The organism is Bacillus sp. ABR (assembly GCF_056172715.1).
This window is the reverse complement of the sequence record NZ_JAOYSL010000003.1, coordinates 229,841-345,183: the sequence shown is the minus strand read 5'-3', so window position 1 is coordinate 345,183 and position 115,343 is coordinate 229,841. Positions and strand designations below refer to the sequence as shown.

General features: G+C 41.5%; 117 protein-coding genes (2 of these 117 running past the window's edge). 113 read left to right on the top strand and 4 right to left on the bottom strand.

Annotated elements, in window-relative coordinates; translation table 11 throughout:
• Window positions 1-164 carry the end of a thiamine diphosphokinase gene (locus OIT90_RS11825; RefSeq protein ID WP_474892586.1) on the top strand. The gene continues 481 nt to the left of window position 1, outside the view, so 164 of the gene's 645 nt are visible here — the last part of the coding sequence; its start codon lies off the left edge, out of view; it ends in the stop codon at window positions 162-164.
• 71 nt (window positions 165-235) lie between these two features.
• Window positions 236-316 carry a stage V sporulation protein SpoVM gene (spoVM, locus tag OIT90_RS11820; RefSeq protein WP_008354550.1) on the top strand — a complete coding sequence of 27 codons (81 nt, stop codon included), beginning with the start codon at window positions 236-238 and terminating at the stop codon, window positions 314-316.
• 69 nt (window positions 317-385) lie between these two features.
• Here the strand turns inward: spoVM and rpmB are convergent, their stop codons facing one another.
• Complete coding sequence (rpmB, locus tag OIT90_RS11815) at window positions 386-574, bottom strand: 50S ribosomal protein L28 (protein ID WP_474892585.1); 189 nt, start codon at window positions 572-574, stop codon at window positions 386-388.
• Between the two features lie 271 nt (window positions 575-845).
• Here rpmB and OIT90_RS11810 point away from each other — a divergent pair, with 271 nt between their 5' ends.
• The 93 genes from OIT90_RS11810 to OIT90_RS11350 all read left to right on the top strand — a co-directional run bounded on the left by OIT90_RS11810 (window position 846) and on the right by OIT90_RS11350 (window position 94,717).
• Entirely contained in the window at window positions 846-1,208 is a 363-nt protein-coding gene (locus tag OIT90_RS11810; RefSeq protein ID WP_008344871.1) for an Asp23/Gls24 family envelope stress response protein, read from the top strand.
• Window positions 1,209-1,223: 15 nt separating this feature from the next.
• On the top strand, window positions 1,224-2,897 hold the full coding sequence (locus OIT90_RS11805; protein ID WP_268474388.1) for a DAK2 domain-containing protein: 1,674 nt from the start codon (window positions 1,224-1,226) through the stop codon (window positions 2,895-2,897).
• 148 nt (window positions 2,898-3,045) lie between these two features.
• Window positions 3,046-3,708 (top strand): L-serine ammonia-lyase, iron-sulfur-dependent subunit beta, encoded by a 663-nt coding sequence (sdaAB, locus tag OIT90_RS11800; protein ID WP_024424201.1) that lies wholly within the window; start codon window positions 3,046-3,048, stop codon window positions 3,706-3,708.
• A gap of 20 nt (window positions 3,709-3,728) precedes the next feature.
• Window positions 3,729-4,631, top strand: a complete 903-nt coding sequence (gene sdaAA / locus OIT90_RS11795; RefSeq protein WP_024424200.1) for an L-serine ammonia-lyase, iron-sulfur-dependent, subunit alpha — start codon at window positions 3,729-3,731, stop codon at window positions 4,629-4,631.
• Window positions 4,609-6,657 (top strand): ATP-dependent DNA helicase RecG, encoded by a 2,049-nt coding sequence (recG, locus tag OIT90_RS11790; RefSeq protein WP_474892584.1) that lies wholly within the window; start codon window positions 4,609-4,611, stop codon window positions 6,655-6,657. The genes sdaAA and recG overlap by 23 nt, the downstream gene beginning before the upstream one ends.
• Window positions 6,658-6,769: 112 nt before the next feature.
• Window positions 6,770-7,336 carry a transcription factor FapR gene (gene fapR / locus OIT90_RS11785; protein ID WP_024424199.1) on the top strand — a complete coding sequence of 189 codons (567 nt, stop codon included), beginning with the start codon at window positions 6,770-6,772 and terminating at the stop codon, window positions 7,334-7,336.
• A 15-nt stretch (window positions 7,337-7,351) separates the two neighbouring features.
• Window positions 7,352-8,350 carry a phosphate acyltransferase PlsX gene (plsX, locus tag OIT90_RS11780; RefSeq protein WP_034281756.1) on the top strand — a complete coding sequence of 333 codons (999 nt, stop codon included), beginning with the start codon at window positions 7,352-7,354 and terminating at the stop codon, window positions 8,348-8,350.
• 15 nt (window positions 8,351-8,365) lie between these two features.
• Entirely contained in the window at window positions 8,366-9,310 is a 945-nt protein-coding gene (gene fabD / locus OIT90_RS11775; protein ID WP_474892583.1) for an ACP S-malonyltransferase, read from the top strand.
• Window positions 9,310-10,053 (top strand): 3-oxoacyl-[acyl-carrier-protein] reductase, encoded by a 744-nt coding sequence (fabG, locus tag OIT90_RS11770; RefSeq protein WP_024424196.1) that lies wholly within the window; start codon window positions 9,310-9,312, stop codon window positions 10,051-10,053. Before fabD ends, fabG begins: the two co-directional genes overlap by 1 nt.
• 81 nt (window positions 10,054-10,134) lie before the next feature.
• Window positions 10,135-10,368, top strand: coding sequence for an acyl carrier protein (gene acpP, locus OIT90_RS11765; RefSeq protein WP_008344853.1), 234 nt, complete (start codon window positions 10,135-10,137; stop codon window positions 10,366-10,368).
• A 181-nt stretch (window positions 10,369-10,549) separates the two neighbouring features.
• On the top strand, window positions 10,550-11,293 hold the full coding sequence (gene rnc, locus OIT90_RS11760; RefSeq protein WP_008344850.1) for a ribonuclease III: 744 nt from the start codon (window positions 10,550-10,552) through the stop codon (window positions 11,291-11,293).
• Between the two features lie 105 nt (window positions 11,294-11,398).
• Window positions 11,399-14,959 carry a chromosome segregation protein SMC gene (gene smc, locus OIT90_RS11755; RefSeq protein WP_474892582.1) on the top strand — a complete coding sequence of 1,187 codons (3,561 nt, stop codon included), beginning with the start codon at window positions 11,399-11,401 and terminating at the stop codon, window positions 14,957-14,959.
• Window positions 14,960-14,980: 21 nt separating this feature from the next.
• On the top strand, window positions 14,981-15,967 hold the full coding sequence (ftsY, locus tag OIT90_RS11750) for a signal recognition particle-docking protein FtsY (protein ID WP_024424194.1): 987 nt from the start codon (window positions 14,981-14,983) through the stop codon (window positions 15,965-15,967).
• Between the two features lie 143 nt (window positions 15,968-16,110).
• Window positions 16,111-16,443: a putative DNA-binding protein gene (locus OIT90_RS11745; RefSeq protein ID WP_012009935.1), complete on the top strand. Its 333-nt coding sequence runs from the start codon at window positions 16,111-16,113 to the stop codon at window positions 16,441-16,443.
• A gap of 13 nt (window positions 16,444-16,456) precedes the next feature.
• Complete coding sequence (gene ffh, locus OIT90_RS11740) at window positions 16,457-17,797, top strand: signal recognition particle protein (protein ID WP_024426967.1); 1,341 nt, start codon at window positions 16,457-16,459, stop codon at window positions 17,795-17,797.
• Between the two features lie 105 nt (window positions 17,798-17,902).
• Window positions 17,903-18,175: a 30S ribosomal protein S16 gene (rpsP, locus tag OIT90_RS11735; protein ID WP_008344841.1), complete on the top strand. Its 273-nt coding sequence runs from the start codon at window positions 17,903-17,905 to the stop codon at window positions 18,173-18,175.
• Window positions 18,175-18,420 (top strand): KH domain-containing protein, encoded by a 246-nt coding sequence (locus OIT90_RS11730; protein WP_024424192.1) that lies wholly within the window; start codon window positions 18,175-18,177, stop codon window positions 18,418-18,420. The genes rpsP and OIT90_RS11730 overlap by 1 nt, the downstream gene beginning before the upstream one ends.
• A gap of 103 nt (window positions 18,421-18,523) precedes the next feature.
• On the top strand, window positions 18,524-18,910 hold the full coding sequence (locus OIT90_RS11725) for a YlqD family protein (RefSeq protein ID WP_024424191.1): 387 nt from the start codon (window positions 18,524-18,526) through the stop codon (window positions 18,908-18,910).
• A gap of 8 nt (window positions 18,911-18,918) precedes the next feature.
• Window positions 18,919-19,443, top strand: coding sequence for a ribosome maturation factor RimM (gene rimM / locus OIT90_RS11720; RefSeq protein WP_474892581.1), 525 nt, complete (start codon window positions 18,919-18,921; stop codon window positions 19,441-19,443).
• A complete protein-coding gene (gene trmD, locus OIT90_RS11715) occupies window positions 19,440-20,174 on the top strand; it encodes a tRNA (guanosine(37)-N1)-methyltransferase TrmD (RefSeq protein ID WP_474892580.1) in 735 nt (244 codons plus the stop codon). Before rimM ends, trmD begins: the two co-directional genes overlap by 4 nt.
• A gap of 137 nt (window positions 20,175-20,311) precedes the next feature.
• A complete protein-coding gene (gene rplS / locus OIT90_RS11710) occupies window positions 20,312-20,659 on the top strand; it encodes a 50S ribosomal protein L19 (protein WP_008354510.1) in 348 nt (115 codons plus the stop codon).
• A gap of 90 nt (window positions 20,660-20,749) precedes the next feature.
• The gene (gene ylqF, locus OIT90_RS11705) at window positions 20,750-21,598 is read left to right on the top strand and encodes a ribosome biogenesis GTPase YlqF (RefSeq protein ID WP_024424188.1); all 849 of its coding nucleotides are present in this window, start codon (window positions 20,750-20,752) and stop codon (window positions 21,596-21,598) included.
• 76 nt (window positions 21,599-21,674) lie between these two features.
• Complete coding sequence (locus OIT90_RS11700; protein WP_126681801.1) at window positions 21,675-22,439, top strand: ribonuclease HII; 765 nt, start codon at window positions 21,675-21,677, stop codon at window positions 22,437-22,439.
• Between the two features lie 26 nt (window positions 22,440-22,465).
• Complete coding sequence (locus OIT90_RS11695) at window positions 22,466-24,205, top strand: glycosyltransferase (RefSeq protein ID WP_126681802.1); 1,740 nt, start codon at window positions 22,466-22,468, stop codon at window positions 24,203-24,205.
• Window positions 24,202-24,477, top strand: coding sequence for a FlhB-like flagellar biosynthesis protein (locus OIT90_RS11690; RefSeq protein WP_003211418.1), 276 nt, complete (start codon window positions 24,202-24,204; stop codon window positions 24,475-24,477). Before OIT90_RS11695 ends, OIT90_RS11690 begins: the two co-directional genes overlap by 4 nt.
• 176 nt (window positions 24,478-24,653) lie before the next feature.
• Window positions 24,654-25,814 carry an ADP-forming succinate--CoA ligase subunit beta gene (gene sucC, locus OIT90_RS11685; protein ID WP_059375084.1) on the top strand — a complete coding sequence of 387 codons (1,161 nt, stop codon included), beginning with the start codon at window positions 24,654-24,656 and terminating at the stop codon, window positions 25,812-25,814.
• A 22-nt stretch (window positions 25,815-25,836) separates the two neighbouring features.
• On the top strand, window positions 25,837-26,739 hold the full coding sequence (sucD, locus tag OIT90_RS11680) for a succinate--CoA ligase subunit alpha (protein ID WP_007499624.1): 903 nt from the start codon (window positions 25,837-25,839) through the stop codon (window positions 26,737-26,739).
• A gap of 63 nt (window positions 26,740-26,802) precedes the next feature.
• The gene (gene dprA, locus OIT90_RS11675; protein ID WP_039178503.1) at window positions 26,803-27,705 is read left to right on the top strand and encodes a DNA-processing protein DprA; all 903 of its coding nucleotides are present in this window, start codon (window positions 26,803-26,805) and stop codon (window positions 27,703-27,705) included.
• A 193-nt stretch (window positions 27,706-27,898) separates the two neighbouring features.
• The gene (gene topA / locus OIT90_RS11670; protein WP_058837708.1) at window positions 27,899-29,974 is read left to right on the top strand and encodes a type I DNA topoisomerase; all 2,076 of its coding nucleotides are present in this window, start codon (window positions 27,899-27,901) and stop codon (window positions 29,972-29,974) included.
• Between the two features lie 70 nt (window positions 29,975-30,044).
• Window positions 30,045-31,349, top strand: coding sequence for an FADH(2)-oxidizing methylenetetrahydrofolate--tRNA-(uracil(54)-C(5))-methyltransferase TrmFO (gene trmFO, locus OIT90_RS11665; protein WP_034317774.1), 1,305 nt, complete (start codon window positions 30,045-30,047; stop codon window positions 31,347-31,349).
• A gap of 62 nt (window positions 31,350-31,411) precedes the next feature.
• A complete protein-coding gene (gene xerC, locus OIT90_RS11660) occupies window positions 31,412-32,329 on the top strand; it encodes a tyrosine recombinase XerC (RefSeq protein ID WP_058837707.1) in 918 nt (305 codons plus the stop codon).
• A gap of 14 nt (window positions 32,330-32,343) precedes the next feature.
• Window positions 32,344-32,889, top strand: coding sequence for an ATP-dependent protease subunit HslV (gene hslV, locus OIT90_RS11655; RefSeq protein ID WP_024424181.1), 546 nt, complete (start codon window positions 32,344-32,346; stop codon window positions 32,887-32,889).
• 16 nt (window positions 32,890-32,905) lie between these two features.
• The gene (gene hslU, locus OIT90_RS11650) at window positions 32,906-34,306 is read left to right on the top strand and encodes an HslU--HslV peptidase ATPase subunit (protein WP_047202158.1); all 1,401 of its coding nucleotides are present in this window, start codon (window positions 32,906-32,908) and stop codon (window positions 34,304-34,306) included.
• A 34-nt stretch (window positions 34,307-34,340) separates the two neighbouring features.
• Window positions 34,341-35,120, top strand: a complete 780-nt coding sequence (gene codY / locus OIT90_RS11645) for a GTP-sensing pleiotropic transcriptional regulator CodY (protein ID WP_330545080.1) — start codon at window positions 34,341-34,343, stop codon at window positions 35,118-35,120.
• A gap of 288 nt (window positions 35,121-35,408) precedes the next feature.
• The gene (gene flgB, locus OIT90_RS11640; protein ID WP_039178512.1) at window positions 35,409-35,798 is read left to right on the top strand and encodes a flagellar basal body rod protein FlgB; all 390 of its coding nucleotides are present in this window, start codon (window positions 35,409-35,411) and stop codon (window positions 35,796-35,798) included.
• Complete coding sequence (gene flgC / locus OIT90_RS11635) at window positions 35,798-36,250, top strand: flagellar basal body rod protein FlgC (protein ID WP_024424179.1); 453 nt, start codon at window positions 35,798-35,800, stop codon at window positions 36,248-36,250. Before flgB ends, flgC begins: the two co-directional genes overlap by 1 nt.
• 11 nt (window positions 36,251-36,261) lie before the next feature.
• Complete coding sequence (gene fliE / locus OIT90_RS11630; protein WP_039178515.1) at window positions 36,262-36,579, top strand: flagellar hook-basal body complex protein FliE; 318 nt, start codon at window positions 36,262-36,264, stop codon at window positions 36,577-36,579.
• Between the two features lie 49 nt (window positions 36,580-36,628).
• The gene (gene fliF, locus OIT90_RS11625) at window positions 36,629-38,221 is read left to right on the top strand and encodes a flagellar basal-body MS-ring/collar protein FliF (RefSeq protein WP_039178517.1); all 1,593 of its coding nucleotides are present in this window, start codon (window positions 36,629-36,631) and stop codon (window positions 38,219-38,221) included.
• 11 nt (window positions 38,222-38,232) lie between these two features.
• Window positions 38,233-39,249: a flagellar motor switch protein FliG gene (gene fliG, locus OIT90_RS11620; RefSeq protein ID WP_039178520.1), complete on the top strand. Its 1,017-nt coding sequence runs from the start codon at window positions 38,233-38,235 to the stop codon at window positions 39,247-39,249.
• Entirely contained in the window at window positions 39,242-40,006 is a 765-nt protein-coding gene (gene fliH, locus OIT90_RS11615; RefSeq protein ID WP_126681803.1) for a flagellar assembly protein FliH, read from the top strand. The genes fliG and fliH overlap by 8 nt, the downstream gene beginning before the upstream one ends.
• Complete coding sequence (gene fliI / locus OIT90_RS11610; RefSeq protein ID WP_474892579.1) at window positions 40,003-41,319, top strand: flagellar protein export ATPase FliI; 1,317 nt, start codon at window positions 40,003-40,005, stop codon at window positions 41,317-41,319. Before fliH ends, fliI begins: the two co-directional genes overlap by 4 nt.
• Before the next feature lie 8 nt (window positions 41,320-41,327).
• Window positions 41,328-41,771 carry a flagellar export protein FliJ gene (fliJ, locus tag OIT90_RS11605; protein WP_024424173.1) on the top strand — a complete coding sequence of 148 codons (444 nt, stop codon included), beginning with the start codon at window positions 41,328-41,330 and terminating at the stop codon, window positions 41,769-41,771.
• Window positions 41,772-41,783: 12 nt separating this feature from the next.
• The gene (locus tag OIT90_RS11600) at window positions 41,784-42,485 is read left to right on the top strand and encodes a MotE family protein (RefSeq protein WP_099663252.1); all 702 of its coding nucleotides are present in this window, start codon (window positions 41,784-41,786) and stop codon (window positions 42,483-42,485) included.
• Window positions 42,486-43,811, top strand: coding sequence for a flagellar hook-length control protein FliK (locus OIT90_RS11595; RefSeq protein ID WP_474892578.1), 1,326 nt, complete (start codon window positions 42,486-42,488; stop codon window positions 43,809-43,811).
• Window positions 43,811-44,257, top strand: a complete 447-nt coding sequence (flgD, locus tag OIT90_RS11590) for a flagellar hook assembly protein FlgD (RefSeq protein ID WP_039178531.1) — start codon at window positions 43,811-43,813, stop codon at window positions 44,255-44,257. Before OIT90_RS11595 ends, flgD begins: the two co-directional genes overlap by 1 nt.
• A 17-nt stretch (window positions 44,258-44,274) precedes the next feature.
• Window positions 44,275-45,066 (top strand): flagellar basal body rod protein FlgG, encoded by a 792-nt coding sequence (gene flgG / locus OIT90_RS11585; RefSeq protein WP_047202163.1) that lies wholly within the window; start codon window positions 44,275-44,277, stop codon window positions 45,064-45,066.
• 37 nt (window positions 45,067-45,103) lie between these two features.
• The gene (swrD, locus tag OIT90_RS11580; protein ID WP_008344794.1) at window positions 45,104-45,319 is read left to right on the top strand and encodes a swarming motility protein SwrD; all 216 of its coding nucleotides are present in this window, start codon (window positions 45,104-45,106) and stop codon (window positions 45,317-45,319) included.
• Window positions 45,316-45,744 (top strand): flagellar basal body-associated protein FliL, encoded by a 429-nt coding sequence (gene fliL / locus OIT90_RS11575; RefSeq protein ID WP_024424168.1) that lies wholly within the window; start codon window positions 45,316-45,318, stop codon window positions 45,742-45,744. The genes swrD and fliL overlap by 4 nt, the downstream gene beginning before the upstream one ends.
• A gap of 32 nt (window positions 45,745-45,776) precedes the next feature.
• A complete protein-coding gene (fliM, locus tag OIT90_RS11570) occupies window positions 45,777-46,775 on the top strand; it encodes a flagellar motor switch protein FliM (RefSeq protein ID WP_024424167.1) in 999 nt (332 codons plus the stop codon).
• Window positions 46,765-47,883, top strand: a complete 1,119-nt coding sequence (fliY, locus tag OIT90_RS11565; protein ID WP_039178540.1) for a flagellar motor switch phosphatase FliY — start codon at window positions 46,765-46,767, stop codon at window positions 47,881-47,883. The genes fliM and fliY overlap by 11 nt, the downstream gene beginning before the upstream one ends.
• Before the next feature lie 27 nt (window positions 47,884-47,910).
• A complete protein-coding gene (locus OIT90_RS11560) occupies window positions 47,911-48,273 on the top strand; it encodes a response regulator (RefSeq protein WP_007499584.1) in 363 nt (120 codons plus the stop codon).
• An 18-nt stretch (window positions 48,274-48,291) separates the two neighbouring features.
• On the top strand, window positions 48,292-48,951 hold the full coding sequence (gene fliZ / locus OIT90_RS11555; protein WP_039178546.1) for a flagella biosynthesis regulatory protein FliZ: 660 nt from the start codon (window positions 48,292-48,294) through the stop codon (window positions 48,949-48,951).
• Window positions 48,944-49,609 (top strand): flagellar type III secretion system pore protein FliP, encoded by a 666-nt coding sequence (gene fliP / locus OIT90_RS11550; RefSeq protein WP_008354479.1) that lies wholly within the window; start codon window positions 48,944-48,946, stop codon window positions 49,607-49,609. The genes fliZ and fliP overlap by 8 nt, the downstream gene beginning before the upstream one ends.
• A gap of 16 nt (window positions 49,610-49,625) precedes the next feature.
• Window positions 49,626-49,895 carry a flagellar biosynthesis protein FliQ gene (gene fliQ / locus OIT90_RS11545; RefSeq protein WP_003211206.1) on the top strand — a complete coding sequence of 90 codons (270 nt, stop codon included), beginning with the start codon at window positions 49,626-49,628 and terminating at the stop codon, window positions 49,893-49,895.
• 6 nt (window positions 49,896-49,901) lie between these two features.
• Window positions 49,902-50,681, top strand: a complete 780-nt coding sequence (gene fliR, locus OIT90_RS11540) for a flagellar biosynthetic protein FliR (protein ID WP_024426982.1) — start codon at window positions 49,902-49,904, stop codon at window positions 50,679-50,681.
• Window positions 50,678-51,766 (top strand): flagellar biosynthesis protein FlhB, encoded by a 1,089-nt coding sequence (gene flhB, locus OIT90_RS11535; protein ID WP_039178554.1) that lies wholly within the window; start codon window positions 50,678-50,680, stop codon window positions 51,764-51,766. Before fliR ends, flhB begins: the two co-directional genes overlap by 4 nt.
• A 29-nt stretch (window positions 51,767-51,795) precedes the next feature.
• Window positions 51,796-53,829, top strand: coding sequence for a flagellar biosynthesis protein FlhA (gene flhA / locus OIT90_RS11530; RefSeq protein WP_039178556.1), 2,034 nt, complete (start codon window positions 51,796-51,798; stop codon window positions 53,827-53,829).
• Window positions 53,829-54,947 carry a flagellar biosynthesis protein FlhF gene (flhF, locus tag OIT90_RS11525; protein WP_144490548.1) on the top strand — a complete coding sequence of 373 codons (1,119 nt, stop codon included), beginning with the start codon at window positions 53,829-53,831 and terminating at the stop codon, window positions 54,945-54,947. Before flhA ends, flhF begins: the two co-directional genes overlap by 1 nt.
• Entirely contained in the window at window positions 54,941-55,846 is a 906-nt protein-coding gene (locus OIT90_RS11520) for a MinD/ParA family protein (RefSeq protein WP_059375106.1), read from the top strand. The genes flhF and OIT90_RS11520 overlap by 7 nt, the downstream gene beginning before the upstream one ends.
• The gene (locus tag OIT90_RS11515) at window positions 55,843-56,916 is read left to right on the top strand and encodes a protein-glutamate methylesterase/protein-glutamine glutaminase (protein WP_039178562.1); all 1,074 of its coding nucleotides are present in this window, start codon (window positions 55,843-55,845) and stop codon (window positions 56,914-56,916) included. Before OIT90_RS11520 ends, OIT90_RS11515 begins: the two co-directional genes overlap by 4 nt.
• 5 nt (window positions 56,917-56,921) lie before the next feature.
• Entirely contained in the window at window positions 56,922-58,949 is a 2,028-nt protein-coding gene (locus OIT90_RS11510; RefSeq protein ID WP_474892577.1) for a chemotaxis protein CheW, read from the top strand.
• Window positions 58,950-58,973: 24 nt separating this feature from the next.
• Window positions 58,974-59,435 (top strand): chemotaxis protein CheW, encoded by a 462-nt coding sequence (locus tag OIT90_RS11505; RefSeq protein WP_024424157.1) that lies wholly within the window; start codon window positions 58,974-58,976, stop codon window positions 59,433-59,435.
• Window positions 59,436-59,447: 12 nt separating this feature from the next.
• Window positions 59,448-60,074 carry a chemotaxis protein CheC gene (locus OIT90_RS11500; RefSeq protein WP_212039819.1) on the top strand — a complete coding sequence of 209 codons (627 nt, stop codon included), beginning with the start codon at window positions 59,448-59,450 and terminating at the stop codon, window positions 60,072-60,074.
• A complete protein-coding gene (locus OIT90_RS11495) occupies window positions 60,074-60,574 on the top strand; it encodes a chemotaxis protein CheD (RefSeq protein ID WP_039178568.1) in 501 nt (166 codons plus the stop codon). The genes OIT90_RS11500 and OIT90_RS11495 overlap by 1 nt, the downstream gene beginning before the upstream one ends.
• Window positions 60,575-60,598: 24 nt before the next feature.
• A complete protein-coding gene (locus OIT90_RS11490; protein ID WP_024424154.1) occupies window positions 60,599-61,366 on the top strand; it encodes a FliA/WhiG family RNA polymerase sigma factor in 768 nt (255 codons plus the stop codon).
• 21 nt (window positions 61,367-61,387) lie between these two features.
• Window positions 61,388-61,927, top strand: coding sequence for a hypothetical protein (locus tag OIT90_RS11485; protein ID WP_058837697.1), 540 nt, complete (start codon window positions 61,388-61,390; stop codon window positions 61,925-61,927).
• Between the two features lie 155 nt (window positions 61,928-62,082).
• Entirely contained in the window at window positions 62,083-62,817 is a 735-nt protein-coding gene (rpsB, locus tag OIT90_RS11480) for a 30S ribosomal protein S2 (RefSeq protein ID WP_024426991.1), read from the top strand.
• Window positions 62,818-62,908: 91 nt separating this feature from the next.
• On the top strand, window positions 62,909-63,790 hold the full coding sequence (gene tsf / locus OIT90_RS11475; protein ID WP_034281801.1) for a translation elongation factor Ts: 882 nt from the start codon (window positions 62,909-62,911) through the stop codon (window positions 63,788-63,790).
• A gap of 134 nt (window positions 63,791-63,924) precedes the next feature.
• Window positions 63,925-64,647, top strand: coding sequence for a UMP kinase (gene pyrH, locus OIT90_RS11470; RefSeq protein ID WP_008344767.1), 723 nt, complete (start codon window positions 63,925-63,927; stop codon window positions 64,645-64,647).
• Between the two features lies 1 nt (window position 64,648).
• Window positions 64,649-65,206: a ribosome recycling factor gene (gene frr, locus OIT90_RS11465; RefSeq protein ID WP_024424150.1), complete on the top strand. Its 558-nt coding sequence runs from the start codon at window positions 64,649-64,651 to the stop codon at window positions 65,204-65,206.
• 129 nt (window positions 65,207-65,335) lie between these two features.
• Complete coding sequence (locus OIT90_RS11460) at window positions 65,336-66,118, top strand: isoprenyl transferase (RefSeq protein ID WP_039178577.1); 783 nt, start codon at window positions 65,336-65,338, stop codon at window positions 66,116-66,118.
• Window positions 66,119-66,130: 12 nt separating this feature from the next.
• The gene (locus OIT90_RS11455) at window positions 66,131-66,925 is read left to right on the top strand and encodes a phosphatidate cytidylyltransferase (protein WP_024424148.1); all 795 of its coding nucleotides are present in this window, start codon (window positions 66,131-66,133) and stop codon (window positions 66,923-66,925) included.
• 39 nt (window positions 66,926-66,964) lie between these two features.
• Window positions 66,965-68,116 (top strand): 1-deoxy-D-xylulose-5-phosphate reductoisomerase, encoded by a 1,152-nt coding sequence (dxr, locus tag OIT90_RS11450; RefSeq protein WP_059375119.1) that lies wholly within the window; start codon window positions 66,965-66,967, stop codon window positions 68,114-68,116.
• 6 nt (window positions 68,117-68,122) lie between these two features.
• Window positions 68,123-69,388, top strand: coding sequence for an RIP metalloprotease RseP (rseP, locus tag OIT90_RS11445; protein WP_087975441.1), 1,266 nt, complete (start codon window positions 68,123-68,125; stop codon window positions 69,386-69,388).
• Between the two features lie 80 nt (window positions 69,389-69,468).
• Complete coding sequence (locus OIT90_RS11440; RefSeq protein ID WP_474892576.1) at window positions 69,469-71,166, top strand: proline--tRNA ligase; 1,698 nt, start codon at window positions 69,469-69,471, stop codon at window positions 71,164-71,166.
• A 73-nt stretch (window positions 71,167-71,239) separates the two neighbouring features.
• A complete protein-coding gene (locus tag OIT90_RS11435) occupies window positions 71,240-75,553 on the top strand; it encodes a PolC-type DNA polymerase III (RefSeq protein ID WP_039178587.1) in 4,314 nt (1,437 codons plus the stop codon).
• Window positions 75,554-75,977: 424 nt separating this feature from the next.
• Window positions 75,978-77,828 carry a glycoside hydrolase family 9 protein gene (locus OIT90_RS11430; protein WP_474892619.1) on the top strand — a complete coding sequence of 617 codons (1,851 nt, stop codon included), beginning with the start codon at window positions 75,978-75,980 and terminating at the stop codon, window positions 77,826-77,828.
• Window positions 77,829-77,860: 32 nt separating this feature from the next.
• Window positions 77,861-79,966, top strand: coding sequence for a glycoside hydrolase family 48 protein (locus tag OIT90_RS11425; protein ID WP_041084839.1), 2,106 nt, complete (start codon window positions 77,861-77,863; stop codon window positions 79,964-79,966).
• Between the two features lie 91 nt (window positions 79,967-80,057).
• Window positions 80,058-81,287 (top strand): endo-1,4-beta-xylanase, encoded by a 1,230-nt coding sequence (locus tag OIT90_RS11420; RefSeq protein ID WP_058837692.1) that lies wholly within the window; start codon window positions 80,058-80,060, stop codon window positions 81,285-81,287.
• Window positions 81,288-81,311: 24 nt separating this feature from the next.
• Window positions 81,312-82,445, top strand: a complete 1,134-nt coding sequence (locus tag OIT90_RS11415; protein WP_058837691.1) for a glycoside hydrolase 5 family protein — start codon at window positions 81,312-81,314, stop codon at window positions 82,443-82,445.
• 238 nt (window positions 82,446-82,683) lie between these two features.
• Entirely contained in the window at window positions 82,684-83,157 is a 474-nt protein-coding gene (rimP, locus tag OIT90_RS11410) for a ribosome maturation factor RimP (protein ID WP_003211398.1), read from the top strand.
• Between the two features lie 32 nt (window positions 83,158-83,189).
• Window positions 83,190-84,305 carry a transcription termination factor NusA gene (gene nusA / locus OIT90_RS11405; RefSeq protein WP_024424140.1) on the top strand — a complete coding sequence of 372 codons (1,116 nt, stop codon included), beginning with the start codon at window positions 83,190-83,192 and terminating at the stop codon, window positions 84,303-84,305.
• Between the two features lie 15 nt (window positions 84,306-84,320).
• Window positions 84,321-84,605, top strand: a complete 285-nt coding sequence (gene rnpM, locus OIT90_RS11400) for an RNase P modulator RnpM (protein WP_024424139.1) — start codon at window positions 84,321-84,323, stop codon at window positions 84,603-84,605.
• Window positions 84,598-84,900, top strand: coding sequence for a YlxQ family RNA-binding protein (locus OIT90_RS11395; protein WP_039178647.1), 303 nt, complete (start codon window positions 84,598-84,600; stop codon window positions 84,898-84,900). The genes rnpM and OIT90_RS11395 overlap by 8 nt, the downstream gene beginning before the upstream one ends.
• Window positions 84,901-84,919: 19 nt before the next feature.
• Window positions 84,920-87,040, top strand: coding sequence for a translation initiation factor IF-2 (gene infB, locus OIT90_RS11390; protein WP_041084836.1), 2,121 nt, complete (start codon window positions 84,920-84,922; stop codon window positions 87,038-87,040).
• Window positions 87,037-87,315, top strand: a complete 279-nt coding sequence (locus OIT90_RS11385; RefSeq protein WP_024424137.1) for a DUF503 domain-containing protein — start codon at window positions 87,037-87,039, stop codon at window positions 87,313-87,315. Before infB ends, OIT90_RS11385 begins: the two co-directional genes overlap by 4 nt.
• A 17-nt stretch (window positions 87,316-87,332) precedes the next feature.
• The gene (rbfA, locus tag OIT90_RS11380; RefSeq protein ID WP_007499525.1) at window positions 87,333-87,683 is read left to right on the top strand and encodes a 30S ribosome-binding factor RbfA; all 351 of its coding nucleotides are present in this window, start codon (window positions 87,333-87,335) and stop codon (window positions 87,681-87,683) included.
• 68 nt (window positions 87,684-87,751) lie between these two features.
• The gene (gene truB / locus OIT90_RS11375) at window positions 87,752-88,681 is read left to right on the top strand and encodes a tRNA pseudouridine(55) synthase TruB (protein ID WP_474892575.1); all 930 of its coding nucleotides are present in this window, start codon (window positions 87,752-87,754) and stop codon (window positions 88,679-88,681) included.
• 17 nt (window positions 88,682-88,698) lie between these two features.
• Entirely contained in the window at window positions 88,699-89,664 is a 966-nt protein-coding gene (gene ribF / locus OIT90_RS11370; RefSeq protein WP_474892574.1) for a bifunctional riboflavin kinase/FAD synthetase, read from the top strand.
• A 140-nt stretch (window positions 89,665-89,804) separates the two neighbouring features.
• On the top strand, window positions 89,805-90,074 hold the full coding sequence (gene rpsO / locus OIT90_RS11365) for a 30S ribosomal protein S15 (protein ID WP_008354438.1): 270 nt from the start codon (window positions 89,805-89,807) through the stop codon (window positions 90,072-90,074).
• A gap of 181 nt (window positions 90,075-90,255) precedes the next feature.
• Window positions 90,256-92,373, top strand: a complete 2,118-nt coding sequence (pnp, locus tag OIT90_RS11360) for a polyribonucleotide nucleotidyltransferase (protein WP_024424134.1) — start codon at window positions 90,256-90,258, stop codon at window positions 92,371-92,373.
• A 145-nt stretch (window positions 92,374-92,518) separates the two neighbouring features.
• Window positions 92,519-93,451 (top strand): polysaccharide deacetylase family protein, encoded by a 933-nt coding sequence (locus OIT90_RS11355; protein ID WP_474892618.1) that lies wholly within the window; start codon window positions 92,519-92,521, stop codon window positions 93,449-93,451.
• Window positions 93,452-93,484: 33 nt separating this feature from the next.
• Window positions 93,485-94,717 (top strand): M16 family metallopeptidase, encoded by a 1,233-nt coding sequence (locus tag OIT90_RS11350; RefSeq protein ID WP_041084832.1) that lies wholly within the window; start codon window positions 93,485-93,487, stop codon window positions 94,715-94,717.
• A 51-nt stretch (window positions 94,718-94,768) separates the two neighbouring features.
• Here the strand turns inward: OIT90_RS11350 and OIT90_RS11345 are convergent, their stop codons facing one another.
• A complete protein-coding gene (locus OIT90_RS11345; RefSeq protein ID WP_064498454.1) occupies window positions 94,769-95,032 on the bottom strand; it encodes an acyl carrier protein in 264 nt (87 codons plus the stop codon).
• Window positions 95,033-95,201: 169 nt separating this feature from the next.
• Between OIT90_RS11345 and OIT90_RS11340 the strand changes: the two genes are divergently transcribed.
• The 3 genes from OIT90_RS11340 (at window position 95,202) to OIT90_RS11330 (ending at window position 99,780) form a co-directional block, all read left to right on the top strand.
• Window positions 95,202-96,122, top strand: a complete 921-nt coding sequence (locus OIT90_RS11340; RefSeq protein WP_474892573.1) for an aminoglycoside phosphotransferase family protein — start codon at window positions 95,202-95,204, stop codon at window positions 96,120-96,122.
• A 173-nt stretch (window positions 96,123-96,295) separates the two neighbouring features.
• The gene (locus OIT90_RS11335) at window positions 96,296-98,065 is read left to right on the top strand and encodes an ABC transporter ATP-binding protein (protein WP_474892572.1); all 1,770 of its coding nucleotides are present in this window, start codon (window positions 96,296-96,298) and stop codon (window positions 98,063-98,065) included.
• Window positions 98,062-99,780 carry an ABC transporter ATP-binding protein gene (locus tag OIT90_RS11330; RefSeq protein ID WP_474892571.1) on the top strand — a complete coding sequence of 573 codons (1,719 nt, stop codon included), beginning with the start codon at window positions 98,062-98,064 and terminating at the stop codon, window positions 99,778-99,780. The genes OIT90_RS11335 and OIT90_RS11330 overlap by 4 nt, the downstream gene beginning before the upstream one ends.
• On the opposite strand, the gene OIT90_RS11325 is transcribed toward OIT90_RS11330, so the two are convergent.
• Window positions 99,767-100,027, bottom strand: a complete 261-nt coding sequence (locus tag OIT90_RS11325; protein WP_186315129.1) for an acyl carrier protein — start codon at window positions 100,025-100,027, stop codon at window positions 99,767-99,769. The two genes, OIT90_RS11330 and OIT90_RS11325, sit on opposite strands and share 14 nt — an antisense overlap.
• A 101-nt stretch (window positions 100,028-100,128) precedes the next feature.
• On the opposite strand from OIT90_RS11325, the gene OIT90_RS11320 reads away from it, so the two are divergent.
• From OIT90_RS11320 to OIT90_RS11305, 4 genes are read left to right on the top strand one after another with little or no spacing between them, the layout of a single operon-like run.
• A complete protein-coding gene (locus OIT90_RS11320) occupies window positions 100,129-101,142 on the top strand; it encodes a hypothetical protein (RefSeq protein ID WP_126681824.1) in 1,014 nt (337 codons plus the stop codon).
• Between the two features lie 19 nt (window positions 101,143-101,161).
• A complete protein-coding gene (locus tag OIT90_RS11315) occupies window positions 101,162-101,740 on the top strand; it encodes a CYTH domain-containing protein (RefSeq protein ID WP_126681825.1) in 579 nt (192 codons plus the stop codon).
• Window positions 101,741-101,746: 6 nt separating this feature from the next.
• Entirely contained in the window at window positions 101,747-102,892 is a 1,146-nt protein-coding gene (locus OIT90_RS11310; protein WP_144490535.1) for a nucleotidyltransferase family protein, read from the top strand.
• Between the two features lie 23 nt (window positions 102,893-102,915).
• Window positions 102,916-104,085, top strand: a complete 1,170-nt coding sequence (locus OIT90_RS11305) for a phosphoenolpyruvate carboxykinase (ATP) (RefSeq protein ID WP_041084826.1) — start codon at window positions 102,916-102,918, stop codon at window positions 104,083-104,085.
• On the opposite strand, the gene OIT90_RS11300 is transcribed toward OIT90_RS11305, so the two are convergent.
• On the bottom strand, window positions 104,082-105,164 hold the full coding sequence (locus OIT90_RS11300; RefSeq protein ID WP_186315128.1) for a serine hydrolase domain-containing protein: 1,083 nt from the start codon (window positions 105,162-105,164) through the stop codon (window positions 104,082-104,084). The two genes, OIT90_RS11305 and OIT90_RS11300, sit on opposite strands and share 4 nt — an antisense overlap.
• Window positions 105,165-105,273: 109 nt before the next feature.
• Here OIT90_RS11300 and OIT90_RS11295 point away from each other — a divergent pair, with 109 nt between their 5' ends.
• The 11 genes in view from OIT90_RS11295 to OIT90_RS11245 are tightly spaced (at most 24 nt apart) and all read left to right on the top strand, a layout consistent with a single transcriptional unit that may run on beyond the window.
• Window positions 105,274-106,503 carry a methionine adenosyltransferase gene (locus OIT90_RS11295; RefSeq protein WP_126681828.1) on the top strand — a complete coding sequence of 410 codons (1,230 nt, stop codon included), beginning with the start codon at window positions 105,274-105,276 and terminating at the stop codon, window positions 106,501-106,503.
• A 5-nt stretch (window positions 106,504-106,508) separates the two neighbouring features.
• Window positions 106,509-107,543 (top strand): hypothetical protein, encoded by a 1,035-nt coding sequence (locus OIT90_RS11290; RefSeq protein WP_126681829.1) that lies wholly within the window; start codon window positions 106,509-106,511, stop codon window positions 107,541-107,543.
• A 13-nt stretch (window positions 107,544-107,556) separates the two neighbouring features.
• Window positions 107,557-108,108, top strand: a complete 552-nt coding sequence (locus OIT90_RS11285) for an AAA family ATPase (protein ID WP_064498462.1) — start codon at window positions 107,557-107,559, stop codon at window positions 108,106-108,108.
• A 4-nt stretch (window positions 108,109-108,112) separates the two neighbouring features.
• On the top strand, window positions 108,113-109,102 hold the full coding sequence (locus OIT90_RS11280; RefSeq protein ID WP_144490532.1) for a phosphotransferase enzyme family protein: 990 nt from the start codon (window positions 108,113-108,115) through the stop codon (window positions 109,100-109,102).
• Window positions 109,099-109,827, top strand: a complete 729-nt coding sequence (locus tag OIT90_RS11275; protein ID WP_041084822.1) for an SDR family NAD(P)-dependent oxidoreductase — start codon at window positions 109,099-109,101, stop codon at window positions 109,825-109,827. Before OIT90_RS11280 ends, OIT90_RS11275 begins: the two co-directional genes overlap by 4 nt.
• 14 nt (window positions 109,828-109,841) lie before the next feature.
• The gene (locus OIT90_RS11270) at window positions 109,842-110,615 is read left to right on the top strand and encodes an SDR family NAD(P)-dependent oxidoreductase (protein ID WP_126681832.1); all 774 of its coding nucleotides are present in this window, start codon (window positions 109,842-109,844) and stop codon (window positions 110,613-110,615) included.
• A gap of 15 nt (window positions 110,616-110,630) precedes the next feature.
• Window positions 110,631-111,437 carry a histidinol-phosphatase gene (locus tag OIT90_RS11265; RefSeq protein ID WP_058837675.1) on the top strand — a complete coding sequence of 269 codons (807 nt, stop codon included), beginning with the start codon at window positions 110,631-110,633 and terminating at the stop codon, window positions 111,435-111,437.
• 24 nt (window positions 111,438-111,461) lie between these two features.
• The gene (locus OIT90_RS11260) at window positions 111,462-112,544 is read left to right on the top strand and encodes an inositol-3-phosphate synthase (protein WP_041084818.1); all 1,083 of its coding nucleotides are present in this window, start codon (window positions 111,462-111,464) and stop codon (window positions 112,542-112,544) included.
• A gap of 3 nt (window positions 112,545-112,547) precedes the next feature.
• Window positions 112,548-113,399 carry an HAD hydrolase family protein gene (locus OIT90_RS11255; protein WP_126681833.1) on the top strand — a complete coding sequence of 284 codons (852 nt, stop codon included), beginning with the start codon at window positions 112,548-112,550 and terminating at the stop codon, window positions 113,397-113,399.
• A complete protein-coding gene (locus OIT90_RS11250) occupies window positions 113,400-114,536 on the top strand; it encodes an aminoacyl--tRNA ligase-related protein (protein ID WP_474892570.1) in 1,137 nt (378 codons plus the stop codon).
• A protein-coding gene (locus OIT90_RS11245; protein WP_126681835.1) for a nucleotidyltransferase family protein crosses the window boundary here: on the top strand, window positions 114,523-115,343 show its 5' portion. It continues 310 nt past the right edge of the window; the window shows 821 of its 1,131 coding nt (coding positions 1-821); it begins with the start codon at window positions 114,523-114,525; its stop codon lies beyond the right edge, outside the window. The genes OIT90_RS11250 and OIT90_RS11245 overlap by 14 nt, the downstream gene beginning before the upstream one ends.

Below are 115,343 nucleotides of genomic sequence, written 5' to 3'. Positions count from 1 at the left end.
GTACATCGGTTGAAAAGCTGACATTAAAAGGTTTCAAATATCCTCTGAAAAATTGTCATATTGAGCCTGGTTCCACACTATGTATTAGTAACGAACTCATCCACTCAAATGGTACTTTTTCTTTTCATGAAGGCATATTAATAATGGTAAGAAGCAAAGATTGACCAACCTATCAATGTGGATGGCTGATTAAGCTCAATTGTGCTGCAAGCGGTACTTTTAGGAGGGGGACAAAATGAAATTTTATACAATCAAACTGCCTAGATTTCTTGGCGGCATTGTCCGTGCGATGCTTGGTTCATTTAAAAAAGATTAATGAGTAATCTCCTTTATTTCCACATAAAAACGCCTGCTACAGTTTATTGTAGCAGGCGTTTACTCTTGCTTATACACGCTCAACTTTACCAGATTTCAAAGCTCGAGCTGATACATATACTCTTTTAGGCTTACCGTCCACTAGAATACGAACTTTTTGAAGGTTCGCGCCCCATGTACGTTTTGTAGAGTTCATTGCGTGAGAACGGTTGTTCCCAGCTTTTGTTTTTCTGCCTGTAATAACGCATTTACGTGTCATTTGTTTCCCTCCTAACTGCGAAAACATCATCATATTCTTCATATACGTACTTAGAGATGCCTCAAGATACTTTAATAATTTACCACAGCTTCAAGGGGTTTGCAAGGATTGTTTACTCCTCTTTCAAGAAAAATACCTTGACATCTTGATAAAAAATCAAGGCTATAGTATAAGTAGGATTGGGTCGGATTGAATGATTTCTTTTAAAAAGAAGGGTCTTATAGTAAAATAGTGATAACTCAGGGCAATTTCTCAAAAAGGGGGAACCAATGTGTCCATTGAACTTAGAACGAAATACGGACAAATTGATATATCAAATGAAGTCATTGCAATGGTGGCAGGAGGCGCTGCGATCGATTGCTATGGTATTGTTGGCATGGCGTCCAAAAATCAAATCAAGGACGGTTTGACGGATATTCTCCGCAAAGAGAACTTCAGCCGGGGTGTTCTTGTGCGTCAAAAAGAAGACCGCATTCATATTGATATGTACATCATCGTCAGCTACGGTACAAAAATATCAGAAGTCGCACATAATGTTCAAACGAAAGTCAAATACACGATTCATCACACAATTGGACTTTCTGTTGACTCGGTCAACATTTATGTACAAGGAGTAAAAGTTACGAACCCGTAGTAAGGAGGAAATATATTGTCTATTAGAAATCTTGATGGCCGCTCATTTGCAAAAATGATTCTTGCAGGTGCTCACCATCTTTCTCAAAACGCACAAATTGTGGATGCGTTAAATGTTTTTCCAGTGCCAGACGGAGACACGGGGACAAATATGAATTTGTCGATGACTTCAGGGGCAAAAGCAGTTGAAGAAACAAATACCGATCATATTGGGAAGGTCGGCGTGGCTCTCTCGAAAGGGTTATTGATGGGCGCAAGAGGAAACTCAGGCGTGATCCTGTCACAGCTCTTTAGAGGTTTCAGTAAACATATTGAACAAAAAGAAACGATTGATGCAAAAGAATTTGCTCTTGCCTTACAGGCGGGTGTTGATACAGCATATAAAGCCGTGATGAAACCGATTGAAGGAACCATCTTAACGGTTGCAAAGGATGCAGCAAAGAAAGCGGTTGCTGTTTCAGCAGCAGAGGATCAAATTGACCGCGTTCTAGAGTTAACGATTGAGGAAGCAAGAGCATCACTTGATCGAACGCCAGATCTGCTTCCTGTCTTAAAAGAAGTGGGTGTTGTCGATAGTGGAGGTAAAGGACTTCTATGCGTATATGAAGGTTTCCTTGCTTCATTAAGAGGAGAAGAGCTTCCTCCTAGAGCTGCTTCTTTACCGACGCTAAAAGAACTTGTCAGTGCAGAGCATCATAAAAGTGCGCAAAGCCATATGAACACAGAAGATATCGAATTTGGCTACTGTACTGAATTTATGGTGAAATTTGAAGAAGACAAACAGTCCTTTGATGAGAATGCCTTCAGAGAAGATTTAAGTGAATTCGGAGATTCACTTCTTGTGGTGTCTGACGATACACTTGCGAAAGTTCATATTCATGCAGAGCAGCCGGGAGATGTTTTATCATATGCACAGCGCTACGGCAGCTTGATTAATATGAAAATTGAAAACATGAGAGAGCAGCATAGCTCAATCGTAAACGAAGAAAGAGAACATGCACCTGCTGCACCAAAAGCACCTGCTGCTGAAAAACAGCGCTTTGGTGTCGTCAGTGTCGCAATGGGAGAAGGAATTGCTGACTTGTTCAAAAGCATCGGAGCTTCCGTCGTCATTGAAGGCGGGCAGACGATGAATCCGAGCACAGAAGACATTGTCACAGCAATAGAAAGCGTACATGCCGAAACCGTCTTTATCTTACCTAATAATTCTAATATTGTCATGGCAGCTAAACAGGCGGCAACTGTCTCAAACCGTGAGGTCGTTGTCATTCCGACGAAGACCGTTCCTCAAGGAATGTCGGCACTTCTTTCTCTCAATGAAGCAGCTTCAAATGAAGATAACGAAAGAGCGATGCTAGAAGCGATTGACCATGTGAAAAGCGGGCAAATTACCTTTGCAGTGAGAGATACCCAAATTGATGGAATCGACATTGCGAAAGGTGACTATATGGGTCTGTTCAACGGGAAAATCACCTTAACAGCGAAAAATCAATTAGATGCAGCAAAAGAACTTCTCGCCAAAATGGTGACAGAAGATGATGAGATTGTCACCATCATTAAAGGGGAAGATGCATCATCTGATGAAATGGATGCGTTACAAGCCTTTATTGAAGAAACATTTGAAGATGTAGAAGTTGAAGTCCACGATGGAAAACAGCCGCTTTATTCATATATTTTGGCGGTTGAATAACGAAAGAAGGGCAAATAAAGCCCTTCTTCTTCTTTTGCAATTTTTTACTAGCCATTCCACGGTGAAATGAGTTGCGGGAAACGAATGAATCCATTAGTCTAAAGAAAGAACCAAACCATACGTGAGTGGTGATGAGAGGGGAAGACCTATGAAATTTAGAAGTGTGTTTGATATTATTGGACCTGTCATGATTGGGCCATCAAGTTCGCACACAGCGGGTGCGGCTCGTATCGGGAGAGTAGCTCGCAGCTTATTTGGAAGAGAGCCGAAACGAATTGTCGTTTCATTTTATGGTTCCTTTAAAGATACGTATAAAGGGCATGGTACAGATGTCGCCATTATCGGCGGTGTTCTTGACTTTGATACATTTGATGAACGAATCAAAACAGCGATCGATATTGCTAAAAGCAAAGAGATCGATATTGAATTTAAAGAAGAAGAGGCAGTGCCGGCGCATCCAAATACAGCAAAAGTAGAGATTTCAGATGCGAACGGAAGCCTTGAATTAATCGGCATTTCCATCGGCGGAGGTAAAATTGAAATCACAGAATTAAATGGCTTTGAGCTCAGGCTTTCAGGGAATCATCCTGCCATTCTTGTGGTTCATAACGATCGCTACGGGACGATTGCGGCAGTTGCCAATGTATTAGCGAAATTCGCCATTAACATCGGTCATATGGAAGTGGCGCGTAAAGATGTCGGGCAAGAGGCACTGATGACAATTGAAGTGGATCAAAATATTGACCCAGCTGTCCTATCAGAGCTTGAAACGCTGCCAAACATTATTCAAGTCACACAAATTGCAGAGTAACAACAAGGAGGTTATGAATGATGTTTAAAAACGTCAAAGAACTCGTGCAGCTAACAGAAGAACGGAATACCTCCATTTCAGAAATTATGATTGTGCAAGAAATGGAAGTGACAGGGAAGTCACGTGAAGAAATTTTCTCCCAGATGTACCGCAACCTAGAAGTGATGGAGCAGGCTGTTGAAAACGGGCTGAAGGGTGTGAAATCATTATCAGGGTTAACAGGCGGAGATGCAGTCAAACTTCAAGCCTATATCGCATCAGGCAAAACGCTGTCTGGTCATACAATATTAGATGCTGTTAGTAAGGCTGTTGCAACAAATGAAGTCAATGCCGCAATGGGAACCATTTGTGCAACGCCTACAGCAGGCTCAGCAGGTGTTGTACCAGGTACGTTATTTGCAGTAAAAGAAACATTAAAGCCAACAAAGGAACAAATGGTCAGATTCCTGTTTACTTCTGGTGCATTTGGTTTTGTTGTGGCGAATAACGCCAGCATTTCTGGTGCAGCAGGCGGCTGTCAGGCAGAGGTAGGTTCTGCATCAGGTATGGCAGCAGCAGCAATTGTCGAAATGGCAGGCGGTACACCGCAGCAATCTGCAGAAGCGATGGCGATTACACTCAAAAATATGCTTGGACTTGTTTGCGATCCAGTAGCAGGACTTGTCGAAGTGCCGTGCGTGAAACGAAATGCAATGGGTGCATCTAACGCTATGATCGCAGCAGACATGGCACTTGCCGGCATCACTAGCCGCATTCCTTGTGATGAAGTCATTGATGCGATGTACAAGATCGGTCAAACGATGCCAACAGCTCTTCGTGAAACAGCACAAGGCGGACTCGCTGCGACACCGACAGCAAGAGAGCTTGAAAAGAAGATTTTCGGAGGTGTGACCTCATCTCGTGATACAGAAACTGCAAGATAATGTCTCTGTCCTGAAGGGGATTGGAGAGGAAACCGAAAAAACACTCAATGAACTTGGAATCTACACAGTAGCCGATTTACTCGGCTACTTTCCTTATCGATATGACGACTATGAGCTTCGTAACTTAGAAGAAGTAAGGCATGACGAACGAGTCACAGTTGAAGGGAAAGTACATAGTGAGCCCGTTCTCACCTATTATGGAAAAAAACGAAGCAGGCTGACATTCAGGCTGCTTGTCGGGCGTTTTCTCATTACAGCGATTTGTTTCAATCGTCCATATTTAAAACGAAACCTTGTGTTAGGTGATACAGTTTCTGTCACAGGAAAATGGGATAAAAACCGCCAATCTATCATGGTCCAGGAATTTAAAAAAGGAACGCACGAGCAAGATGGCAGTATAGAGCCCGTTTATTCAGTAAAAGAAAATGTGACCGTGAAAATGATGAGACGCTTTGTGAAACAAGCCTTGTCACTTTATGTAGACAAAGCTGAAGATCCATTGCCAAAGCAGCTTGTCTCTGCTTATAAGCTCATGTCCTATCAGGAAGCGTTAAAAACCATTCATCTCCCAGAGACAAGAGACTCGCTCAAACAAGCAAGACGACGTTTTGTGTACGAAGAATTTCTCATCTTTCAGCTGAAGATGCAGGCGATTAGAAAGAAAGAACGAGAGAGAACATCAGGCATCCAGCATCCGTTTTCCAAAGAGGCTGTTTTTGAGTTTGTTCACAGCCTGCCATTTCCACTGACGAAGGCACAATCAAGAGTGCTTGATGAAATCATGTCAGACATGGCGTCTCCATATCGAATGAACCGTCTGCTTCAAGGAGATGTAGGTTCAGGGAAAACAGCTGTTGCAGCCATTGCGCTTTATGCCGCTCATTTATCAGGTTTTCAAGGTGCATTAATGGTCCCAACAGAAATTTTAGCAGAACAGCATGCGGATTCGCTTTACCAGCTGTTTGAAAAATGGGGACTGAATATCGCCCTTTTGACAAGCTCTGTGAAAGGAAAGCGCCGCAGAGAATTGCTTGAACGTCTAAAAGAAGGCGAGATTGACATTTTAGTCGGTACCCACGCACTCATCCAAGACGAAGTCGAATTTCAGCAGCTCGGTCTAGTCATCACAGATGAGCAGCACCGGTTTGGCGTAGAGCAGCGGAAAAAACTGCGAAGTAAAGGGCAGGATCCGGATGTCTTGTTTATGACTGCCACACCTATTCCGCGAACACTTGCCATCACTGTTTTTGGAGAAATGGACGTCTCCGTCATTGATGAATTGCCAGCTGGCAGAAAACAAATCGAAACGTATTGGGTGAAGCATGACATGCTTGAGAGAATTCTTGCTTTTGTGGATAAAGAGCTGAGAAAAGGCAGACAGGCATATATTATTTGTCCGCTCATTGAAGAATCAGACAAGCTGGATGTCCAAAATGCGCTTGATGTTCATAGCATGCTGACTGAAGCATACCGCGGAAAGTGGTCAATCGGCTTAATGCATGGGAAACTGGCAAGTGATGAAAAAGATCAGGTCATGAGAGCCTTTACCGCAAATGAAGTACAAATTCTCGTTTCAACCACAGTCGTTGAAGTCGGGGTCAACGTGCCGAATGCAACCATCATGGTTATTTATGATGCAGACCGCTTCGGGTTGTCTCAGCTTCATCAGCTAAGAGGCCGGGTCGGCCGAGGAGAGCATCAATCATTTTGTATTTTAATGGCTGATCCAAAGTCAGAAACGGGGAAAGAGCGGATGCGGATCATGTCCGAAACAACCGATGGCTTTGAGCTGTCTGAAAAGGACTTAGAACTAAGAGGACCCGGCGACTTCTTCGGTAAAAAACAAAGCGGGATGCCCGAATTTAAGGTAGCAGATATGGTTCACGATTATAGAGCGCTGGAAACGGCTAGAAAAGATGCGGCAGACCTTGTCCAATCGGACGTCTTTTGGACTGATCCCGAATACAAAGAACTCCGGCAAACGCTGATAGACAGCGGTGTGCTGGGAGGAGATAAATTAAGCTGATTAAACGCTGGAGGAATTTTCTTGTCTTTTTGAAACAAGGATTGATTTATCATCTATGAGATTATATACTACTATTAGTACCTAGTCATAAATGTACGGATGGTGTCTGCATATGAAACTAAATAAAAAAGAACGTCAAAAGCTCCTCCAGCAAACGATCAGCTCGACTCCATTCATTACTGATGAAGAATTGGCAAGTAAATTCGGTGTCAGCATACAAACGGTTCGTCTTGATCGTTTAGAGCTGTCGATCCCTGAATTACGCGAAAGAATTAAGCATGTGGCCGAAAAGACATTAGAGGATGAAGTAAAATCACTTCCACTGGATGAAGTGATTGGAGAAATGATTGATGTAGAACTTGATGACCAAGCCATTTCCATTTTAGAAGTGAGAAAAGAGCATGTATTCAGCCGAAACCAAATTGCCAGGGGACATCATCTCTTCGCCCAGGCAAATTCGCTGGCAGTTGCCGTCATCGACGATGAACTGGCTTTGACAGCAAAAGCGAATATCAGGTTTACAAGGCAGGTGAAACAAGGCGAAAGAGTCGTCTCTAAAGCCAAAGTAGCCTCACATGATAAAGAAAAAGGAAGAACCGTAGTTGAAGTAAACAGCTATGTTGGTGAGGAAGTTGTCTTCTCAGGTGACTTCGTCATGTATCGCTCAAAACAAAAGTAAAAGGTGGCACGTAATATGAGAATTGCAGTCGATGCAATGGGGGGAGATCATGCCCCTAAAGCCATTATTGACGGTGTGCAAAAAAGCTTAACAGCATTTTCAGATATCGAGATTACACTTGTCGGCGATGAAAACAAAATCAAACCATACATAACAAACAACGATCGCATCACGATTTTAGATGCAAAAGAAGTCATTGAACCGACGGATGAACCAGTGCGTGCAGTCAGACGTAAAAAGGATTCATCTATGGTAAAAATGGCGCAGGAAGTTTCCGAGGGACGAGCAGATGCCTGCATCTCAGCAGGAAATACCGGTGCCCTCATGACAGCTGGGCTGTTTATCGTAGGCAGAATTGACGGTATTGACAGACCAGCCCTTGCCCCAACTTTGCCAACACTGGATGGCAGCGGCTTCTTATTACTAGATGTTGGTGCCAACGTTGATGCAAAACCAGAACATCTCGTGCAATATGCCATGATGGGATCCATCTACGCAGAGCGTGTCTTCCCAAAGAGCAATCCGCGTGTTGGACTGTTAAATGTAGGAACAGAAGATAAAAAAGGCAACGATTTAACGAAAAAAACCTTTGAATTATTAAAAGCATCAGACTTGAATTTCGTAGGAAATGTAGAGTCCCGTGACTTATTAGAAGGTGTTGCTGACGTTGTTGTCACAGATGGTTTCACAGGAAATATTGCGCTTAAAACAATTGAAGGCACAGCCCTTTCTGTTTTTAAAATGCTGAAAGAAACATTAACATCCAGTTTCACAGCAAAAATAGCAGCAGGCATGATGAAGCCGAAATTGATGCAGATGAAATCTAAAATGGATTACTCTGAATATGGCGGTGCCGCTTTATTTGGTTTAAAGGCACCTGTTATTAAAGCGCACGGCTCCTCTGATGAAAATGCCATTTTCCATGCAATTCGTCAGGCACGTGATATCGTAGAAAAAGACGTTTCAGCTATCATTCATCAAGAAGTCCAAAAAGAAACGACGAATGAGTCTTAATGGAGGTAAAGCAGCATGACTAAAATTGCATTTTTATTCCCTGGCCAAGGCTCTCAAAAAATTGGCATGGGAAAAGATTTATTTGACCAAGAAGCATTATCTAAAGCTGTATTTGAAGAAGCGGACAATACCCTCGGGTTTGATTTATCTTCTATGATTTTTGAAGGGGATGCAGAAGAACTGACGCTCACTTATAACGCGCAGCCAGCTCTTTTAACGACAAGTATCGCCATCTTAAAGAAATTTGAAGAGAGCGGAATCAAAGCCGATTATGCAGCAGGACACAGTCTTGGCGAATACACTGCCCTCGTTGCAGCAGGCGCACTTTCGTTTAAAGATGCTGTTTATGCAGTTAGAAAGCGCGGAGAATTAATGAATGAAGCTGTTCCAGCAGGAGAAGGCGCCATGGCAGCGATTCTCGGCTTAGACAAAGCGGCACTTGTCGAAGTGACAAAAGAAGTGACAGAAAGCGGTCACCTTGTAGAGCTCGCTAACTTAAACTGTCCTGGTCAAATCGTCATCTCTGGTACAGCAAAAGGGGTAGAACTTGCTTCAGAGAGAGCGAAAGAAAAAGGCGCAAAACGTGCAATTGCTCTTGAAGTGAGCGGACCTTTCCATTCTGCATTAATGAAACCAGCTGCTGAAAAATTTACAGATGTTTTGTCAAAGCTGGATATTGCGGATGCCAAAACTCCGGTCATCTCAAATGTAACAGCAGACATCGTGACATCTCGTGATGACATTGAGACAAAGCTCATTGAACAACTGTATTCTCCAGTTCGTTTTGAAGAAAGTGTGGAACGCCTCATTGATCTAGGCGTCACAACATTTATTGAAATTGGTCCTGGCAAAGTGCTTTCAGGTCTTGTGAAAAAAGTGAATCGCCGCCTGACGACGATTTCCGTTTCAGATCAAGAAACAATTGAAGCAGCCATTCAAACACTCAAGGGGGATTCTTGATGCTTACAAATAAAACAGCCGTTGTAACAGGAGCATCACGCGGTATTGGCCGTTCGATCGCGATCGATCTAGCGAAAAGTGGTGCAAATGTTGTCGTGAACTATTCTGGAAACGAAGCAAAAGCAAATGAAGTCGTAGATGAAATCAAAGCACTCGGCCAGCAGGCATTTGCAGTTAAAGCTGATGTCTCAAATGCTGAAGAAGTACAAGCTATGATGAAACAAGCGATTGATACCTTTGGTTCAATTGACATTCTTGTGAATAATGCAGGCATCACAAAGGACAACCTGCTCATGAGAATGAAAGAGAATGAATGGGATGATGTTATTAACATAAACTTAAAAGGTGTCTTTAACTGTACAAAAGCCGTGACACGTCAAATGATGAAGCAAAGAAGTGGAAGAATCATCAATTTGGCTTCAGTTGTTGGTGTGTGTGGTAACCCTGGACAAGCAAACTATGTTGCAGCAAAAGCTGGCGTCATTGGATTAACGAAAACAACAGCAAAAGAGCTGGCAACCCGTCATATTACAGTTAATGCAGTAGCGCCAGGCTTTATTTCAACAGATATGACAGACAAGCTTGATGAAAATGTACAGACGGAAATGCTCAAGCAAATTCCGCTCGCACGCTTTGGTGCACCTGAAGATATTAGCAACGTCGTTGTCTTTTTAGCTTCAGAAGGAGCAGGTTATATTACAGGCCAAACCATCCAAGTAGATGGCGGAATGGTCATGTCCTAAGAAATATCAAAATTTCATTAGGTTTTCTCTAGTTTTTTAAAAACAATTCAACTATAATACTTTGAGGGGAGGTGAAAGGCAATGGCAGACGTATTAGAGCGTGTATCAAAAATTATTGTAGACCGCCTTGGCGTTGATGAGGCTGACGTGAAAATGGAAGCTTCATTTAAAGAAGATTTAGGCGCTGATTCCCTTGATGTAGTTGAGCTAGTTATGGAACTTGAAGATGAGTTCGATATGGAAATTTCTGACGAAGATGCTGAAAAAATTGCAACAGTCGGTGACGCTGTGAACTACATAAATAACCAGCAATAAGCGTAACAAAGTCCCGTCTACTTTCGACGGGACTTTGAAAATTTATGTTAGTTTCAACACATTCAGCTGATCAATTGTCAGCCTTTTTCAGATGCTGGGAGCAATGTTTCCCTGCATGTAGAAAGAGAGACTCCATATAATCAGTATCCTTAAAGGCGATTACGCCTACCTGGAGGTTGCTATGCCAAAACAATATAAAGACAAACAGAAACAGAGCAAAAAACTAGAGCAATTTAGAGAATTCCAGCAGCGCATTTCTGTACACTTTAAAAATGAAAAGCTTCTATATCAAGCTTTTACCCATTCCTCTTATGTGAATGAACACCGGAAAAAGCCATACGAGGACAATGAAAGACTTGAATTTTTAGGAGATGCTGTTTTAGAATTGACCATCTCTCAATTCTTATTTGCAAAATATCCAGCGATGAGCGAGGGAGATTTAACGAAACTAAGGGCGGCGATCGTATGTGAACCGTCACTTGTATCACTAGCGCATGAGCTGTCCTTCGGTGACCTTGTTCTCTTAGGAAAAGGCGAAGAAATGACAGGCGGCAGAAAACGCCCAGCACTCTTAGCGGACGTATTCGAGGCGTTTATCGGTGCACTTTATTTAGATCAGGGGCTGGAACCAGTTGAACGGTTCCTAGAAGCGTACGTTTATCCGAAAATTAATGATGGAGCGTTCTCGCACGTCATGGACTTTAAAAGCCAACTGCAAGAATTTGTGCAGCGCGATGGAAAAGGTGTGCTTGAATACCGCATCCTGCATGAAAAAGGGCCTGCACATAACCGGGAATTTGAAGCAAATGTATCCCTTCGAGGTGAAGTGCTCGGAATCGGAAATGGACGCTCTAAAAAAGAAGCAGAACAGCACGCTGCACAGGAAGCACTTGCTAAATTGCAGAAACATCATATGAACCAATAAAATCCCCCTCGTTATTCAGGGGGATTTCACTCTGTTTTCCATCATCTTTTTACACTTCATATGGTAAGATGATAGTACTTTAAATACATAAGGAGGATCACTCTCATGTTCCTCAAACGTTTAGACGTGATAGGATTCAAATCATTTGCACAGCGAGTGACCGTGGACTTTGTCAAAGGGGTCACAGCTGTTGTTGGACCAAACGGAAGCGGCAAAAGCAATATTACCGATGCCATCCGCTGGGTACTTGGAGAACAATCAGCGAAAAGCCTCCGCGGAGGAAAAATGGAAGATATCATTTTTGCAGGAAGTGACTCAAGGAAAAGAGTCAATCTAGCAGAGGTGACTTTAACATTAGATAACGAAGACCACTTTTTACCGATCGATTTTCACGAAGTCAGTGTGACCAGAAGGGTTTATCGTTCAGGAGAAAGTGAATTTCTCATAAACAATCAATCTGTCCGCTTAAAGGATATTATTGATCTTTTCATGGATTCAGGTCTTGGAAAAGAAGCTTTTTCAATCATCAGCCAAGGAAAAGTAGAAGAAATTCTATCAAGTAAGGCAGAAGAGAGAAGAAGCATCTTTGAAGAAGCGGCTGGTGTTTTGAAATATAAAACAAGAAAGAAAAAAGCCGAGAATAAACTGTTTGAAACGCAGGACAACTTAAACCGAGTAGAAGATATTCTGCATGAACTAGAAGATCAAGTAGAACCATTAAGAATGCAAGCCTCTATTGCAAAAGACTATTTGCAAAAAAAAGAAGAGCTTGAAAATGTCGAAATCGCCCTCACTGTCCATGACATCGAAGCACTTCATGAAAAATGGACAACACTTGGTGAAGCAGTCGAGCGCTTCAAACAAGATGAAATGAAGCAGTCTACAGATATCCAAGCAAAAGAAGCCAAAATTGAAGAATCGAGAGACCGCATTCAAGCGCTTGATGAATCAATTAATGACCTGCAAGAAGTTCTTCTTTTCACAAGTGAAGAATTAGAAAAGCTTGAAGGAAAAAAAGAAGTGCTAAAAGAACGGAAAAAAAATGCTGCCGCAAACCAGGGGCAGCTAGAAGAAACGCTCGTTCGCTTAACTGAAAAGCAGGCACTGTTAACCGAAAAGATTGAACAGCAGAAAATTACGCGGGACAGCTTGCAAAAAGAAGTGCAGCAGCTAAAAGATGAAGTGAACACAAAGCAGCATCAACTATCGCTTCATAGCGAAGATGTGGAAGGTCAAATTGAACAGCTGAAAAGCGATTATTTTGATCTGCTCAATGAACAGGCTTCCATCCGTAATGAACGTAAATTACTAGAAGAACAGCAGCGCCAAGCGGCGATGCAGCTAGAGCGACTGACGCAAAATAACCAAAAACATATCGAAGAACGAGTGTCTGTCAAAGAAAAGAAAACAGAGGCTGAGCAGCAGCTTTCAGCACTGGAAGATGACATTCTGGCTCAAGTCAAACGTTTTAGAGAAGCAGAACAAAAGCTTGAGCAAATGAAACGTCAATACGAGAAAAAAGAAACGGCTCTTTACCAAGCCTATCAATACGTACAGCAGGCAAAATCCAAAAAAGAGATGCTTGAATCCATGCAGGAAGACTTCTCAGGCTTTTTCCAAGGAGTGAAAGAGGTCTTAAAGGCAAAAGAACGGTTAGTCGGTATTCACGGTGCTATTGCAGAGCTGATTCAAACGGATCAGCAGTATGAAACAGCGATTGAAATTGCGCTAGGTGCAGCAACGCAGCACGTAGTCACGGAAAACGAAGCAGCTGCGAGACAAGCAATTGGCTACTTAAAGCAGCATTCCTTTGGACGCGCGACTTTCCTGCCAATGAATGTGATCAAAGAAAGATCCATTCAGCTTAGAGATGTCCAAACAGCAGAGCAGCATGCTGCTTTTATCGGTGTAGCGAGTCACCTCGTTTCCTTTGACGAAAAGTATCAAAAGGTGATTCAGAATTTACTTGGAACTGTGCTGATCGTTAGAGACTTAAAAGGCGCCAATGAATTGGCAAAAATGCTTGGACATCGTTACCGTATCGTGACCCTTGATGGAGATGTCGTGAACCCCGGCGGTTCAATGACCGGTGGCGGCGTAAAGAAAAAGAACAACTCTCTTCTTTCAAGAAACCGGGAGATCGAAACGTTAACAAAGCAGCTCTTTGAAATGGAAGAGAAAACAACGATCCTTGAAAAAGAAACAAAAGAAACGAAGCAATTGATCGGAGCAAACGAAAGCCAATTAAACGAACTGCGCCAGCGCGGCGAAACGCTTCGCGAAAAGCAGCAAGAACTCAAAGGGAAATTATACGAACTGCAAGTCGCAGAAAAAAATATCAATGCTCATCTTGAACTCTATGATCAAGAAAAAGAAGAATTGCAGCAGCGTTCTACTGAACTTGCGGATAAGGACAAAAAGCAGGTTACTCTTGAAGCCTCTATAGGTGAAAAATTGACGGCTCTTGATCAAGAGATCAATACATTAACAAAGCGTAAGCAGACGCAAAGCTCAACGAAAGAAACCATTTCTGCCGAATTAACAGAGCTGAAAATTTCGCTTGCCAAAAAAGATCAGTCCTTAGCCAATGAACAAGAAAAGCTTTCGAGTTTAATGGCTGAATTAGAAGAGGCTGAACAGACGCTGATGGAAACAAAAGAAGATCTGTCACTCTTAACAAGTGAAATGTCATCTAGTTCAAGCGGAGCCGAACAACTGGAAGAAGCGGCGAAAGAGAAGCTGGAAAACAAAAACAAAACAACCGCACTCATTTCAGAGCGGCGTAAGCAGCGTCTTGCTCTTTCTGAAACATTAGAATTCGCTGAACGTGAACTTAAAGAACAAAAGCGTTTATACAAGCAGCTCACTACAAGCTTAAAAGATGAAGAGATTAAGCTAGGCCGTATGGAAGTCGAGCTCGATAACCTGATTGCTTATTTGAACGATGAATATGCTCTTTCGTTTGAAGGAGCAAAAGAGATGTATCAGTTGACGTTATCGCCAGATGAAGCAAGAAAACGAGTGAAGCTGATCAAACTAGCGATTGAAGAGCTTGGAACAGTAAATCTAGGCAGCATTGACGAGTATGAACGTGTCAATGAACGCTATCTCTTCTTAACAGAGCAGCGAAATGATCTGACAGAAGCGAAAAATACATTATTCCAAGTCATCGAAGAAATGGATCAAGAGATGACAAAGCGCTTCTCTGAGACATTCTCTCAAATTCGCGGGCACTTTGAATCTGTATTCCAAGCATTATTTGGCGGCGGAAGAGCTGATCTTAAGCTGACAGATCCAAATGATTTGCTCAACTCTGGCGTTGATATTGTCGCGCAGCCGCCAGGGAAAAAACTGCAAAACTTAAGCCTGCTTTCAGGCGGAGAGAGAGCCTTAACAGCGATCGCTTTACTATTCTCTATTTTAAAAGTGAGACCTGTTCCATTCTGCGTATTAGATGAGGTAGAAGCGGCGCTTGATGAAGCAAATGTTTTCCGTTTTGCGCAATATTTAAAGAAATACAGCGAGGAAACACAGTTCATTGTCATTACGCACCGCAAGGGAACAATGGAAGAAGCAGATGTGCTCTACGGCGTAACCATGCAGGAATCAGGTGTTTCTAAGCTTGTATCTGTCAAACTAGAAGAAACAAAAGAGCTTGTCCAGTAATTAAAGGAGGTTTTTGAACCAATGAGCTTTTTTAAGAAATTAAAAGAAAAATTTACGCAGCAAACCGATTCAGTATCTGAAAAGTTTAAAGATGGACTCGAAAAAACGAGAAACTCCTTCCAAGGAAAAGTAAATGAACTGATTTCTCGCTACCGCAAAGTCGATGAAGACTTTTTTGAAGAGCTGGAAGAGGTTCTAATCGGTGCTGATGTCGGTTTCACAACTGTGATGGAACTGATTGATGAGCTGAAAAAAGAAGTGAAATTAAGAAACATTCAAGACCCAAGTGAAGTACAAGCGGTGATTTCTGAAAAACTGGTTGACATCTACAATAGCGGAGAGGAACAAATTTCTGCGCTGAACATTGAAGACGGGCGTTTGAATATCATTTTGTTTGTAGGCGTCAACGGTGTTGGGAAAACAACGACTATCGGTAAGCTTGCAAACAAGCTGAAAAATGAAGGGAAATCCGTTATTTTAGCAGCAGGTGATACGTTCCGTGCCGGTGCGATCGAGCAGCTTGAAGTTTGGGGAGAGCGTTCAGGTGTTCCTGTCGTCAAACAAACAGCAGGCTCTGATCCAGCAGCGGTGATCTATGATGCCGTCCAATCAGCAAAAGCGAAAAATGCAGATGTCCTCATCTGCGATACAGCAGGAAGACTTCAAAACAAAGTCAACTTGATGAAAGAGCTGGAGAAAGTCAAGAGAGTCATTGAACGCGAGGTTCCAGATGCACCTCATGAAGTATTGCTCGCTCTTGATGCGACAACAGGTCAAAACGCCATGGCACAAGCCAAGGAATTTTCTAAAGCGACAAATGTGACAGGGATTGCTTTAACAAAGCTTGACGGTACTGCAAAAGGCGGAATTGTTCTTGCGATTCGAAATGAGCTGAACATTCCAGTAAAGCTTGTCGGTTTAGGTGAAAAGGTGGACGATTTGCAAGAGTTTGATGCAGAATCGTATGTGTATGGATTATTCTCAGACGTAATTGATCAACAAGACTAACAAAAAAATGCCGGCAAAACTGCTGGCATTTTTATTTATACGTAGCTTCATGAAGTGACAAGATAAAAACTTGACACACAGCAGAGAACCGTGTAAACTTAGTTGATGTAAAGGGAATGAACTTAACAAAGGGGAGAGAGCCCATGACGCTTGAAAAAACAACGAGAATGAATTACTTGTTTGACTTCTATCAATCGTTGTTGACCGCAAAGCAAAAGAGCTACATGTCGCTTTACTACCTAGACGATTTTTCCCTCGGTGAAATTGCGGATGAATATGAAGTATCAAGACAGGCTGTTTATGATAATATTAAACGGACTGAAGCGATGCTTGAACAATATGAAGAAAAGCTGCTCTTGTTTAAGAAATTTAAAGAGCGTAAAGAACTTCTCAAAAAAATGAGAGAGCTTGTAGCTGATTCTGCGCAAACGGAAGAAGCAGAAGCTTTAATTGAATCGCTTGAGAAATTAGATTAGGAGGCGGCACAGTATGGCATTTGAAGGATTAGCCGACCGACTGCAGCAGACGATTTCAAAAATCCGCGGCAAAGGAAAAGTGTCAGAGCAAGATGTAAAAGAAATGATGCGCGAGGTACGCCTTGCCCTTCTTGAAGCTGACGTCAATTTTAAAGTAGTCAAAGACTTTGTGAAAAAAGTAAGTGAGCGGGCAGTTGGACAAGAGGTCATGAAAAGCCTTACCCCTGGACAACAGGTCATTAAAGTTGTAAAAGAAGAACTCACTGAATTAATGGGCGGAGAAGAGAGTAAGATCGCTGTAGCGAAAAAATCTCCAACAGTCATTATGATGGTTGGTCTTCAAGGGGCAGGTAAAACAACCACAACTGGGAAGCTTGCCAATTTACTTCGCAAAAAACATAATCGCAAGCCGATGATGGTGGCTGCTGATATTTATAGACCAGCAGCGATCCAGCAGCTTCAAACGCTTGGGAAACAGCTTGATATGCCGGTGTTTTCATTAGGTGATCAAGTCAGCCCTGTCGAAATTGCCAAACAGGCAATTGAAAAAGCGAAAGAAGAACACCATGATTATGTCATTTTAGATACAGCAGGACGTCTTCATATCGATGAAGAATTAATGGATGAACTTCAAAAAGTAAAAGAAGTAGCGAATCCAGAAGAAATTTTCCTAGTTGTTGACTCTATGACTGGTCAAGATGCTGTCAATGTCGCAAAAAGCTTTAATGAACAGCTTGGTTTAACAGGTGTTGTTCTCACAAAACTAGACGGTGATACAAGAGGCGGTGCAGCCCTTTCTATTCGAGCTGTCACCAATACGCCGATTAAATTCGCTGCACTAGGAGAAAAGCTTGATGCAATTGAACCATTCCATCCGGAGCGGATGGCATCAAGAATTCTTGGCATGGGAGATGTGCTGACCCTTATCGAAAAAGCACAGGCAAACGTCGACCAAGATAAAGCGAAAGAGCTTGAGCAAAAAATGCGGACAATGAGCTTCACGCTCGATGATTTCCTCGAGCAGCTTGGCCAAGTTCGAAATATGGGTCCTCTTGATGAACTGATCCAAATGATGCCGGGAGCCGGTAAAATGAAAGGGCTCAAAAACGTCCAAGTGGACGAAAAGCAGCTCAATCACATCGAAGCGATCATTAAATCAATGACGACTCAGGAAAAAGAACAGCCAGAGGTCATCAATGCAAGCCGAAGAAAACGGATTGCAAAAGGAAGCGGAACATCTGTACAGGAAGTCAATCGCCTTTTAAAGCAATTTGATGAAATGAAAAAGATGATGAAGCAAATGACCAACATGTCCAAAGGAAAGAAAAAGGGCTTTAAATTACCATTTATGTAATTGGTTATACATGATAAAACCGTTGTTAAGAAAAAACACTTTACAAACCCTTTTATCATTGTTAATATACTATCTTGTTGAAATATTTTCGGAGGTGCTAGTAAAATGGCAGTAAAAATTCGTTTAAAACGTATGGGAGCAAAAAAATCTCCTTTCTATCGTATTGTTGTAGCAGATTCTCGTTCACCACGTGACGGTCGTTTCATCGAAACAGTTGGAACTTACAACCCAGTGGTATCACCAGCTGAGGTGAAAATCAACGAAGAATTAGCGCTTAAATGGCTTCAAAATGGTGCGAAACCATCTGATACAGTTCGCAACCTTTTCTCAAGCCAAGGAATTCTTGAAAAATTTCATAATGCGAAAAACAGCAAATAATGAATGAGCTGTCCTTGGAAGAATTGATTGTGTCCATCGTCGAGCCACTTGTTGATTTCCCTGAAGATATTCACGTATCTTCATTAGAAAAAGATGAGCAGGTGATTTACACACTGTCTGTCAATGCTGAAGATACCGGAAAAGTGATCGGAAAGCAGGGACGTACAGCAAAAGCGATACGAACAGTCATTTTTGCAGCAAGTGCAGAGTCTTCTAAGAAAGTTCAACTTGAGATTGCTGACTAAAAAGGGAGAGGGCTTAGGACCTCCCCTTTTTTTACACGTTTAAATCTATTTTTCGTTATACTGTAGAGGACAAATGCCTTCGGATAGGGGGACAAAAAGGAAGATGCAGATCATTCAACATGTCACCGTGATGCAAGTATTAACTGAAAGCAGTAAGGACAAACTGTTAACGACTTTTTTGGAGAAAAAAGAAAGACTAGAACGTGAATGCAATCAATTATATTTTCAACTAAAAAAACATGAAAAAGAACCACATCAGCAAGAAGCCATCCCTCAATTTCAAAAAGCGATCGATAAAAGGCAAGAGAAGATCAGGCAGATTGATTTTCAAGTAGAGCAGCTTCATATTTTGCCGCTTGGAAGTGAAATGAAAGAAACAGAAGTGGATGCACTGGTTGAAGTAAAAATAGGTGATAAATGGGATGACAAAATGCAAGATAATGTCATCGTCGTGAAAGACGGCACCATTGTGGAAATACGTCAGGGGTGATTGAGAACATGGAGCTAGAATGGTTGAATGTTGGAAAGATCGTCAATACACACGGAGTGCGCGGAGAAGTACGCGTCGTGTCAAAGACGGATTTCCCAGAAGAGCGTTACAAAAAGGGAAGCGTGCTCTATATTTTTAAACAGGGTCAAAAAGAGCCGCTGAAAGTGACTGTCGCATCACACCGCCAGCACAAACAGTTTGATTTGCTCACATTTGAAGAAATCAACTCATTAAATGAAGCAGAGCTTCTGAAAGAGTCAATCTTAAAGGTAGAAAAAGAACATCTTGGGTCATTAGACGAAGGAGAATTTTATTTTCACCAAATCATTGGCTGTGAAGTATACGATGAAGAGGACAAGCTGATCGGCCAAATCAAAGAAATCCTTACGCCAGGGGCAAATGATGTGTGGGTGGTTGGAAGAAAAGGCAAAAAAGATGCCCTCATTCCATATATTCCATCTGTCGTCAAAAACATCGATATCTCATCCAAAACCGTACACATAGAAGTGATGGAAGGACTCATTGACGAATGAAAATTGATTTCTTAACTCTTTTTCCTGAAATGTTCGAAGGTGTGCTTCACTCATCCATCTTAAAAAAAGCACAGGAGAAAGATGCCGTCTCATTTCAAGTCGTCAATTTTAGAGAGTATTCAGATCATAAGCATAAAACAGTGGATGACTATCCGTATGGCGGCGGTGCTGGTATGGTACTGAAAGCACAGCCCGTATTTGATGCGGTAGAAGATTTAACGAAGAAAGCAAGCACGAAGCCCCGAGTTATTCTTGTCTGTCCTCAAGGGGAAAGATATACACAAAAAAAGGCAGAAGAACTTGCAAAAGAAGAGCATCTTATGTTCATTTGCGGCCACTATGAAGGCTACGATGAGCGCATCAGGGAGCATCTTGTCACAGATGAGATCTCAATCGGAGATTTCGTCCTCACAGGCGGAGAGCTGCCAGCGATGATGATTGCAGACAGTGTGGTCAGGCTTTTGCCTCATGTGCTTGGAAAAGAAGCATCTCACATCGAAGATTCATTCAGTACAGGTCTGCTTGAGCACCCGCACTATACAAGGCCAGCGGATTATAAAGGACTAAAAGTGCCGGATGTGCTCCTCTCTGGAAATCATGCCAAAATAGAAGAGTGGCGGCGCAAAGAATCCTTGAAGCGAACCTATACAAGACGGCCAGATTTGATCGATTCTTGCAAAACATTAACGGATGATGAAAAAAGATGGCTTTGGCAGCTTCATAATGACTAGATTGTATTGCACACGGCATAGAGGTATGGTATGATACTACTTGTGACTTGGACGGCTTGCTGATCCAAGTTTGAAAACGATGTTCCGCTGCAATGAAGAAAGAGGACATGAGCATCTGTTGGAAGGAGTTGAAAACGATGCAACATTTGATTGAAGAAATCACAAAAGAACAATTACGCACTGATCTTCCTGCGTTCCGTCCTGGTGACACTTTACGTGTACACGTTAAAGTTGTCGAGGGTACTCGTGAGCGTATCCAGATCTTTGAAGGTGTTGTAATTAAGCGTCGTGGTGGTGGAATCAGCGAAACTTTCACAGTTCGTAAGATCTCTTACGGTGTAGGCGTTGAGCGTACATTCCCTGTACACACACCAAAAATCGCTAAGATCGAAGTTGTACGTCACGGTAAGGTACGTCGTGCGAAACTTTACTACCTACGTGAACTTCGCGGTAAAGCGGCTCGTATCAAAGAAATCAGACGATAATGATATCAAAGGAAAGAGCTTGTTACCTGTAACAGGCTCTTTTTTTGTACAATGTATAAAGATAACAGGTAGAAGAGAGAAGGTGCACATATGACGATTCAATGGTTTCCAGGCCATATGGCAAAAGCAAGACGTGAAGTCACAGAAAAATTAAAGCTCATCGACATCGTATTTGAATTAACCGATGCAAGAATTCCGATGTCCTCTAGAAACCCAATGATCGAAGAAATCCTTCAAAATAAACCCAAAATCATGCTATTAAACAAAGCTGATAAAGCAGATCCTCGTATGACAAAGGAGTGGCAGGCGCATTTTGAGCAGCAAGGCGTTCGGTCACTAGCTATTAACTCTGTCGATGGACAAGGGTTAAATCAGATCATCACAACTTCAAAAGAAATTTTAAAAGAAAAGTTCGACCGCATGAAAGCGAAAGGCGTCAAACCACGTGCCATTCGAGCACTGATTATCGGGATTCCCAACGTCGGAAAATCGACCTTAATCAATCGTTTAGCGAAAAAGAACATTGCCAAAACAGGAGACCGTCCTGGTATTACGACATCACAGCAATGGGTAAAGGTAGGGAAAGAACTAGAGCTGCTCGATACCCCTGGAATCCTCTGGCCGAAGTTTGAAGATGAGCAAGTAGGACTCAGACTTGCGGTGACTGGAGCGATCAAAGATTCGATCATCAACTTACAGGATGTCGCTGTGTATGCACTTCGTTTTCTAGAAGAGAACTACCCAGAGCGATTAAAAAAACGCTATGACCTAGCGGAGATACCTGAAGATACGGTTGAGCTGTTTGATGCAATTGGGACTAAGCGCGGCTGTCTAATGAGCGGGGGATTCATAAACTATGACAAAACCACCGAAATCATTATTCGGGATATTCGAACAGAAAAATTTGGTCCCCTCACTTTTGAGAAGCCTGAAAGCTAAAAGACACGCAGCTCATGCGGGTCTTTATTTTTTGTGAAAAACTGCCGATATAAAGAAGGAGGCTGCGAAAAAGCCTATGTACACGGTGAAACAAATAAAAGAACTAATAGAAAAGCATGCAGGCGATGAGTCATACATTCGTGAGCTTGTAAAAGGTGATACGAGAAAAAGTGTCCAAAAACTCATAGAAAAGTGGCACAAAGAGAGAGAAAAGCAGCAAGCACTTCGCGTGGCATGGGATGACATGCTGCAATTTGAAAACAAAGCAAAGGCGCAGGGATACACATGTATTGCGGGAATAGATGAAGCAGGAAGAGGACCGCTCGCCGGCCCAGTTGTGGCAGCAGCCGTCATATTAAAGGAAGATACAGTCCTGCTCGGTTTAAACGACTCAAAGCAATTATCTGAGAAAAAAAGATTGGCTTATTATGATTTAATTCAAAAAGAAGCACTTGATATCGGAATCGGCATTGTTGATGCGGCTACGATTGACGAAATCAATATTTACGAAGCATCAAGACTGGCGATGGTGAGAGCTGTGGAACAGTTAACTCATACACCAGATTATCTACTCATAGATGCCATGACACTCCCGCTTTCAACTCACCAAGAGAATATCATCAAAGGAGATGCAAAAAGTGCATCCATTGCAGCAGGTGCATGTATTGCGAAGGTGACAAGGGATCAGATGATGGAAGAGTATGGGCGTAAGTATCCTGAGTATCAATTTGAAAAACATAAAGGGTACGGAACGAAAGAGCACTTGGCTGCGATTCAAACATATGGTGCGGCCCCAATCCACCGATTATCGTTTGCGCCAGTAAAATCTGTTATATCATAAATTTTAATCTAAGGAGGCTGCCTGTGATGACAAGAGTTGAGGACATACATACAGCACTGAATAGCCGGCTGAATACGGCTGAATCTGTTCCATTGAACACCGAAGGGAAGGAAAATGTTCATCGGCTGATTCTCGGTAAAGTACTAAAAATGCTTGGAGATGATACCGCCCTTGTTCAAATAGGCTCAACGAAAATAAAAGCGCAGCTGGCGGCCCAGCTTAAAGCAGACGCATTTTATTGGTTCCAATTTGAACAAGAGGGCGGAGGCAGCCTCAATAAACTAAGACCCGTTCAGCAATTTGATCAAGATCCTAAGACGTTAAAGGATGCAGCAGCCAAACTATTAGAAGGACTTTCACTGAAAAATGGGCTTGAAAACATGCTGACAGCTACAGCTTTTTTAAAGGAAAAGTCCGTCATTAACGAAGGGGAGTTAAAAACGGCAGTGAAATGGATCGAACAGCTTCAAGGAGCTGATGTGAAGAAAGGGCTCCAAGCACTCCTCTTTGCTTTAAAGAAAGATTTACCGATCCAGCAAGGGGTACTTCAATCTATTTTAGCCGTGAAATCATCCTCTGCTCTTCATCAGGATATAACAGCGCTGCTAAATCAATTAACACAGCTTCCGAAGCACACAGATGCTACACAGACCCTTACACAGGCCGTTCGGTCAGTTGTAGATGCAGAGACAGCCGTCCATGCAGAAAAGCTCTTATCAGTCCTTGTAGCAGCGAGAGAAGGCGAGGCGAAGCAAGGCGGTAGTTTACCAGTAACGACTCAGCTCAATCCGTCTCAGCAAAAAGAAAATAGCCATGCCCCAATCGTTCAAGAGCGTCAGCCGTCCCAAGTTCTTCAGCCAAACGTGCAGCAGCAGTCAATAAGTCCAAAAGAGCTGCAAATCCCGCTTCAGCAAATTGAGCGGATACTGGCCAGCTTGATGAAACAAGGTGCAGATGGGCAGCAAGAACCCAACTTAAAACAGCTCACAGCATTGCTGCACGGACTCCAGCAGGCAGGCTCCCAGCCTGACGCAAAAGCAGCTGTACTGCAAAAAGAGTTCCCATTCCTTTCGAAACCGGAGGCGAAAGCATTGGCTCAGGCGGTGCAGCAGACTGAACCAACATTAAGCAATAAAACTGATGTGCTCGATTTACTAATGACGATGAAAAAGGCAATCGGTGTGCGTGATGAAATTGGTATGCTGAAACTGCTTGAAAAAGGCAGCCAGGATGTCAAAAGTCAGGAGCTGCACCAATTAAAGCTTACCTTAAATGATGTGAGACAGGCTGATTTACCAGAGCACGTTAAAAAAGAAGTGGATCAATTATTTCATAGATTGAATGGACAGTTATTTGTGCAGCAGGAGAACCAAACCGTCAGTCAAATGATGGTTTCCTATCCTCTTTTCTCAAAACATAGTGTTCAAGATTTAACCTTTATACTGAAGGGACATAAGAAAAAAGATGGCTCTATTGATATTTCTCAGTGCCGCCTGATGTTTTATTTAAACATGGAAAACCTTGAAGAAACCTTAATAGACTGTACGATTCAGCAAAAGGTCATGTCCATTACTGTCGAGACAGCTCATGAACTGCAAGGAACCATTAATCCGATGATTCCGGCTGTACGGGAGAATTTAAATGCTCTAGGATACAGTTTAACGGGAATTACAGCAAAAAAGAGACAAGAGCCAGTAGATCCGTCTCAATTTCTAGATGAACACTTTCATAAAATCAGCGAGAAAGGGCTGGACTTACGAGTATGAAGGATTCAAAACCGCTTAGAAGAGCGGTAGCTCTGCATTACGATGAAGAAAAACAAAAGGCGCCAAAAGTCGTTGCAACAGGCAGCGGCTATGTGGCAGATCATATTATTGAAGAAGCAAAAAAGTCGGGAGTCCCTATCCAGGAAGACCGTAATTTAGTCGAACTCATGCGCCACTTAACGTTAGATGAGGAGATCCCTGAAGCGTTATACGATACTGTAGCAGAAATTTTTTCGTTTATCTACAGGTTAGATCAAAAAATGAAAAAATAAGGTAAAATAAGTGATTTGACTGAAAAATTTATATTTTTAATAAAATAAAAGTTTGAATGTTTAGAAGGATTTTACGATTTTACATAGAACCCTAGACATTCTCTTTTTTATTCTTTAAAATGAAAGCGCAGTCTATTTTATAATTTTTGTTTCTACATATGTTGGGAGGATGGGAAATGAATATCCATGAGTACCAAGGAAAAGAAATCCTAAGAAAATATGGGGTTTCAGTTCCAAATGGTAAAGTAGCATTTACACCTGATGAAGCAGTGAAAGCATCAGAAGAGCTAGGGAGCTCTGTATATGTCGTAAAAGCACAGATTCATGCAGGCGGCCGTGGTAAAGCAGGCGGGGTAAAAATTGCAAAAACGAAAGATGAAGTGAAAGGGTTTGCAGAGGAATTGCTCGGCAAGACACTTGTCACACATCAAACAGGGCCTGAAGGGCGGGAAATAAAACGCTTACTTATTGAAGAAGGCTGCGATATTCAAAAGGAATACTATGTTGGACTAGTTTTGGACAGAGCGACATCAAGAATTGTATTGATGGCATCTGAAGAAGGCGGTACTGAAATTGAAGAAGTAGCAGAAAAAACGCCAGAAAAAATCGTGAAAGTTGTTATCGATCCAGCGATTGGCCTGCAAGGCTATCAGGCGAGAGAAGTAGCATTTAAAATTAATATTCCAACAAAATTAGTTGGCCAAGCTGTTAAGTTTATGACAAGCCTTTACAATGCGTTTGTTGAAAAAGATTGTTCAATTGCTGAGATTAATCCACTGGTTGTAACAGGCGATGGAAAAGTCATGGCACTTGATGCAAAATTAAACTTTGATAGCAATGCCTTATATAGACAAAAAGATATATTAGAATACCGTGACCTTGATGAAGAGGATCCAAAAGAAATTGAAGCATCTAAGTATGACTTAAGCTACATTTCTCTAGATGGAAACATTGGCTGTATGGTCAATGGAGCAGGTCTTGCGATGTCTACAATGGATATCATCAAGCATTACGGCGGGGACCCTGCAAACTTCCTAGATGTTGGCGGCGGTGCAACAGCTGAAAAAGTAACGGAAGCATTTAAAATCATCTTATCTGATCAAAATGTAAAAGGGATTTTCGTGAACATTTTTGGCGGCATCATGAAATGTGATGTCATTGCAGAAGGTGTTGTTGAAGCGACGAAACAAGTCGGCTTAACATTACCACTTGTTGTACGTCTGGAAGGAACAAACGTTGAATTAGGGAAGAAAATCCTGAGTGATTCAGGCTTAAATATCACTTCTGCTGAGTCTATGGCTGACGGGGCAGAAAAGATTGTATCTTTAGTCAAGTAGAGCAGAAAGGCAGGGAACCTAAATGAGTGTATTTATTAATAAAAATACGAGAGTAATTGTTCAGGGGATTACCGGTTCAACCGCATTGTTCCATACAAAACAAATGATTGAGTACGGAACAAATATTGTTGGCGGTGTCACACCTGGAAAAGGTGGAACTGAAGTAGAAGGAGTTCCTGTATTTAATACTGTATCTGAAGCAGTTCAGACAACTGGAGCGAACGCTTCTGTTATCTATGTACCAGCACCATTTGCGGCAGATGCCATTTTAGAGGCTGTTGACGCAGAAGTCGATCTCGTCATTTGTATCACAGAACATATTCCAGTTCTGGACATGGTCAAAGTGAAGCGTTACATGGAAGGTAAGAAAACAAGACTTGTTGGACCAAACTGCCCAGGTGTCATCACACCTGAAGAATGTAAAATTGGTATCATGCCTGGCTACATTCATAAAAAAGGTCATGTGGGTGTTGTTTCTCGTTCTGGAACGCTTACATATGAAGCGGTACATCAGCTTTCAGAAGCTGGCGTTGGTCAATCGACAGCTGTAGGCATCGGGGGGGACCCGGTAAATGGGACAAACTTTATTGATGTGTTAAAAGCATTCAATGAAGATCCTGAAACGCATGCTGTGATTATGATCGGTGAAATCGGTGGTACGGCTGAAGAAGAAGCAGCTGAATGGGTAAAAGCAAATATGACTAAACCAGTCGTAGGCTTTATTGGCGGTAAAACGGCGCCTCCAGGAAAACGTATGGGACATGCTGGTGCCATTATTTCTGGTGGTAAAGGAACAGCTGATGAAAAGGTAAAAACAATGCGTGAATGTGGTATTGAAGTGGCAGAAACACCATCTGTCATGGGAGAAACGTTGATTAAAGTATTAAAAGAGAAGAATCTCTTCGAAGCTTGTAAAACGCATTAATGACACAAGAAGACTTGTTCTTTGACAAGTCTTCTTCTTTCTATCTTAAACTGGAGGAATGGTATGTACAACGTGTCCGAAAGAATGATTTTTCACCGCTTAAAAGGCCTCATCTCACCCTCATTACTTACAAAATGGTGGAAAGTCGATCCTGAGCTATATATAAATGAAGAAACACATCATTTTAAACAGGATCGAGCATTACAAACGATCGACTTTACCCGCTTAAAACAAGCTGAAGAAAATGAATTCCCCATTTTTCAACACATCGTTCAAGCCTATTTAAAGCAAAACATTCACATGATTCCCATCACATCACCCTTATATCCAAGCACACTAAAAAATATTTATGATCCTCCCCCTGTGTTATTCCTAAAAGGAAACGTATCATATTTAAATGAAGAGAAAAGTTTAGGTGTAGTCGGCACGCGACTTCCATCATCTTATGGAGAAGCATGTGTGAAAAAAATTGTTGGTGAGCTTGTCAAAGAAGAGTGGATGATTGTTAGTGGGCTAGCTAAAGGAATAGATGGACTGGCACATAAAGAGTGCATCAGGAAAAAAGGGAAAACGATTGGCATTATAGCCGGCGGCTTTCAGCATTTATACCCAAAAGAGCATGCGCAAATGGCTCAATACATGGGCGAGCATCATTTGCTTTTGTCAGAGCATCCACCTTATGTCAAACCAGAAAAGTGGCATTTTCCAATGAGAAATCGTTTAATTAGTGCGTTGACGAGAGGAACCATTGTGATTCAGTGCAAAGAAAAGAGCGGTTCTCTTATTACAGCCTATCAAGCACTTGAGCAAGGAAAAGAAGTATTTGCGGTTGCCGGGTCCATCTTTGATCCTAATTCCACAGGGCCGGCAAGACTCATTCAGCAGGGGGCAAAGCTTGTTCATTCCACAAAGGATATTTTAGAGGAATTCTCCTTCCGCAGCGTTCAATATACTGAACTCTCATAAAAATATCGTTTGACAAAAGACATCGGAATATTTAATAATAGTGAGGATTTAAGTTTACACTTTGTTTTTCGTGTTTATAATGATGTTCATCATAAAGAATTTTTAACGATTGCCTGTTAGATAGGTGCAATTAACATAAATATGAATTGTGAAATGTATAAAGAGAGAACACCTCTTAAGGGGGATTTTGAGTATGGCTGATTATTTAGTCATCGTTGAGTCGCCAGCAAAGGCGAAAACGATTGAGCGTTATTTAGGAAAAAAGTATAAAGTAAAGGCTTCAATGGGGCACGTAAGGGATTTACCGAAAAGTCAGCTCGGTGTTGACACTGAGCATGACTTCGAACCGAGATATATTACGATTCGCGGGAAAGGCCCAGTTTTAAAGGAATTAAAAACAGCGGCGAAAAAAGCAAAGAAAGTCTTTCTCGCGGCTGACCCCGATAGAGAGGGAGAAGCGATTGCTTGGCATTTAGCACATAGCCTTGACCTTGACCTCTCTTCTGACTGCCGTGTTGTTTTTAACGAGATTACAAAAGATGCGATTAAAGATTCCTTTAAGCATCCTCGTATGATCGATATGGATTTAGTTGATGCACAGCAGGCAAGACGAATTTTAGATCGTCTCGTTGGATACAAAATCAGTCCGATTTTATGGAAGAAAGTGAAAAAGGGCTTAAGTGCTGGCCGTGTTCAATCAGTTGCACTCCGACTCATTATTGATCGCGAGAATGAAATTAATGAATTTAAACCAGAAGAATACTGGACAATTGACGGTACATTCCTCAAAGGAAAAGAAAGCTTCGAAGCAAGTTTCTTTGGCCTCAATGGCAAAAAACATCCATTGAAAACAAAAGAAGATGTAAAAGAAATCCTTTCGAAATTAAAAGGAAACAAATTCTCTGTAGAGAAAGTAACGAAAAAAGAACGTAAACGTAATCCAGCTGTTCCGTTTACGACTTCTACTTTACAGCAAGAGGCTGCAAGAAAATTAAACTTCCGTGCAAAAAAGACGATGATGATTGCACAGCAATTATATGAAGGAATTGATCTTGGTAAAGAAGGTACAGTCGGTCTCATCACTTATATGAGAACGGACTCAACACGTATTTCAAATACGGCGATTGAAGAAGTATCTGCTTTCATTGATCAGACGTACGGCAAGAATTTCTTAAATACAACAAAACGAACGGCTAAAAAGAATGAAAACGCACAAGATGCTCACGAAGCCATCCGTCCGACTTCTACGTTAAGAAAACCGGCTGATGTCAAGCATGTGCTAAGCCGTGATCAGCTTCGCCTGTACAAATTGATTTGGGAACGATTCGTGGCAAGCCAAATGGCGCCGGCTGTTCTTGATACAATGAGTGTGGATCTTGATCATAATGGTCTTACTTTCCGTGCGAATGGAAGTAAAGTGAAATTCCCTGGGTTTATGAAGGTTTATGTAGAAGGAAAGGACGACCAGCTCGAGGAAAAGGACAAAATGCTTCCTGATTTGAAAGAAGGGGATACAGTTCTTTCAAAAGATATCGAACCTGAACAGCACTTCACACAGCCGCCTCCGCGCTACACTGAGGCAAGACTGGTCAAAACACTTGAAGAGCTCGGTATAGGCCGTCCATCTACGTATGCACCAACATTAGATACGATTCAAAAGCGCGGTTATGTCGCGCTTGATAATAAACGATTTACTCCGACAGAGCTTGGAGAGATTGTACTCAACTTAATCATCGAATTCTTTCCTGAAATCATTAACGTTGAATTTACAGCGAAAATGGAAAAGGAACTTGATAGTGTTGAAGAAGGTACGATCGAATGGGTTCGTATTATCGACAGCTTCTATCAAGACTTTGCAAAACGGGTAGAAAAAGCTGAAGCAGAGATGCAAGAAGTTGAGATTGAGCCGGAATACGCAGGTGTTGATTGTGAAGAGTGCGGACATCCGATGGTGTACAAAATGGGTAGATACGGCAAGTTCATGGCGTGCTCTAACTTTCCTGACTGCCGTAACACAAAACCAATTGTCAAAGATATCGGTGTCAAATGCCCGTCATGTCATGAAGGAAACATCGTTGAACGAAAATCGAAGAAACGCCGCATTTTTTACGGCTGTGATCGTTTTCCAGAGTGTGAATTCGTTTCTTGGGACAAACCAATTGAAAGAAAGTGTCCAAAATGCGAAAATATGCTTGTAGAGAAAAAGCTGAAAAAAGGCGTTCAAGTTCAATGTGTGAACTGTGATTATAAAGAGGAACAACAAAAATAGCGGTGAGCAACCTTGTTCACCTGCTTTTTTATGTCATCAAACAGAACTTACGAAATAGGAGAGTTGTCCAATGAGTCAATTTGTAAATGTGATCGGAGCCGGTTTAGCTGGAAGTGAAGCTGCATGGCAAATCGCTAAACGAGGAATTAAAGTCAATTTATACGAAATGAGACCTGTGAAACAAACGCCGGCTCACCACACAGATAAATTTGCGGAGCTTGTATGCAGCAACTCACTGCGTGCGAACGCTTTGACGAATGCAGTAGGTGTATTAAAGGAAGAAATGCGTCATTTAGATTCAGCCATTATCGCAGCAGCAGATGAAAGCTCAGTTCCTGCAGGCGGCGCGCTTGCAGTAGACCGTCATGAATTTGCAGCAAACGTGACAGATCGCGTGAAAAATCATCCGAATGTTACGGTCTTTCAAGAAGAAGTGCAAAGCATTCCAGAAGGTCCGACAATTATCGCGACTGGCCCGCTGACATCAGAAGCACTTTCAAAAGAATTAAAATCGTTAACAGGAGAAGAATATCTCTATTTCTACGATGCAGCGGCACCTATTCTAGAGAAAGATAGCATTGATATGGATAAGGTGTATTTGAAATCACGCTATGACAAAGGGGAAGCCGCATATTTAAACTGTCCAATGACAGAAGAAGAATTCGATCGTTTTTATGAGGCGCTCATTTCTGCTGAAACTGTGCCATTAAAAGAATTTGAAAAAGAAATCTTCTTTGAAGGCTGTATGCCAATTGAAGTCATGGCGAAAAGAGGAAAGAAAACGATGCTGTTTGGCCCGATGAAGCCAGTAGGACTGGAAGATCCGAAAACAGGAAAAAGACCTTACGCTGTTGTTCAATTAAGACAGGATGATGCAGCAGGTACTTTATATAACATCGTTGGCTTCCAGACACATCTAAAGTGGGGCGATCAAAAGGAAGTATTCCGTTTGATTCCAGGCCTTGAAGAAGCAGAGATTGTTCGTTACGGGGTAATGCACCGTAATACATTTATTAACTCGCCAAGCCTTTTAAGACCGACTTATCAGTTTAAAAATAGAGATGATCTATTCTTTGCCGGACAAATGACAGGCGTTGAAGGGTATGTCGAGTCTGCAGCTTCCGGACTTGTGGCTGGCATTAACGCCGCTCGTTTTGTTAAAGGGGAAGAGCTTGTGACACTTCCTGAGGAAACGGCGATTGGCAGTATGGCTTATTACATCACGTCGACAAACAAGAAAAGCTTCCAGCCGATGAATGCGAATTTTGGTTTGCTGAAAGATCTAGGTGTTCGAATTAAAAACAAACAAGAACGTTATGCAGAGTACGCTAAGCGCGCAATCGAAACTATTCAAACTATTTCGAAATCTCTGTAGTAAAACATTGCACGGAAAGCAAGATATGTGATACCATTTAAAAGCCTTAAAGAGGTGTAAAAATGACGAATAAACAGCGTCTTGTCCACTTATTCATTGAATATCTGCAAATTGAAAAAAACTATTCAGCTTTAACGATCTCAGGATATACAGAAGCCATTGAAGAGTTTGTCAGATTTATGAACATTCAAGGAATAGACGGTTTTGAAGAGGTATCCTATCAAGATACGAGAATTTATTTAACAGAAGCTTATGAAAAAGGCCTGACAAGAAGAACGATTAGTAAGAAAGTCTCTGCGCTTCGCAGCTTTTATAAATTTTTATTAAGAGAACAGCTTGTGAAAGAAAATCCTTTTTTACTCGTTAGCTTACCAAAACAGGATAAGCGGATTCCTTCATTTTTGTATGAGGAGGAACTAAAAGAGCTTTTTACAGTTTCTGATGTCAGCACACCGCTTGGGCAAAGAAATCAAGCCATTTTAGAACTTCTTTATGCAACAGGTATGAGGGTCAGTGAGTTATGTTCATTAAAAGAATCTGATCTTGATTTATCGATGGATACAGTGCTTGTTCATGGGAAAGGCAGCAAGCAGCGGTATGTTCCTTTCGGGTCATATGCTCATGAAGCGCTCATTACTTATTTAGAGGATGGAAGGCAGAAGCTGAAATCTAAGGGGAAAGACCGCGCTGATGCACATGTGTTTTTGAATCAGCGCGGGGCGCCTCTTACAGACCGAGGTGTTCGATTCATTCTCACTGAATTAATGAAAAAGGCGTCAGGTACATTACATATCCATCCTCACATGTTAAGGCACACCTTTGCCACGCATCTCTTAAACGAGGGGGCGGATTTGAGAAGTGTTCAAGAGCTTCTCGGTCATTCAAATTTATCATCTACACAGGTGTACACGCATGTATCAAAAGATTCTTTAAGAAACACGTACATGTCTCATCACCCAAGGGCTTTTAAACGATCCTAAAAGGAGGTTTTTTCATGTCATCATTTCATGCAACAACCATCTTTGCCGTTCAACATAAAGGAAAAAGTGCAATGGCTGGCGACGGTCAAGTTACTTTCGGGCAGGCTGTCGTGATGAAACACACAGCAAAAAAAGTGCGTCGTCTTTTCGGAGGCAAGGTGCTTGCAGGTTTTGCAGGTTCAGTAGCAGATGCGTTTACACTCTTTGAAAAGTTTGAAACAAAGCTTGAAGAATATGGTGGCAACTTAAAGCGGGCAGCCGTAGAACTAGCGAAGGAATGGCGAAGTGACAAGATGCTAAGGCAGCTTGAGGCCATGCTCATCGTCATGAACAAAGAAAGCATCCTGCTCGTCTCTGGAACTGGAGAGGTCATTGAACCAGATGATGGGATTTTGGCCATTGGCTCAGGCGGCAACTATGCCCTTAGCGCAGGGAGAGCACTCAAAACCCATGCAGGTGATCATCTCTCAGCGAGAGAAATTGCAAAGGCCGCTCTTGAAACGGCCGGAGAAATCTGTGTCTACACGAACGATCAAATCACTTTAGAAGAGCTTGAATAGAAAGGACATGAGACGTATGGAGAAAAAGCCGTTCACCCCAAGAGAGATAGTTGAAAAGCTTGATCAATACATCATTGGTCAGCTTGATGCGAAAAAAGCAGTGGCGGTGGCTTTAAGAAACCGTTACAGAAGAAGTCTTTTACATGATAAGCTAAAGGATGAAGTCGTTCCTAAAAATATTTTAATGATCGGCCCTACAGGTGTGGGGAAAACAGAAATTGCCCGAAGAATTGCTCGAATTTCTGGTGCGCCTTTTATTAAAGTGGAAGCGACGAAATTTACTGAAGTGGGTTATGTTGGCCGTGACGTAGAGTCAATGGTGAGAGATTTAGTTGAAACAGCGATTAGACTCGTCAAAGAAGAAAAAATGAAAGATGTTCAAGAAGAAGCAGAAAAACAAGCAAATAAACGTCTTGTTCATTTACTTGTTCCTGGTAAGAAAAAAAGCCAGTCTGTAAAAAATCCTTTTGAGATGCTGTTTGGCGGTTCAGATGAAGATGACCGTGATCGAGATCATTCAAATGAAGAAGTGGAACTCGAATCGACAAGAAAGCGAATTGCTCATCAGCTGGCGATGGGAGAACTTGAAGATCATTACGTCACGATCGAAGTAGAAGAACAGCAGCCTTCCATGTTTGATATGCTTCAAGGCTCGGGTATGGAGCAAATGGGTATGAACATGCAGGATGCACTCGGCAATCTCATGCCTAAAAAGAAAAAACGCAGAAAGCTGACTGTCAGAGAAGCAAGAAAGGCGTTAACGGCTGAGGAAGCTTCAAAACTGATTGATATGGATGAAGTCAGTCAGGAAGCAGTCTACAAAGCAGAGCAGCAAGGAATTATTTTTATCGATGAAATCGACAAAATCGCCAAAAGCGGCGGTGCATCATCTGCAGATGTTTCTCGTGAAGGGGTTCAGCGTGATATTTTACCGATTGTAGAAGGTTCAACTGTGATGACGAAATATGGTGCCGTTAAAACTGATCATGTGCTTTTTGTTGCAGCAGGTGCATTTCATATGGCAAAGCCATCAGATTTGATTCCCGAGCTTCAGGGGCGCTTCCCAATTCGTGTAGAATTAGATAAATTAAGTATAGAAGACTTTGTGAAAATCTTAACGGAACCAGATAATGCATTATTAAAGCAATATAAAGCTTTACTTGAAACAGAAGGTATATCTCTTGAATTTTCTGACGATGCTATTCATAAGATTGCCGAAGTGGCTTATCATGTCAATCAGGAGACAGATAACATCGGTGCAAGAAGGCTTCATACCATACTTGAGAAGCTGCTTGAAGAGCTTTCATTTGAGGCGCCTGATATTACGATGGAGAAAGTGACCATTACCCCTCAGTATGTCGAAGAGAAGCTAGGAAAGATTGCAAATAACAAAGATTTAAGTCAATTTATACTTTAACAAATGAATAAAGTAATCTAGGAGGATCATTATTATGGCGTTACTACAAAAAACAAGGATTATTAACTCAATGCTGCAAGATGCAGCGGGGAAACCAGTTAATTTCAAAGAAATGGCAGAAACACTGAGAGATGTCATTGATTCAAACATTTTCGTATTAAGCAGAAGGGGAAAGCTTCTTGGTTACTCCATTAATCAACAGATCGAAAATGCACGTATGAAAAAAATGCTTGAAGATCGCCAGTTCCCTGAAGAATATACAAAGAGTCTATTCAATGTCCCAGAAACGTCTTCAAACCTTGATATTAACAGTGAATATACAGCTTTCCCGATTGAGAACCGTGACTTATTCCAATCAGGTTTAACAACAATTGTTCCAATTATCGGCGGAGGAGATCGTTTAGGTACGTTAATCCTGTCCCGCTTACAAGATACATTCACAGATGATGATTTAATTCTTGCTGAATACGGGGCAACAGTTGTTGGAATGGAGATTCTTCGCGAGAAAGCAGAGGAAATCGAAGAAGAAGCAAGAAGTAAAGCGGTTGTCCAAATGGCGATTAGCTCTCTTTCATACAGTGAGCTTGAAGCGATTGAACACATTTTTGATGAGCTTGATGGAAACGAAGGTCTTCTTGTCGCAAGTAAAATTGCAGACCGTGTAGGGATCACTCGTTCAGTGATCGTAAACGCCTTACGTAAGTTAGAAAGTGCAGGTGTAATCGAATCTCGTTCTCTTGGAATGAAGGGAACGTACATCAAAGTGTTAAATAACAAATTTTTAATTGAACTCGAAAATTTAAAATCTCATTAATCAAAAACCCTTTTTAGCCGAAATAAATGCTGAAAAGGGTTTTTTTATGTGAAAAAATGAGGATTTGTCCGAAAAATGTCACTCTTTTTTCCAAGAAACCCCTTACAAATCTGTAGTGCTTTGAATCTAGGCCTTTATACCTATTCGTAAAATAGATATATATTACGAGTTTTTTTTACATATACATCATAGACTTTAATCCTATTATTTCTTACAATGAACATATGGTTTTACAAATCTCGACATGATTAAATGGAATGAAATACATATGATTGGAGGTATATGGTTTTGGATATATTTTCTGGAACGATAAGCAACCTTGAGAATGCCTTGGGTAGAGCGAATGTTAAGCAAAAAGTCATAAGCAATAATATCGCGAATATAGACACACCGAACTACAAGTCGAAAAACGTCGCATTCCATGACATGCTAAATGACGCATCGAACAAATTAGATGCTAAAAAAACATACCAAGGTCACATTGATTTTTCGAAAACAGGGTCTAATTATTCAGTTGTTTCTAGCAACCGTACTTCATATCAAGAAAACGGAAATAATGTCGATATTGATCAAGAGATGAGTGAACTCGCTAAAAACCAAATTCAGTATAATGCTTTGGTGGAAAGAATGAGCGGGAAATTTAATTCTCTTAAAACAGTTTTGACAGGAGGTAAGTGATGTCGATTTTTTCAGGAGTGAACGCTTCGGCCTCAGCATTAACGGCACAGAGGCTCAGAATGGACGTTGTATCCTCAAACCTTGCAAATATGGATACAACAAGAGCTAAACAGGTTGATGGCAACTGGGAGCCTTATAGACGTAAACTTGTCACATTACAGCCGTCAGGTGAATCATTTTCATCTATATTGAACTCAAGTATGAATTCGAGCGGCAAATTAGGAAACGGCGTCAAAGTAACAAAGATTACAGAAGACGAAACTCCATTCAACCTTCAATATGATCCTACAAATCCCGATGCCAATGAAAATGGATATGTTCAAACACCAAATGTCGATCCATTAAAAGAAATGGTCGACCTCATCAGCAGCTCAAGATCATATGAAGCGAACGTGACTGCTCTAAATGCGAACAAAAGCATGCTGATGAAAGCTTTAGAAATAGGAAAGTAAGGTGAAAAGAATTGGTTAATGCAATATCTCCTTTCCAGCTTCAAACCGCTCAGCAAGCAAGTGAATTGACGAATGCATCGTCCTTGCAGGCGGCTGCACCTAAAAGTCAAACGAATTTCTCTGATGTGCTGAAGAATTCCATTGAGGCATTAAATCAATCACAGCTGAAATCAGACCAGTATACAAATGCGCTTGCACAAGGAAAAGATGTCAATCTCGATGAAGTCATGATTGCCTCGCAGAAAGCGAGTGTCACACTCACAGCTGCGACAGAGTTTCGAAATAAAGCAGTCGAAGCGTACCAAGAGATTATGAGAATGCAGATGTAGGAGGTGCTGGTGGACAAAAAAAGACTGAATGGAATGACCGGGGGTTAAGATGAATCGTACTTTAATGCAATTAAGAACAAAAACAGTTGAGTTTTGGCGAAATCGATCAAAATTACAAAAAATACTCATGATTGGCGGCGTTGCTGCCCTAGCAATTATTATTACGGTTGTTAGCATCTTTGCTTCTTCTGAAAAAATGGTTCCGCTCTTTAGAGACTTGTCTGAGGCAGAAGCTGGACAAATCAAACAGGAACTAGATGGCAAAAACGTTAAATCGGAACTTGCAAACAATGGAACAACGATTCTCGTTCCAGAAAAGCAAGCAGACTCTTTAAAAGTAACACTCGCATCTGAAGGGCTTCCTAAGACAGGCAACATTGATTATTCCTTCTTTGCAAACAATTCAGGCTTCGGTTTAACAGATAATGAATTTGATGTTCTGAAAGTAGACGCAACTCAGACAGAACTATCCAATCTGATCAACACAATTGATGGGATTAAAGATTCAAAAGTGATGATTAACCTGCCAAAAGATTCCGTTTTTGTTGGAGAAGAGCAAAGTAATGCATCAGCATCCATTGTGCTGCAAGTTGAGCCTGGCTACACGCTTACGCCGCAGCAAGTAAAAGGCCTTTATCATCTTATTTCAAAAAGTGTGCCGAATTTAAAAACAGAAAACATTGTCATTATGGACCAAGATTCCAACTACTACGACTTAAACACCAGTTCCGATTCTTATGCAAGTGGAATGGATGCACAGCAGCAGAAAAAAGAGGAAATCGAAAAGAATCTTCAAAGAAAAATTCAGCAGCTGCTCGGAACAATGATGGGTCAAGATAAAGTGGCTGTATCGGTCACAACAGACATTGATTTTACTGAAGAAAAAAGAAAAGAAGACCTTGTAGAACCTGTTGATAAAGAAAACATGCAGGGGATTGCTGTCAGCGCTGAAAAGATTGCTGAAACATATTCAGGCAATGGAGCAGCAGCTGGAGGCACCGCTGGAACAGGTGACGATGATGTTACAAATTATCAAGGTGCCGATGGAGCGAATGGAAGCGGAGATTACGAGAAGAGTGAAGATCGTATCAATTATGAAGTCAACCGCATTCATAAAGATATCAAAGAAAGCCCTTATAAAATTAGAGATGTTGGCATTCAAGCGTTGGTCGAACCACCAACTGCAAACGATGCAAACTCTTTAACAGCTGAAAGACAAGATGATATCAAAAAGATTCTTTCAACGATCATTAGCACATCGATTGATAAAGAATACACAAATGGTCAAGCGCTCACTCAAGCAGACTTAGATAACAAAATCGTTTTATCAGTATCAAAATTAGACGGTAAACAGCAAACTGCGGCAGATAACCCTTCAAATAATATTCCAATCTGGGTTTATATTGTAGGCGGTGTGCTCCTACTTGCAATTATCGCTCTTATCATTCTTCTTGTACGTAAGCGTAGAAGAGATGAGGAAGAAGAGTTTGAGTTTGATGAACGTACACCAATCGATGTTCCTGATATCGACACTGAACCAGAAACAGAAGAAATGGTGAGAAAAAATCAGCTTGAAAAAATGGCAAAAGAAAAACCAGAAGACTTTGCTAAATTGCTACGCAGCTGGCTGTCCGAGGATTAGGAGGAATACACATGTCGAGAAAAGATCCAAATCGACTAACAGGCAGACAAAAAGCAGCAATCCTAATGATTTCCTTAGGGCTAGACGTGTCAGCATCTGTATACAAACATCTGTCTGAAGACGAAATAGAAAAATTAACATTAGAAATTTCCAATGTACGAAGTGTAGATACTGCTAAAAAAGATGAAATCATCGAAGAGTTTCACAGCATTGCCATCGCGCAGGACTACATATCGCAGGGCGGTCTTATGTACGCAAGACAAGTGCTTGAAAAAGCGCTTGGTGAGGACAAAGCGGACAGCATCTTAAACCGGTTAACATCCTCTCTTCAAGTAAAACCATTTGATTTTGCTCGAAAGGCTGAACCAGAACAAATTTTAAACTTTATCCAGCATGAGCATCCACAAACGATTGCGCTCATCCTTTCCTACCTGGATCCAGTGCAGGCTGGGCAAATTTTATCTGAATTAGGCGAGGAAGTACAAACTGAGGTTGCAAGACGTATTGCCTTAATGGACCGCACATCTCCAGAGATCATCAATGAGGTGGAACGCATTCTTGAACAAAAGCTGTCTTCAACCTTTACGCAGGACTACACGCAAACAGGCGGAGTCGAAGCGGTTGTGGAAGTGCTAAATGGTGTAGACCGTGCTACGGAGAAGACCATTTTAGACACACTTGAAATTCAAGATCCTGAACTTGCTGATGAAATTAAGAAACGTATGTTTGTCTTTGAAGATATTGTCACTCTTGACAGCAGAGCGATTCAGCGTGTCATCAGAGATGTTGAAAATGATGACTTATTGCTCGCACTCAAAGTGGCAAGCGAAGAGGTCAAAGAAATTGTCTTCCGCAACATGTCACAGCGGATGGTCGAAACATTCAAGGAAGAAATGGAGTTTATGGGGCCTGTCCGGCTTAGAGATGTCGAGGAAGCACAAACCCGTATTGTCAGCATCGTAAGACGACTTGAGGAAGCTGGAGAAATCGTCATAGCTCGAGGCGGAGGAGACGATATCATTGTCTAGGATTATCAAACATGAAACATCTGTTATTCCTGAACAAGGACGGCAAACGATTCCTTTACAGCAAGTGGAGTTTAAAAGAGAACATCACGAAGAAGAGCTTGTCAATGAAACCGAGGCATCACAGCTTGTACTTAGTGATGCAGAAGATCAGGCGAGCCGCATATTAGAACAAGCAAACAGTGAGCTGGAAAAAACAATGGCTGAAATCAATCAGCGCAGAACTGATTTTGAAGAAGAAAGAATACAGCTCATTGAAGAAGCGAAACAAGCAGGTTATCAAGACGGCTTTCAAAAGGGCGAAGCAGATGCGAATTTGCAGTACCAAGCTATTCTTGATCAAGCAAATGACATCGCCGGTCTTGCAAGGCAGGACTACGAAGAAAAAATTGAAAGCTCTGCTGAGCAAATTGTGGAACTTGCTTTTGAACTCGCCAAACGCGTTTGGAATGCAGCAGAGGAGACGAAAGATCAATTTTTGGCTCTTGTGAAGCAGGTCATTTCAGAAGTGAAAGAATATGACGATATTTCCATCTATGTTGACCCTGAACATTACGAGCATGTGATGGAATATAAAGACGAATTGATTAGAATCCTTCAAAAGGATACACATCTTGCCATTTACTCGGATGAAAAAGCGCCAAAAGGAACTTGTTACGTAGAAACAAGTTTTGGAAAAGTGGAAGCGAGTGTTGATACCCAATTGAATCAGCTGAAAGAAAAATTATTAGAAGTCATTGATTCAGGTGATCACAAATGAAAATGGATGTGTTAAAAGAAACGATTGAAACCGCTGATCCTTATAAACGATTTGGAAAAGTCAACCGAGTGGTTGGGCTGATGATTGAATCTAAGGGGCCGGAGAGTTCGATCGGTGACGTGTGCATCATTCATAAAAAAGGGAGCAAGCACCATCCGATAAAAGCAGAGGTCGTAGGGTTTAGAGATGAAAACATTCTGCTCATGCCTTATGTAGAAGCATCCAATATTTCACCAGGAAGTCTTGTGGAAGCGACGGGTGAGTCGCTGAAGGTCAAAGTAGGGACTGGATTAATTGGTGAAGTCGTTGATGCCTTCGGTGATCCGCTTGATGGCAGTATGCTTCCAAAGGGACTTGCACCTGTTTCGACAGATCAGTCACCCCCAAATCCGATGGACAGACCGCCTATTCGAGAAAAGATGGGTGTCGGCGTTAGAGTCATTGATAGTTTGCTCACAGTTGGCACTGGTCAAAGGATCGGGATTTTTGCCGGAAGTGGTGTTGGAAAAAGTACCTTAATGGGGATGATTGCAAAGCAGACAGAAGCAGACCTCAATGTGATTGCCCTTGTTGGAGAGCGTGGCCGTGAAGTTCGTGAATTTATTGAAAAGGATTTAGGTGCTGAAGGACTGAAGCGATCAATTGTTGTTGTCGCAACTTCTGACCAGCCTGCACTGACGAGATTGAAAGCTGCCTATACTGCAACAGCCATTGCGGAATATTTCAGAGACAGAGGCAAAAATGTCATGTTCATGATGGATTCTGTTACGAGGGTTGCCATGGCGCAAAGGGAAATAGGCCTTGCAACTGGCGAGCCGCCAACAACAAAAGGATATACACCATCAGTGTTCGCTATACTGCCAAAATTGCTCGAACGAACTGGGACAAATCAGCTTGGTTCGATCACAGCGTTTTACACAGTTCTTGTTGATGGGGACGATATGAATGAACCGATCGCTGATACAGTGAGGGGGATCCTGGATGGCCACATTGTCCTTGATCGTGCTTTAGCCAACAAAGGACAATTTCCCGCTGTTAATATTTTGAAAAGTATCAGCCGTGTCATGAGCAATATCGCAAGTCATGATCACAAGGAAGCGGCTAACCGGTTCCGCCAGCTTTTATCCACTTATCAAAACGCTGAAGACCTCATTAATATTGGAGCGTATAAAAAAGGCTCCTCCAAAGATATTGATGAGGCCATGCAGGCTTACCCTCATCTGATTTCATTTTTGAAGCAGGATGTAGAAGAGGCTGTATCTATTGAAGACAGTGTGAGTTTATTGCTCAGTTTGATGAATAGAGAGGATTGACAAAAACAGTGAGATATCAATACAAATTTCAAAAGCTCTTAGAACTGAAAGAAAGTGAAAAAGACAAGTCACTTGCAGCGTACCAACAATCCGTTTCGGCATTTGAGCAAGTCGCTGAAAAACTCTATGAAAATATGAGTAAAAAAGAGCTAATGGAAAAAAGCAAAGAAGAAAAGCTGAGAAGTGGAATGAGTGTTCAAGAAATGCGTCATTACCAGCAATTTGTGACCAACTTAGATAACACCATTCAGCATTATCAGCAGCTTGTGATCATGAAACGTCATCAAATGAATGAAAAACAATCTGATTTAACTGAAAAAAACATTGAGTTTAAAAAGTTTGAAAAAATGAAAGAAAAGCAATTTGAAAAGTTTTCCCTTGAACATAAGGCAATTGAAATGAAAGAAATGGATGATATCTCTATCAGCCAATTCATGTTTCAAGGACATTAGGAGTCGAGATGAATGCCTAAGAAGGAAAAAACGAAGGAATCAGGCGGCGGGAAATTTCAATGGATCTTGTTTATTGTCATCATCCCATTGATTGTGCTTGTGATTGTCACTGGCACGATCCTTTATATGGCAGGTTTTGATCTAAAGAAACCGCTCCAAAACATTCCGGTGATCAGCAGCTTAGTTGGTTCAGATGACACCTCAAAAACGTCATCTTCACCTAATGATCAAAACGATGCAGAGTTGAAAGAACTGAAAAAGACCATTAAAGAGCAAAAAAATGAGCTCGAAATTGCACAAAAAGATTTGAAAACAAGTGATGAAGAGATTAAAAGACTGAATCAAAAAATCAACTCACTTGAAAAAACATCTGAAAATGATGCAAAGAATACGTCAGCCAATGACAGTTCATCGAATAACAGCTCATCAAATAATACGTCAGGTAATAACTCGGCAGCGGAGTCCTCTGATGCAGCGGCATCCTCTAATCAGCAGACAAAAGGAAAGATCGCCAGCATTTATGAAAGCATGGACCCAGGGAAATCCGCCAAAATTTTATCAGAACTAAGTGATAAAGAGGCATTAAAAATCCTTGAAGAGCTGAGCAAAAATAAACTGACAGACATTTTAGCAAAATTGACACCTCAGAAGGCAGCAACGTTTACAAAAGAGCTTGCCAAAAAAGAAGAACGTGAAAATGGGGGTGGACAATAAGTGAAGCTATTGGATATTGCAGCCTTACAGCAATCTTCTCAAGGTCTCTCGGGACTAAAGGGAGGCGGCGCGGCAACTGCCAGCGGTTTGTTTAAACAATTACTTAGCGGAGCAGGCGCCCAAAGCGGTCCTGTTCATGCTGAGACAGCCGCTGTTGCCTCTCTTTCTATCAATGATGCGATGCAGATCATTGAAAAATGGATGCAATCACCTGAAGAGGGAATGAGCGCAGACCTACTAAGTGCGCTTCAAACACTACAAGGTCAAACACTTGAAACAACTGATCTCAAGTCACTTGAAGAATTATTTCAAAAAATGGAATCTTCCATTTACGGTGATCAAGCTGAAAAGCCAGGTTCTGAACATAGTGAACAGCTCATACAAGTCCACTTTTTCATCTATCAATTGCTCAATCAACAGCCGCTCAGCTTTGATGCGAAACTTGTGCAGGATATTGAAGGAAAAGGTCAAGACTTCATCGACTTTCTTTCGAAAAACGGGGTAGATGAGAAACTCGTTCAGCAAGTAAAAGAGCAGTTCTTTTCGCAGGGTTCAGCACCAAAGCTGAATTCGATGACTCAAAGTGAGCTAAAGCACTTTAATCAGTTAATCGATCATATGATGGCGAGTGCGAAAGGATCAGACAAAGAGTGGAAAATTTCACTAGGAGAGTTGAAGGAACTGGTCTCTCCAAAACAAGAATCTACTCTCGCTTCTCCAGCAAAAGGGAATGCATCTCTTGAGTGGCTCATCAAAAAAGAAGTCGTTAAAGGACAAAGCACTGCTGTGCCAGCTTCTGAAAAAATAATGACCCACTCGCTTCTGCCAGGTCATAAGCAGTTTTTCCAACTGCAGTCAGCGGCTCCTGTTCAGCAGACACAAACGACTGATGAAAAGCCAGGAACAGTTGATCAGCAAATTCTAAACACGTGGAAGCAAATGAAATTCACGCCGTTTGGCAATTCAAGCGGACGGTTTACCGTTCGATTAAATCCTGAAAATCTTGGATTTATTACCATTCAGCTAACGAAACAAAACGGTATGTATGCGAGTAAAATTACAGCCTCGACGCAAGCAGCAAAAGAGCTGTTAGAGCATCACCTTCCGCAGCTCAAGCAGGCGCTTCCGAATATGTCGGTTCAAGTGGACCGTTTCCATATACCGCTTCAATCAAATGAGCAGCCGTTATTTGGACAGTTCAGTGAAGAAAACAAGCAGCAGCAGCCAAAAGGACAGAATTTCCAGCAGGCTGATGAACAGGAAGCAGAATTCCAAGATGTTCTGGATGCTCTTGTTGGGTCAGATGAAGAAGAGGAGGAGATCTAATGGCAACAGTTGATGCTACGAATAGAACAGCCGCACAAACAGACACTTCTTCAAAAGCAGAAAAGAAAACAGATACGCTCGGCAAAGATCAATTCTTGAAAATTTTGCTCACACAGCTTCAAAACCAAGATCCGACAAACCCACTTGATGACCGTGAGTTTGTCACGCAGCTTGCCACTTTTTCATCTTTAGAACAGCAAACCAATATGAACGATTCGATCACCAAGCTGAATCAGCTCATGTCTACATTTGTTGCACACCAAGATCCGTTTACGACGTATGTAGGCTGGATTGGTAAAGAAGTATCGGGCAAGCTGGATGATAAAGAGATATCGGGCACTGTGAAGTCTGTTAAAAACATAGACAATGAATACTTGCTTATTTTGGAAGATGGAACGAAAATCAGCCCTTGGGATGTTACAGCAGTTGGAGAAAAAACGAAGTAATTCGAGGAGGAAAATAAATGTTACGCTCACTTTACTCAGGAATTAGCGGAATGAAAAACTTCCAATCAAAATTAGATGTGGTAGCCAACAACGTAGCCAACGTCAATACACACGGATACAAAAAAAGCCGTATCACGTTTAAAGATATGGTCAGCCAAACCATTGGAAGTTCAGGTGGACCAACGAACAACTCTGGTTCAATCAACTCAAAACAAATTGGTTTAGGATCATCTTTATCTTCTATTGATAAAATCATGTCAGCGGGATCTTCTCAAAATACAAATGAACCTTACGACTTCTATATCAATGGAGATGGGTTTTTCCGTATTGAAAGTCAAGGAGAAATTCTTTATACAAGAACAGGGAATTTCGACACTGATTCAGAGGGAAGCTTAGTCACCCCTGATGGAAATTATCTGCTTGGAATGAATGGACAAAAGATAACGATTCCAGATGGCGTTTCAAGTGTAAGTGTTGGTCCAGATGGAACGGTTTCGGTTGTTGAAAACAACGTATCTAGAACTGTTGGACAGATTTCACTCGTATCTTTCCGTAACGCAGGAGGATTAGACAAAGTTGGTGACAACCTTTACCGCCAAACGTTAAGCTCAGGTGCACCAAGTAATCCTATCGTACCTGGTGAAGAAGGAACTGGCGTGATCCAAACAGGGAAACTTGAAATGTCAAACGTTGATTTAACAGATGAGTTTACTGAAATGATTATCGCGCAGCGCGGATTCCAATCGAATGCAAAGACGATCACAACTTCTGATGAAATTCTGCAAGAGCTTGTGAATCTGAAACGATAGGAGGTAGGGGGAGCGGATGATCGCTTCTCTGCTTAATATGATTGAAGTGACAAGATTAAATGGCAAAGGATTTATGCTGAACGCTCTCCATATCGAGCAAATCGAAAGTTTTCCAGACACGACCATTACTTTGGCCAATGGAAAGAAATTCGTTGTGAAAGAAGATGAAGAGCAGCTTCAAGAGAAAATCATTTCTTTCTACAGAAAAATCCAAGTCATTTCATTGAATCAAGGAATAGAGGAGTTTGAATGAAGAAGAAATTAGTCGTAGTAATGCTAATCATGATTATTGCCATCGTCGGAATTGGAGCAGGCATCTTTTTTCTGCTGAATGGGTCAGACGAAGCAAAAGCTGAAAAAGAGCCAACAGCAGATGAAGTCGTAAAAGCTTCTGTTGAAATTCCTGAGATTATCACCAATTTAAAATCTGAAGGAAATGCTGTCAAACTTGTCCTGAATATTGAAACGGACTCTGAAAAGGCAAAATCAGAGCTTGAGAAAAGAAGTTTCCAAGTAAAAGATGCTGTAATCGACATTTTATCAGACACGAATGCAGATGAACTTGATGGCAAAAAAGGCAGAGAACATTTTAAAACACAAGTCAAAAACAAAGTGAATAACTATTTGCAAGATGGCAAGGTGAAAGAAGTATATATAACCTCCTTTAATCTGCAATAGAGGCGATTAATTAACGCGACGGAGGTGAAGAAATGTCAGGAGAAGTGCTTTCCCAGAATGAGATCGACGCATTATTATCCGCCATCTCAACAGGCGAAATGGATGCAGAAGAGCTGAAAAAAGAAGAAACGACGAAAAAAGTGAAAGTGTATGACTTTAAACGTGCACTGCGCTTTTCAAAAGACCAGATTCGAAGTTTAACAAGGATTCATGATAACTTCGCTAGACTGCTCACCACTCACTTTTCAGCGCAGCTAAGATCATATATTCAAATTACTGTCAGCTCGGTTGACCAAGTACCATACGAAGAATTTATTCGTTCGATTCCTAATATGACATTATTAAACTTATTTTATGTCAGCCCGCTTGAAGGAAGAATCATGCTTGAAGTAAACCCAACAATCGGCTATGCGATGATGGACAGGCTGATGGGCGGGATTGGCATTAGTCATAATAAGACAGAATCACTTACAGAAATTGAAACAAAGATTATCTCAAACATGTTTGAGGGAGCTTTGGAAAATTACAGAGAAGCGTGGCAGTCCATAACCGACATCGAGCCTGAAATGGCAGATTTCGAGGTAAATCCCCAGTTTGTTCAAATGGTGTCACCAAACGAAACAGTTGTCGTCATTTCTCTTAATACACAGATTGGCGAGGTAAGCGGGGTTATTAACCTATGTATTCCTCACGTTGTATTAGAGCCTATTATTCCGAAGCTGTCTGTACACTACTGGATGCAGTCTGAACGAAATGAACCAAAACAGCAAGAGACAAAGGCCATTGAAAAACGGATTATGAAGGCAAAAATACCGGTAGTCGCAGAGCTGGGACAATCGGAAATGACGGTGGAAGAGTTTTTGAATTTGGAAATTGGTGATTGTATTGCCTTGGACAAACCAGTAAATGCGCCTCTTACTGTTATGGTCGGAAATAAACCGAAATTCTTGGGACAGGCCGGCCGCGTGAATCGGAAACAGGCGATTCAAATTCTAGATCACGACATAAGAGGTGAAGAAGATGGAGAATAACGGAAGTAAATTATCACAAGACGAAATCGATGCGCTCCTTAAAGGAGGCAGCAATGACGATATAGAGCCTGATACAATCCTTTCTGCAATGGAGCAAGATGCCATTGGAGAAATCGGTAATATTTCATTTGGCAGCTCTGCAACAGCACTTTCAACCCTATTAAATCAAAAAGTGGAGATTACAACTCCAACGGTTACAGTAATTCAAAAAAGTAAGCTGAATGAGGAATTTCCTCATCCGTATGTCGCTATTGAAGTGAATTATACAGAGGGCTTCAGCGCAAGTAACCTGCTTGTTATCCAGCAAACAGATGCAGCAGTCATTGCGGACTTAATGATGGGCGGAGACGGCACAAATGCTGACCCTTCTTTAAGCGAAATTCATTTAAGTGCAGTGCAAGAAGCGATGAACCAAATGATGGGTTCTGCTGCGACGTCTATGTCGACAGTCTTTAATAAAAAGATTGATATTTCTCCGCCGCGCGTCGAATTACTTGATGTGAAAGAAGGAGAAGGGACAGACCGCATTCCAGCTGAAGAAATGCTTGTCAAAGTATCCTTCAGATTAACAATAGGTGAACTGATCGATTCAAATATTATGCAGCTTTATCCTATTACATTTGCGAAGGATTTAATCGCAGAATTAACAGTCCCTGCGCAAGAAGAAGAGCCTGTTCAAGAAGCTCAAGTGAGCACACCTGAACCTCAGCCGGCAGCAACGCAAACGCAGTCTGCCCCAGCGCAGCAAGCGGCACCGCCGAAAAGACAGGCGAAGCCGGCAGCACCTGTAAATGTGGCGCCAGTCGAATTTGAAGCGTTCAGTGAGCCTCAGCATACAACAAGCCAGCTTGGAAATCTTGATATGCTGATGGACATTCCGCTTTCCATTACGGTGGAACTTGGAAGAACTCAGCGCAGTGTGAAAGAAGTTCTTGAGCTTTCAGCTGGAAGTATCATTGAACTGGACAAACTTGCTGGTGAGCCAGTAGACATTCTAGTTAACAAACGAATCGTCGCCAAAGGGGAAGTCGTTGTCATTGATGAGAACTTTGGTGTTCGTGTGACTGACATTTTAAGCCAGTCAGAAAGACTTTCTAATTTAAAATAAACAAACATACAGGGAGAGAATAAGTAAATGGCTACTAAGGTATTAATCGTAGATGATGCAGCATTCATGAGAATGATGATCAAGGATATTCTTGTAAAAAACGGATTTGATGTAGTAGGAGAAGCAGAAAACGGCGCACAAGCAGTTGAAAAATACAAAGAAACATCTCCTGATCTTGTCACAATGGATATCACAATGCCAGAAATGGACGGAATCACTGCACTAAAAGAAATTAAACAAATCGATGCTTCTGCAAAAATCATCATGTGTTCTGCAATGGGACAGCAGTCAATGGTTATTGACGCGATCCAAGCAGGCGCAAAAGACTTTATCGTGAAGCCATTCCAGGCAGACCGTGTACTTGAAGCAATTAATAAAACGTTAGGCTAAAAAAGGGTGTAAGATTTGTTGAAAAAACGTTTGATATGTATAGCAATGATCAGTTTTATGCTTTTCTTGACGATGCAGCCTGCCTCACTGTTTGCTGAAACGAAAGATCCTGAGAATGGCACAGTGAATGACTGGCTCAAAGATGAGAAAGAAAGCAAAAAGGATACAGAGAAGAAAACCACTGACAATCAAACGAATCCGGCAGAAGAAGTTCCCTCTTCTTCTGTCTCCATTATGGATTTTGTCAAAATGATTGGTGCCTTACTATTTGTCATCCTGCTTATTTATGGATTGGTGAGATTTGTTGGTAAGCAAAACCGCTTACTCAAACCATTTCGCTATGTTGAAAATATTGGCGGAACGACAGTCGGACAAAACCGTTCAGTCCAGCTGATCAAGGTGGGCAAACGAGTATTAGTTGTCGGCGTAGCAGATTCAATCCAGCTGCTAAAAGAAATTGATGATGAACAAGAATGTGAAGCAATCGTAAAACAATATGAAGAAGCGATGGAGAGTAAGACCGATTTACCAAAAATGGTTCAAAAATTCACCTCGCAGGTAAAGAAACATGATCAGCCGACCACTTCTTCTTTTTCAGCCAATTTAAAGGCGCAGCTAGCCGAATTGAAAAAGACCCAATCAGAAGTCAGAAAGAAAGGCCCGAAACAAAATGAATGAGTTTATCGATTTATTTAATTCCAGCGGTGCAGGAAATATTAGCACATCTGTCCGTCTTCTATTACTTTTAACTGTATTTTCGGTTGCACCGGGCATTCTCATTTTAATGACGTGTTTTACACGGATTGTGATTGTTCTTTCATTTGTCAGAACATCACTTGCAACCAACTCAATGCCGCCAAACCAAGTGCTTGTTGGACTTGCTTTGTTTCTCACATTTTTTATCATGGCACCCACGTTCTCACAGATTAATAAAGAGGCGCTCACGCCGCTTTTAAATGATGACATCACGTTAAATCAGGCATATGAAAAAGCCGAAGTGCCTATTAAAGAGTTTATGAGTAAACATACAAGACAGAAAGATTTGGCTTTATTTCTTAGCTACGCAAAAATGGATACACCTGAATCGATTAAAGATATTCCATTAACGGCGATGGTTCCCGCTTTTGCCATCTCAGAATTAAAGACGGCATTTCAAATTGGTTTTATGATCTTTATTCCATTTTTAATTATTGACATGGTGGTCGCAAGTGTTCTGATGTCAATGGGGATGATGATGCTTCCGCCGGTTATGATATCACTCCCTTTCAAAATATTGTTATTTGTTTTAGTCGATGGATGGTATTTGATAGTTAAATCTTTGCTGCAAAGCTTTTAGAGTAGGTGCTTAAAACATGAGTTCAGAATTTGTCATTACGATGGCTGAAAGATCAGTGTATGTAGTATTGCTTGTGAGTGGGCCGCTTCTAGCGCTCGCACTCATTGTGGGACTGATTGTCAGTGTGTTTCAGGCGACAACCCAAATTCAAGAACAGACGCTTGCGTTTATTCCTAAGATTGTTGCAGTACTCATTGGACTCGTTGTGTTTGGTCCATGGATGCTTTCAACAATTGTGTCTTTTACGACAGAACTGTTCTCGAATTTAGATCGATTTGCAGGTTAAGCAGAGATGTCAATCATAGAATTATTCCCTGCTTTTCTTTTAGTTTTTATTCGGATCACCGCTTTTTTTGTGACAGTACCGCTTTTAGCGCATAGAACGATCCCAGCTGTACACAGAGTTGGATTCTCACTGTTTTTAGCTGTCATTAGTTTTAGCACCATAAAAGAACCGCCAGCACTTGACATCGACGGTCTTTATATGATGCTTGCGGTGAAAGAAGCAATGGTCGGTCTGCTGCTTGGGCTGATTGCATACATCATGGTGTCCGCTGTTCAAATTGCCGGCTCATTCATTGATTTTCAAATGGGTTTTGCGATTGCCAATATTATCGATCCGCAAACAGGGGCGCAGACGCCGCTGATGGGACAGTTTTTTTATACGGTCACACTGCTGTTGATGCTGGCAACAAACGCACATCACCTGCTGCTTGATGGAATCTATTACAGCTTTCAATACATTGCAGTTGATCAATACGCGCTGAATTTCGGCAGTGAATCCTTTGCTTACTTTATCGCAAAGAGCTTCAACCAAATGTTTATCATTGCCTTTCAAATCTCGGCACCTGTAGTGGCAAGTCTGTTTTTAGTCGATTTGGCACTGGGAATTGTGGCACGTACAGTTCCACAAATGAACGTATTTGTGGTTGGACTTCCTATTAAAATGGGTGTGAGTTTTATTATGATCATCATCTGTATGGGCGTCATCTTCGGTGTTGTCCAAAATACATTTGAAACGATTGTACTCACCATGAGGAATTTCTTAGCATTGGTCGGTGGTTCGTCATGATGACAAGACTTAGACTAGACTTGCAATTTTTCGCAGGTGAAAAAACAGAAAAAGCAACGCCGAAAAAAAGACGGGATTCACGTAAAAAAGGACAGGTTGCCAAAAGTACCGACGTCAATACAGCCATCTCATTTCTATTAATCTTTTTATCATTCTTTTTTATTGGGCCTTTTATGAAAGAGCGGATTATCGCGCTCATTGAACGTTTTTATTCAACAACTATGCTAATGAAGGTTAGCACATCTAATATTCATCAATTATTCTTGGAATTGCTTCAGGAAACAGGGATCCTCCTTATGCCAATCCTTGGTGTTGGTATGCTGGCAGGCGTTCTCAGTAACTATTTACAAGTCGGCTTTCTCTTTTCGACAGAAGTGATTCAACCGAAATTAGAAAAGCTTGACCCAATCAAAGGATTTAAACGAATATACAGTATTCGAGCCCTCGTAGAGCTATTAAAATCCATTTTGAAAATTGGCTTTGTTGGCTTTGCGACATTTATTGCTCTTTGGATGCACTTTGATGAAATTCTGCGGCTTCCTTTATTAACAGCAGAGGAAACCCTTCATTTCGTCGCAAATATGACCTTGATTATGGGGCTGTATGCTGCTGGTGCTCTTCTGATCTTGGCAGGGCTTGATTATATGTATCAGAAATTTGATTATGAAAAAAACTTGCGGATGTCCAAACAAGACATCAAAGATGAGTATAAAAAATCAGAGGGTGACCCGCTCATCAAATCAAAGATTAAACAGCGTCAGCGGGAAATGGCCATGAGACGGATGATGCAGGAAGTCCCAAAAGCGGACGTCATCATTACAAACCCAACCCACTATGCCATTGCTTTAAAGTATGACGAAGAAAAAATGGACGCGCCCTATGTTGTAGCAAAGGGAACGGATATTTTGGCTTTGAAAATTAGAACGATTGCGAAAGAACATGATGTCATGACTGTAGAGAACAGGCCGCTTGCCCGCGCGCTCTATGATCAGGTCGACATCGACCAAGCGGTGCCAGAAGAATACTTTAAGGCTATCGCAGAAATTTTAGCTTACGTCTATAAAACGAAACAAAAGATTTTATGAATTTTTGGTTTTAAAAGGAGAGAACAGGCATGTCAGCAAGAGATTTATCTGTTTTATTCAGTGTTATTTTAATTGTGGCGATGCTGGTCATACCGTTTCCGCCCGTTTTATTAAGTATTTTAATCATTATTAATATTTCTCTTGCGCTTATCGTGCTTCTCACCACAATGAACATGCAAGAACCACTGCAATTTTCAATTTTTCCATCATTGCTTTTGCTCTTAACGCTGTTTCGTTTAGGGCTTAACATCTCTACAACACGTTCTATTCTTTCAACAGGAGATGCTGGGAAAGTTGTCGAAACGTTCGGTTCATTTGTTGTTGGAGGAAATATCCTCGTTGGTCTTGTTGTTTTCCTTATCCTGATCATCATTCAGTTTATTGTTATCACAAAAGGGGCAGAGCGTGTATCAGAGGTTGCGGCAAGATTTACACTCGATGCGATGCCAGGTAAACAAATGAGTATTGACGCAGATTTAAATGCAGGAATGCTGACAGAAAGTGAAGCAAGAAATCGCCGTGAAAAAGTAGCGAGAGAAGCAGACTTTTATGGAGCGATGGATGGTGCCAGTAAGTTCGTAAAAGGGGACGCCATCGCAGGTATTATCATCGTCATCATCAATATTATATTTGGAATCATTATCGGGATGCTTCAGCAAGGCATGTCGATTCAAGAATCAGCTTCACACTTTACCCTATTAACGGTAGGAGACGGAATCGTTTCGCAAATTCCGGCACTCCTCATTTCAACGGCGACAGGGATTGTTGTGACTAGAGCAGCTTCTAATGGAAACCTTGGGTCAGACATTACAGGTCAGCTCTTCGCATTCCCAGCCATGCTTTATGTGACAGCGGGCACGATCTTCCTTCTTGGGCTGTTTACGCCAATCGGCATACTTTTGACAGGGCCGATCGCAGGTTTACTTGCACTTGGCGCATACATGATGTCGAAAAACAAACAAGACCAAGAAGAAATTGAAGAGGTACTGGAGGAACAGGCAGAGGTAGAAGAGATGAAAAGTCCAGAAAGCGTTATTCATCTCCTGCAAATGGATGCCATTGAATTTGAATTTGGCTACGGCCTCATCCCGCTCGCTGATGCAAACCAGGGCGGTGACCTGTTAGACCGAATTGTGATGATCCGAAGGCAGCTTGCCCTCGAACTGGGTCTTGTCATTCCAGTCGTCCGGATCCGGGACAATATTGCACTGAACCCAAATGAATACCGATTGAAAATTAAAGGGAACGAAGTAGCAAAAGGGGAGCTGCTGCTTGATCACTACTTAGCGATGTCCCCAACGCCTGATGATGATCCAATTGAAGGGATTGAAACAATCGAACCATCCTTTGGACTGCCGGCTAAATGGATATCCGAAGCAGAAAAAGATCAGGCTGAGATGCTAGGCTATACGGTTGTGGACCCAGCATCTGTCGTGTCTACTCACATCACAGAGAAGATTAGACAAAACACACACGAACTGCTCGGACGCCAAGAAACGAAGCAATTAATCGATCATCTGAAAGAAAGTTATCCTGTCTTAGTGGATGAGGTAACGCCAAATCCGCTGGCAGTCGGTGATATTCAAAAAGTACTGGCGAAGCTGCTGAAAGAAAAGGTCTCTATCCGAAACCTTGTCACCATTTTTGAGACGCTTGCAGACTACGGAAAATTAACGACTGATACAGATTTATTAACAGAGTATGTCAGACAGGCCCTGGCAAGACAGATTACCGCACAGTATGCAAGAGAAGATGAATCACTCAAAGTCGTGACATGCTCAGGCCGAGTAGAAAAGGTGATTGCAGACAGCGTTCAGCAAACAGAGCATGGCAACTACTTATCGTTAGATCCAGAATCCTCTGAAAGTGTGATTCAATCAGTGGCGAGAGAAATTGAACAGCTTTCGCTTCGTCAGGAAACGCCGGTTCTATTATGCTCACCTCCTATAAGAATGTACGTGAAGCAGTTGTTAGAAAGATATTTCCCAGATTTACCGGTACTATCTTATAACGAACTAGAAGCGAATGTGGAAGTACAGAGCATCGGAGTGGTGGATATCTAATGAAAATGAAAAAAATCACAGCAAATTCTATGCAGGAGGCAACGATTCAAATCAGGCAGCAGCTTGGGAAAGATGCCGTTATTTTAAATTCCAAAACCGTTGTCAAACGCAAACTGTTTGGTTTAAAGAAACAGCAAATGGTCGAAGTGATTGCAGTGCTGGATCAAGATTTCGAAGAAAGAGCTGGTAAAGGGTTAAACCCTGTGCCGCCTCTTCCAGTGTTACCAAAAAAGGAACAAGTTCAAAAGCAGCCCGAAGAGCCATCCTTTGCTCCCAAAGCGGCGAAACCAGCGCATACTCATACTCAGCCTTTAGAATATGTGAGGAATGAACGGCATGCTGGTATTCTGCCTGAACCTCTCGTAGCAATCGATCAAAAGCTAAAGGATCAAGGTCTTGATGATGCTATTCGAGACGAATGCCTGAAAGGTCTTTTAACAAAGGGCGCGGTTAAAGAAGATCACATAGAAAAAGAACTTGAACAACTGCTGACAGATATGCTACCAGCTAAAACCTCTGATGAGCCGATGATTTCTTCAAAATACATTGTACTGTTCGGTTCAACTGGAGCTGGTAAAACGACAACGATTGCAAAGCTGGCTGCTAAAACAGCCATTCAGCAGCAAAAAAAGATCGCTTTTATTACAACTGATACGTACCGGATTGCAGCGATCGAACAGCTGAAAACATATGCTGAACTGCTGAATGCACCGCTTGAGGTTTGTTATTCGAGAGAGGATTTTGTAAAAGCTCAAGAGACCTTTAAAGAGTATGATCATATTTTCATCGATACAGCAGGCCGTAACTTTAAAGAAGAAGCGTATATCAAAGAGCTGACCGACATTATTCCATTTGATGAGAGCATTCAAAGTTTTCTCGTGATGAGTGCTACATCAAAATATCAAGACATGAAAGCCATGGTCAAGCGCTTTGAACACGTTCCAATCGATCAATTCATTTTTACAAAAGTAGATGAAACGGACACGATGGGAACCATTTTTCAAATCATTGCTGACTCTCAAATCAAACTTGGTTTTTTAACAAATGGCCAAAATGTGCCTGAGGATATTCTTGAAGGTTCTCCTCGTGAACTTACAAGGATGGTTTTACAATCATGAAGCCCGACCAAGCAGAAGGGTTAAGAAAACTAGTTCAGCAGAGTCAAATGATCACACCGGCTCCTCATAACGTCAACGGACAGGCAAAAACCATTGCCGTTATGAGCGGCAAAGGCGGGGTAGGTAAATCGAATTTGACACTGAATATGGCACTGTCTATCGCAAGCACAGGCAAAAGAGTGTTAGTAATCGATCTTGATTTTGGGATGGGGAATATTGATATTTTACTAGGGAAAACATCGACTAGCTCTATATTAGATGTTCTCGTTAGAAAAAAATCCTTCCAAGCAGCTATGACAAAAGGAACGGATAACCTATATTACATTTCTGGCGGAAGCGGCCTTGAACAGCTGTTTTCTTTAGATAAAGATCAATGGTCGTTCTTTTTGGAAGAGATGGAAAAAATGATGCAGGGCTTCGATTGTATATTCTTTGATATGGGTGCCGGGCTGTCAAAAGATCAGCTGCCATTTGTCTTATCAGCAGGAGAAGTAGTCGTTGTGACTACGCCAGAGCCAACATCCATCATGGATGCCTACAGCGCAATTAAACACTTAGCCATTCATCAGTTTGAACGGTCTGTGCAAATCATTGTCAACCGGTGTAAAACCCCGTCAGAAGGGTCTGAAACCTACCGGAAATTAGCAGGAGTGGTCACAAGTTTTCTTCACAGAAAACTTGTATTCGCTGGCGCTGTGCCTGATGATCCTGCGGTTCCTAAAGCAGTATCAGAACAAATTCCATTTTATATGAAGCAGCCTCATTCAAGGCTGAGTAAAACCATTAAGATGCTGGCAGAAACACTATATCATCAGCAGATAAGAGAGGCACGGAGAGAACAGCATACGTTTATAGATAAGTTGTCCTCTTTTTTTAAAAGGAGGAAGGTGGACTCATGATTAGAGTGCTAGTAGTAGATGACTCGGCCTTTATGAGAAAACTCATTAGTGATTTTCTAAGTGCTGAGCAAGAAATTGAAGTCGTCGGAACGGCGCGAAATGGGGAAGATGCCTTAAAACGGATCAAGGAACTGAATCCAGATGTTGTCACATTAGATGTGGAAATGCCTGTTTTAAATGGAACAGAAGCATTAAAACAAATTCTGGCTGAACACGACCTTGCCGTAATTATGGTGTCAAGCCAGACAAAGCAAGGAAAAGATTTAACCATCCATTGCTTAGAACTCGGTGCTTTCGACTTTGTGACAAAACCTTCGGGAAGTATTTCGCTCGATTTGCACAAAGTGAGAGGGCAAATTGTAGAGCGGGTACTTGCGGCAGGACTGTCAAGGAAACGCACTGAAGAGAAGGTGTCTCCTAAGCCGGTGATAAAGCCGCCAAGTCCAGTGGCTGCACCCCGTCTGCAAACAGTAAAAGGCGCCTCACTCCGAAAGATTATTTCTATCGGAACATCTACAGGAGGGCCAAGGGCACTTCAACGAGTCGTAACGAAGCTGCCTAAGGACATAGAGGCACCTATATTGATTGTGCAGCATATGCCGGCAGGATTTACGGCATCACTTGCTGCTAGGTTAGACCATTTATCACAAATTACGATTAAAGAAGCGCAAGATGGAGACATCGCGAAAAATGGAGTGGCTTACATAGCTCCTGGTGGAATGAATATGTCACTTCATGACCAAGGGGGATCACTTGTTATCAGGCTGTCCCCTGAAGACACGGAAAGCCGGCACAAACCATCTGTTAACTATTTATTTGAATCCATCAGCAATATAAAGGGTTACGAGAAAATCGCTGTCATTATGACAGGCATGGGCAGTGACGGTACGGAAGGTGTCAAAAAAATGGTCGCAAGCGGTCATACGAAAGTCATTGCAGAAAAAGAAGAATCATGTGTTGTTTTCGGAATGCCTAAATCAGTCATTAAAGCAGGCCTTGCACATGAAACAAGGCATGTGGATGACATCGCACATGCAATTATAAGCTCCATGAAAAAAGAGAGGGCGTGAACACGTTGGATGTAAACCAATACTTAGATATCTTTTTAGATGAAAGCAGAGAACACTTACAAACTTGTAATGAAAAACTTCTTGATTTAGAAAAGAACCCAACCGACTTGCAGCTAGTGAATGATATATTCAGAGCAGCTCATACATTGAAAGGCATGAGTGCAACGATGGGCTTTGATGATATGGCTCACTTAACGCATCATTTAGAAAACATGTTTGATGCTATCCGTAATGAACAAATGATTGTCACTCCTGAGTCAATGGATACGATGTTCGAAGCACTCGATCATCTTGAAGCAATGGTTCAATCGATTGCAGAAGGAGGAGACGGGAAACGTGATGTCACTGAGATTAGTAAAAAGCTAGATGTGACAGGAAGCCATGCTGAGGCAGCTTCTAGCGTTGAAACAGCAGATGCATCAGCAGCTGCTAATGACTTAGATTATAACGAATTTGAACGAACGGTTCTTGATGAAGCGAGAGAGCAAGGCTTTAAATGCTATGAACTCAACGTGACATTAAGCGAAGCGTGCTTACTAAAAGCCGTTCGTGTCTATATGATTTTTGAAAGACTAAATGAAGCAGGCGAGGTTGTCAAAACCGTTCCGAATGCAGAGCTGTTAGAATCAGAAGATTTCGAATCAGAATTCAGCATTTCTTATCTTTCTAAACTGCCGATGGACGAAGTGCAGAAAATCGTCACGGCGATCTCAGAGGTTGAGAAGGTTGAGATCTCTGAAGTCTCCGCATTTGATGAAGTAGCTCCGGCTGAAAAACAAGAGGCGCAGCCTGAACAGAAAAAAGAAGAAGTCTCCGTTCCTGCTGCGAAAGCGCCAGCAAATGATGCACCAAAAGCAAATGGCAATAACGGTGCAGCTGCTGGCGGAACAAAAACAATTCGTGTCAACATCGACCGTCTAGATTCTCTAATGAATCTATTTGAAGAACTTGTGATTGATAGAGGCCGATTAGAACAGATTGCCAAAGAACTAGAAAATAACGAACTCACAGACACAGTCGAAAGAATGACACGTATTTCTGGAGACCTGCAATCAATCATCCTGAACATGAGAATGGTACCTGTGGAAACTGTCTTTAACAGATTCCCGCGTATGATTCGTCAATTGACGAAAGAGCTTAATAAGAAAATCGAACTTATTATTGAGGGTGCTGAGACAGAGCTTGATCGAACAGTCATCGACGAGATTGGAGATCCGCTCTTGCACTTACTTAGAAACAGTCTAGATCACGGGATTGAATCACCAGAAGAACGTGTGAAAAAAGGCAAGCCGGAAAAAGGTACGGTTCTATTAAAAGCGTATCATAGCGGAAACCATGTCTTCATTGAAGTAGAAGATGATGGAGGCGGGATTAACCGTAAAAAGGTGCTTGAAAAAGCATTAGAGCGCGGAGTTATTACAGAAAGAGAAGCAGAAACGCTTGAAGATCATCAAATTGATTCATTGATCTTTGCAGCAGGCTTCTCTACAGCTGACACGATTTCTGACATCTCAGGCCGCGGTGTAGGTCTTGACGTTGTGAAAAACAAGCTGGAATCACTTGGCGGATCTGTGAGTATTAACTCAACAGAGGGACAGGGCTCCCTATTCTCGATCCAGCTTCCGCTGACACTATCGATTATTTCCGTTCTTCTTGTAAAACTGGAAGAGGAAACATTTGCGATTCCGATTTCTTCTATTATTGAAACGGCTGTCATTAAGAAAAGTGACATCCTGCAAACGCATGATCGTGAAGTGATTGATTTCCGCGGATTTATCGTACCGGTCGTGTACTTGAAGAAACAATTCCACGTACCAAATGCGAATGAATTAGAGGAAGAGCTGCACATCATTGTTGTTCGTAAAGGAGACAAGCTGACAGCATTTGTGGTCGATTCATTTATTGGTCAGCAAGAGGTTGTATTGAAATCACTAGGAGATTATCTGCCAAACGTATTTGCGATATCCGGCGCAACGATCCTAGGTGACGGTCAAGTTGCACTCATCGTTGACTGTAATGCACTGATCAAGTAAAAAACAATAGAGGAGCGGTCTGAAATGAGTACAGATATCAAAACTGGCGAAAAGATGATTGTGTTTATCGTAAACAAAAAAGAATACGCCATTTCAGTATCAGAAGTAAAGTCCATTGAAAAATGGCAGCAGCCGACAAGAGTTCCTGGCGTTGCCCCTTATATATGCGGTGTTATTAATTTACGCGGTGTCGTGACACCTGTCATTGACCTGAGAGTCAGACTTGGTTCTACTGACAACGAGATTACAGATGAAACAAGAATGATCATTGTACAAGTTGGTGATATTGAAGTCGGCTGGATTGTTGATGAAGCAAATGATGTCATAACCGTCCATCAGGAAGAAGTAGAATCTTCTCCTGAATCTGCTGAAAAAGAAGGACAGTCATGGGTGACAGGTATTATTAAGCATGATCAGCGTCTTTTCAATATCATTCATGCTGGTGCTGTCCTCGACAAGAGCGTTCAAGGTGCACCTGTTCATTAAGGGGGATGTGAAATGAGCATTTTCAACGAAATTAAAGATGAACAGCTAGATATTTTAGGAGAGGTTGGGAATATCGGGGCAGGCCACGCAGCGTCTGCTCTTGCCAACCTATTGGATCGCAAAATTGATATGGCTGTTCCTTTTGTCAAGGTTCTCTCGTTTGAAGATTTAATGGATTTCTTTGGCGGTGCAGACCTTCCCGTTGCAAGCATTTTCCTGCGAATGGAAGGAGATTTAACCGGGTCAATCTTTTTCATTATGCCGTTTGAGCAAGCGGAGCAATTTGTAAGAGAGCTTGTCCAGGATCCGACATTTGATATTGATACGATTCATGAACATGAGATGGGGACGTCAGCACTTCATGAACTGGGAAATATTTTAGCAGGCTCTTATTTATCAGCCCTTGCCGATTTAACAAAATTGCAGCTTTACCCAAGTGTTCCAGATGTCACGCTCGATATGTTCGGAGCTGTCATTAGTGAAGGGTTAATGCAATTCAGTCCTCTTGGCGATCAGGCGATTGTGATTGATACATCTATTTTTGATGATCAAAATAAGCAAGAGCTGAAAGGAAATATGTTTCTATTACCAGACTTTGAATCGTTTGAAAAACTATTCAAAGCATTAGGTAACCTATAATGAACGTGCAAATTCCGGCAGTTGTAAAGGTTGGTATTGCGGATGTTCAGCTTGTCAAAACACCGGACCGCATTCGGACATCCGGTCTTGGTTCTTGCGTAGGGCTTGTCTTGTTTGATCAAGAGAAAAAGCTGGCAGGCCTTGTTCATGTTATGCTGCCAGACTCCTCTCTTTCAAAAGGGACGGTGGAGAACTTGGCTAAATATGCAGATACAGGTGTCAAGCATACAATTGATCTGCTCCTAAAAGCAGGCGCACGCAAACATGCGCTAAAGGCAAAACTTGCCGGCGGGGCGGAAATGTTTAAGTTTAAGTCAACCAATGATCTTATGAGAATTGGACCTAGAAACGTTTCAGCTGTGAAAGAACATCTGTCTCTTCATCATATCCCGATTATTAGTGAGGATACAGGCGGAAACAGTGGCCGTACGATTGAATTCGATCCGCTTACGGCAGAGCTTGAGATCCGTACTGTGAAGCAAGGCATTATGAAGATATAACTAAGGAAGTATAGGGGGATAAAGATGCAATCCTTAAATTACGAAGATCAGGCGCTATGGGCTAGATGGAAAGAGTGGAAAGACCCTGCTGCTGGAGATGATCTTATGCGCCGCTATATGCCGCTCGTCACATATCATGTTGGAAGAATTTCCATCGGTCTCCCGAAGTCAGTGCATAAAGAAGACTTGATCAGTCTAGGGATGCTCGGTTTATATGATGCCCTTGAAAAATTTGATCCCGGAAGAGATCTGAAGTTTGATACATATGCATCCTTCAGAATCCGCGGGGCCATCATCGACGGTCTTCGTAAAGAGGACTGGCTGCCTCGTACATCAAGAGAAAAAACAAAAAAAGTAGAAGCGGCTATTGAAAAGCTTGAACAGCGTTATTTGCGTAATGTGACACCGACAGAGGTGGCTGAGGAACTCGGCATGAGTGAACAAGATGTTGTCACAACGATGAATGAAGGATTCTTTGCAAATCTGCTCTCAATCGATGAGAAGCTGCATGATCAAGAAGACGGAGAAAATGTCCAAGTCATGATTCGCGACGAGAAGTCTGTGACTCCAGAAGAGAAAATGCTGAAAGATGAATTAATTGAACAGCTTTCTGAAAAAATCACTGAGCTTTCTGAAAAAGAAAAGCTCGTGATCAGTCTTTTCTATAAAGAAGAATTGACATTAACGGAAATCGGTCAAGTGCTCAATTTATCTACCTCGCGCATTTCGCAAATTCATTCAAAGGCCTTGTTCAAGCTTAAGCATCTGCTTGATAAAGCCATTCAATCTTAAAGAGTTAGTGAGTGAAAAAATATGTTATGGCTGATTAGCTTCATGCTTCATGCTGCACTTATTTATTTTGTGATTATTTTATATACAAGAATGAATTCGCTGAAGGCAACAGAACAAAAACAGCGAGAACTTCTAGAAGAAACGGAAAATACCCTGGCTGCATTTTTGATGGAAGTCAAAGAAGAGAATGACAAACTAACAAAAGTGGCAGCCGCTTCCCCTGATTTTTCTGCTGAAGAGCTGAAATCGGATCTTCAGACACCAAAGCAGCCACAACCACCAATTGAATCCCAGCAATCGGTCGAAAGTGAAGATCCCGTACCAGAGCACCTGTCGGCTCTCCTTAGCGAAGTTGAGGTGCAGGAAGAGAAGGTAAACGAACCCGTTCCACAACTTGAAACAGAGGCTTCTCTGCCTTCTGAAAGTGAAATAGAAGAAACATTCGAGAACCAAGTGAAGACCCTATATGATGAAGGGCGATCACTAGAAGAAATAGCGAAAGAAATGAAAACTGGTAAGACAGAAATCGAGCTTTTATTAAAATTTAGCGGAAAGCTGTAAAGGATTCTTGATTGTCAGTCCATCATGTGTTATATTATTTCTTGGTGTTAAATACACACGCTTAATGATTCGTATGAAGGTGCTGCCGTGGCGCAGTTTTATGTGAACATGACTTAAGCGGAGGAAAAAAAACCATTATATTAGGAGGCAACAAAATGTCAGTTATTTCTATGAAACAATTGCTAGAAGCTGGTGTTCACTTCGGTCACCAAACTCGCCGTTGGAACCCAAAAATGAAGCGTTACATCTTTACAGAGCGTAACGGTATCTACATCATCGACCTTCAAAAAACGGTGAAAAAAGTAGAGGAAGCTTACAACTTCACGAAAAACCTTGCTGCTGACGGAGGAAAAATTCTTTTCGTTGGTACGAAAAAGCAAGCACAAGATTCAGTGAAAGAAGAAGCAATCCGTTCTGGTATGTTCTATGTGAACCAACGCTGGCTTGGTGGAACTTTAACAAACTTTGAAACAATCCAAAAACGTATTAAACGTTTGAAAGATATTGAAAAAATGCAAGAAAATGGTACATTCGAAGTTCTTCCTAAGAAAGAAGTCGTTCAACTGAAAAAAGAATTAGAGCGTCTTGAAAAATTCCTAGGCGGAATCAAAGACATGAAGAGTCTTCCGGATGCACTTTTCATTATCGACCCTCGTAAAGAGCGTATTGCAGTTGCAGAAGCTCGTAAATTGAATATCCCAATCATCGGTATCGTTGACACAAACTGTGATCCAGACGAAATTGATGTTGTGATCCCTGCAAACGATGATGCAATCCGTGCTGTAAAACTTCTAACTGCTAAAATGGCAGATGCGATTCTTGAGTCTAAACAAGGCGAAGAAGAAGCTGTTGTAGAAGAAACGACAGAAACTGAAACAACAACTGCGTAACCTATTCAAAAGGTGATAAGAGGGAAATGCCTTTTATCACCTTTTTTTCACCTAGTAATCCGTGTTTTAACATAGAAGGAGGAAATGTAAAATGGCAATTACTGCTCAATTAGTTAAAGAACTGCGTCAAAAAACTGGTGCAGGTATGATGGACTGTAAAAAAGCGTTAACAGAAACTGATGGTGACATCGAGAAAGCAATCGACCTTCTAAGAGAAAAAGGAATCGCAAAAGCTGCGAAAAAAGCAGACCGTATTGCGGCAGAAGGATTAACTCTTATCAAAACTGATGGCAACACAGGCGTCATCCTAGAAGTGAACTCTGAGACTGATTTCGTTGCGAAAAACGAAGGATTCCAAGCACTTCTTAATGAACTTGCTGATCATTTGCTTGCTGCTAAACCTGCAACAATTGAAGAAGCTCATGCTTCTAAAATGGAAAACGGTTCAACAGTTGAAGAGCATATCACTTCTGCAATTGCGAAAATCGGAGAGAAAATCACTCTACGTCGTTTCTCTGTCATCACAAAAGAAGATAATGCTGCATTCGGTTCTTACCTGCACATGGGCGGACGTATCGGTGTGTTAGCTGTTCTTAACGGAACAACTGACGAAGAGCTTGCAAGAGACATCGCAATGCACGTTGCAGCTGTAAACCCTAAATACATTTCTCGTGACCAAGTGTCAGAAGAAGAAGCAAACCGTGAGCGTGAAGTATTAACTCAGCAAGCGCTTCAAGAAGGAAAGCCTGAAAACATCGTAGCTAAAATGGTAGAAGGCCGTCTAAACAAATTCTTCGAAGAAATTTGCTTACTTGACCAAGCGTTCGTTAAAAACCCAGATGAAAAAGTGAAACAAGTTGTAGCTGCGAAAAATGCAACTGTTCAAACTTATGTTCGCTATGAAGTGGGCGAAGGTATCGAAAAACGTCAAGACAACTTTGCTGAAGAAGTTATGAGCCAAGTGAAAAAATAATGTTTGAAAAGCTCTCTGGGGCTTTTTTAGGGAGCACAAGCACTGTGTTCCCTATTTTTTAGAGGATATTGATTTACAAAAGGCAGTTTCTTACGCATAATAAGAGACGGTATAGTATACACTTGGAGGTTATCATGAGCAAACCGAAATATAATCGCATTGTACTGAAGCTAAGTGGCGAAGCACTAGCGGGTGATGCTGGAAATGGAATTAACCCAACTGTCATTCAATCCATTGCAAAGCAAGTAAAAGAAATTGCAGAGCTTGATGTTGAAGTTGCAGTCGTTGTAGGCGGAGGAAACCTTTGGCGTGGAAAGACAGGCAGTGATCTAGGAATGGATCGTGCAACAGCAGACTACATGGGTATGCTGGCAACAGTGATGAACTCACTGGCGTTACAGGACAGCCTAGAAACGCTTGGCATTCAGTCTAGAGTGCAAACCTCTATCGAAATGAGACAGGTTGCAGAACCATACATAAGAAGAAAAGCGATCCGTCATCTTGAGAAGAAACGTGTCGTCATTTTTGCTGCTGGAACAGGTAACCCTTATTTCTCTACAGATACTACGGCAGCACTTCGAGCAGCAGAAATTGAAGCAGATGTCATTTTAATGGCGAAAAATAATGTAGATGGTGTCTACAGTGCTGATCCTCGTACAGATGCGGATGCAGTAAAATATGATAAGCTTTCATATCTTGATGTACTTAAAGAAGGGCTTGCTGTAATGGATTCTACTGCGTCCTCATTATGTATGGACAATGACATTCCATTAATTGTCTTCTCCATTATGGAAGAAGGAAATATTAAACGTGCCGTAAATGGCGAATCAATCGGAACGATCGTGAGGGGGAAATAACGTGTCAAAAGAAGTGTTGAACCAAACGAAAGAAAAAATGGAAAAAGCTGTACAAGCATACGGACGTGAGCTTGCAACTGTTCGTGCAGGCCGTGCAAATGCTTCACTGCTTGATAAAGTGACAGTTGATTATTACGGTGCACAAACACCTCTTAACCAAATTGCGTCAATCACAGTGCCAGAAGCACGTATGCTGATTATCACACCTTACGATAAAACAGCAATCGGTGATATCGAAAAAGCGATCCAAAAGTCTGATCTTGGCATCACGCCAACAAGTGACGGAAATGTGATCCGCATTGCGATTCCTGCGCTGACAGAAGAAAGACGTAAAGAGCTTGTGAAAGTAGTGAAAAAATACTCAGAAGAAGCAAAAGTAGCTGTTCGTAACGTTCGTCGTGATGCAAACGATGATTTGAAAAAGCTTGAGAAAAATGGGGAGATCACTGAAGATGAATTAAGATCATCAACAGAGGATGTCCAAAAATTGACAGATGAATATGTCGCTAAAATTGATGACGTGACGAAAGATAAAGAAAAAGAAATCATGGAAGTTTAAGAAAAAACTATGTACAATAGATAATAGTGAAAAGACCCTCTTCATGTTTACAGGGGGTTTTTTTGTTAATACTGTTGATGACTATATTATTAGCGGGAACGCAACCTTTTTGGGTGATGGAGGAATCTCATGCTCAATATACTCAAAAATTGGAAGAATCAGCAAACAGCAGCTTCCAACTTAGAAAGCCTGACAAAAGAAGACATATTAAATGGAGAAATTCCTGAACATATCGCCATTATCATGGATGGGAACGGAAGATGGGCGAAAAAACGTGCTCTTCCACGGGTAGCAGGTCATCATGAAGGAATGAAAGTCGTCAAGCGCATGACAAAGCTTGCAAATGAGCTGAATGTCAAAGTGCTGACTTTGTATGCTTTCTCTACGGAAAATTGGAAACGTCCAAAACTAGAAGTAGACTTTTTAATGAAACTTCCTGAAGAATTTTTAAACATCTACCTGCCTGAACTCATCGAGGAAAATGTCCGTGTGCGTTTAACAGGTGATCCAGACGGCCTCCCGCAGCATACGAAAAAAGCGGTAGAGAATGCAGTAAAGAGTACGGCAAATAACGACGGACTCGTTTTGAACTTTGCGCTCAACTATGGGGGGCGCACAGAAATCGTCTCCGCATGCAGACAAATTTCTGAAATGGTCAAAGAAGGTAAGCTTCAAGCAGAAGACATCACAGAAGAGATGTTTTCAGCTTATTTAATGACAGAATCTCTTCAAGATCCGGATTTGCTCATTCGCACGAGTGGAGAAATTAGATTAAGCAACTTTATGCTTTGGCAAATTGCTTACAGCGAGTTTGTCTTTACGGATGTGCTTTGGCCTGACTTTTCTGATGAGCACCTTATAGGCGCTATTGGAGAGTACCAGCGCCGCGGCCGGAGGTTCGGTGGAATTTAGAGGGTGGTGCAGATGAAACAAAGAATTTTGACGGGTGTTTTGGCAGCTGCAGTCTTTTTACTTGCTGTGATATATGGACAGATGCCATTTACCCTGCTGATTTATTTAATGGGAAGTGTCGCTCTCTTTGAGCTTTTAAGAATGAAAAAAATCTCGATTTTCAGCTTTCCTGGTATTGTCAGCTTAATATTGCTTTGGCTTTTAATGGGCGGAGACAACAGTTTCTTCCCAAACGTGGACGCATCAAAAATGCAGATTGCTTTATTCGCAGTCTTAATACTTTTAACTTATACAGTTTTGAGCAAAAACTCTTTCACATTCGATGAGGTTGCTTTTGTTGTATTAGCCACATTATATATTGGCGTTAGTTTCTATTATTTTATCCAAATTAGAGGCTTATATGGCATGAGTGCGATCTTCTTCGCAGCAGTGATTATTTGGTCTACTGACTCAGGAGCCTACTTTATTGGGAAATCTATGGGGAAACGAAAGCTTTGGCCAGAAATCAGCCCAAACAAAACAGTAGAAGGATTTATCGGCGGAATCGTCACAGCGGTCGTGTTGTCACTTGTGTTTCAGGCGGTTACAGGATTTTTGCCATCATATCTGCTTGTGATGTTTATTACTCTTTTACTCAGTATCTTTGGACAGCTTGGCGACCTAGTGGAATCTGCTTTAAAGCGTCATTATCACGTGAAGGATTCAGGGACAATTCTCCCTGGCCATGGCGGAATTTTGGACAGGTTTGACAGCTTTTTATTCGTTCTGCCGTTTTTATACTTACTGCTCGCAACGTTTGCCAGCTAACCTCATAGAAACTTATTGAACGAGAGAAGGAGTGGCAATTTGAAATATATTTCGCTATTAGGCGCAACAGGATCAATTGGAGAACAAACGTTAGATGTGATCAGGCAGCACCCGGACAAATTTAAGCTGAAAGCCATGACCTTTGGCAGAAATATAGCAAAAGCGATTCCGATCATTGAGCGCTTTCAGCCTGAATTCGTTGGCTGTGTAGACGAAGAAACCTATCACATGCTAAAAAATCATTCATTTGCATACGGTGTGAAGCTGGCTGCTGGTGATGAAGCCAACATCGAGGCAGCGACCTATGATGCAGTGGACGTAGTGGTTAATGCACTTGTAGGAAGTGTTGGACTTGTTCCAACATTAAAGGCCATTGAACAAAAAAAGACGATTGCACTCGCAAATAAGGAAACACTTGTAACAGCTGGTCATATAGTAAAAGAGTACGCTAAAACATATGATGTACCTTTACTTCCTGTCGATAGTGAGCATTCGGCTATTTTTCAATGCCTGCAAGGTGAACAAGCTAAAAATATTGAACGCTTAATCGTGACAGCTTCAGGTGGTAGTTTCCGAGATAAAAAACGAACTGAACTTGAAGGTGTTACGGTTGAAGAAGCGCTGAACCACCCGAACTGGTCGATGGGAGCGAAAATCACCATTGATTCAGCGACGATGATGAATAAAGGGCTCGAGGTGATCGAGGCACATTGGTTGTTTGATATCCCTTATGAACAAATTGATGTGCTGCTACATAAAGAGAGCATTATCCATTCGATGGTGGAATTTCACGACAAAAGCGTCATGGCTCAGTTAGGAACACCTGACATGAGAGTGCCTATTCAATATGCACTCACATACCCTGACAGGGCGCCGTTACAAGAAGCGAAATCATTGAACCTTTGGGAGATTGGACAATTGAATTTCCAAAAAGCGGATTTTGACAGGTATCGCTGCTTACATTTTGCTTATGAATCAGGTAAAATAGGAGGGACAATGCCTGCTGTACTTAATGCAGCAAATGAAATAGCAGTCGATGCATTTCTGAAAGGCAAAGTAACGTTCCTGCAAATTGAAGAATTGATTGAAAAGGCACTAATTAGACATCATGTGATTTCAACGCCTAGTTTGCAAGATATCCATGAAGTGGACAAAGATACACGAGACTTTGTTCAATCAATCCTCACATAAGGTGGTATGTTCGTGAATACAGTGATTGCGTTTATTATTATTTTTGGAACGCTCGTTTTTTTCCACGAGCTTGGCCATTTAATTATGGCGCAGCGCGCGGGGATTTTATGCCGCGAGTTCGCAATTGGTTTTGGGCCGAAGATTTTCTCCTTTAAACGAAAGGAAACCGTTTATACCATTAGACTCCTCCCTATTGGCGGATTTGTGAAAATGGCTGGAGAAGACCCTGAAGTCATCGAAATTAAACCAGGTCATACAGTGGGGCTCTTATTCAATGAGCAAAATGAAGTAGAAAAGATCATTTTAAATGATAAAGAAAAATATCCTGATGCACTTGTCATCGAAGTTGAGCAGATTGATTTAGATCATGCCATGAGAATCTCGGGATATGAAGCTGGAAATGAAGATATTCTGACTGGCTACAATGTCAGTCAAACAAGCTTCTATATTGCAGATGGTGAAGAGATTCAAATTGCACCATACAATCGTCAATTTGGTTCAAAAACGGTTTGGCAGCGAATTAAAGCTATCGCAGCTGGACCGATCATGAACTTTATACTGGCGTATGTGATTTTGGTTGCTTTAGGCTTTATCCAAGGGGTAACCGTTGATGACCCTGTACTCGGTAAGCTGACAAAAGACGGCCGAGCGGCGGAAGCTGGACTGATGCAGGGAGATCACATCGTGTCCATTAACGGCGAGAAAATGAATTCTTGGACAGACGTCGTTCAAACAGTTCAAAAGAACCCTGAGAAAAAAATGAATGTCGTCATTGACCGAGACGGCAAAGAAAGCACTGTGCAGGTTGTACCAGAAGCTGTGAAAGCTGACGGAAAAAGCATTGGCCGTTTCGGATCATATCCGCCAACGGAAAATGGATTTTTGAAAGTCATTTCATCTTCAGGAACAACTGTCATTTCAACGGCAGGTCTGATCTTAACGAACTTGCAAAAGATTGTCACAGGACAATTTTCACTAGATATGTTAGCAGGTCCTGTTGGAATTTATGACATGACAGGAGAAGTAGCCAAACAAGGTGTGTTAACATTAATGCAGTTTGCGGCGTTCCTCAGTATCAACCTAGGCATCGTGAATTTGTTACCGATTCCTGCATTAGACGGAGGACGTTTACTATTCTTATTTGTTGAAGCCATTCGCGGTAAACCAATTAATCGTGAGAAAGAAGCACTTGTTGTCTTTATTGGTGTTGCTTTCCTCATGCTGTTAATGTTAGTGGTAACGTGGAATGACATCCAGCGGTTATTTTTATAAAAACCATTCTCTCTTGTTTCTCATTCCGGGAAACAAGAGTTTTTGTGAGAAGTCCTATTTCATAAATGAGGTGTAACGACATGAGACAATCCCTGACTTTCATTCCAACTCTTCGAGAGGTGCCGGCAGATGCTGAGGCAAAAAGCCATCAACTCTTAGTAAGAGCTGGATTTATTAGACAAAATACAAGTGGAATCTATCATTATCTGCCGCTTGCGCATAAAGTCATTCAGCATATTCAATCCATCGTCCGCAAGGAAATGGAAAAGGCAGGCGCAGCTGAGCTGTTAATGCCAGTGCTTCAGCAGGCAGAAATGTGGCAAGAGTCAGGAAGATGGTATACATACGGTCCAGAACTGATGCGTATGAAGGATCGCCATGGCCGCGAATTTGCGCTTGGTCCAACCCACGAAGAAGTGATTACATCATTAGTACGCAGTGAAGTGAAATCGTATAAGAAGCTACCTTTAACTCTATATCAAATTCAATCAAAATTCCGTGATGAACAGAGACCACGCTTTGGACTGCTGCGCGGACGTGAATTTATTATGAAGGATGCATACTCATTCCATTCTTCACCAGAAAGCCTTGACGAGACATACAACAAAATGTTTACAGCTTACTCTAATGTGTTCTCAAAAGTGGGTCTCAACTTTAGACCAGTCATTGCAGATTCTGGGGCAATGGGCGGAAAAGATACACATGAGTTCATGGCACTCTCAGAGGTCGGAGAGGATACCATCGCTTATTCTGATACTTCCTCATATGCTGCAAACATTGAAATGGCTGAGGCTGTATATCACGGAGAAGAAGCAAATCCTGCGGACTTCAAAGAGCTTGAAAAAGTCCACACGCCGCAAGCGAAAACAATTCAAGATGTGGCTGGATTATTAGAAGTTGATCCTTCTGCATGCATGAAATCTGTTTTGTTTAAAGCAGACGATGCGTATGTTCTCATCCTTACTAGAGGCGATCATGAAGTAAATGATGTGAAAGTGAAAAACTTAGTAGGAGCACAGCTTGTCGAACTAGCATCACGCGAAGAAGTGCTAGAAGTCATTGGAACTGAGCCTGGATTTGTTGGACCTGTTAAACTGGAAGCAGAAGTCGATATTTATGCGGACCTTGCTGTGAAGGGAATGACAAATGCAGTCGCTGGTGCAAATGAAGCGGATTATCACTATGTCAATGTCAACCCTGCACGTGATGTGTCAGTGAAAGAATTCACAGATCTTCGCTTGATTCAAGAAGGAGATGTTTCTCCAGACGGGGAAGGCACCATCCAGTTTGCAAAAGGGATTGAAGTAGGACAAGTCTTTAAACTTGGCACTCGTTATTCTGAGTCAATGGATGCAACGTACCTTGATGAGAATGGACGTGCGCAGCCAATGATTATGGGCTGCTATGGCATCGGCATCTCTAGAACTCTTTCAGCGATTGTTGAACAGCATCATGATGAGAAAGGAATCATTTGGCCGGAAACAGTGGCACCATATGACCTTCACCTCCTTGCATTAAATATGAAAAACGATGCGCAAAAAGAACTGGCTGAAACGTTGTACGATCGCTTAGAAGATGAAGGCTTTGACGTACTTTTCGATGACCGCCAGGAGCGTGCAGGAGTGAAATTTGCAGACAGTGATTTAATTGGACTGCCAATTCGCATTAGCTGCGGTAAACGTTCAGAAGAAGGTATTGTTGAAGTGAAGTTTAGAAAATCAGGTGAATCACATGAAGTATCTGTTGATGATCTGATTTCATTTATACGCCAAGCATAAAACGAACAAAAAAATGAAGGTACCTCCTGTAGAAAAGAGGTACCTTTCTGATTGACAAAAGGAGGGTCCTGTCTTGGATGAACAATTACCGATCACACGGCGGCAATTTCATATATTACTCAATCAGATTCAAATGACAGATGATGACCTCAGTCGTTACTTTGAAGAAGGAGAAATCGTCAAATTGACGGTGCACAAAGCGACGAAAACATGGCATTTCCTTTTTAAATTTAAGGCTCTTTTGCCTTACAAAGTATACGCCATGTTTCTCAGCAGACTGACAAATGCATTTTCTCATATTGCACAAATTACTTGTACGATTGAAGTAAGTGATCCGCACATCTCTGAAGAACTCGTGCAATCGTACTGGTCACATTGTGTGGAAGAACTTCAAGGAATTTCTCCCCCAATCATCAGTTTGCTTCAGCAGCAAAAGCCATCGCTGTCTGGTCATAAAATCATCATTAAAACGAAAAGCGAAACAGAGGCACTCGCTATTAAGAAGAAGTACAGCCCGATGCTCCAGGCCGCATTTAAACAAGTAGGTTTTCCAGAGCTGCAATTCGATACAGAAATTTTTGTATCAGATCAAGAGATTCAGAAGTTCAGAGAACAAAAGCTTGCTGAAGATCAAGAAAGAGCCATGCAAGCCCTCACTGAGATGGAGAAGAAAGAAAGTGAGGAGCAGGATGAAGCTCCGTCAGGCCCTCTGATGATTGGCTATCAAATCAAAGACAATGAAGAAATTCGTACGCTTGACAGTATCATGGACGAGGAAAGAAGAATCACCGTTCAAGGCTACGTATTCGATGCAGAAACGCGTGAGCTGAAAAGCGGGAGAACGCTTTGTATCTTTAAGATCACTGATTATACAAATAGTATATTGATCAAAATGTTTGCAAGAGAAAAAGAAGATGCTCAACTGATGAAATCATTGAAAAAAGGCATGTGGGTGAAAGCAAGAGGAAGCATTCAAAATGATACGTTTGTCAGAGATCTTGTCATGATCGCTAATGATGTCAATGAAATGAAACCGCAGCTGAAAGAAGATACAGCACCTGAGGGTGAAAAGCGTGTGGAGCTTCATTTACATTCACCTATGAGCCAAATGGATGCTGTCACTGGCATCGGCAGGCTTGTTGAACAAGCAAAAAAATGGGGACATGAAGCCATTGCTCTGACAGATCATGCCGTTGTACAATCCTTCCCGGATGCGTATGCAGCAAGTAAAAAGCATGGCATCAAAATGATGTACGGTGTGGAAATCAATTTAGTGGACGACGGGGTACCGATTGCGTATAACCCAGAGCACCGCTTGTTAGAGGATGCGACATATGTCGTATTTGACGTAGAGACAACTGGACTTTCAGCCGTTTATGACACGATCATTGAGCTGGCAGCAGTGAAAATCAAAGGCGGGGAAATCATTGACCGCTTTGAGGCGTTTGCAAATCCCCATCACCCGTTATCAGCGACAACCATCGAATTAACAGGTATCACCGATGATATGGTGAGAGATGCACCAGATGTCGTCGACGTCGTACGGGATTTCAAAGAATGGATTGGACAAGATATTCTTGTTGCGCACAATGCGAGCTTTGATATGGGCTTTTTAAATGCAGCGTATAAACGCCTCTTAAAAACAGATAAAGCGTCAAACCCTGTCATTGATACACTTGAACTTGGCCGTTTCCTTTACCCAGAATTTAAAAATCACCGGCTGAACACCCTCTGTAAAAAGTTTGATATTGAACTAACGCAGCATCACCGAGCGATTTATGATGCAGAGGCGACAGGCTATCTCATGCTGAAGATGCTAAAAGATGCGGCTGAAAAAGAGATTGCCTATCACGATCAATTGAATGAAAACATGGGGCAGTCGAATGCTTACCAGCGCTCACGTCCTTACCATGCAACTTTGATTGCTCAAAATGAGACAGGTCTTAAGAATTTATTTAAGCTTGTTTCACTTTCTCATATTCATTATTTCTACCGGGTTCCGCGTATTCCACGCTCCCAGCTTGAGAAATATCGAGAAGGTTTAATTGTTGGGTCTGCTTGTGATAAGGGTGAGGTATTTGAAGGAATGATGCAAAAGTCACCTGACGAGGTGGAAGACATTGCAGCATTTTATGACTATTTAGAGGTACATCCGCCAGAAGTGTATCAGCACCTGTTGCAGCTTGAGCTAGTTCGAGATGAACGTGCGTTAAAAGAAATCATCACAAACATTGTCAAACTTGGCGAAAAGCTGAATAAACCAGTTGTGGCGACTGGAAATGTACATTACCTGCATCCAGAAGACAAAATTTATCGTAAAATCTTAATTTCATCACAAGGTGGAGCGAATCCGCTGAACAGACATGAACTGCCAAAAGTTCATTTTAGAACGACAGATGAAATGCTCGAAGCATTCTCCTTCCTAGGAGACGAAAAAGCGAAAGAGATTGTCGTAACAAATACGCAAAAAGTATCTGAGATGGTCGAAAGCATTAAACCTATCAAAGATGATCTTTACACACCAAAAATTGAAGGTGCAGATGAAGAAATACGGGAAATGAGCTATCAAATGGCGCGTAGTATCTACGGAGATGACCTGCCGAAAATCGTAGAAGACCGCATTGAGAAAGAATTAAAAAGTATTATCGGTCATGGTTTCGCCGTTATTTACTTAATCTCTCATAAGCTCGTAAAAAAATCACTTGATGATGGATATCTTGTTGGTTCAAGGGGATCTGTCGGATCATCTCTTGTTGCGACATTAACAGAGATTACTGAAGTAAATCCACTTGCACCTCATTATGTATGCCCAAGCTGTAAGCACTCTGAGTTCTTTAATGACGGATCTGTTGGTTCAGGCTTTGACCTTCCTGATAAAGACTGTCCTGAATGTGGAACGCCGTATAAAAAAGATGGACATGATATTCCGTTTGAAACGTTCTTAGGTTTTAAAGGAGACAAAGTCCCTGATATTGACTTGAACTTCTCAGGTGAATATCAGCCGATAGCGCATAACTATACGAAAGAGTTGTTCGGAGAAGAGTATGTATACCGAGCAGGTACGATTGGTACCGTTGCAGAAAAAACAGCATACGGTTACGTGAAAGGCTATGCAGGGGATCATAACCTTCATATGAGAGGTGCTGAAATCGACCGGCTTGTACAAGGCTGTACAGGGGTAAAACGGACAACGGGCCAGCATCCAGGCGGGATTATCGTTGTGCCGGATTATATGGATATTTACGATTTCTCACCTATTCAATACCCAGCAGATGCGACAGGTTCTGATTGGAAGACGACACATTTTGATTTTCATTCGATTCATGATAACTTGCTCAAGCTGGATATTCTTGGGCACGATGATCCAACGGTCATTCGTATGCTTCAAGATTTAAGCGGAATCGATCCAAAAACGATTCCAACAGATGACCCTGAAGTCATGAAGATTTTCCAAGGGACAGAGCCGCTAGGTGTAACAGAAGAGCAAATAGGCTGTAAAACAGGTACACTCGGTATCCCGGAATTTGGAACAAGATTTGTTCGGCAAATGCTAGAGGATACAAAACCAACGACCTTCTCAGAGCTTGTTCAGATTTCTGGACTCTCACACGGTACGGATGTATGGCTCGGAAACGCACAAGAGCTCATTCACAATAAAACGTGTGAACTAAGTGAAGTCATTGGGTGCCGTGATGATATTATGGTCTATCTCATCTATCAAGGCTTAGAGCCGTCACTTGCCTTTAAAATCATGGAATCTGTTCGTAAAGGAAAGGGGCTTCCTCCTGAATGGGAAGAAGAAATGAAGAATAATAATGTACCAAACTGGTATATTGATTCTTGTAAAAAGATCAAATACATGTTCCCTAAAGCCCACGCGGCTGCATATGTATTGATGGCTGTTCGTATTGCTTATTTCAAGGTGCATCATGCACTCCTGTACTATGCGGCTTACTTTACTGTTCGTGCGGATGACTTTGATATTGAAACGATGACAAAAGGATCGAATGCGATTCGAGCCGTTATGGATGATATTAATTCAAAAGGTTTAGATGCATCACCGAAAGAAAAGAACCTATTAACTGTGCTAGAGCTTGCACTTGAAATGTGTGAAAGAGGCTACCACTTCAAAAAGGTGGACCTGTACCGCTCAAGTGCAACAGAGTTTATCATTGATGGAGACGGATTAATTCCGCCATTCAACTCGATCCCTGGACTCGGCACAAACGTTGCATTAAATATTGTCCGCGCGCGGCAAGATGGGGAATTCCTTTCAAAAGAAGATTTACAAAAGCGTGGAAAAGTCTCAAAGACTATCCTTGAGTATTTAGATCGTCAAGGCTGTTTAGAAGCACTTCCTGATCAAAATCAGCTTTCTTTATTCTAATGTGATGAATAAGAGCGCCCTTAAAAGGGCGTTCTTTTCTATATATACAATAATATTATTATGTTAACTAATAAAGATTTTTCACCAACTGGAATTATTTTCATATCCATTCATATATCTTGATTTAGCGTGATGTTTTAAGAGAAGAGATTGTATGTCATTCTTTCTACCCAAATAGAGCTCAAAAGAGAATTTCGCCGTCTGAAATGTTCTTAAGCGACATATGATCATTCTGGGTACAGTCAGAAGGAGAATCAAGAGAAAACTTCGATGAGCGTAAAGCTGATTGCTGTTTACTATGCTTATTTTTGAAACATATTTGATTCTTTTCAAAACTGTACAGATCACGAAACGAAGTATCAAAAGGAGGCGGTGCGTCTATTGATCAATGTTTCACTAAAAAGAAGGGGTGAGCAATAGAGAAATGGCATCTTACAACTATGTAGAGGTTTTACAAAAATCCATGCTTTTTTATGAAGCGCAGCGGTCAGGCCGGCTTCCGGAAAACAATCGTCTTAACTGGCGGGGAGATTCTGGGCTAGAGGACGGGAAGGATGTTGGGCATGATTTAACTGGCGGCTGGTATGATGCAGGAGATCATGTGAAATTTGGACTTCCGATGGCTTATTCAGCAGCCGTGCTTGCATGGACAGTATATGAATACCGGGAAGCTTATGAAGAGGCGGAGCTGCTTGATGAGATATTAGATCAAATCAAGTGGGCAACGGATTATTTCTTGAAAGCACATACGGGCCCGAATGAATTTTGGGCGCAAGTAGGTGATGGAAATGCTGATCATGCTTGGTGGGGACCAGCAGAAGTGATGCCGATGAACCGGCCAGCTTTTAAAATTGATGAACATTGTCCTGGAACAGAAGTAGCTGCACAAACTGCGGCGGCTTTAGCAGCAGGTTCTATCATTTTTAAAGAAACAGATGCGTCTTATGCGGCAAAGCTTTTGACGCACGCCAAACAGCTATATGCATTTGCTGACAAGTATCGCGGCAAATATTCAGATTGTGTCACCAATGCGCAGCCATTTTACAACTCCTGGAGCGGCTATGTTGACGAACTGATTTGGGGCGGAATCTGGCTGTACTTGGCGACAAATGAAGAAACTTATTTAAACCAAGCATTAAAAGCGGTAGAGGAATGGCCGAAGGATTGGGATTATACGTTTACCATGTCATGGGACAATACTTTTTTTGCTTCACAAATTTTACTTGCAAGAATCACGAAAGAGAACAGATTTATAGAATCCACTGAGCGCAATCTTGATTACTGGACCACAGGTCTTGTTCAAAATGGAAAAGTAGAAAGAATCACCTATACGCCTGGTGGTTTGGCATGGCTAGATCAATGGGGTTCACTTCGTTATGCCGCAAATGCAGCATTTTTAGCCTTTGTTTATGCTGATTGGGTATCTGATCAAGAAAAGAAGAATCGATATCAATCGTTTGCAATCAAGCAAACTCACTATATGTTAGGTGATAATCCGCTGAATAGAAGCTACGTCGTTGGGTTTGGCCAGAATCCGCCGAAGCACCCGCACCATCGTACTGCACATGGCTCATGGTCTAACCAGCTGACAAACCCTCCAAATCACCGGCACACACTTTATGGAGCGCTTGTTGGAGGTCCTAATGCACAGGATCAATATGACGATGACATCTCTGATTATATATCTAACGAAGTGGCGACTGATTATAATGCCGCCTTTACTGGAAATATCGCCAAAATGGTGCAGCTCTTTGGTCAAGGCCAATCAAAGCTGCCAAATTTCCCGCCTAAAGAACAGGTGGAGGATGAGTTCTTTGTAGAGGCAGCTGTGATGCATAACGATACAACATCTACTCAAGTGAAAGCAGTGCTGTACAACAGGTCCGGCTGGCCGGCAAGAACCAGTCAAACACTCTCCTTCAGATATTACGTTAATCTGAGCGAGGTCTTTGCAAAGGGATTGACTGAAAAGGATATTCAGGTGACAGCAGCCTACAATGAAGGCGCTTCCTTATCGCCTTTAAAGGTATATGACGCATCAGCTCGCGTCTATTTTGCAGAAATTGATTTTACCGGCGTAGCTATTTCTCCTAGAGGAGAATCTGAGCATAAGAAGGAAATACAATTTCGAATATCTGCTCCAAATGGATCGAATATATGGGATGCCTCAAATGATTATTCCTATCAAGGATTAACATCCACTATGCAAAAAACAACGAAGATTCCTGTCTTTGACGATGGTGCTTTAGTATTTGGCACACTTCCAGACAAATAAAAATCAACGATTTTATTGAAAGGGTGAAGGACTTGTCAAATAAAGAACGGTTTTTAACGCTTTATCATCAAATCAAAAGCGATGCGAATGGATATTTTTCACCAGAAGGAATTCCGTACCATTCAATCGAGACGCTCATTTGTGAAGCGCCTGATTACGGACATATGACAACTTCGGAAGCGTATAGCTATTGGCTATGGCTTGAGGTGCTGTACGGACATTACACAGGGGATTGGAGCAAATTAGAGGCAGCTTGGGACAATATGGAGAAGTACATCATCCCAGTCAATGAAGATGGGCATGATGAGCAGCCGCATATGAATGCTTATAATCCGTCCAGTCCAGCCACATATGCAGCAGAGAAACCATTTCCGGATCAATACCCAAGCCAATTAACCGGTGCCCGTCCTGCTGGTCAAGATCCAATTGATGGTGAATTAAAATCAACCTATGGATCGAATGAAACGTATTTAATGCACTGGCTCCTTGACGTAGATAACTGGTATGGCTATGGGAACTTGCTCAACCCATCACATACAGCCGCATATGTGAACACATTCCAGCGTGGTCCACAGGAATCTGTATGGGAGTCCATCCCTCATCCATCACAAGACGATAAATCTTTTGGTAAGCCGAATGAAGGCTTTATGAGCTTGTTCACAAAAGAAAATCAAGCTCCAGCTGCTCAGTGGCGTTATACGAATGCAACAGATGCTGATGCACGTGCGATACAAGCGATGTATTGGGCGAAGGAGCTCGGCTATAATCAGACAGCTTATCTTGATAAAGCGAAAAAAATGGGGGATTTCCTCCGTTACGGTATGTACGATAAATATTTTCAAACGATTGGAAGCGGGAAGCAGGGGAATCCGTATCCTGGAAACGGAAAGGGTGCCTGTCATTACTTAATGGCTTGGTATACCTCTTGGGGTGGAGGACTCGGGGAGTATGCAAACTGGTCATGGCGTATCGGAGCGAGCCATTGTCATCAGGGATATCAAAATCCTGTCGCTGCTTATGCTTTATCCTCAGATAAAGGAGGCCTAAAGCCATCTTCTGCTACTGGGGCAAGCGATTGGGAAAAAACATTAAAGAGGCAGCTTGAATTTTACGTATGGCTTCAATCGAAAGAGGGAGCCATAGCAGGAGGCGCAACCAATAGCTGGAATGGAGACTATAGTGCTTATCCGGCGGGAAGAAGTACTTTTTACGATATGGCATATGAAGATGCGCCTGTTTACCTTGATCCGCCATCAAATAACTGGTTTGGAATGCAGGCGTGGCCAATGGAGCGCGTAGCAGAGCTTTATTATATTTTTGTCAAAGATGGCGACAAAACATCTGAAAATGTCCAAATGGCCAAATCTGCCATAACAAAATGGGTCAACTATGCATTAGATTATATTTTTATCGGCAGCCGTCCTGTGTCGGATGAAGAGGGTTATTTCTTAGATGAGCAAGGACAGAGAATTCTAGGAGGAACAAATGTTTCGGTTGCTACAACAAGTGCGCCTGGAGAGTTTTGGCTACCTGGAAATATTGCTTGGAGCGGACAGCCTGATACTTGGAATGGATTCCAGTCTGCAACAGGAAATCCAAATTTAACAGCTGTCACAAAAGATCCAACTCAGGATACAGGCGTATTAGGGAGTCTTGCCAAAGCTTTGATTTTCTTTGCTGCAGCCACAAAGCTGGAAACAGGTGATTATACAGCGCTTGGTGCAAGAGCGAAAGATGCAGCCGCGCAGCTTCTAGAGGTTGCATGGAATTACAATGATGGCGTCGGCATAGTGACCGAGGAAGATAGAGAAGACTATGACCGTTTCTTTAGAAAAGAAGTGTATTTTCCAAATGGATGGAACGGGACATTTGGTCAAGGAAATCAGATTCCTGGAGCCAGCACCGTTCCTTCTGACCCGCAGCGAGGAGGGAATGGGGTCTATACGAGTTTTGCTGACCTTCGTCCGAAGATTAAACAAGATCCAGCGTGGTCTTCACTCGAAAGTAAATATCAGTCTTCATTTAATGAAGCTACAGGCAAATGGGAGAATGGCGCACCAGTTTTCACTTATCACCGCTTCTGGTCTCAAGTGGATATGGCCACTGCCTATGCTGAATATCATCGTCTGATCAACTAAGAGATCAAAGGTCAAATTCAAGCTGTCGGCTTCTAGCCGGCAGTTTGAATAGAAAATATCAAGAATCCAATGAAGATAAGGGTGAGTTTATATGGTCAAAGAAAGAAGTTTTCTTCATCATTCATTCAATAGGGGCGAAAATGGACAGGACAGTCTGATGTGGAAAAAAGAGGCGGATGATCGAATCTCAGAGCATAGACAAAGAGATCTTGTGATCAACGTAACAAACGGTGAAAAAAAGCCAATAGCAGGTATAGAGGTTGAAATAAAGCAAATCAGACATGAATTCGCCTTTGGTTCAGCGATGAATGATCAAGTGTTATTTAATCAACAATATGCTGATTTTTTCGTGAAACATTTTAATTGGGCTGTTTTTGAAAATGAGGCAAAATGGTATGCGAATGAGCCACAAAGAGGGAGAATCACCTACGAAAAAGCAGATGCGATGCTGAATTTTGCAGATCGACATCAGCTTCCAGTGAGAGGGCACGCTTTGTTTTGGGAGGTAGAGGATGCGAATCCAAGCTGGCTAAGGTCACTGCCAAATCACGAAGTATATGAAGCCATGAAAAACCGGCTTGAGCATGCGGGCAATCACTTTAAGGGAAGGTTCCGTCATTGGGATGTAAACAATGAAATGATGCATGGTTCATTTTTTAAAGATCGCTTTGGGAAAAATATTTGGAAGTGGATGTATGAAGAAACGAAAAAAATTGATCCTCAAGCACTATTGTTTGTGAATGATTATAATGTGATCTCATATGGTGAACACCATGCCTATAAAGCGCATATCAATGAACTGCGTCAGTTAGGCGCACCTATTGAGGCGATTGGGGTTCAAGGCCATTTTGAAGAACGGGTCGATCCAGTCATTGTCAAAGAGAGACTCGATGTGCTTGCTGAGCTAGGTCTTCCAATATGGGTCACAGAGTACGATTCGGTTCACCCTGACCCTAATCGAAGAGCGGATAACCTGGAAGCTTTATATCGCGTCGCATTTAGTCATCCAGCCGTAAAAGGAGTGCTAATGTGGGGATTTTGGGCAGGTGCCCATTGGAGAGGGGAAAATGCAGCCATCGTGAATTATGATTGGTCTTTAAATGAAGCAGGAAGACGTTATGAAAAGCTTCTAAATGAGTGGACGACCCAAAGAGTTGAAAAAACAGATGCTAATGGCCATGTGAGATGTCCAGCATTTCACGGAACATATGAGGTTAGAATCGGTAAAGAAAGTAAAATGTTGAAACAGCAGACGATTGAACTTGATTCAAATGAACAAACACCGTTTCAACTAGACGTGATCCTGCCTCAAGAAGGATAGAGATAGATTGTGAGGAGAATGTAAATGAAAAAGTGGGCTCAAAGAGTATCTTGCTTCATACTTGTGGCCGCTATATGGTCCGGCTGGTTTTCGCTTACGATTAAAGCGGCCGCTTATGTGCAGACGTCTGGTACACAATTTACGCTGAACAATCAACCATTTTACTTCGCCGGCACAAATAATTACTATTTCCATTACAAATCTAAAAAAATGGTAGATGCTGTGTTCGATGATATGAAAGCAATGAATTTAAAGGTCATACGGATTTGGGGCTTTCACGACGGGGCCCCTCAAGAAAACTCAGTCTTACAATCTAGTCCAGGGGTCTATGAAGAATCGGGATTTCAAAAACTAGATTATGCCATTTATAAAGCAGGAAAGGAAGGAATAAAGCTTGTCATCCCACTAGTGAACAATTGGGATGACTTCGGCGGTATGAATCAATATGTGAAGTGGTTCGGGGCAGGATCGCATGATGCCTTTTATACAGATCCTCGTATTCAAAAGGCTTACAAAAATTATGTCCGCTATGTATTAGAAAGAACCAATACGTATACAGGTGTTCAATATAAAGACGATCCAGCTATTATGACTTGGGAGTTAGCCAACGAGCCGCGGATGCAGTCAGATCCAACGGGAAATGTACTAGTCAAATGGGCAGATGAAATGAGTACATGGATCAAATCGATTGATCGTCACCATCTTGTTGCAGTAGGAGATGAAGGATTCTTTCGTATACCAGGACATGAAGATTGGTTTTACGGAGGAGGGGAAGGCGTCGATTGGGACCGTCTAACATCTCTTCCTCATATCGATTATGGAACCTATCATTTGTACCCAGATCACTGGAACAAGTCTGCTGTCTGGGGAGTGAAATGGATCGAAGACCATATCACCCGCGGAAATTCAATCGGAAAACCAGTTGTGCTAGAAGAGTTTGGCTACCAAAATCAATCAGCTCGTCCAGGCGTATATCAAAGCTGGCTGTCAGCGGTAGAGCGGCTTGGAGGTGCTGGCAGTCAATTTTGGATTTTAACAAGCATTCAGGACGATGACTCGCTCTATCCGGATTATGACGGATTCCGCATCATAAAAGGGAGCAGGGAGGCAGCACTTATCAGTGAACATGCGAAAAGAATGAATGAAAAAAACCGATGATGAATGCCTGCTGAATAAGGAACTTCATTTGCATAAAAAAATTGGATATGGTATAGTTTTTATGGAAATGCTAACGATTACCGAGACAAGAGTGGGGAAACCCGCTCTTTTGTATTGAACAGGCAATTTTTGTCTCGACATTATTCATCCGTTTTCTGCTCCCCCTGCTCACATAAAGCAGGGTTTTTATGCAGAATGATTGATAAGAGCGTTTATCGAAAGCACAAGGAGGAAGAGAATGAGCAAAAAAGTAGTGGATGTCGTAAGCGAAATGGTGCAGCCAATTTTAGATGGCTTACAGCTTGAACTCGTTGATGTTGAATTTGTCAAAGAGGGTCAAAACTGGTTCCTTCGCGTGTTTATTGACTCTGATAAAGGTGTCGATATCGAAGAGTGTGCCAAAGTGAGCGAAGCCTTGAGCGAAAAGCTTGATGAGGCAGATCCGATTAGCCAAAACTACTTTCTTGAAGTGTCCTCTCCTGGAGCGGAGCGCCCATTAAAGAAAAAAGCTGATTTTGAAAAAGCACTTGGAAAAAATGTTTTCATGAAAACATATGAACCAATTGATGGTGAAAAAGCATTTGAAGGTGAGCTTACAAGCTTTGATGGTGAGATTGCAACAGTGACAGTGAAGATCAAGACAAGAAAGAAAGAGATCAATATTCCATACGAAAAAATAGCTAACGCAAGATTAGCAGTTTCGTTCAATTAACCTTTTCATTGATATAAGGGGGAACCATAAAAATGAGTAGTGAGTTGTTAGATGCCCTGACTGTTCTTGAGAAAGAGAAGGGTATTAGTAAAGAAATTATAATTGAAGCGATAGAAGCTGCACTCATTTCTGCATATAAGCGTAATTTTAATCAAGCACAAAATGTTCGTGTTGATTTAAACCGCGAAACGGGAACGATTCGTGTGTTCGCAAGAAAAGATGTTGTAGATGAAGTGTATGATTCTCGCCTTGAAATCTCTGTAGATGATGCAGCCAATATTAACCCGAATTACATGGTGGGTGACGTCGTTGAGATTGAAGTCACACCAAAAGACTTCGGACGCATTGCAGCTCAGACAGCGAAACAAGTTGTGACGCAGCGAGTGAGAGAAGCAGAGCGTGGTGTGATCTACACTGAGTTTATCGACCGCGAGGAAGACATTATGACGGGAATCGTTCAGCGAATTGACAGTAAATTCATTTACGTGTCACTTGGCAAAATCGAAGCCCTTCTTCCTGTCAATGAACAAATGCCAAATGAAGAATACAAACCTCATGACCGCATTAAAGTGTTCATTACAAAAGTAGAAAAAACAACAAAAGGGCCACAAATTTATGTGTCTAGAACACATCCAGGTCTTTTAAAGCGTTTATTTGAAATTGAAGTACCAGAAATTTATGATGGTACTGTAGAGCTTAAATCGGTTGCTAGAGAAGCTGGAGACCGTTCTAAAATATCTGTTCGTACAGATGATCCTGATGTTGATCCAGTTGGCTCCTGTGTTGGACCAAAAGGTCAGCGTGTACAAGCAATTGTCAATGAGCTAAAAGGCGAAAAAATTGACATTGTCCATTGGTCTAATGACCCGGTTGAATTTGTTGCCAATGCGCTGAGTCCATCAAAAGTACTTGATGTCATTGTGAATGAAGAAGACAAGGCGACAACAGTCATTGTCCCTGATTATCAGCTGTCATTAGCGATTGGTAAAAGAGGTCAAAATGCTCGTCTTGCAGCGAAGCTGACCAGCTGGAAAATTGACATTAAAAGCGAAACAGATGCAAGGGAACTCGGTATTTTCCCAAGAACTGAAGACTCTGAATCTCTTTTCTTAGAGGCTGAACCAGTTGCTGAGGAATCTGACGAATAAGAGGTGATATAAAAGGTGAAAAGCCGAAAAAAAATCCCGCTTAGAAAATGCGTCGTGACGGGAGAAATGAAACCAAAGAAAGAACTGATCCGTGTTGTTCGTTCGAAAGAAGGAGAAGTGTCTGTTGACGCTACCGGAAAAATGAACGGACGCGGGGCTTACCTTTCTCTCGATAAAGAAACCATTCTTGCGGCAAAGAACAAACGCAGTTTACAGCAGCAATTTCAGACACAGATTGACGAACACATATTTGAAGAATTACTAGAACTAGCTGAAAAGGTGAAAAAACCTAATGAATGAATCTGAATGGTATCCTTTGCTTGGTCTAGCAAATCGAGCTCGTAAAGTCGTGTCAGGAGAAGATCTGGTGATCAAAGAAATTAGACATGCGCGTGCTAAGCTGGTTCTTCTTGCAGCAGATGCCTCACCTAACACAGAAAAAAAGGTATCTGACAAATGCAAATTTTATAATGTTCCGGTTAGAAAAGTTGAAGACCGTTCCGTTCTCGGACGTTCTATTGGGAAAGAAGCTCGCGTAGTTGTCGCTGTCACTGACCAAGGCTTCGCTAAGAAGCTCATAAGCTTGCTCGATTAATTTATTTGGGGGTGAACGAATGGCTAAAGTGAGAGTATATGAATACGCAAAAGCCATAGATGTTTCAAGTAAAGATATTATAGCAGCGCTTAAGGATATGAACGTGGAAGTGAACAACCACATGGCGACGCTTGAAGACGACACTGTGAAAAAGCTAGACGCTATCTATAAAAAAGCCAAAGCAAAAGAGACAACTAACGAGAAACCCGCAGAACAAAAAAAACAATCATCTAACAAAAACAATGATAGAAAGAAGAATGACGTGCAGAATAATCAATTTAATAAAAACAAAAAAAACAACAACCAAAATAAAAACAAAAATAAACGTGGTGGAAATAACAAACCGCAGCATCAGCAAGCTAGACCTGTGAAGCCTAAAAAAGAGCTTCCTGAAAAAATTGAATTTACAAATTCAATGACTGTCGGCCAGCTGGCTGATGAGCTTGGAAAAGAAACAGCTGAAATCATCAAAAAGCTGATGATGCTTGGTGTTATGGCAACGATCAACCAAGAACTTGACAAAGATACAGTTGAATTAATCGCTTCTGAATATGGTGTTCCAGTAGAGGAAGTCATTATTTTAGAAGAAACTGAACTTGAAAAGTATGAAGTTGAAGATAAAGAAGAAGATATGCAAGTACGCCCTCCAGTTGTAACGATCATGGGACACGTTGACCACGGGAAAACAACTCTTCTTGACAGCATTCGTAAGACAAAAGTCGTCGAAGGCGAAGCAGGTGGAATCACGCAGCATATCGGTGCATACCAAATCGAAGAAAATGGCAAAAAAATTACGTTCCTTGATACACCTGGACACGCAGCATTCACAACGATGCGTGCACGTGGTGCCGAAGTAACGGATACGACAATTCTGGTTGTTGCAGCAGATGATGGTGTTATGCCTCAGACAATTGAAGCGATTAACCATGCGAAAGCGGCAGAAGTGCCAATCATTGTCGCTGTCAATAAAATTGACAAACCAACAGCAAACCCTGACCGCGTGATGCAGGAATTAACTGAGCATGGTCTTGTACCAGAAGCTTGGGGCGGGGAAACGATCTTCGTGCCACTATCTGCAAAAACAGGTGAAGGCATTGACGAATTGATCGAAATGATCCTTCTTGTCAGCGAAGTAGCAGAATTGAAAGCCAACCCAAATCGTGCGGCAAAAGGGACTGTTATCGAGGCTGAGCTTGATAAAGGAAGAGGTTCTGTTGCAACCCTTCTGGTTCAAACAGGTACACTTCATGTAGGTGACCCAATCGTCGTCGGAAATACATTTGGCCGTGTACGTGCAATGGTCAATGATATCGGCCGCCGCGTGAAAACAGCAGGACCATCTACACCTGTTGAAATCACTGGTTTAAACGATGTACCAAATGCAGGGGATCAGTTCCTCGTATTCAAAGATGAAAAAACAGCTCGTCAAGTTGGTGAGGCGCGTGCTTCTAAGCAGCTGGACGAACAGCGTTCAGACAAAGCAAAATTATCTCTAGACGACCTATTTGAGCAAATCAAACAAGGTGACGTAAAAGATATCAACTTGATCGTGAAAGCAGACGTACAAGGCTCTGCTGAAGCATTAACGGCAGCTCTTCAAAAAATTGAAGTCGAAGGCGTAAAAGTGAAAATCATCCATACGGGTGTTGGAGCGATTACGGAATCAGATATCATTTTAGCAAGTGCTTCTAATGCCATCGTGATTGGCTTTAACGTACGTCCTGATGGAAATGCGAAGAGCACAGCTGAGACTGAAAACGTTGATATCCGCTTGCACCGCATTATCTATAAAGTCATCGATGAAATTGAAGCTGCGATGAAAGGAATGCTTGACCCTGAATATGAAGAAAAAGTCATCGGTCAAGTTGAAGTTCGTCAAACGTTCAAAGTATCTAAAATCGGTACAATTGCTGGCGGCTATGTAACTGAAGGAACGATTACAAGAGATAGCGGAATCCGCTTAATCCGTGACGGCGTCGTTATTTTCGAAGGCGAAGTTGACGTGTTAAAACGATTTAAAGATGATGTGAAAGAAGTTTCACAAGGCTATGAATGTGGTATTACCATTAAGAAATACAATGATATCCGTGAAGGTGATGTTATGGAATCATTCGTTATGCAAGAAATCGAAAGAAAATGATCGGTTATACCGAATGTGAGTGTATGATCTATGATGCATCCTCACTGAAGGAAAAACGTGCGGTTCTTCAGCGTATATTGACTAGAACGCGTCATAAATTCAATGTAACCATTGCTGAAATGGATTACCAGGATACATGGCAGCGTACATCAATTGGAATCGCCGTGATTTCCTCATCTCGGGTTCAAGTGGAAAAGGAGCTTCAGCGTGTATTAAGCTTTATCGATTCTTTTCCTGAAATTGAACGAACGATCACGAAAACTGAGTGGTTTTAATTAGAGGTGATAAGATCATGAGTATGAGAGCAACCCGTGTGGGTGAGCAAATGAAAAAAGAATTGGGCGACATCCTAGGCAGAAAGCTAAAAGATCCAAGAATCGGCTTTTTGACTGTAACTGATGTCGAAGTATCCGGTGATTTGCAAATTGCCAAAGTCTACATTTCTGTTCTTGGCGACGAGAAGAAAAGAGAGGAAACCTTAAAAGGCCTTGCAAAGGCTAAAGGGTACATCCGCTCTGAAATTGGCAATCGAATCAGACTTCGCAAAACACCAGAACTTCATTTTGAATTCGACGAATCCGTAGATTACGGAAACCGAATTGAAAGCCTGATTGCTGAATTAAACACAAAAGATCACGAATAAGACGTTGAAATAAGGATAGGCGATGATCGTCTGTCCTTTTTCATCGTTTATGAAAGGAGAGAACGCAGATGATAAATGGTGTTCTTTTATTACATAAAGAAAGAGGCATGACCTCCCACGACTGTGTGTTTAAGGTAAGAAAAATTTTGCACACAAAAAAAGTCGGACATACAGGCACCCTCGACCCAGAGGTTTCAGGTGTTCTGCCTATTTGTATCGGAAGAGCAACGAAGATTGTAGAATACTTAACAGATAAATCGAAAACGTATGATGCAGAAATCACGATTGGCTTTTCTACGACAACAGAAGACCAAACAGGTGAGATCGTAGAAGAAAAAAAAGTGGAAAAACCGATCTCAGAAAGAGACATTGATGCGGCGCTGAAGCAGTTTGAAGGAACCATTGAACAAATTCCTCCCATGTTTTCTGCTGTGAAAATTGGCGGGAAAAAGCTCTATGAATATGCTAGAGAAGGCATTGAAATTGAGCGGCCGGCCCGTAAAATTACTATTCACCGTATCGAGCGGACTACACCTGTCACATATGAGGATGGCAGCGTGTCATTTAGATTCACCGTACTATGCTCAAAGGGAACATATGTGAGAACATTAGCGGTTGATATAGGCAAGAAACTAGGATTTCCAGCCCACATGTCACACCTCATTCGCACAGGGTCTGGTGATTTTACACTTGATGAATGTATCACGCTGGATGAGCTGAGAGAGATAAGCGAGGAAGGAACTGTAGATGAGCACCTTGTCCCGATCGAGCGTGCGCTCAATCATTTGCCGAAATGGGAGATAAATGATACATTAGCAAGTAAAGTGGAAAACGGTGCAGTCCTGCCAATGCCTGATGAATTTGCTCATTTCGCAGAGGAGGATCGTGTCGCTGTTTTTGCTCCTTCAGGTCGTTGTCTGGCGATATATATGAAGCACCCGACCAAACCGAACCTGATGAAGCCGGCGAAGATCTTATCTCAGGACAAGCAATCTTAAAGAAAAGGTGACATCTCGTGAAGACTATACATATTTCACACCCACAAACATTGAATCAAAAGGATCAAGTCCCGTCTGTCATGGCTTTAGGGTACTTTGACGGTGTTCACCTCGGGCATCAAAAAGTCATTGACGAAGCGAAAAGCATTGCGAAAAAAGAAGGATTGGCCTTAGCGGTCATGACCTTTCATCCGCATCCTTCACATGTTTTGCAAAAGGCACGGGAACCAAAAGACTTAATTACACCGCTTGAGGATAAAATTGATTTCATCGAACAGCTGGGCGCTGACTATTTATACATCGTACAATTCAGCGAGAGCTTTGCAGCTCTATCTCCTCAAGAGTTTGTGGATCAATATTTGGATGAATTGAATGTGAAGCACGCAGTAGCGGGATTTGATTTTACGTTTGGCCGTTTTGGTGCAGGCACAATGGAAACGTTTGATGAATATGGAAAAGGCCGTATCACGGCAACCATCGTCCCTAAGCTGTCCAATCAAGACCGAAAAGTCAGCTCCACTCTCATCCGTTCCGCATTAAAAAATGGGGATGTTGAATATGTGAGCGAGCTTCTAGGAAAACCTTATCAGCTTCGCGGCATTGTCATCCATGGAGACAAACGCGGACGGACGATCGGTTTTCCGACAGCTAATGTCGGCTTATCTGCTGAATACATTATTCCGCCAACAGGGGTATATGCAGTAAGAGCAGAAGTGAAAGGCAAAGAATATGACGGCGTTTGTAACGTTGGCTATAAACCAACATTCTATGAAAAGCGTCCTGATCAGCCTGCCATTGAAGTAAACCTTTTTGATTTTAACGAAGAAATCTATGGCCAGCCGATTAAATTACAATGGTTCAAGCGCATTCGCAGTGAACGTAAATTTAACGGAATCCAGGAGCTGACGGCTCAAATCAGTCAAGATAAAGAAGAAGCGATTCAGTTTTTTCAAGATCAGCTCAAACAAACAAAAAAATCATAGAAAAACTGCTCTACCATTTGCAAATTCAGCATATTTTTAGTATGATTATTCCTGTAGCTTTAAAACCACTTACTTGGCAAACCGACTTCACCGACGGTTGCGAGGTAGATGGGGCTAACATGATTTGGAGGTGAAACAGGATGGCAATTACTCAAGAGCGTAAAACGCAATTAATTAATGAGTTCAAAACACACGAATCTGATACTGGATCTCCAGAAGTTCAGATCGCTGTCCTAACAGAATCAATTAACAACTTGAACGAGCATTTACGTACTCATAAGAAAGATCACCACTCACGTCGCGGTCTTTTGAAAATGGTAGGTAGACGTCGTAATCTTCTTACGTATCTACGTAATAAAGACGTAACTCGTTACCGTGAGTTAATTAACAAACTAGGCTTACGTCGATAATCGTAAAAAGCGGGAGGATTCCCGCTTTTTTATCGTATAATCACTAATATTTTATGGTTAAAATGTTGAAAGAATGGCAAAAACCCTTCTACATACAGCTTTCACATTGATATGTGAAAATCATTTTGTTCATAATAAGAACTAACTAAAACTTTACGATAAGAGAGGAGTTTATCTCAGAATGGGACAAGAGAAACATGTCTTCACCATAGACTGGGCTGGACGTCAACTGACAGTTGAAACTGGCCAGCTTGCAAAGCAAGCAAACGGAGCGGTCCTCGTACGCTACGGAGATACGGCTGTGCTTAGCTCAGCAACAGCTTCTAAAGAACCAAAACCACTTGATTTCTTCCCGCTCACTGTGAACTACGAAGAAAGACTATACGCAGTAGGTAAAATTCCTGGCGGCTTCATTAAAAGAGAAGGTCGTCCAAGTGAAAAGGCTATCCTTGCAAGCCGCTTAATTGACAGACCAATTCGTCCGCTGTTTGCAGATGGATTTAGAAACGAAGTACAAGTTATTAGCATCGTCATGAGTGTGGATCAAGATTGCTCATCTGAAATGGCTGCAATGTTTGGCTCATCTTTAGCTTTATGTGTGTCTGACATTCCATTTGAGGGACCAATCGCCGGCGTTACAGTAGGACGAGTGGATGGAAAGCTCATCATTAACCCAAATGTGGAGCAGCTTGAACAAAGTGACATCAATCTTGTGGTTGCTGGAACAAAAGATGCGATCAACATGGTAGAAGCTGGTGCTGATGAAGTACCGGAAGAAACAATGCTTGAAGCGATCATGTACGGTCACCAAGAAATCAAACGCTTAATCGAATTCCAAGAAGAAATTGTGAAGGCAGTCGGTAAAGAAAAAATCGATATTCCTTTATATGAAGTAGATCAAACGTTAGCAGACGAAGTAAAAGCCCTTGCTGAAGCAGACCTGCTGAAAGCGATTCAAGTACATGAGAAGCATGCGCGTGAGGATGCAATCAGTGCTGTGAAAAAAGCTGTAGTCGAGAAGTTTGAAGCAGAAGAACGTGACGAAGCAACGATTAAACAAGCGAAAGATGTATTAAATAAGCTTGTCAAAAACGAAGTTCGCCGTCTGATCACTGAAGAGAAAGTACGTCCAGATGGACGCGGTGTAGATCAAATCCGTCCACTTTCTTCAGAAGTAGGACTCCTGCCAAGAACGCACGGTTCAGGCTTATTTACAAGAGGACAAACACAGGCGCTCAGTATTTGTACATTAGGTGCACTTGGCGATGTGCAAATTCTTGATGGTCTAGGTGTTGAAGAATCAAAACGATTCATGCACCATTACAACTTCCCGCAGTTCAGTGTTGGTGAGACAGGCCCAATGCGTGGTCCAGGTCGCCGTGAGATCGGACATGGCGCACTAGGTGAACGTGCACTAGAACCAGTGATTCCATCCGAAAAAGATTTCCCTTATACGGTTCGCCTTGTTTCAGAGGTATTAGAATCAAACGGATCTACTTCACAAGCAAGTATTTGCGCAAGCACACTTGCGATGATGGATGCGGGTGTTCCAATTAAAGCACCAGTTGCAGGGATTGCAATGGGACTTGTGAAATCAGGGGAATACTACACAGTGCTGACAGACATTCAAGGAATGGAAGATGCACTTGGAGATATGGACTTTAAAGTTGCAGGTACATCAAAAGGTGTCACAGCACTTCAAATGGACATCAAAATCGATGGTCTATCAAAAGACATCTTAGAAGAGGCTCTTCAACAAGCGAAAAAAGGAAGAATGGAAATCCTAGACAGCATGTTGTCAACGATTCCTGCTTCTAGAGGAGAATTGTCTCGTTATGCACCAAAAATCTTAACGATGACAATCAATCCGGATAAAATTCGCGATGTCATTGGACCAAGCGGTAAACAAATCAATAAAATCATTGAAGATACCGGTGTAAAAATCGATATTGAACAAGATGGTACAATCTTTATTTCTTCTACAGAAGAAGATATGAACCAAAAAGCGAAGAAAATCATTGAAGATCTTGTGAGAGAAGTTGAAGTAGGACAGCTTTACCTAGGTAAAGTCAAACGCATTGAAAAATTCGGTGCCTTCCTTGAAATCTTCAGCGGAAAAGATGGACTTGTTCATATTTCTGAGCTTGCGCTTGAGCGTGTGGGCAAAGTAGAAGATGTTGTGAAACTTGGCGATGAATTACTTGTCAAAGTCACTGAAATCGATAAACAAGGCCGTGTGAACCTTTCTCGGAAAGCTGTTTTACGTGAAGAAAAGGAAAAAGAAGAAAAGCAGTCTTAATGAGATCAAATAAAATGTGTTAGAAGCCAGGTATCCGTGCCAGGCTTCTTTCTTTTCATGCGCTAACAATAGTTCTAGCTTGTTTCTCCCCATCATAATTTGTGGTAAAGGGGAGGGACAACCATTGAAAAAAACGTTACCATTCATGGTGTTTGTATTTTTACTGCTCGTGTCATATCAAACGATGAAGCAGCCGGCTGCTGTTACATATATTGAATCAATGAAAGAGCATGCCGAGGTAGCATCTGTCTCAAAAGATATTTTATATCAGGAGATCGAATCGAAGTCTTCTGACTATGAAGTAAAGGCGCAAAATGCTAAGATTGATAAAGTGTGGAAAAAGATACCCGGCTTAAATGGACAGACAGTTGATATCGATGCCTCTTATGAAAAAATGAAGAAACAGGGGTCATTCGATGAAAAGCTGCTTGTTTTCAATGAAACAAAACCATCTATTCATTTACATGAACTTGGTGCAGAGCCCATTTATAAAGGCCATCCAGATAAAAAAATGAATGCATTCCTCATCAACGTAGCTTGGGGTGACGAGCATTTAATCAACATGTTAAAGACGCTGGAAAAGCACCAAGTCAAGGCGACCTTTTTCTTAGAAGGCAAATGGGTGAAAAAAAGCACAGAACTTGCTAAAAAAATCGTGGCAGATGGTCATGAAATTGGAAATCATTCATACAATCACCCAGATATGCGCACACTGACAAGAGAACGAGCATTAGAGCAGATAATGAAAACAAATCGCCAAATTGAAGAATCCCTTGGGAAGAAACCAAAATGGTTTGCGCCTCCAAGCGGCAGCTTTAAAGAAGAAACAGTTAAGCTTGCCAAACAAGAAGGCATGGAAACCATTATGTGGACAGTAGACACCATCGACTGGCAAAAGCCATCACCGGCTATTTTACAAAAGCGGGTGCTTGGGAAAATTCACAATGGGGCGATGATATTAATGCATCCAACAGATGCAACGGCGAAAAGTCTTGACGCACTTATCACTCAAATCAAGGAAAGAGGATATGAATTAGGGACGGTTTCTGACCTCCTAAGTGAAAAAAGACATCCGTGATGCGATCTGTTTGTTGAATAGGAGGAGCAAAACTTGGTCAAAACGTATACTTGCCAAAACGGAGTAAGAATTGTACTCGAAAACAATCCCACTGTAAGGTCTGTCGCAATTGGCGTCTGGATTGGAACAGGCTCTAGACATGAGACACCTGAAATTAATGGAATCTCACACTTTTTAGAGCATATGTTCTTTAAAGGGACAAAGACAAGATCTGCACGTGATATCGCAGAATCCTTTGACCGCATTGGTGGTCAAGTGAATGCCTTTACATCAAAAGAATACACTTGCTACTATGCAAAGGTGCTTGATTCACATGCTGGCTACGCCCTCGATGTATTAAGCGACATGTTCTTTCACTCTGCTTTTGATGAAGAAGAGCTGAAAAAAGAAAAAAATGTGGTGTACGAAGAAATTAAAATGTATGAGGATACACCTGATGACATCGTTCATGATTTATTAAGCAAAGCCATTTATGGTGAACATTCATTAGGATATCCGATTTTAGGAACAGAGGAAACACTTTCTACCTTTAACGGAGACTCACTTAGAAAATATATGGATGAATTCTACACGCCAGACCGCGTTGTGATCTCTGTTGCAGGGAACGTAGATGAGACCTTTATTCGTGAGGTTGAAAAGCTATTCGGCTCTTATGAAGGAAAAGGGAAAAAGCAGCCTGTCGAAGCTCCAGCATTTCATTATGACAAGCTCACACGCAAAAAGGAAACGGAACAAGCGCACCTATGCCTGGGCTTTAATGGCCTTCCAGCGGGAGATAAAGGCATCTATGACTTAATCGTCTTAAATAATGTTCTTGGCGGAAGCATGAGCAGCCGATTATTCCAAGATGTAAGAGAGGACAAAGGACTTGCTTATTCCGTCTTCAGCTATCACAGTTCGTTTGCAGATAATGGAATGCTCACGATTTATGGCGGAACTGGAGCGAAGCAGCTAAACCTGCTCTCTGAGACCATCTTACAAACATTAGACGTCTTAAAGCGTGAGGGAATCACGCAGAAAGAACTAGAGAACTCTAAAGAGCAAATGAAAGGCAACCTTATGCTGAGCCTTGAAAGCACAAACAGCAAAATGAGCCGAAACGGTAAAAACGAACTGCTCCTTGGCAAACATCGGACACTCGATGAAATTATTGACGAAATCAACAGCGTCACATTAGACGGCGTGAATAACTTATCTAAACGCATCTTTACAGAAGATTACGCGCTCTCGCTTATTAGTCCGACGGGTGATGTACCTTCTGCTTAAACAAAAAAGGCATGTCTTTTAAAGAGATGCCTTTTTTTCATGCAAAAAAGATTAATCAGCTAACTTATTTTGCAGCTGATGAACAATTTTATTGATTGTCGAAAAGTGCTCTGTCAGTAATTCCTCATCTGCAAATTGAATATCAAAAACCTCTTCTAATTCCAATATGAGTGAAACTGCTTTAATCGAATCGAGACCGTGATTTGTTAATTCTTCATCTGCACCAATAGAAATCTTACTGCTATCATCCAAAGAACGCAGAACCAAATCTTTTACTTGACTTGAAAGTGAAAGGACATCCGTCGGTTCATTCATCTGCAACGCTCCTTTTTACAAATTTTCTATCATTTACATAAATTAACTATATTAGAATGAAAAAACATTGTAAAGCAGTTTCGACATAAATAGGAATTGTTAATCATTCTATTCAAATGAAATATTTGGTAGAGTGAGAAGAAAAGAGACTGGAAGGATGAATGAATCCATGAATAAAACAGACCTTATGCAGCACATTCCCTTATTAAAAGAAGCAGTCAGCATAGACCAGATTGATAAAGGATATTCTCGGGATGAAAAATGGGTCATGACTACCGTATCAGGTGAAAAATATGTCCTTCGATTCACAGAACAAGACCAGTATGACAAAATAAAGACGCAGTTTGAACTGCTATCCGAATTAAGACGTCACGGTGTTCAGTGTGCTGATCCAGTGGACATCGGTGTTCTAGAAGCAAAACAGCAAGTGTACTATATTTTATCGTTTATAGAAGGCCAGGAAGCAAAAGAAATCATGGGTCAGTTAACTGAAGAAAAGCAGTATGCTCTCGGGGTAAGTGCAGGTCGGGATTTACGAAATATGCATAAATATCCGGCACCTTCACACATCGAACCTTGGGAAGATCGTGTCATTAAAAAGCATCATCGATATTTAACTGCTTACCGGGAAAGCGGCATCTCCCTTGAAGGGGATGAAAAAGTGGCTCAGTTTATAGCCAAGCACATAGATATTGTGAAAGGCAGACCTAATCAATTTCAGCACGATGATTTTCATTTAGGGAACATTATAGTAAACGATAATAAATATGCAGGTGTCATTGATTTTAACAATTTTGATTGGGGAGATCCCATTCACGATTTTTATAAAGTAGCTCTTTTCAGCAGAGAAACAAGTGAAGCCTTTTCGGCAGGTCAAATTAATGGATATTTTGATGGGAACATTCCGGATGACTTTTGGCTGCTTTACTCTGTTTATGTCGCAATGAGTATCTTCTCATCGATTATGTGGGTCATTAAATTCGATCCGGGTCAAATGGATGAGATGATTGAAAGACTAGAAAATGTGCTAAAAGATCATCATTATTTTGATCAAATAGAGCCTCAGTGGTATGCGCGTATCACTAGATAACAGTGAAATATAGGACGATTAGGCAGTGATGGAAGTCACTGTCTTTTTTGTTATAATGATACAAATTACACATTGTCATGACTAAAAACATTTTATATAATCCAAACAAGGATCGAAAAAGATGTAAAAAAATTCCGTTTTTTGTTGAAAAAGAGCAAAAGGCTGGTGGTGGATTGAAACAAATCGACAAGGGTTCAAAGCAGTTATGGCGTGTATATTTATGGACACTTTCATTCTTAAAGCCTTATACAGGTAAAGTGATTCTAGTTATTATGAGTGGTTTCGTTATTACCTTGAGCGAGCTCATAATACCTAAATTTATTCAATATTTTATTGAGACCATTTTGCCAGCAAAAGACTTTTCAAAAATGAATGGTTTATTGTTAGGACTGACTGGCTTAATTGTACTTGGTATTATACTGACCGCCGCACGAAATTTATGGCAAAGAAAATTAATTGAACAAGCCTCAAGAGATTCACAATTTGCTGCCTTCCAGCAAATCCGTCAACTTGGTTTCTCATACTACGAACAACATTCTGTTAGTGAAACACTCTCCTTTGTTAACACACAGACACGAGCTGTACAAGAAATTTACAGACGATACTTCCCACAATTTATCAATCAGATATTATTTATCGCCATCTCACTTTTCTTTATGATAAACATTTCTATTTTTCTCACACTCATCATCATCCCAAGTTTTATTCTCTACTATGTCTTTGGACCATGGCTTGAAAAAAAGGCAACAATCTACGGGAGACAAAGTGCAGAAGGTTTTCGCACGCTGCAAACAAAATTATACGAAAGTCTTGCTTCGATGGAAGAGCTTAGAATTTTAGGCTATATGAAATGGGATATGGAGCGAATTCAACGACTGCATGAAAAAGTGCGCCAAGATCATGAAAAAAATGTGTTTTTCGCCTATTTACGAGGAAGCAACCGCAGGCTGACTTATTATATTGGTGCTCTTGCCACTTTTGGTATTGGTATCCACCTTGTAAAGACTGGACAGCTGACGACAGGTGGTTTTGTGGCATATATCCTATATTATTTTTCAGCGATGCATATGCTTACTTCCATTGTCACACTTTTAACAGAACAACGGATATTAACCTTTCAAATTGAGCCTTTATATCATTTTATGAAAAAAACACCTGATATTAGAGAGCCTCAGCAGCCGGTGCACCTTGATCATGTAGAAGGCGATATCGAGTTTCATGACGTCAGTTTTCATTATCCAAATCATCCTCCTTTATTAAAAGGGATGAATCTACATATTCGGAAGGGTGAAAAAGTAGCGCTTGTCGGTACGAGCGGCGGAGGGAAAACATCACTTCTTAAGCTAATTGGACGCTTTTATGATCCCTCAGCCGGGATGATTACACTGAATGGAGTAGATTTTCGCCATTTACCTACTAGTCAAATAAGAGGTGCGATGGGATTTGTTTTTCAAGAAACGTTCTTATTCAATATGAGTGTAAAGGACAATATTCGTTTTGGAGATACAAGTCTTTCATATCAACAGATCATTGAAGCCGCAAAAAAAGCAGACTGTGATTCATTTATAAGAGAATTAGAAAATGGATACGACACCATACTCGGGGAAAGGGGATTAAAACTTTCCGGCGGGCAAAAACAAAAAATAGCGATTGCCAGACTATTTGCCAAAAATCCAAGTATTGTATTACTCGACGAAGCCACAGCATCTCTTGACAATGTCAGTGAGCAAAAAGTCCAGCAGGCATTACACCAAACATTTAAGGATTCTACTGTCATTGCAGTTGCACACCGTTTATCAACGGTCAGACATTTTGACAGAATTATTTTTATAAAAGATGGTCGTGTGTTAGAGACTGGATCTTTTTATGAATTGATGAGGAAAAAGGGGCATTTTTACCAATTAGCGTCTGACCGCTCAGAAAAGGAGGCAGGTGTAACATGAGAAAAAATTGGCTGTTTCTTTTAATCACAAGGCAAAAATGGATGCTCCTCCTTGCTCTTTTACTCGTTTTGATTGAAGCAGCAGCTAATTTAGCCATGATAGGACTGCAAAAGTGGCTCATTGATGATGTTCTTTTGCATAGTGGTATCAGTCCACATTTTTCCCAGATCTTGATGCTGTTTGCCATTATATTTCTTGTGTATGTTGTGATGTTTGTGGCGAGTCCGTATGTGATGCATAAAAACTATCTGACCATCCACCATTCATTGCAGAAAATGATGCTAGATCAGCTTCAGCAAGTATCCATGAGATCATATAAAACTCACCCAGTTAGTTTTTATTTACACAAGCTTAATCAAGATGTAAAGACAGTTGCTGTCACGGCTGCTTTACATATACCGAAAATTGTCCAAACGATTTTTATGGCCGTTGTTTTATCTATCGTTTTACTATCTGTGAGTTATGTCTTATTTTTCTTGCTTCTCTTTGCAAGCACTTGTTATTTCATTATCGGTAAAAAAATGGCGAAAACGGCAACAAACATAGCAAAAGATGTGCAGGAGAGAAAATCAGACCTATTCGTGCATGTAGAAGAAGGAATTTCCTCTACAAGGGAAGTTGTCGCATTTGATCGGCGTAAGTGGGAAATTGGTTTGTATGAAAAGCTGTTTAACAAAATGATGGATCGTGTCATGAAGGAAGGTAAGTTTCAAAATAAGCTTCTTTTTTTAACAGAACCATTGAAATGGTTTGGGATACTATCAGTTCTAGTGTTTGGCACATATCAAGTAGCAGCAGGAAACATGTCCATCGGTTTATTTGTCGTCATTTACCAATATGCATCTCAATTAATGAAGAGTTATCAAGAGTTATTCCAGTATGTATTTGAATTTTTCCAACAGCGTGCATCTGTTCATCGAATCGCAGAAGTGCTGCAAATGGAAAACGAAGAAAAAGGAACAAAACAAATAGATGCTGTAGAAGACGTGGTGTTTGAAGATGTTTGCTTTTCTTATGAACAAACCTCTAAAGGCGCTTTAGACGGCTTGAAGCTTCATATTCCAAAGGGAAAGAAAGTGGCGATTGTTGGAGCGAGCGGAAGCGGGAAATCGACAATCTCAAAGCTCACACTTGGACTTTACCAGCCAGATAGCGGGGGAATTTTAGTGAATGGGATTGATCTATCAGAGATAAATCCATCTCATTTATTAAGGCGAATAGCCGTTGTTCCGCAAGAACCTTATTTTTTCCCAGATACTATACGCCTGAATTTAATCATGGGCTTAAATGATGTGACTGAAGAACAACTTGAACAGGCGTGTGAAGTTGCACAAATTCTTTCCTTCATCAAAGGGCTTGAAAAAGGTTTTGACACAGTCATTGGAGAGAGGGGAATTTCTCTATCAGGAGGACAAAGACAGCGTTTAGCAATCGCCAGAGCGCTTTTAAAACAGGCTGATTTACTTATATTAGATGAGGCGACCTCCGCGCTTGATCGGCAGACTGAAAGGAAAGTTCAAAAAGGGATAGATGATGCCAAAGGGGGCGGCACCTTGCTTGTGATAGCGCACAGATTATCAACCATACAAAATGCAGATATGATCTATGTACTTGAAGGTGGTGCTGTTCAAAGCTGCGGTACTCATGAGGAGCTGATGGAAGCCTCCTCGCATTACCGCTCTTTATTTATGGCCCAGGTGATTACAGCGTCTTAGTCAGTTTGTTTTTAACCAAAGTAAAGAGTCGATCTAAGGTGCGGAAGTGGTCGGGATGTAATTCTTCATCTTCAAAAGCAATATGAAAGGTGTCCTCTAATGAAATAACAAAAGAGACGATTTGGACAGAATTTAATCCTAAAGCTTTTAAACTATCATCCCGGCTTGGCTGCTCATTGAGAGACAACTTATTCATGATAAGCTGGACAATTTTTTCTTCAACTTCAGTTAGTTTCAGTTCATTCATGTCGCGGCTCCTTTCTAACAGATTGATATATGTTACATTTTGGTTGATGAAGGAAAAAAATGCAATTGTTTTTATAAATCTATCATAAGGGGTGGCATTCATTGTCATATGTAAGCTATCAAAAAAATGATGTTCGTGTCGTATTAGGTGCAGATGAATCAATTCAGAATTTAGTCATAAGTAAAGTACATCCCTATATTGATTGCAGCAAATTAACAGAAAGACATGAAGGAGACGTTTGGACAATTTTAACCAGTGAATATGCACAAGAAATTCAAAAAGAAATACCGCTTGAAGAAGTCTTTTACGAAACGAAGATGGAACCCCGCTGCCGCTACCTGTATCACGGAGAGAAAAAAGTCATTGTGATAGATGAACCAAAAGATGTCAGATGGGCAGCCCAGCATGCTCTACGGTTAATTAGAGTTTTGCTCCGCCTTTTGTGTTATCAGGATGGACTCATCTATTTGCATGGGGGCATGATGGAGATGAACCAAAAGGGAATTGCCCTAGTAGGCGGATCAAGGGCAGGGAAAACGTCCACCATCTTATCCTTATTATCATTAACCGATGCCCGGTATATCACAAACGATGATATAGGTGTTTCATATACGAACACCGAGTACACGGGAACTGGCTGGCCTAGATCTATGAGCATTCGGAAAGATTCGTTTGAAGCCATTGAAAAGCTTGGTACCCCATACAGACTCCAAACATCAAGTCACCCTTTTAACGAGGATGATAAAAGCTATCATTTTGTATATCCAGAGGAGCTAGAAAAATGGTTTGCACGTGAAGTCAAAACAATGGGAAAAATCGATGTGATTGTGTTTCCTGAATTTTTACCTCACGGGCAAACTGGTGCAGAACTATCGAAAATGACATCGCATGAAGCAGCGGAACGTCTGAACGAGCATGCAGTCATTAATCCTGGAAGACATAATGAATTCTTATTACCGTTTTTCACATTGCCGACACCCGAAGAGCTAGAACCATTTCTTAACGCACTAGTGGAAAAGGTGCCTTGTTATTCATTAAAGCAGGCATTTACTTCTTTAGAGAAAGGTACTGTCCTCATTCAAGAGCTTCTTGAACAATCCGACATTGTCGTGTAAGACTTTTTGGAGGTGAGTCATGGTTGAGCAGGAATATAAATATTTGTTGTCACAAACAGATTTTCAGCACATATACGACATGTTCATTCAAAGTTATAGCCCTACTTATATACTTAATTTCAATTACTATTACGACACCCCAGATTTTCTATTAAAACGATTTGGTTATACCGTACGTATCCGTCAAATCAGCGGGAAACTAACACTTGAAATCAAACGCCCCAGTCAAACATCTGGCTATAAAAGAGTAAGAGAAGAAACGTCATTACCTATTGAGGAGTTACCGCAAAAACTAGATCTACAGAACTTCATGACGTCTTTACCGATTACAGGTACTCAACAGCCAGAAATGTTAGGGCTATTGGTCACTGAGCGAACAACCTTTCACATTGAGGAAGGCATCAAAGTGGATTTGGATCAAAGCAGCTATCTTGGCATTACAGATTATGAACTGGAAATTGAATATGACAGTGAAAAAGCATATGAGGCAGATCAATTGTTTCATACACTAACTGATGATTTGGACATGCCAGTCAATCGAAAAGGAAAGCGCTCTCGATTTATCACTAGATTTCAATCGTTTTACGGGAAGGAGTAGTCAAACATGCGAGCTGTTTTGGATCAATCCACTCTCTCAAATGAGCAGAGACTGTTATTACTTAGCTCACGTATTCAATTAAATGAACAAGAAGAAGAGTCTATTAGAGCTCTATTGAAAGATGGCATTGATATGCCTAAATTAATTGGACTGGCATCAAGACATAAGGTGCTTCAGCTGATGACACCTCATTTAATTCGCCTTGATGATGAAAAGAGCATTACGACAACATACAAATTTTTGCTTCATTATCACTATATAGGGAATCGTCAAAAAAATGTGGAGAGATTCAAAGAATTCAAGCGTCTGTTACAAACATTCCGAAATGCAAAGCTGAAAGCGGTCCCCCTTAAAGGCGCCATTTTAACCCCGCTTGTGTACAAAGATTATGGACTGCGAATGATGTCAGACCTTGATTTCTTAATTCATCCAGATGACCGGAAAAGTGCCTCATCATTGCTCAAGAAAGAAGGGTTTATCATCGGGAAATATGACTGGGCTGCCGACCAGGAAATACCGATTGAAAGAGAAGAAGAAATGATGTGGAGAATGAATGCCGGGAATCTTTATTCACATATTAAACGGAGCGGAGAAGATTTTTTGAAGGTACACCGAGTCGATTTCTCTTATGATGTTGAACTGAAAAAAAACTACGAAGCAACAAATGCTTTGCTGGATGCTGTTGAAGAAAAGCACTTTTTTCAAACAGATGTCCATTTGCTCCAGCCATTAGATTTTCTTATCCATCTTGCTTTCCATCTATATAAGGAGGCAACAAATGTACAGTATGTCTACTTACATGCAGATCTTAATTTGATCAAGTTTTGTGATGTAAGAGAGTACGTCATGTTTGTTGAAGAGCAAAATCAGCTTGATTGGCATGCTTTGCAAGTAAGAGCGAAGGAATTAGGGGCCGAGAAAGCACTTTTTTACACGTTTACGTTTTTAGATTTATTGTATCAAACGAACTATATCGATCAATTGAAGCAGCTAGACATGAGTGACCAATCCTTCTTAGAAGCTTATGGAGAGAATGATTTCGGTTCTTTGAAAATATGGAAAAAATCTTTTATTGAGCGTTTTTTCAGCTTAGATAATCGCGATGAACTTGAAGAGGAACCAGCCATACAGCTATTTCCTGAAAGGCAATAGCAAATTGAAGAGGAGGATTCTATATGGATATAAAAGCGCTTTTTGAAAAGCCTAAGAACGATTTTCCTTTTGAAAAGTCATTTGTGTTTGCAGGTATTCATTTTCATATTCTATCAATGGAATTGCAGGCGATTGAAGATATTGAACATTATATCCCAAAAGAATTGGATCGCCGCGAGGGGGATATCCCTTCACAGATTGAAATAAGGTTTATTATTGATCCGGAGCTTGAACAGTCTGTTCGCAGTGCTTGCTTTCAAAAGGGCGAAACCATTATTGCAAAAAGGAAGTTTACTTACAAACGATTAAAATTAGATGACCAAGTATTATTTGCCTCACATGAAGGTGACGAGCCGCACAGTGTGGCGGTCAATAAGGGGCGTTATGCTGTGATTGGAAAAAACAATAATGAGTCTGCGATACGCTGTCCACTGCGAATCGTCCGAGAAATTGCCCTTAGAACACTAGAAAACCAAGGTGGATGCTTTACACATGCAGCAGCTGTTTCTTTTGAAGATGGCCAAAAAGGAGCGCTCATTATCGGTGATAAAGGTGCCGGGAAGTCAACCACTATGTGGCAGTTTTTGCATCATGGAGGAGCAGATTTTATCACAAACGATCGTTCTATTTCAGTGCTTGAAGATCAGGAACTGACTGTGTATGGATGGCCGATGTGCTTGGCGCTTGGAGTAGGAACCGTCCAAGCCACAACAAATATACAGGAACTGAAAAACAAAAAATTCAGCCGGTCTCAAGATAAAAGAATATGGGATGAAACCATATCAACAGAAGAAGAGGCAAAAGAAAAATGGGCGAGCGGCTGTAAGTTTGAAATTACACCAAAAGAAGCTGCTGACATGACAGGAACAACGATTCGGAGCTCTACGAAAGTAAATATGGTGATTTTTCCTTCACTCAAAATAGGTTCAGGTGAGATCAGGCTTGTACCAGTAAAAAACGATGATCAGAGAGCAAAAGAAATCATGACAGCAAATATAAGAGAACCAGAAGATCCCGACTATTTAAAAGGCTGGCTCGGACTTCGACATGTGTCAGATACCTTTCTGAGGCAAAAGGCATCTGAGCTTATCCATCACTTGTTTAACATGCCATGCTTTTATTTAGAGGGTGATCCGCGTTACCTGCAAGATGCAATTCCAGATCTGTTAAACAAAAAAGTCAGTTCGATTTAAAGAGACGATTGTCTAAACATTCGTTTGAGCCGGTCTTCACGTTTTTTCATTTGCTCGTGATCTGCTGGCAGCAAAATTTGAAAGAGCATTTCGGCAATTGGCCGTGCGAGCCTTTCGTCAGAGTTCATGAGAATGCAAACTCCTAATTTTTTCTTTGGAATGAATCCAATATAGGAGGTGAACCCTTTAATTTCTCCGCTATGTTCAGCTAAGGTGATACCGTTAAAAGGTCTCAAAAACCATGAAAGACCAGCACCTCTGCTGAAATCTTCTTCAACCATAACGGGGCTTTGCATTTCTTTTAGCGAATGCTGATGAAGCAGGCTGTTTTCACCGTATTGAGCTTGAATGAATTGAATCAGATCATCTGCTGTGGAGAGTAGTCCGCTTGAACCATCCTCCCAAGAAGGTGTTTCAGCACTTGGATAGGATACGTCAGACAGGCCAGGGAAAGAAACTGTATACCCTTTGGCTGTGGATGCTGTTTCAATAAATCCAGTTTGCTTCAAATCGAGCGGTTTTAGTATGTGGGTATGCACTAATTCTCTATAGGGCATATGACTCGCCTTTTCTAGCACTTTACTTAATATAGAGTAGCCAAGACTGGAATAATTGATGATAGACCAAGGCGGTGTGAAAATAGTGAGTATTTCAATACATTGAGCTAGAGTCATCTCTCGTAAATGAACGGCTTTGTCGAGTGCTTTGGGCAGGCCTGAGATATGAGAGGCAATCATTCGGAAAGTGAGTGGAATTGGTTCAGGCAAGTGACTTTTTATGGAAGAAAGCAATGGTTCGTAAGTATGAATGGGTTCATCGAGTTGAATGAATCCTTCCTCTCGCAATTTCATCATCACCATTGCAGTAAAAGGCTTAGTCACAGAACCAATTCGAAAGGTTGTGTCTTTTGTAACAGGGGTGCCGCTTTCAATATCAGCTAGGCCCTCATACCACGACCAAATGTGCTCATCTTCATGAGAAATACAAATGGAACAGCCGGGTATTTGATGTTGCTCCAATAATTTCTTAATGTCGGTGGTTTTATTTTGCAGACGCTGCAGGATCGATTCATTGATCAAAATAGACACCTCTTTCATACAGAATATATATATATTACCAAATGTTTCATGTTGTTTTAAGATGAACGATCAATATTTTTATATTTTAAAAGAGAGCGGGCGATAGATAATGAAAACAATTCAAAAAACCATTCTTGATATTTTAAAAGGTGATGGCCAAGATATAGAACAAATTCCATATGAGCTTGTGGAACGTAAAGGTGTAGGACATCCAGATACAATGTGTGACGCCATAGCAGAAAGAGCTTCTCAATACTATTCTCAATATTGCATGGAGCATTTCGGCAGGGTGGCACACCACTGGTTTGACAAAGTCATGCTTCTTGGCGGAGATGCGGATGTCACGTATGGGAAAGGGACAATGGTCAAACCGTATCAAGTTGTGTTTGCTGGAAAAGGGGCATACGCATACGGGGATGAGCCCATTCCTCTTAAAAAGATTCTTTTCGATGCGGCAAAGGATGTGTTATCAGAGGTGACAACAGGATTTGACCCTGAAGAACATCTCGTCATTGACTGCCGAATCGTCGATCATCAGGGGGCAGGCCGCAAAAATTCACGATATCGTCCGATGGTTGAAACGGACATGATTGAAATCGGTGATCCAAAGCTTGTGTCAAACGACTGTAACTTACTGCATGCTCATGCTCCGTTAAGCCGTCTTGAGAAGCTGGTCCTTTATACAGAGCGTTATGTGAATGGACCAGAATTTAAAAAGGTCAATCCAGATACCGGCTGGGATGTAAAAATATTTGGAAGCAGACGTCATGAAGATTTCAAACTCATTGTAAACATGCCATTTCTAGCTAAAGATATTCATAGTCTTGAGGAGTATTTTGCTCGCAAAAAGGAATGCCAAGATCAAATCGCTCGCTATATTCATGAAACGTTAGGCCTCACGCCTGATCTCATGCTTAACGCAACAGATCGCAATGGCCGTCCGTACTTAACAGCGCTAGGTTCTGTAGCAGATACCGGCGATGTAGGAGTTGTTGGAAGAGGAAATAGATTAAATGGACTGATCACCCCAATGCGGTCTATGAGTATTGAAGCGCCAGCTGGGAAAAACCCGCTTGATCATACAGGGAAATTATATGGGGTGCTCGCACAACGGTTGGCAGATCAAATTTTTGAGGCTATTCAAAAGCCAACAGAAGTGCATATCTTTACTTCAAAAGAGGCACCGCTCCACAACCCTGATGAAATTGCCGTCCGTATTCAGCAGTGGGATGGAAATGAAGTTGATAGAAAAAGAATTGAAGACCTCGTCATGAATGCGGTTCATTCAATGGGCGATGTGACAACAGATTTAATTTTTAAAGGCGTGACAATGTGGTAAAAAGGATGAAAAAAAGAGTCATTGAAGCCGTTCAAGCATGTATTCATACAAAAGAACCTATGGCAGTGACCATTCATCCATATGAAATTGAAAAACAACAACAATTGAATCAACATCATCTTCTGTTGATGCTAAAGCCTGAATTAACAAGTATCAATAAAGGTGTACAGCTTGATCTAATACTAGATGAACTTCTCCAACGATTAGATGATCGTGAGGTAGAAATAGGAGCCGTGCGCGTTATTTCATCCTTATATTTGAAGGAAAAGAAAATCATTGAAAATCAATACGGGATGCTAAATAAAATTTCTAAAAACGGTCTGAGTGAAGTGTCAGATGCAGCAAAAAAGATGCTCGCCATGAAATACCCAGAGTTTAAAAAGAAGGAACATTTCATATATGGAGGCCATCAATTTTTACAAAAGTACAAAGAGCTTACGCCATATGGTTTAGAGCTGTTAACCCGAAACGTTAAGGTAGACAAGCTGGGTGCGGGCACATATGCCATAGAGGCCGAGGTGGATGGAGAAAAGATGCTTCTGCTTAATTCATTCCACCCTTGTCAAATAGAGTGGTTCACTGCACCTGCAAAGTCTATTATCGTCCTTGAATGTTTTTCAAAGCAGCCTATGAAGAAGTTAAGAGAAGATTTTATCGGTGCAACGGATCCTAAAGAGGCAAAAGCGGGTTCTTTTAAACACATGCTGCTGTCGGAGCAAAAACGGTTTGGTTTATCTAACGTGTGTACCCGGTTTAATGGCATTCACCTGTCACCGGGTCCTGTAGAAGCAATGGCGGGAATGATTCACTATTTTAGTACACCTGAAACAAGATTGACTCCCGCACATACACTTTTTGGCCAGCTGTTAAAGGAAAATGGCTTTTCGCCGGAAGCATTAGATCAATTATGTAAAGATGTGTCCATTCATTCAAGCGAAACACCTGTATTTGAATTAACAGAAAACCTGAATTGGGATGAAGCACTTGATCTGCTAGTAAAAGTGAGAAACGACATTCAAAAGCATGAACGTGTTCTGTAACGGAGGGAACAACTTGAACAATAAAGGAGCTAGCCAGCGAATTTGGATTGTCGGTCCACCTGGATCTGGAAAAACAACCCTTGCACATCAATTGAAGCAGGAGTTAACGTTACCTCACTATGAACTCGATGCCCTATTCTGGCAAGCGAATTGGAAAAAAACAGATAAGACGGTATTTATCGATAGCGTCCATGAAATTGTCAAAGAAAAGAAATGGGTCGTTGATGGTCAATATTCATCTGTTCACCACATATTGGCTGAATATGCTGATACGATCATTTGGCTTGATGTCAAGAGAAGACAGACATTCCCCCGCCTTATGAAAAGGACATTCAAACGGCTCATCACAAGAGAGAAACTTTGGAATGGAAATAAGGAGCGAATGGGTAATGCGCTTCAATTTTTCTCATATGCCTTTCAAGTCTATCCAGAGGTGATTCATCAAAACGAAACGCTTTTTCACAAATTAAAAGAAGAATCTCATGTGAAATGCCTGCGCATAGACAAGCGGGACGAGGCAGACCAGGTGCTTATGAAAATCCAAAACCTTGAGAAAAAGGGGTGAGGACATGACGACATTAGATGATGCTTATAATGTCCTGAAATATTGGTTTTCTGAAAAGCCGATTCGTTTAACACCTTTAAACGGAAGAAGCCCTAATGAAGGGTGGCTTGTAGAAACGATCCAAAACCGCTTTGTCTTGAAAAAATGTGCAAGAAATCATGATGCGGAGTGGCTTCAGTATTTAGAGGATTTAACAGATGCTCTGCTTGATCATCATTTCCCGATCCAGCCTATGATGGAGGCAGAAGACCATCGTAAGACCATTTTATTCAAAGAACATTTTTGGCAGCTGCGGCCCTATTTTGAAGGAAGACCATATGAAATGGGAAATCGTTCAGATGAACAAGAAGCCATTCGGGTATTAAAACAGCTCCATTCATTAAAGAACTTACCGAAAGGGCCTGTGAATCCAAACTGCGAATTGAAGAACTGGATTGCTTCTCCGGACGAAACGCTCGGCAAGACGGCTTACGCACTAAAAAAGGTTGTTTCTTCTAAAAAGGCTGCTGCTTTGCTCAAAGTGTATGATCGAGAACTAATGAATATCATCACGCTGTTAAACCCTAGTATATACGAAGCATTACCTCATGCTGTGACACATGGTGACTTTCATTCTGGCAACCTGTTAATTCGTAACAAAAAGCTTGCCATGGTTCTTGACTTTGATACAGCAGGCTTTAGACCACGAATATATGATGCAGCCATATCTGCATTTTTATTAACGAGAATCAAGAGAGGAACGTTTCAACTAGATATTGTGAAAACGATTCAATTTTTAAAGGCATATGCAGATGACTTATCCGAATATGAATGGCGTTCTATATCTGCGTTTATCAGACTTTTATATATTCCAACAGAGCGGTATTTAACACTGCTGCATACCTATACACCTCACCTATTAAACTGGTATATTGATTGGTCTTTCGAAGCACTAGAATCTGCATCGAACCAGCTGAAGGAAGATTGGTATCTCCAAAAGGAGATGAGAATATGAAGGTCGCTGTTGTCACTGGTGGAAATAGGGGCATAGGTAAAGAAGTGTGCAGACAGCTTGCGCAGTGTGGAATGCTTGTTATTTTAACTGCACGGCAGTTTGAAAGTGCTAAAATAGCTGCGTCTGAAATGGCTGAGCATGTTGTGCCATTTCAGCTGGATGTAACAAATGAAGAATCAGTTGAACGTTTCTCGCAATTTATGAAAGATTCGTTCGGCAGAGTGGATGTGCTCATTAATAATGCCGGTGTCTTTCATGACAACATAAAGGATCACACATTTCCATCTTTTCTAGATCTTCCGGTATCGACTCTTCAAGAAACGATGAATGTGAATGTGTATGGTGCAGTCAGAATGACCAAGGCCGTTTTCCCTTATATGAAACAGGGAGGATATGGACGGATCGTCAATGTATCTAGCGGTATGGGAAGGCTTTCGGCGATCTACGCTTCAGACGATGTCAGGCGTGACGGAAAAAGCGGTCCGTACTACCGGATGTCAAAAGCGGCACTGCATGTTCTCACAAAAGTCACCGCTTTAGAAGGGGCACCCTATTCTATTCTTGCGAATGCAGTGTGTCCTGGCTGGGTACAAACGGACATGGGGACATCAGAGGCTGTTAAAACCACACAGGAAGGTGCATCAGGAATCGTGTGGGCGGCACAGCTGCCCCGGGATGGACCAACAGGAGAATTGTTGAGAGACGGGCAAAGACTTCAGTGGTAAGAGGAGGCAGCTACATGCGAGGTATGAAAGGAAAGACGGTTATTGTGACAGGCGGGGCTCAAGGGATTGGATATGCGGTCGCAGAACGAGCCGCACGAGAAGGCGCACAAGTCGCCATTGCTGATCACCATGTAAATTACGGAATGTCAGCAGAAGAACAGCTCAAAGCAAATGGATATGATGTTTTGTTTATAGAGGCTGATATTGCTGATGAAGCATCAATTGTTTCAATGATCGAAAAAACAGCCAATCATTTCGGAAAAATAGACATGCTGGTGAATTGTGCAGCCGTTTTTATCATGCGGGGTCTTGAAGCAACCGTTGAAGAATGGCGGCGCATCATGGATTTGAATATTATGGGACAAGCACTTTGTGTGAAACACACTGCGCCATACATGGAGAAAATAGGAAAAGGATCGGTTGTAAATATTGCCTCCATTTCAGGTCACATTGCCCAGCCGAAATATTTAACATATAACGCGACAAAAGCAGCAGTTGTCAACATGACGCGGTGCATGGCAATGGATTTGGCGGATGCAGGTATTCGTGTAAATGCAGTGAATCCAGGTACGGTATGGAACAAAAATAACGAGCGGTTCCATTTGGAAGAGCTTGGATTAACAAGAGAGCAAGCAAATCAGCATCCTGATATTGGCGGGATGCACATGTTAAAACGAACCGCTGATCCAGAAGAGATCGCATCTGCTGTCATCTTCCTTCTTTCAGATGAAGCGAGTTTTATTACAGGAGAAAATTTGATGGTTGACGGCGGCTATACTGCCATGTAGAGGAGTAAAAATTGCATGAAATTTGATCTGCACACACATCATCAACGCTGTGGTCATGCGGAGGGGAACATCAGAGAATATGTCGATGAGGCTGTGAAATTAGGTCTGGACTTTATCGGGATTTCGGATCACTCTCCCTTCTTTGGTGAAGAGGCTGACCACTTTAAACCATGGGTAGCGATGGCTAAAAGTGAATTTCAATCATATATAGAGGAAGTCCTGCAGTTGAAAAGGGAATATGACGGAAAAATTCACGTGCTGTTAGGTGTTGAATCTGACTATTTTCCAGAACACGAGGCCCTTTACCGAGACGTGTATCGACATTATCCATTTGATTATATCATTGGCTCGGTTCATGTCAGTAATGGATACGACCTATTTAACCGGAAACGGTGGGAACGAATCACAGAGCAGCAAGCCATCATTGAAAAAGAAACATATTACCAGTTGATTAAAATGTCTGCTGAGAGTCAAATGTTCGACGTTTTAGGCCATATTGACGCCTTAAAAGGTTTTTATCCAGAGATTGCTCATCTCAAAACAGAAGCTGTCGATGATGCACTAAAAGCAATTGCGGAGAGTGGTTCTGTCATTGAAGTGAATACCTCTGGCAAAACAAAAGACTGCGGCGGTTGGTATCCATCAATGGATCTATTAGAGCGAGCCAAATTTTATGGTGTGGATGTCACGTTTGGCTCAGATGCCCATCAGCCAGCCCGCGTAGCAGATGATTGGCTGAAAGTAAAACAGGTGCTGAAGGAATTAGGTTATCGGGAATGGTATATCTTTCAATCTCGTCAAAAGCGAAAATTGGCTCTATAAATTCTAAAAAAAGGGGTTATGAAAATGACAAAAGTTCGCGTAGCAATTGCAGGAGTAGGATCATGCGCTTCAAGTATCGTTCAATTTGTAGAATTGGCAAAGGAAAAGATGGATACGCTCTCCGGTGTTATGCATGATGTCATTGGAGGTTATCACTTGTCTGATGTAGAATTTGTTGCAGCTTTTGAAGTAGATCAAAATAAAGTAGGAAAAGACTTGTCAGAGGCCATTTTTACTAAACCAACGGCTGCAGTAAAACATATAGATGTCCCGTTTTTCCAAGTACCCGTTGAAGCAGGTCCTTTGTGTGATGGTCTTGAAGGAGATTTGTCCAACTGCATTCAGCCGCATGAACATTCATTAAAAATGAACACACATGATGTGACGCAAAGATTAAAGGACGTTCAGGCAGATGTACTAGTCTGCTTCTTACCGACGGGTTCATTTGAAGCTGTTCGAGTATACGCAGAGGCGTGTGCACACGCGCAAACTGCCTTTATTAATGCGACACCTGAACCGGTGGCAAATGATCCTGAATTTGTCAAAATGTTTGAAGAGTCGGATACCCCGCTCCTTGGAGATGACTTAAGAAGTCATTTAGGTGCCACAACACTGCATACAGCGTTAATTGAGCTATTAAAATCCCGAGGGATTGACATTACCAATACGTACCAATTGAATGTGGGAGGCAATACAGACTTTTTAAACCTTGCCAACCCAATGAGATCAACGAGTAAACAAAAATCGAAGAGAAAAGCATTATTTGCCTCTGGTATTGATGCCAGCGAAGTGGCAGCAGGTCCAAATGGCTATGTCAGCTACTTAGGAGATCATAAAGTCTGCTTCCTGCGATTGGAAGGAAATTCCGTTTTGGATTCAGACATTTCGCTTGAAATTCGTTTACAAGTAGAAGATTCTCCGAATTCAGCTGGTGTTATCGCTAACGCAATGCGTGTAGCAAAAGCAGCTAAAGACATGAATCACAGCGGTGTCATACATGACGTTTGCCCATTCTTATTCAAAAGCCCTCCAATTGGACAAGTAGATTCAGAATCATTGCGTCTATTCAATGAATATGTAGCAAATGCTCAGCTGAAAAAGGTGTGATCAGTGGAAGCAGAACTAAATCTTTGCGAGATAAAATTTGCCGCTTTTGACTTGGATGGAACATTAATTGATGACAGAGGCAGGCTTATTGGTGATGTCCATGGCGCAGTGAACATGCTGCGCCAAAGAGGCATTATTTCAATGATTGTCACAGGCAGAACGTATGATTCTTTCTTCTCTCTGAACTTAGATCCATCTTTACTCGATTTATTTCATCATGATGTGTTGTTGAATGATGGAAATGTGATTTGCCACCATCAAAAGAAAACATTTGACGTTATACAATATCTAGATGCTGCTATATGCCGGCAGGTCATCTCATCACTTGATGGTCAAGCTGAATTTGTCATGGAATCACACGGGAAGCATGTGGCATCCAGTAAAAGCGCTAAGTTGAAATATTGCATGCTTTACACATTTCCACGAGAAAAAATAGAGGTTGGTCATCAGAAAGAGTTCAGATTTGACCGTGTGACAAAGCTATTTATTTTACCCAAACAAAAAATAGATATCGCTCATCTATTAAGAGATTGTCATTGTGATGTTGCGGATGCACAGTTTTTAAATGCACAAGTGATTTCCCCGAAAGGAATTTGTAAGGCAGATATGCTTGAACGTCATTTATTAGATTGTTTTGGAGAAAGTGATTTACATCGTGTGATTGCTTTTGGCAATGGTCACAATGACAGACTGCTGCTGAAGAAGGCGAGGTGGGGGCTTGCAGTTCAAGATAGCCATCCATCGGCGATTGAGTTATGTGATGTACATCTGGGGGAGTCTATTTATGAATATCTTGATAAAGTTTTACAATCATTAGAAGCACCAAAAGTGATCAATGAAAAGGGAGGTATTTAGTTGAAAACCCTTCAGCTGCCTTTACCAGATGCACTAGAAGATACAATGATACCGGATTTTGTGGAAAGAGTTTCTTTTCTATCTGCTCACATTTTGCACGTTGATCTTCTTGAAGAGGAATCTGTTATAGAAGTAACAGTAGATCAAACGGGAGATGCAGAGGCAATATCAGCTGCGTTTTTAAAGTTATCGTCAAATGTAGCTCAACTGCGGAGGTTTCGTGAAAAGGAAATGAAATCAAATATTCATTTGTCCAATGAGCCTGTTCATTCGAAACTAAGCGAGGATAATCAAAAGAGAACCTTCTATGATGAAATTGAAATGGAACTCTCACATTATTTTGATCAATTATTCTTAAATATGGGAGCTTCACTTGGAGCCAAAATAAGAAGATACCCTTCTACGATGAGTAAAGAATTAATGGAAAAATGTAAATACCATACGAATTTTCCGCAAAATATTTATTCTGTTTTTGAAATACCTCATGATTACCAAATTATTGATGACATTCGAGAAAAGCATCATGGTTTTCTGCCTGAACACTTCCAGCAAGCAGGCCGTTTTTTACAGCCGTGTATTTGTTATCACTGTTATGAGGAATGGGAAGGAAAGACCTATCTAGACAATCAAATGATGACAGCAGCGGGGCAGTGTTTTAGACATGAAATTTCTTGGAAAGTCGATCCTCTTCGGAAACTAGAATTTAGTATGCGTGAAATTGTCTTTATCGGTGATAACGAATACATCAACGAAACAAGAAAAACACTTCTTGAACACACATGGCAATGTTTTCATCAGCTTGGCCTTAGCGGAAAGGTCACGACCGCAAATGACCCCTTTTTCTTTTATGATGATATGGATAAAGCGAATTATCAATTAATGGCGAATAGCAAATATGAGTTAGTAGCTGTGACAGAAAAGAAAGACGTTTCGATCGCTTCTTTTAACGACTGTGGAGAGATGCTTTGTGAAAGGTTCCAGATCAAGGGAGAAGATGGTATGCCGCTTTATTCAGGTTGTGCTGCATTTGGTATCGATCGATGGGTGCAAGTCTTTTTACAAACGTACGGTCGAAATCGAAAGAATTGGCCAAATGAGATGCTTCATATAAAGGAGGGTCACTATGCTGCAAAGTAATCTGACTCAAGAAGAGCACACAGCCCTCATTTTATCTGATCCTTTTTTAGAAGACAGCCAGATAAAAGAGATGCAGGAGCTTCTGTATCAGCAGCAAGACTGGAATGTCATTCTCGGAATGCTGCATGTTCACCGGACAGCCGGTATTGCATGGAAAAATATTAAACGTTATGCCATTCATTTAAGAAAAGATTTTAAAGCAACTTATTTTTTAAAGTCATTAGAAATTATGTATAAAGGGCAATTAGAAACGGCACGAGACAATATTACGTTAAATGATCAGTTATTCAAAGCACTTGATCAAAAAGGAATTGAGTATGCCATTGTAAAAGGAAGTGTGCTTGGCCAGTGGGCATACGGCGATGTAGGGCTTCGCTTATTTGGAGACAACGATCTCTTTATCTCACAAGATCAGCTGCAAGAAACCGGACATGTATTAAAAGAATTAGGCTATATTCAAGGTTCTTGGAACTATGAAACGGAGACAGTCACACCTGCGAAACGAAAAGACATTCTTTACCTCATCATGAACTCACATCAAACCTACACCTATATGAAACCTACACCAGAATGCCGCTTTATTGATTGTCATAAAATTGATGTTCAGTTTTCAGTTGACCTCATGACAGGAAACCGGACAGATTCAATTGTCCAAGAAATGCTGTCTAGACGAATTCAAACGTCTGTTGATGAGCATCTTGTATGGTCATTAAAAGAAGAGGATATGCTGATTTTCTTATGTATTCATTTTTACAAAGAGGCGATTTATTTAAATGAAGTGGAGTCAATGAAAGACTTGCTGCTTTA

Excerpts from the sequence above, each read along its gene's own strand:
- spoVM (WP_008354550.1), top strand. The coding sequence starts at position 236 with ATGAAATTTTATACAATCAAACTGCCTAGATTTCTTGGCGGCATTGTC.
- rpmB (WP_474892585.1), bottom strand. The coding sequence starts at position 574 with ATGACACGTAAATGCGTTATTACAGGCAGAAAAACAAAAGCTGGGAAC.
- sdaAB (WP_024424201.1), top strand. The coding sequence starts at position 3,046 with ATGAAATTTAGAAGTGTGTTTGATATTATTGGACCTGTCATGATTGGG.
- sdaAA (WP_024424200.1), top strand. The coding sequence starts at position 3,729 with ATGTTTAAAAACGTCAAAGAACTCGTGCAGCTAACAGAAGAACGGAAT.
- fapR (WP_024424199.1), top strand. The coding sequence starts at position 6,770 with ATGAAACTAAATAAAAAAGAACGTCAAAAGCTCCTCCAGCAAACGATC.
- plsX (WP_034281756.1), top strand. The coding sequence starts at position 7,352 with ATGAGAATTGCAGTCGATGCAATGGGGGGAGATCATGCCCCTAAAGCC.
- fabD (WP_474892583.1), top strand. The coding sequence starts at position 8,366 with ATGACTAAAATTGCATTTTTATTCCCTGGCCAAGGCTCTCAAAAAATT.
- fabG (WP_024424196.1), top strand. The coding sequence starts at position 9,310 with ATGCTTACAAATAAAACAGCCGTTGTAACAGGAGCATCACGCGGTATT.
- acpP (WP_008344853.1), top strand. The coding sequence starts at position 10,135 with ATGGCAGACGTATTAGAGCGTGTATCAAAAATTATTGTAGACCGCCTT.
- rnc (WP_008344850.1), top strand. The coding sequence starts at position 10,550 with ATGCCAAAACAATATAAAGACAAACAGAAACAGAGCAAAAAACTAGAG.
- smc (WP_474892582.1), top strand. The coding sequence starts at position 11,399 with ATGTTCCTCAAACGTTTAGACGTGATAGGATTCAAATCATTTGCACAG.
- ftsY (WP_024424194.1), top strand. The coding sequence starts at position 14,981 with ATGAGCTTTTTTAAGAAATTAAAAGAAAAATTTACGCAGCAAACCGAT.
- OIT90_RS11745 (WP_012009935.1), top strand. The coding sequence starts at position 16,111 with ATGACGCTTGAAAAAACAACGAGAATGAATTACTTGTTTGACTTCTAT.
- ffh (WP_024426967.1), top strand. The coding sequence starts at position 16,457 with ATGGCATTTGAAGGATTAGCCGACCGACTGCAGCAGACGATTTCAAAA.
- rpsP (WP_008344841.1), top strand. The coding sequence starts at position 17,903 with ATGGCAGTAAAAATTCGTTTAAAACGTATGGGAGCAAAAAAATCTCCT.
- OIT90_RS11730 (WP_024424192.1), top strand. The coding sequence starts at position 18,175 with ATGAATGAGCTGTCCTTGGAAGAATTGATTGTGTCCATCGTCGAGCCA.
- OIT90_RS11725 (WP_024424191.1), top strand. The coding sequence starts at position 18,524 with ATGCAGATCATTCAACATGTCACCGTGATGCAAGTATTAACTGAAAGC.
- rimM (WP_474892581.1), top strand. The coding sequence starts at position 18,919 with ATGGAGCTAGAATGGTTGAATGTTGGAAAGATCGTCAATACACACGGA.
- trmD (WP_474892580.1), top strand. The coding sequence starts at position 19,440 with ATGAAAATTGATTTCTTAACTCTTTTTCCTGAAATGTTCGAAGGTGTG.
- rplS (WP_008354510.1), top strand. The coding sequence starts at position 20,312 with ATGCAACATTTGATTGAAGAAATCACAAAAGAACAATTACGCACTGAT.
- ylqF (WP_024424188.1), top strand. The coding sequence starts at position 20,750 with ATGACGATTCAATGGTTTCCAGGCCATATGGCAAAAGCAAGACGTGAA.
- OIT90_RS11700 (WP_126681801.1), top strand. The coding sequence starts at position 21,675 with ATGTACACGGTGAAACAAATAAAAGAACTAATAGAAAAGCATGCAGGC.
- OIT90_RS11695 (WP_126681802.1), top strand. The coding sequence starts at position 22,466 with ATGACAAGAGTTGAGGACATACATACAGCACTGAATAGCCGGCTGAAT.
- OIT90_RS11690 (WP_003211418.1), top strand. The coding sequence starts at position 24,202 with ATGAAGGATTCAAAACCGCTTAGAAGAGCGGTAGCTCTGCATTACGAT.
- sucC (WP_059375084.1), top strand. The coding sequence starts at position 24,654 with ATGAATATCCATGAGTACCAAGGAAAAGAAATCCTAAGAAAATATGGG.
- sucD (WP_007499624.1), top strand. The coding sequence starts at position 25,837 with ATGAGTGTATTTATTAATAAAAATACGAGAGTAATTGTTCAGGGGATT.
- dprA (WP_039178503.1), top strand. The coding sequence starts at position 26,803 with ATGTACAACGTGTCCGAAAGAATGATTTTTCACCGCTTAAAAGGCCTC.
- topA (WP_058837708.1), top strand. The coding sequence starts at position 27,899 with ATGGCTGATTATTTAGTCATCGTTGAGTCGCCAGCAAAGGCGAAAACG.
- trmFO (WP_034317774.1), top strand. The coding sequence starts at position 30,045 with ATGAGTCAATTTGTAAATGTGATCGGAGCCGGTTTAGCTGGAAGTGAA.
- xerC (WP_058837707.1), top strand. The coding sequence starts at position 31,412 with ATGACGAATAAACAGCGTCTTGTCCACTTATTCATTGAATATCTGCAA.
- hslV (WP_024424181.1), top strand. The coding sequence starts at position 32,344 with ATGTCATCATTTCATGCAACAACCATCTTTGCCGTTCAACATAAAGGA.
- hslU (WP_047202158.1), top strand. The coding sequence starts at position 32,906 with ATGGAGAAAAAGCCGTTCACCCCAAGAGAGATAGTTGAAAAGCTTGAT.
- codY (WP_330545080.1), top strand. The coding sequence starts at position 34,341 with ATGGCGTTACTACAAAAAACAAGGATTATTAACTCAATGCTGCAAGAT.
- flgC (WP_024424179.1), top strand. The coding sequence starts at position 35,798 with ATGTCGATTTTTTCAGGAGTGAACGCTTCGGCCTCAGCATTAACGGCA.
- fliF (WP_039178517.1), top strand. The coding sequence starts at position 36,629 with ATGAATCGTACTTTAATGCAATTAAGAACAAAAACAGTTGAGTTTTGG.
- fliG (WP_039178520.1), top strand. The coding sequence starts at position 38,233 with ATGTCGAGAAAAGATCCAAATCGACTAACAGGCAGACAAAAAGCAGCA.
- fliI (WP_474892579.1), top strand. The coding sequence starts at position 40,003 with ATGAAAATGGATGTGTTAAAAGAAACGATTGAAACCGCTGATCCTTAT.
- OIT90_RS11600 (WP_099663252.1), top strand. The coding sequence starts at position 41,784 with ATGCCTAAGAAGGAAAAAACGAAGGAATCAGGCGGCGGGAAATTTCAA.
- flgD (WP_039178531.1), top strand. The coding sequence starts at position 43,811 with ATGGCAACAGTTGATGCTACGAATAGAACAGCCGCACAAACAGACACT.
- flgG (WP_047202163.1), top strand. The coding sequence starts at position 44,275 with ATGTTACGCTCACTTTACTCAGGAATTAGCGGAATGAAAAACTTCCAA.
- swrD (WP_008344794.1), top strand. The coding sequence starts at position 45,104 with ATGATTGAAGTGACAAGATTAAATGGCAAAGGATTTATGCTGAACGCT.
- fliL (WP_024424168.1), top strand. The coding sequence starts at position 45,316 with ATGAAGAAGAAATTAGTCGTAGTAATGCTAATCATGATTATTGCCATC.
- fliM (WP_024424167.1), top strand. The coding sequence starts at position 45,777 with ATGTCAGGAGAAGTGCTTTCCCAGAATGAGATCGACGCATTATTATCC.
- fliY (WP_039178540.1), top strand. The coding sequence starts at position 46,765 with ATGGAGAATAACGGAAGTAAATTATCACAAGACGAAATCGATGCGCTC.
- OIT90_RS11560 (WP_007499584.1), top strand. The coding sequence starts at position 47,911 with ATGGCTACTAAGGTATTAATCGTAGATGATGCAGCATTCATGAGAATG.
- fliP (WP_008354479.1), top strand. The coding sequence starts at position 48,944 with ATGAATGAGTTTATCGATTTATTTAATTCCAGCGGTGCAGGAAATATT.
- fliQ (WP_003211206.1), top strand. The coding sequence starts at position 49,626 with ATGAGTTCAGAATTTGTCATTACGATGGCTGAAAGATCAGTGTATGTA.
- fliR (WP_024426982.1), top strand. The coding sequence starts at position 49,902 with ATGTCAATCATAGAATTATTCCCTGCTTTTCTTTTAGTTTTTATTCGG.
- flhB (WP_039178554.1), top strand. The coding sequence starts at position 50,678 with ATGATGACAAGACTTAGACTAGACTTGCAATTTTTCGCAGGTGAAAAA.
- flhA (WP_039178556.1), top strand. The coding sequence starts at position 51,796 with ATGTCAGCAAGAGATTTATCTGTTTTATTCAGTGTTATTTTAATTGTG.
- flhF (WP_144490548.1), top strand. The coding sequence starts at position 53,829 with ATGAAAATGAAAAAAATCACAGCAAATTCTATGCAGGAGGCAACGATT.
- OIT90_RS11515 (WP_039178562.1), top strand. The coding sequence starts at position 55,843 with ATGATTAGAGTGCTAGTAGTAGATGACTCGGCCTTTATGAGAAAACTC.
- OIT90_RS11505 (WP_024424157.1), top strand. The coding sequence starts at position 58,974 with ATGAGTACAGATATCAAAACTGGCGAAAAGATGATTGTGTTTATCGTA.
- OIT90_RS11500 (WP_212039819.1), top strand. The coding sequence starts at position 59,448 with ATGAGCATTTTCAACGAAATTAAAGATGAACAGCTAGATATTTTAGGA.
- OIT90_RS11495 (WP_039178568.1), top strand. The coding sequence starts at position 60,074 with ATGAACGTGCAAATTCCGGCAGTTGTAAAGGTTGGTATTGCGGATGTT.
- OIT90_RS11490 (WP_024424154.1), top strand. The coding sequence starts at position 60,599 with ATGCAATCCTTAAATTACGAAGATCAGGCGCTATGGGCTAGATGGAAA.
- OIT90_RS11485 (WP_058837697.1), top strand. The coding sequence starts at position 61,388 with ATGTTATGGCTGATTAGCTTCATGCTTCATGCTGCACTTATTTATTTT.
- rpsB (WP_024426991.1), top strand. The coding sequence starts at position 62,083 with ATGTCAGTTATTTCTATGAAACAATTGCTAGAAGCTGGTGTTCACTTC.
- tsf (WP_034281801.1), top strand. The coding sequence starts at position 62,909 with ATGGCAATTACTGCTCAATTAGTTAAAGAACTGCGTCAAAAAACTGGT.
- pyrH (WP_008344767.1), top strand. The coding sequence starts at position 63,925 with ATGAGCAAACCGAAATATAATCGCATTGTACTGAAGCTAAGTGGCGAA.
- OIT90_RS11460 (WP_039178577.1), top strand. The coding sequence starts at position 65,336 with ATGCTCAATATACTCAAAAATTGGAAGAATCAGCAAACAGCAGCTTCC.
- OIT90_RS11455 (WP_024424148.1), top strand. The coding sequence starts at position 66,131 with ATGAAACAAAGAATTTTGACGGGTGTTTTGGCAGCTGCAGTCTTTTTA.
- rseP (WP_087975441.1), top strand. The coding sequence starts at position 68,123 with ATGTTCGTGAATACAGTGATTGCGTTTATTATTATTTTTGGAACGCTC.
- OIT90_RS11440 (WP_474892576.1), top strand. The coding sequence starts at position 69,469 with ATGAGACAATCCCTGACTTTCATTCCAACTCTTCGAGAGGTGCCGGCA.
- OIT90_RS11430 (WP_474892619.1), top strand. The coding sequence starts at position 75,978 with ATGGCATCTTACAACTATGTAGAGGTTTTACAAAAATCCATGCTTTTT.
- OIT90_RS11420 (WP_058837692.1), top strand. The coding sequence starts at position 80,058 with ATGGTCAAAGAAAGAAGTTTTCTTCATCATTCATTCAATAGGGGCGAA.
- OIT90_RS11415 (WP_058837691.1), top strand. The coding sequence starts at position 81,312 with ATGAAAAAGTGGGCTCAAAGAGTATCTTGCTTCATACTTGTGGCCGCT.
- rimP (WP_003211398.1), top strand. The coding sequence starts at position 82,684 with ATGAGCAAAAAAGTAGTGGATGTCGTAAGCGAAATGGTGCAGCCAATT.
- nusA (WP_024424140.1), top strand. The coding sequence starts at position 83,190 with ATGAGTAGTGAGTTGTTAGATGCCCTGACTGTTCTTGAGAAAGAGAAG.
- OIT90_RS11395 (WP_039178647.1), top strand. The coding sequence starts at position 84,598 with ATGAATGAATCTGAATGGTATCCTTTGCTTGGTCTAGCAAATCGAGCT.
- infB (WP_041084836.1), top strand. The coding sequence starts at position 84,920 with ATGGCTAAAGTGAGAGTATATGAATACGCAAAAGCCATAGATGTTTCA.
- OIT90_RS11385 (WP_024424137.1), top strand. The coding sequence starts at position 87,037 with ATGATCGGTTATACCGAATGTGAGTGTATGATCTATGATGCATCCTCA.
- rbfA (WP_007499525.1), top strand. The coding sequence starts at position 87,333 with ATGAGTATGAGAGCAACCCGTGTGGGTGAGCAAATGAAAAAAGAATTG.
- truB (WP_474892575.1), top strand. The coding sequence starts at position 87,752 with ATGATAAATGGTGTTCTTTTATTACATAAAGAAAGAGGCATGACCTCC.
- rpsO (WP_008354438.1), top strand. The coding sequence starts at position 89,805 with ATGGCAATTACTCAAGAGCGTAAAACGCAATTAATTAATGAGTTCAAA.
- pnp (WP_024424134.1), top strand. The coding sequence starts at position 90,256 with ATGGGACAAGAGAAACATGTCTTCACCATAGACTGGGCTGGACGTCAA.
- OIT90_RS11355 (WP_474892618.1), top strand. The coding sequence starts at position 92,519 with ATGGTGTTTGTATTTTTACTGCTCGTGTCATATCAAACGATGAAGCAG.
- OIT90_RS11345 (WP_064498454.1), bottom strand. The coding sequence starts at position 95,032 with ATGAATGAACCGACGGATGTCCTTTCACTTTCAAGTCAAGTAAAAGAT.
- OIT90_RS11340 (WP_474892573.1), top strand. The coding sequence starts at position 95,202 with ATGAATAAAACAGACCTTATGCAGCACATTCCCTTATTAAAAGAAGCA.
- OIT90_RS11330 (WP_474892571.1), top strand. The coding sequence starts at position 98,062 with ATGAGAAAAAATTGGCTGTTTCTTTTAATCACAAGGCAAAAATGGATG.
- OIT90_RS11325 (WP_186315129.1), bottom strand. The coding sequence starts at position 100,027 with ATGAATGAACTGAAACTAACTGAAGTTGAAGAAAAAATTGTCCAGCTT.
- OIT90_RS11315 (WP_126681825.1), top strand. The coding sequence starts at position 101,162 with ATGGTTGAGCAGGAATATAAATATTTGTTGTCACAAACAGATTTTCAG.
- OIT90_RS11310 (WP_144490535.1), top strand. The coding sequence starts at position 101,747 with ATGCGAGCTGTTTTGGATCAATCCACTCTCTCAAATGAGCAGAGACTG.
- OIT90_RS11305 (WP_041084826.1), top strand. The coding sequence starts at position 102,916 with ATGGATATAAAAGCGCTTTTTGAAAAGCCTAAGAACGATTTTCCTTTT.
- OIT90_RS11295 (WP_126681828.1), top strand. The coding sequence starts at position 105,274 with ATGAAAACAATTCAAAAAACCATTCTTGATATTTTAAAAGGTGATGGC.
- OIT90_RS11290 (WP_126681829.1), top strand. The coding sequence starts at position 106,509 with ATGAAAAAAAGAGTCATTGAAGCCGTTCAAGCATGTATTCATACAAAA.
- OIT90_RS11280 (WP_144490532.1), top strand. The coding sequence starts at position 108,113 with ATGACGACATTAGATGATGCTTATAATGTCCTGAAATATTGGTTTTCT.
- OIT90_RS11275 (WP_041084822.1), top strand. The coding sequence starts at position 109,099 with ATGAAGGTCGCTGTTGTCACTGGTGGAAATAGGGGCATAGGTAAAGAA.
- OIT90_RS11270 (WP_126681832.1), top strand. The coding sequence starts at position 109,842 with ATGCGAGGTATGAAAGGAAAGACGGTTATTGTGACAGGCGGGGCTCAA.
- OIT90_RS11265 (WP_058837675.1), top strand. The coding sequence starts at position 110,631 with ATGAAATTTGATCTGCACACACATCATCAACGCTGTGGTCATGCGGAG.
- OIT90_RS11260 (WP_041084818.1), top strand. The coding sequence starts at position 111,462 with ATGACAAAAGTTCGCGTAGCAATTGCAGGAGTAGGATCATGCGCTTCA.